At 64.0% G+C, this 102,943-nt stretch carries 90 protein-coding genes and 5 pseudogenes (1 of these 95 cut by a window edge); 43 read left to right on the top strand and 52 right to left on the bottom strand.

Annotated features, from left to right (window positions below):
- Both J7I89_RS13300 and J7I89_RS13295 read left to right on the top strand, forming a co-directional pair.
- Positions 1-658: ketose-bisphosphate aldolase (locus J7I89_RS13300; RefSeq protein ID WP_214971010.1), on the top strand; the 658-nt coding region annotated here is incomplete at its 5' end.
- A gap of 14 nt (positions 659-672) precedes the next feature.
- Positions 673-1,941: an ADP-dependent glucokinase/phosphofructokinase gene (locus tag J7I89_RS13295; RefSeq protein WP_214971008.1), complete on the top strand. Its 1,269-nt coding sequence runs from the start codon at positions 673-675 to the stop codon at positions 1,939-1,941.
- Between the two features lie 615 nt (positions 1,942-2,556).
- On the opposite strand, the gene J7I89_RS13290 is transcribed toward J7I89_RS13295, so the two are convergent.
- From J7I89_RS13290 to J7I89_RS13270, 5 genes are all read right to left on the bottom strand, one after another.
- Positions 2,557-7,419, bottom strand: a complete 4,863-nt coding sequence (locus tag J7I89_RS13290; protein ID WP_214971005.1) for an NAD-glutamate dehydrogenase — start codon at positions 7,417-7,419, stop codon at positions 2,557-2,559.
- Between the two features lie 218 nt (positions 7,420-7,637).
- Positions 7,638-7,952, bottom strand: coding sequence for a hypothetical protein (locus tag J7I89_RS13285; RefSeq protein WP_214971002.1), 315 nt, complete (start codon positions 7,950-7,952; stop codon positions 7,638-7,640).
- 340 nt (positions 7,953-8,292) lie between these two features.
- The gene (locus J7I89_RS13280; protein ID WP_214971000.1) at positions 8,293-9,096 is read right to left on the bottom strand and encodes a gamma-glutamyl-gamma-aminobutyrate hydrolase family protein; all 804 of its coding nucleotides are present in this window, start codon (positions 9,094-9,096) and stop codon (positions 8,293-8,295) included.
- Between the two features lie 470 nt (positions 9,097-9,566).
- On the bottom strand, positions 9,567-10,115 hold the full coding sequence (locus tag J7I89_RS13275; protein WP_214970998.1) for a TOPRIM nucleotidyl transferase/hydrolase domain-containing protein: 549 nt from the start codon (positions 10,113-10,115) through the stop codon (positions 9,567-9,569).
- A 331-nt stretch (positions 10,116-10,446) separates the two neighbouring features.
- Positions 10,447-11,199, bottom strand: coding sequence for a DUF429 domain-containing protein (locus J7I89_RS13270; protein ID WP_214970995.1), 753 nt, complete (start codon positions 11,197-11,199; stop codon positions 10,447-10,449).
- Between the two features lie 1,095 nt (positions 11,200-12,294).
- On the opposite strand from J7I89_RS13270, the gene J7I89_RS13265 reads away from it, so the two are divergent.
- The 3 genes from J7I89_RS13265 to J7I89_RS13255 all read left to right on the top strand — a co-directional run bounded on the left by J7I89_RS13265 (position 12,295) and on the right by J7I89_RS13255 (position 14,653).
- Positions 12,295-12,648, top strand: a complete 354-nt coding sequence (locus tag J7I89_RS13265; RefSeq protein ID WP_214970993.1) for a hypothetical protein — start codon at positions 12,295-12,297, stop codon at positions 12,646-12,648.
- 287 nt (positions 12,649-12,935) lie between these two features.
- The gene (locus J7I89_RS13260; RefSeq protein WP_214970990.1) at positions 12,936-13,394 is read left to right on the top strand and encodes a MarR family winged helix-turn-helix transcriptional regulator; all 459 of its coding nucleotides are present in this window, start codon (positions 12,936-12,938) and stop codon (positions 13,392-13,394) included.
- Complete coding sequence (locus tag J7I89_RS13255; RefSeq protein WP_214970987.1) at positions 13,391-14,653, top strand: MFS transporter; 1,263 nt, start codon at positions 13,391-13,393, stop codon at positions 14,651-14,653. Before J7I89_RS13260 ends, J7I89_RS13255 begins: the two co-directional genes overlap by 4 nt.
- 221 nt (positions 14,654-14,874) lie before the next feature.
- Here the strand turns inward: J7I89_RS13255 and J7I89_RS13250 are convergent, their stop codons facing one another.
- Both J7I89_RS13250 and J7I89_RS13245 read right to left on the bottom strand, forming a co-directional pair.
- The gene (locus J7I89_RS13250) at positions 14,875-15,261 is read right to left on the bottom strand and encodes a VOC family protein (RefSeq protein ID WP_214970984.1); all 387 of its coding nucleotides are present in this window, start codon (positions 15,259-15,261) and stop codon (positions 14,875-14,877) included.
- Positions 15,262-15,465: 204 nt separating this feature from the next.
- Positions 15,466-15,741 (bottom strand): annotated as a pseudogene (locus tag J7I89_RS13245) (hypothetical protein); the annotation flags it as partial.
- 372 nt (positions 15,742-16,113) lie between these two features.
- Between J7I89_RS13245 and J7I89_RS13240 the strand changes: the two are divergent.
- The gene (locus J7I89_RS13240) at positions 16,114-16,839 is read left to right on the top strand and encodes a hypothetical protein (RefSeq protein WP_214970981.1); all 726 of its coding nucleotides are present in this window, start codon (positions 16,114-16,116) and stop codon (positions 16,837-16,839) included.
- 200 nt (positions 16,840-17,039) lie between these two features.
- Here J7I89_RS13240 and J7I89_RS13235 read toward each other — a convergent pair whose 3' ends face one another.
- From J7I89_RS13235 to J7I89_RS13225, 3 genes and pseudogenes are all read right to left on the bottom strand, one after another.
- A complete protein-coding gene (locus J7I89_RS13235; protein ID WP_214970978.1) occupies positions 17,040-17,477 on the bottom strand; it encodes a CBS domain-containing protein in 438 nt (145 codons plus the stop codon).
- A gap of 195 nt (positions 17,478-17,672) precedes the next feature.
- Positions 17,673-17,966: pseudogene (locus J7I89_RS13230) on the bottom strand (LysR substrate-binding domain-containing protein); the annotation flags it as partial.
- Between the two features lie 161 nt (positions 17,967-18,127).
- A complete protein-coding gene (locus tag J7I89_RS13225) occupies positions 18,128-18,985 on the bottom strand; it encodes a prephenate dehydratase (protein WP_214970975.1) in 858 nt (285 codons plus the stop codon).
- A 630-nt stretch (positions 18,986-19,615) separates the two neighbouring features.
- Here J7I89_RS13225 and J7I89_RS13220 point away from each other — a divergent pair.
- The 3 genes from J7I89_RS13220 (at position 19,616) to J7I89_RS13210 (ending at position 25,039) form a co-directional block, all read left to right on the top strand.
- The gene (locus J7I89_RS13220; protein ID WP_214970972.1) at positions 19,616-21,784 is read left to right on the top strand and encodes a bifunctional polysaccharide deacetylase/glycosyltransferase family 2 protein; all 2,169 of its coding nucleotides are present in this window, start codon (positions 19,616-19,618) and stop codon (positions 21,782-21,784) included.
- Between the two features lie 122 nt (positions 21,785-21,906).
- Complete coding sequence (locus J7I89_RS13215) at positions 21,907-23,745, top strand: glycoside hydrolase family 15 protein (RefSeq protein ID WP_285290210.1); 1,839 nt, start codon at positions 21,907-21,909, stop codon at positions 23,743-23,745.
- 109 nt (positions 23,746-23,854) lie between these two features.
- Positions 23,855-25,039, top strand: coding sequence for an MFS transporter (locus J7I89_RS13210; protein ID WP_214970966.1), 1,185 nt, complete (start codon positions 23,855-23,857; stop codon positions 25,037-25,039).
- 58 nt (positions 25,040-25,097) lie between these two features.
- On the opposite strand, the gene J7I89_RS13205 is transcribed toward J7I89_RS13210, so the two are convergent.
- Complete coding sequence (locus J7I89_RS13205) at positions 25,098-26,579, bottom strand: MFS transporter (protein ID WP_214970963.1); 1,482 nt, start codon at positions 26,577-26,579, stop codon at positions 25,098-25,100.
- A 522-nt stretch (positions 26,580-27,101) separates the two neighbouring features.
- Here J7I89_RS13205 and J7I89_RS13200 point away from each other — a divergent pair.
- Positions 27,102-27,404, top strand: coding sequence for a hypothetical protein (locus J7I89_RS13200; protein WP_214970960.1), 303 nt, complete (start codon positions 27,102-27,104; stop codon positions 27,402-27,404).
- 220 nt (positions 27,405-27,624) lie between these two features.
- Here the strand turns inward: J7I89_RS13200 and J7I89_RS13195 are convergent, their stop codons facing one another.
- Positions 27,625-27,921: a hypothetical protein gene (locus tag J7I89_RS13195; RefSeq protein WP_214970957.1), complete on the bottom strand. Its 297-nt coding sequence runs from the start codon at positions 27,919-27,921 to the stop codon at positions 27,625-27,627.
- A 719-nt stretch (positions 27,922-28,640) separates the two neighbouring features.
- Here J7I89_RS13195 and J7I89_RS13190 point away from each other — a divergent pair.
- A complete protein-coding gene (locus J7I89_RS13190; RefSeq protein WP_214970955.1) occupies positions 28,641-30,617 on the top strand; it encodes an aconitate hydratase in 1,977 nt (658 codons plus the stop codon).
- A 117-nt stretch (positions 30,618-30,734) separates the two neighbouring features.
- Here the strand turns inward: J7I89_RS13190 and J7I89_RS13185 are convergent, their stop codons facing one another.
- Positions 30,735-33,233, bottom strand: coding sequence for an ATP-dependent Clp protease ATP-binding subunit (locus J7I89_RS13185; protein WP_214970953.1), 2,499 nt, complete (start codon positions 33,231-33,233; stop codon positions 30,735-30,737).
- A 326-nt stretch (positions 33,234-33,559) separates the two neighbouring features.
- Here J7I89_RS13185 and J7I89_RS13180 point away from each other — a divergent pair, with 326 nt between their 5' ends.
- The 3 genes from J7I89_RS13180 to J7I89_RS13170 all read left to right on the top strand — a co-directional run bounded on the left by J7I89_RS13180 (position 33,560) and on the right by J7I89_RS13170 (position 36,048).
- Positions 33,560-34,198: a MerR family transcriptional regulator gene (locus J7I89_RS13180; protein ID WP_214970951.1), complete on the top strand. Its 639-nt coding sequence runs from the start codon at positions 33,560-33,562 to the stop codon at positions 34,196-34,198.
- A 9-nt stretch (positions 34,199-34,207) separates the two neighbouring features.
- Positions 34,208-35,167 carry a hypothetical protein gene (locus tag J7I89_RS13175; protein ID WP_214970949.1) on the top strand — a complete coding sequence of 320 codons (960 nt, stop codon included), beginning with the start codon at positions 34,208-34,210 and terminating at the stop codon, positions 35,165-35,167.
- A 230-nt stretch (positions 35,168-35,397) separates the two neighbouring features.
- Complete coding sequence (locus tag J7I89_RS13170; RefSeq protein WP_214970947.1) at positions 35,398-36,048, top strand: dihydrofolate reductase family protein; 651 nt, start codon at positions 35,398-35,400, stop codon at positions 36,046-36,048.
- A 365-nt stretch (positions 36,049-36,413) separates the two neighbouring features.
- Here J7I89_RS13170 and J7I89_RS13165 read toward each other — a convergent pair whose 3' ends face one another.
- From J7I89_RS13165 to J7I89_RS13155, 3 genes are all read right to left on the bottom strand, one after another.
- Complete coding sequence (locus J7I89_RS13165; protein WP_214970945.1) at positions 36,414-36,728, bottom strand: DUF1697 domain-containing protein; 315 nt, start codon at positions 36,726-36,728, stop codon at positions 36,414-36,416.
- A 34-nt stretch (positions 36,729-36,762) separates the two neighbouring features.
- A complete protein-coding gene (locus tag J7I89_RS13160) occupies positions 36,763-37,164 on the bottom strand; it encodes a RidA family protein (RefSeq protein WP_214970942.1) in 402 nt (133 codons plus the stop codon).
- 107 nt (positions 37,165-37,271) lie between these two features.
- Positions 37,272-37,979 (bottom strand): TetR/AcrR family transcriptional regulator C-terminal domain-containing protein, encoded by a 708-nt coding sequence (locus tag J7I89_RS13155; protein WP_308159903.1) that lies wholly within the window; start codon positions 37,977-37,979, stop codon positions 37,272-37,274.
- 106 nt (positions 37,980-38,085) lie between these two features.
- Here J7I89_RS13155 and J7I89_RS13150 point away from each other — a divergent pair, with 106 nt between their 5' ends.
- Positions 38,086-39,120: an NAD(P)-dependent alcohol dehydrogenase gene (locus tag J7I89_RS13150; RefSeq protein ID WP_214970936.1), complete on the top strand. Its 1,035-nt coding sequence runs from the start codon at positions 38,086-38,088 to the stop codon at positions 39,118-39,120.
- Positions 39,121-39,162: 42 nt separating this feature from the next.
- Here J7I89_RS13150 and J7I89_RS13145 read toward each other — a convergent pair whose 3' ends face one another.
- Positions 39,163-39,636, bottom strand: coding sequence for a GNAT family N-acetyltransferase (locus tag J7I89_RS13145; protein WP_214970934.1), 474 nt, complete (start codon positions 39,634-39,636; stop codon positions 39,163-39,165).
- A gap of 231 nt (positions 39,637-39,867) precedes the next feature.
- Here J7I89_RS13145 and J7I89_RS13140 point away from each other — a divergent pair, with 231 nt between their 5' ends.
- On the top strand, positions 39,868-41,352 hold the full coding sequence (locus J7I89_RS13140; RefSeq protein WP_214970931.1) for an NCS1 family nucleobase:cation symporter-1: 1,485 nt from the start codon (positions 39,868-39,870) through the stop codon (positions 41,350-41,352).
- 136 nt (positions 41,353-41,488) lie between these two features.
- Here J7I89_RS13140 and J7I89_RS13135 read toward each other — a convergent pair whose 3' ends face one another.
- The 4 genes from J7I89_RS13135 to speB all read right to left on the bottom strand — a co-directional run bounded on the left by J7I89_RS13135 (position 41,489) and on the right by speB (position 46,904).
- Positions 41,489-42,784, bottom strand: a complete 1,296-nt coding sequence (locus J7I89_RS13135) for a D-arabinono-1,4-lactone oxidase (RefSeq protein ID WP_214970927.1) — start codon at positions 42,782-42,784, stop codon at positions 41,489-41,491.
- Positions 42,785-42,812: 28 nt separating this feature from the next.
- Positions 42,813-44,342 carry an aldehyde dehydrogenase family protein gene (locus tag J7I89_RS13130; protein ID WP_251045282.1) on the bottom strand — a complete coding sequence of 510 codons (1,530 nt, stop codon included), beginning with the start codon at positions 44,340-44,342 and terminating at the stop codon, positions 42,813-42,815.
- Positions 44,343-44,445: 103 nt separating this feature from the next.
- Entirely contained in the window at positions 44,446-45,903 is a 1,458-nt protein-coding gene (locus J7I89_RS13125; RefSeq protein ID WP_214970924.1) for a cytosine permease, read from the bottom strand.
- The gene (gene speB / locus J7I89_RS13120; RefSeq protein WP_214970922.1) at positions 45,900-46,904 is read right to left on the bottom strand and encodes an agmatinase; all 1,005 of its coding nucleotides are present in this window, start codon (positions 46,902-46,904) and stop codon (positions 45,900-45,902) included. Before speB ends, J7I89_RS13125 begins: the two co-directional genes overlap by 4 nt.
- A gap of 223 nt (positions 46,905-47,127) precedes the next feature.
- On the opposite strand from speB, the gene J7I89_RS13115 reads away from it, so the two are divergent.
- Complete coding sequence (locus tag J7I89_RS13115) at positions 47,128-48,621, top strand: PucR family transcriptional regulator (RefSeq protein ID WP_214970919.1); 1,494 nt, start codon at positions 47,128-47,130, stop codon at positions 48,619-48,621.
- 4 nt (positions 48,622-48,625) lie between these two features.
- Here the strand turns inward: J7I89_RS13115 and J7I89_RS13110 are convergent, their stop codons facing one another.
- From J7I89_RS13110 to J7I89_RS13090, 5 genes and pseudogenes are all read right to left on the bottom strand, one after another.
- Positions 48,626-49,438 carry an MBL fold metallo-hydrolase gene (locus J7I89_RS13110; protein ID WP_214970916.1) on the bottom strand — a complete coding sequence of 271 codons (813 nt, stop codon included), beginning with the start codon at positions 49,436-49,438 and terminating at the stop codon, positions 48,626-48,628.
- A 200-nt stretch (positions 49,439-49,638) separates the two neighbouring features.
- Positions 49,639-49,875: pseudogene (locus J7I89_RS25935) on the bottom strand (DUF3040 domain-containing protein); the annotation flags it as partial.
- A pseudogene (locus J7I89_RS13100) lies at positions 49,875-51,217 on the bottom strand (NAD(P)/FAD-dependent oxidoreductase). The pseudogenes J7I89_RS25935 and J7I89_RS13100, both read right to left, overlap by 1 nt.
- Positions 51,214-51,645, bottom strand: a complete 432-nt coding sequence (locus tag J7I89_RS13095) for a glyoxalase (RefSeq protein WP_308159902.1) — start codon at positions 51,643-51,645, stop codon at positions 51,214-51,216. The pseudogene J7I89_RS13100 and the gene J7I89_RS13095 overlap by 4 nt, the downstream one beginning before the upstream one ends.
- A gap of 44 nt (positions 51,646-51,689) precedes the next feature.
- Positions 51,690-51,866 (bottom strand): hypothetical protein, encoded by a 177-nt coding sequence (locus J7I89_RS13090; protein ID WP_214970914.1) that lies wholly within the window; start codon positions 51,864-51,866, stop codon positions 51,690-51,692.
- 260 nt (positions 51,867-52,126) lie between these two features.
- Between J7I89_RS13090 and J7I89_RS13085 the strand changes: the two genes are divergently transcribed.
- Positions 52,127-52,624, top strand: coding sequence for a helix-turn-helix domain-containing protein (locus tag J7I89_RS13085; RefSeq protein WP_214970912.1), 498 nt, complete (start codon positions 52,127-52,129; stop codon positions 52,622-52,624).
- 95 nt (positions 52,625-52,719) lie between these two features.
- Complete coding sequence (locus J7I89_RS13080; RefSeq protein WP_214970909.1) at positions 52,720-53,949, top strand: MFS transporter; 1,230 nt, start codon at positions 52,720-52,722, stop codon at positions 53,947-53,949.
- Positions 53,950-53,976: 27 nt separating this feature from the next.
- On the opposite strand, the gene J7I89_RS13075 is transcribed toward J7I89_RS13080, so the two are convergent.
- The 7 genes from J7I89_RS13075 to J7I89_RS13050 form a co-directional block, all read right to left on the bottom strand.
- Positions 53,977-54,540, bottom strand: coding sequence for an ABATE domain-containing protein (locus J7I89_RS13075; protein ID WP_214970906.1), 564 nt, complete (start codon positions 54,538-54,540; stop codon positions 53,977-53,979).
- A gap of 512 nt (positions 54,541-55,052) precedes the next feature.
- On the bottom strand, positions 55,053-55,346 hold the full coding sequence (locus J7I89_RS13070; protein ID WP_214970903.1) for a hypothetical protein: 294 nt from the start codon (positions 55,344-55,346) through the stop codon (positions 55,053-55,055).
- A 104-nt stretch (positions 55,347-55,450) separates the two neighbouring features.
- Positions 55,451-56,023, bottom strand: a complete 573-nt coding sequence (locus tag J7I89_RS13065; protein WP_214971048.1) for a VCBS repeat-containing protein — start codon at positions 56,021-56,023, stop codon at positions 55,451-55,453.
- A gap of 16 nt (positions 56,024-56,039) precedes the next feature.
- A complete protein-coding gene (locus J7I89_RS25220; RefSeq protein ID WP_251045280.1) occupies positions 56,040-56,180 on the bottom strand; it encodes an Ig-like domain-containing protein in 141 nt (46 codons plus the stop codon).
- Entirely contained in the window at positions 56,174-57,349 is a 1,176-nt protein-coding gene (locus tag J7I89_RS13060; RefSeq protein ID WP_251045279.1) for a hypothetical protein, read from the bottom strand. Before J7I89_RS13060 ends, J7I89_RS25220 begins: the two co-directional genes overlap by 7 nt.
- Before the next feature lie 608 nt (positions 57,350-57,957).
- Positions 57,958-59,130: a Glu/Leu/Phe/Val dehydrogenase dimerization domain-containing protein gene (locus tag J7I89_RS13055; RefSeq protein WP_308159900.1), complete on the bottom strand. Its 1,173-nt coding sequence runs from the start codon at positions 59,128-59,130 to the stop codon at positions 57,958-57,960.
- Positions 59,131-59,377: 247 nt separating this feature from the next.
- Positions 59,378-60,034: a hypothetical protein gene (locus J7I89_RS13050; protein WP_214970898.1), complete on the bottom strand. Its 657-nt coding sequence runs from the start codon at positions 60,032-60,034 to the stop codon at positions 59,378-59,380.
- 145 nt (positions 60,035-60,179) lie between these two features.
- Between J7I89_RS13050 and J7I89_RS13045 the strand changes: the two genes are divergently transcribed.
- The 6 genes from J7I89_RS13045 to J7I89_RS13020 all read left to right on the top strand — a co-directional run bounded on the left by J7I89_RS13045 (position 60,180) and on the right by J7I89_RS13020 (position 66,262).
- Positions 60,180-61,238, top strand: a complete 1,059-nt coding sequence (locus J7I89_RS13045) for a substrate-binding domain-containing protein (protein ID WP_214970895.1) — start codon at positions 60,180-60,182, stop codon at positions 61,236-61,238.
- A 109-nt stretch (positions 61,239-61,347) separates the two neighbouring features.
- Positions 61,348-62,622, top strand: coding sequence for an extracellular solute-binding protein (locus J7I89_RS13040; RefSeq protein WP_214970892.1), 1,275 nt, complete (start codon positions 61,348-61,350; stop codon positions 62,620-62,622).
- The gene (locus tag J7I89_RS13035; protein WP_214970889.1) at positions 62,619-63,593 is read left to right on the top strand and encodes a carbohydrate ABC transporter permease; all 975 of its coding nucleotides are present in this window, start codon (positions 62,619-62,621) and stop codon (positions 63,591-63,593) included. The genes J7I89_RS13040 and J7I89_RS13035 overlap by 4 nt, the downstream gene beginning before the upstream one ends.
- 4 nt (positions 63,594-63,597) lie before the next feature.
- A complete protein-coding gene (locus J7I89_RS13030; protein ID WP_214970886.1) occupies positions 63,598-64,458 on the top strand; it encodes a carbohydrate ABC transporter permease in 861 nt (286 codons plus the stop codon).
- Positions 64,455-65,495, top strand: a complete 1,041-nt coding sequence (locus J7I89_RS13025; protein ID WP_251045278.1) for a hydroxyacid dehydrogenase — start codon at positions 64,455-64,457, stop codon at positions 65,493-65,495. Before J7I89_RS13030 ends, J7I89_RS13025 begins: the two co-directional genes overlap by 4 nt.
- Positions 65,492-66,262, top strand: coding sequence for a sugar phosphate isomerase/epimerase (locus J7I89_RS13020; protein WP_214970883.1), 771 nt, complete (start codon positions 65,492-65,494; stop codon positions 66,260-66,262). Before J7I89_RS13025 ends, J7I89_RS13020 begins: the two co-directional genes overlap by 4 nt.
- 21 nt (positions 66,263-66,283) lie before the next feature.
- On the opposite strand, the gene arfB is transcribed toward J7I89_RS13020, so the two are convergent.
- A complete protein-coding gene (gene arfB / locus J7I89_RS13015) occupies positions 66,284-66,706 on the bottom strand; it encodes an alternative ribosome rescue aminoacyl-tRNA hydrolase ArfB (RefSeq protein WP_214970881.1) in 423 nt (140 codons plus the stop codon).
- 207 nt (positions 66,707-66,913) lie between these two features.
- Here arfB and J7I89_RS13010 point away from each other — a divergent pair, with 207 nt between their 5' ends.
- Both J7I89_RS13010 and J7I89_RS13005 read left to right on the top strand, forming a co-directional pair.
- The gene (locus tag J7I89_RS13010; RefSeq protein WP_308159898.1) at positions 66,914-67,495 is read left to right on the top strand and encodes a TetR/AcrR family transcriptional regulator; all 582 of its coding nucleotides are present in this window, start codon (positions 66,914-66,916) and stop codon (positions 67,493-67,495) included.
- Between the two features lie 165 nt (positions 67,496-67,660).
- The gene (locus tag J7I89_RS13005) at positions 67,661-67,927 is read left to right on the top strand and encodes a DUF1876 domain-containing protein (protein ID WP_214970878.1); all 267 of its coding nucleotides are present in this window, start codon (positions 67,661-67,663) and stop codon (positions 67,925-67,927) included.
- A 60-nt stretch (positions 67,928-67,987) separates the two neighbouring features.
- Here J7I89_RS13005 and J7I89_RS13000 read toward each other — a convergent pair whose 3' ends face one another.
- From J7I89_RS13000 to benA, 6 genes are all read right to left on the bottom strand, one after another.
- On the bottom strand, positions 67,988-70,819 hold the full coding sequence (locus J7I89_RS13000) for a LuxR family transcriptional regulator (protein ID WP_214970876.1): 2,832 nt from the start codon (positions 70,817-70,819) through the stop codon (positions 67,988-67,990).
- An 18-nt stretch (positions 70,820-70,837) separates the two neighbouring features.
- The gene (locus tag J7I89_RS12995) at positions 70,838-72,241 is read right to left on the bottom strand and encodes an MFS transporter (protein ID WP_214970874.1); all 1,404 of its coding nucleotides are present in this window, start codon (positions 72,239-72,241) and stop codon (positions 70,838-70,840) included.
- An 86-nt stretch (positions 72,242-72,327) separates the two neighbouring features.
- The gene (locus J7I89_RS12990; RefSeq protein WP_214970872.1) at positions 72,328-73,131 is read right to left on the bottom strand and encodes a 1,6-dihydroxycyclohexa-2,4-diene-1-carboxylate dehydrogenase; all 804 of its coding nucleotides are present in this window, start codon (positions 73,129-73,131) and stop codon (positions 72,328-72,330) included.
- Positions 73,128-74,180: a benzoate 1,2-dioxygenase electron transfer component BenC gene (gene benC / locus J7I89_RS12985; RefSeq protein WP_214970870.1), complete on the bottom strand. Its 1,053-nt coding sequence runs from the start codon at positions 74,178-74,180 to the stop codon at positions 73,128-73,130. Before benC ends, J7I89_RS12990 begins: the two co-directional genes overlap by 4 nt.
- A 28-nt stretch (positions 74,181-74,208) precedes the next feature.
- The gene (benB, locus tag J7I89_RS12980; protein ID WP_214970869.1) at positions 74,209-74,745 is read right to left on the bottom strand and encodes a benzoate 1,2-dioxygenase small subunit; all 537 of its coding nucleotides are present in this window, start codon (positions 74,743-74,745) and stop codon (positions 74,209-74,211) included.
- Between the two features lie 27 nt (positions 74,746-74,772).
- A complete protein-coding gene (benA, locus tag J7I89_RS12975; RefSeq protein ID WP_214970867.1) occupies positions 74,773-76,140 on the bottom strand; it encodes a benzoate 1,2-dioxygenase large subunit in 1,368 nt (455 codons plus the stop codon).
- A gap of 280 nt (positions 76,141-76,420) precedes the next feature.
- On the opposite strand from benA, the gene J7I89_RS12970 reads away from it, so the two are divergent.
- The 10 genes from J7I89_RS12970 to J7I89_RS12925 all read left to right on the top strand — a co-directional run bounded on the left by J7I89_RS12970 (position 76,421) and on the right by J7I89_RS12925 (position 85,678).
- Positions 76,421-77,335 (top strand): LysR substrate-binding domain-containing protein, encoded by a 915-nt coding sequence (locus tag J7I89_RS12970; RefSeq protein WP_214970866.1) that lies wholly within the window; start codon positions 76,421-76,423, stop codon positions 77,333-77,335.
- Positions 77,332-78,441, top strand: a complete 1,110-nt coding sequence (locus J7I89_RS12965) for a mandelate racemase/muconate lactonizing enzyme family protein (RefSeq protein WP_214970863.1) — start codon at positions 77,332-77,334, stop codon at positions 78,439-78,441. Before J7I89_RS12970 ends, J7I89_RS12965 begins: the two co-directional genes overlap by 4 nt.
- 74 nt (positions 78,442-78,515) lie before the next feature.
- Positions 78,516-79,379: a catechol 1,2-dioxygenase gene (catA, locus tag J7I89_RS12960; RefSeq protein ID WP_214970860.1), complete on the top strand. Its 864-nt coding sequence runs from the start codon at positions 78,516-78,518 to the stop codon at positions 79,377-79,379.
- A gap of 41 nt (positions 79,380-79,420) precedes the next feature.
- Entirely contained in the window at positions 79,421-79,720 is a 300-nt protein-coding gene (gene catC, locus J7I89_RS12955; RefSeq protein ID WP_308159897.1) for a muconolactone Delta-isomerase, read from the top strand.
- A gap of 175 nt (positions 79,721-79,895) precedes the next feature.
- Positions 79,896-80,822, top strand: coding sequence for a LysR substrate-binding domain-containing protein (locus J7I89_RS12950; protein ID WP_214970855.1), 927 nt, complete (start codon positions 79,896-79,898; stop codon positions 80,820-80,822).
- Positions 80,812-81,912: a mandelate racemase/muconate lactonizing enzyme family protein gene (locus tag J7I89_RS12945; RefSeq protein ID WP_214970852.1), complete on the top strand. Its 1,101-nt coding sequence runs from the start codon at positions 80,812-80,814 to the stop codon at positions 81,910-81,912. Before J7I89_RS12950 ends, J7I89_RS12945 begins: the two co-directional genes overlap by 11 nt.
- 44 nt (positions 81,913-81,956) lie before the next feature.
- Positions 81,957-82,235 (top strand): muconolactone Delta-isomerase, encoded by a 279-nt coding sequence (gene catC / locus J7I89_RS12940; protein ID WP_214970849.1) that lies wholly within the window; start codon positions 81,957-81,959, stop codon positions 82,233-82,235.
- Positions 82,236-82,429: 194 nt separating this feature from the next.
- Positions 82,430-83,278 carry a catechol 1,2-dioxygenase gene (gene catA, locus J7I89_RS12935; protein ID WP_214970846.1) on the top strand — a complete coding sequence of 283 codons (849 nt, stop codon included), beginning with the start codon at positions 82,430-82,432 and terminating at the stop codon, positions 83,276-83,278.
- Between the two features lie 148 nt (positions 83,279-83,426).
- Positions 83,427-84,005: a flavin reductase family protein gene (locus J7I89_RS12930; protein ID WP_308159896.1), complete on the top strand. Its 579-nt coding sequence runs from the start codon at positions 83,427-83,429 to the stop codon at positions 84,003-84,005.
- 53 nt (positions 84,006-84,058) lie between these two features.
- On the top strand, positions 84,059-85,678 hold the full coding sequence (locus J7I89_RS12925) for a 4-hydroxyphenylacetate 3-hydroxylase family protein (protein WP_214970843.1): 1,620 nt from the start codon (positions 84,059-84,061) through the stop codon (positions 85,676-85,678).
- 257 nt (positions 85,679-85,935) lie between these two features.
- Here J7I89_RS12925 and J7I89_RS12920 read toward each other — a convergent pair whose 3' ends face one another.
- The 8 genes from J7I89_RS12920 to J7I89_RS12885 all read right to left on the bottom strand — a co-directional run bounded on the left by J7I89_RS12920 (position 85,936) and on the right by J7I89_RS12885 (position 92,644).
- A complete protein-coding gene (locus J7I89_RS12920) occupies positions 85,936-86,931 on the bottom strand; it encodes a patatin-like phospholipase family protein (RefSeq protein WP_214970838.1) in 996 nt (331 codons plus the stop codon).
- A 226-nt stretch (positions 86,932-87,157) separates the two neighbouring features.
- Complete coding sequence (locus J7I89_RS12915) at positions 87,158-88,225, bottom strand: LLM class flavin-dependent oxidoreductase (protein WP_214970835.1); 1,068 nt, start codon at positions 88,223-88,225, stop codon at positions 87,158-87,160.
- On the bottom strand, positions 88,225-88,482 hold the full coding sequence (locus tag J7I89_RS12910; protein WP_214970832.1) for a tautomerase family protein: 258 nt from the start codon (positions 88,480-88,482) through the stop codon (positions 88,225-88,227). Before J7I89_RS12910 ends, J7I89_RS12915 begins: the two co-directional genes overlap by 1 nt.
- A gap of 9 nt (positions 88,483-88,491) precedes the next feature.
- Positions 88,492-89,979: an aldehyde dehydrogenase gene (locus J7I89_RS12905; protein WP_214970829.1), complete on the bottom strand. Its 1,488-nt coding sequence runs from the start codon at positions 89,977-89,979 to the stop codon at positions 88,492-88,494.
- The gene (locus J7I89_RS12900; RefSeq protein ID WP_308159894.1) at positions 89,969-90,709 is read right to left on the bottom strand and encodes an alpha/beta fold hydrolase; all 741 of its coding nucleotides are present in this window, start codon (positions 90,707-90,709) and stop codon (positions 89,969-89,971) included. The genes J7I89_RS12905 and J7I89_RS12900 overlap by 11 nt, the downstream gene beginning before the upstream one ends.
- A gap of 12 nt (positions 90,710-90,721) precedes the next feature.
- Complete coding sequence (locus J7I89_RS12895; protein ID WP_214970826.1) at positions 90,722-91,276, bottom strand: amino acid synthesis family protein; 555 nt, start codon at positions 91,274-91,276, stop codon at positions 90,722-90,724.
- Positions 91,273-91,866, bottom strand: coding sequence for an amino acid synthesis family protein (locus tag J7I89_RS12890; protein ID WP_251045277.1), 594 nt, complete (start codon positions 91,864-91,866; stop codon positions 91,273-91,275). The genes J7I89_RS12895 and J7I89_RS12890 overlap by 4 nt, the downstream gene beginning before the upstream one ends.
- An 85-nt stretch (positions 91,867-91,951) precedes the next feature.
- On the bottom strand, positions 91,952-92,644 hold the full coding sequence (locus tag J7I89_RS12885) for a GntR family transcriptional regulator (RefSeq protein ID WP_214970822.1): 693 nt from the start codon (positions 92,642-92,644) through the stop codon (positions 91,952-91,954).
- 187 nt (positions 92,645-92,831) lie between these two features.
- On the opposite strand from J7I89_RS12885, the gene J7I89_RS12880 reads away from it, so the two are divergent.
- The 4 genes from J7I89_RS12880 to J7I89_RS12870 all read left to right on the top strand — a co-directional run bounded on the left by J7I89_RS12880 (position 92,832) and on the right by J7I89_RS12870 (position 96,965).
- Positions 92,832-94,463 carry a BCCT family transporter gene (locus J7I89_RS12880; protein WP_214970819.1) on the top strand — a complete coding sequence of 544 codons (1,632 nt, stop codon included), beginning with the start codon at positions 92,832-92,834 and terminating at the stop codon, positions 94,461-94,463.
- Positions 94,460-94,900: an ester cyclase gene (locus tag J7I89_RS25215; protein WP_251045276.1), complete on the top strand. Its 441-nt coding sequence runs from the start codon at positions 94,460-94,462 to the stop codon at positions 94,898-94,900. Before J7I89_RS12880 ends, J7I89_RS25215 begins: the two co-directional genes overlap by 4 nt.
- Positions 94,897-95,415, top strand: a complete 519-nt coding sequence (locus J7I89_RS25210; protein WP_251045275.1) for a flavin reductase family protein — start codon at positions 94,897-94,899, stop codon at positions 95,413-95,415. Before J7I89_RS25215 ends, J7I89_RS25210 begins: the two co-directional genes overlap by 4 nt.
- Before the next feature lie 68 nt (positions 95,416-95,483).
- Positions 95,484-96,965 (top strand): NAD-dependent succinate-semialdehyde dehydrogenase, encoded by a 1,482-nt coding sequence (locus J7I89_RS12870; protein ID WP_214970816.1) that lies wholly within the window; start codon positions 95,484-95,486, stop codon positions 96,963-96,965.
- Between the two features lie 95 nt (positions 96,966-97,060).
- Here the strand turns inward: J7I89_RS12870 and J7I89_RS12865 are convergent, their stop codons facing one another.
- From J7I89_RS12865 to J7I89_RS25790, 4 genes are all read right to left on the bottom strand, one after another.
- Entirely contained in the window at positions 97,061-97,813 is a 753-nt protein-coding gene (locus J7I89_RS12865; protein WP_214970814.1) for a maleylpyruvate isomerase family mycothiol-dependent enzyme, read from the bottom strand.
- Positions 97,813-98,640 carry a fumarylacetoacetate hydrolase family protein gene (locus J7I89_RS12860; protein ID WP_214970811.1) on the bottom strand — a complete coding sequence of 276 codons (828 nt, stop codon included), beginning with the start codon at positions 98,638-98,640 and terminating at the stop codon, positions 97,813-97,815. The genes J7I89_RS12865 and J7I89_RS12860 overlap by 1 nt, the downstream gene beginning before the upstream one ends.
- Positions 98,637-99,770, bottom strand: coding sequence for a cupin domain-containing protein (locus J7I89_RS12855; protein ID WP_214970808.1), 1,134 nt, complete (start codon positions 99,768-99,770; stop codon positions 98,637-98,639). Before J7I89_RS12855 ends, J7I89_RS12860 begins: the two co-directional genes overlap by 4 nt.
- Positions 99,771-99,894: 124 nt before the next feature.
- Complete coding sequence (locus J7I89_RS25790) at positions 99,895-100,716, bottom strand: IclR family transcriptional regulator (protein ID WP_214970806.1); 822 nt, start codon at positions 100,714-100,716, stop codon at positions 99,895-99,897.
- A gap of 48 nt (positions 100,717-100,764) precedes the next feature.
- Here J7I89_RS25790 and J7I89_RS12845 point away from each other — a divergent pair.
- Together J7I89_RS12845 and J7I89_RS12840 are read left to right on the top strand one after the other, a co-directional pair.
- Positions 100,765-102,048 (top strand): annotated as a pseudogene (locus J7I89_RS12845) (MFS transporter); the annotation flags it as partial.
- 90 nt (positions 102,049-102,138) lie between these two features.
- Positions 102,139-102,943 carry the 5' portion of an FAD-dependent oxidoreductase gene (locus tag J7I89_RS12840; protein WP_214971034.1) on the top strand. Its footprint extends 452 nt past the window's final position, so the window shows 805 of its 1,257 coding nt (coding positions 1-805); it begins with the start codon at positions 102,139-102,141; its stop codon lies off the right edge, out of view.

The following is a 102,943-nucleotide window of genomic DNA, read 5'->3' as shown; positions in this document are numbered from 1 at the left end:
ACACCGCTCAAGCGTGCCCGTTGCCATCCATCTTGATCATGGCGCGAGCTACGAGCAGGTCCTCACCGCGATCCAGGCCGGATTCACCTCGGTGATGATCGACGGATCCATGCTTCCGTTCGACGAGAACGTCGCCATCACCAAGAAAGTCGTCGATGCCGCGCACGTTGTGGGTGTGTCGGTTGAGGGAGAGCTCGGGACCATTGGCAAGACCGACGACGAGGCCGAGGACGGCACGGCAACCATCATCTACACCGACCCGGAGGACGCCGTCCGATTCGTCGAATCCACCGGCGTCGACAGCCTGGCCATCGCCATCGGCACCTGCCATGGAATCTACCCGGCAAGCATGAAGCCGGAACTGAAACTGGACCTGCTGCAGGAGATCAAGAAGAAGGTGACGCTGCCCCTGGTGCTGCACGGCGGATCCAACAACCCCGACGGCGAGATCGGCGAGTCGGTGAAGCTGGGTGTCAACAAGATCAACATCTCCAGCGACATCAAGGTCGCCTATCACAACAAGATGCGCGAAATCCTTGCTGACCCGGGAGTCCGCGAGCCCAACACCATCCAGCCGCCCTCCATCGCGGCCATGAAGGTAGTCGCCGCCCACAAGATCGAGCTGTTCGCCGCAGCGAACACGGTCGAACTGTACTGAGGTAACGGAGTCTGATGTCGCGCGAGAATGTGGTGCTGGGTCTTGGCGGTACCGTCGATTACGAGGTCGAATGGAACTCGGCCATCATCGAAGGCCTGATTGAGGACTTCGCGATCGACGCCGCGGAGCTTGACCGGTTCGTCCCGGTCGATTCCGAAAGGAACCTGATCGTGGCCATTCTCGCGCACCTGCGCGACGGTGTCGGAGGAGAGCATTTCATCACCTCCTCCGACACCGTCAAGACTTTCGCTTCCCGGTTCCAAAAAAGGATCACGCTGGGCGGCACCTGCGTCCGGGCCGGATTGGCCATGGCGAAGCTCGGAATCCCGAGCACTCTTCACCTGGTCAGCATCGATGACACCGTGCGGCGGCTGCTGCCTGCATCCTGCACCTACATCTGCAGCGCTTCGGCTGATTCGACTGATCCCCACCTGATCGTGCAATTCAACGGGGGCGCCACCGTGCGGGCCGGGGACATCGACCTGCGCGCGGACCACCCGAACCGGATCATCTTCACCAACGACCCGCCAAATACCGAGATGGTACTGAGCAAGGAACTCGGCAACGCTCTCAGGACCGCGGATGCCTTCCTCATCTCTGGACTCAACGTCATCAACGAGCGGTCGGTCCTGGACGCGCGCTTGGCCACGCTGGGACGGGAACTGCAGAATCTTCCGCCCGGAGCCGTCGTGTTTTACGAAGACGCGGGCTTCCACCACGCTGTGTTTGCGCCGGTCGTCCGGGACTACATGGCCGATACCGTGACCGTCTACAGCATGAACGAAGACGAATTGCAGGCACATCTGAACAGGCCGATCGACCTCCTGAACGCCGTTGACGTGTGCGCGGCACTCCGCGAGCTGCACCGACTAATGCCCGCACGCACCACGGTAGTCCACACCAAGTACTGGTCACTCGCCTACGGGAACAACGCCCGACGGTGGCGGTCCTGCCTAAAAGGCGGCATCACAATGGCCAGCACCCGCTTCTGTTACGGCGACAACTTCACTCCCGCCGACTACGAAGCGGTCGGACAGGGACCCGTAAACGCCCTCGGCGCCGAACTGGCTGCCGAACTAAACCAGCAACTGGGCGCCGACGTCGAATGCCTCCCGGCCCTGTCTCTGGCGACGCAATCACCTACCACCATCGGGCTCGGCGACTCATTCGTCGGCGGATTCATTGCAGCCATCATCGGTCAAGAGCAACGACTCAACGATACGACGGAGAATGCGAACTCGGTCTCCCGAAAATCTGCAGAGGGCCAGCTTCTGGCCCAATAGTGGCAGGACGGGAGCCCGCGGACCTCCCGCCACAGAATCGCAGACGGACTCCAACTGCTCGATCTGGATACCGTGTTGGGCATCAAATCTCACTCCCGAGTAGCGCTAGTGGCCGCGTGCCCGACGTTGACTCGTCGTGGCGCGGCGCGGCCGACTCGTTCCTACGGAGATCCGTTCACGTGAATCCGGCTGTCATTCAACTCGATGGATGTAAGCATGTCGATGAGACGCCATTCGTTTCGAAGGGGTACGACTCAGCGTGAATCACAAGGACGACGCGTCCAAGTCGTAGCGGAGCCGCCTTTTCACAAGTTCCGGGCGGCTCCCGAACGGGGAGCCGACCATCCACCCCAGGCAGACGCAATGGAATCTGCAATTCCGGTCCACCTTCGTACCGAACGTATCCGCGACCGGCGTATCGACGACACCTACCTGCCCCCGGCCTTCGCCACACGGTTCACTGGCCAGCCGGTCATCCGACCTCTTGAGCAGCTAGCAACGAGTGAGGGCGACGCGCCGTCCTCGAGCGAGAACTCCCGCACCTCACTTTCCTTGGCGGAGAACGTCCGTCAGAATGCCATCCGTCTGGCGCCGCGTGTGCCGAGCACCGCGAATTCAGTTGCGTACGAGGGTCCTCAGCAGCTTAAGTGCGACGGAGATCGAATGGATGTCCACCGGACCGGGCTGGGTGACTTCGGCGAAGGTGTCCTTGATCCGTGCGAGCTGGTCTTGGCGTCCGCGTTCCCACTCCACGATCCGCTCCGTGGAGTCGGCTTGCTTGGGACCACCGCTGCGTGTTGTCTGGAGAACTGAGATGGTCATGTCGGCCACGGCGGAATAGACATCGTCGCGAAGGGCCGCCCTGGCGAGTGTCTCCCATCGGTTCTGCACAGGAAGGTCGGTGATTTTCAGAAGCAACTTCATGGCCCCGATGCGCTGGAATGCGGTGGAGTAGAGGTCAGCAATGTGCTCGATGGGCTCATGGATCCGCTCCGCGATGAGTGAGATATCCAACAAAGTGAAGCTCAGGACTACCTCAAACGCGCGTCGCGCAAGGTCCGGCGGGATCCCAATGGCCTCCCAGTGTGTCAGAAGGTCTTGCCCGAGGTCGATGTCGTCGCCGCGCAGGTAAACCACGGTTTGGTTCCGCCGGAGGTCCATGGCCGGCATGATCCTGCTGAGGGCCTGTTCCACTGGTTGGTCCCGATGATCATGGGCCATGTACCAGCGCGTCGCCCGGTCCAACATCCTCCGCACCTGCAGGGCCAGTTCCGCCCCATGCTCGGCCGGAACAGCGGGCGGAAGTTCGGCCATCCAGTCCGCGATCCAGTGAAGGTCAAAGGCCTCGCGTACTGCCACGAAGGCCCTTGCGAGAGCGGGCGCGCTCCCGGTGGTTTCCTCGATGGCCCGGAAGGCGAAGGTGATTCCTCCGAGGTCGATGATGTCGTTGGCGAGCACGGTGCAGATGATCTGCCGGCGCAGGGGGTGCGTTTCCAGCTCGGTTCCGAAGCGGTCCACGATCTGGGGCGGGAAGTAGCTGCGAAGGACCCTGTCGAACCACGGGTCGTCGGCGACGTCGCTGTCGTTCAATTCCTTGGCGAGTTCGATCTTGGCGTAGGCGGCCAGCACGGACAGCTCGGGGGAGGTGAGCCCCTTGCCGGCCTGCAGCCGTGCATGGAGTTGATCCGTGGTGGGCAATGCCTCAAGACCCCGGTCCAGGTCGGTGGCTCTTTCCAGCCAGTCCATGGTCCGTTCGAAGCCCGGGCTCCAGTTGAGGTCGAAGCCCGGGCTCCAGTTGAGGACAAGAGCACGGTCGATGATGAGCATGACGTTTTGGTCACGGCTATTCCTCAGCACCAGGCGTGCCACGTCGTCGCTGAGCGAGTGCAGGAAGCCGGGGCGTTTGCTGGCTGCCATCGTGCCTGCCGCGATCATGCGGTCGATGAAGATCTTGATGTTGACCTCGTGGTCGGAGCAGTCCACGCCGGCAGAGTTGTCGATGGCGTCCGTGTTCAGCAGGACTCCGTTCAGCGCAGCCTCCACCCGTCCCCGTTGAGTCATCCCGAGGTTGCCGCCTTCGACCACGATCCTTGCCCTGAGTTCGTTGCCGTTGATCCGGATCGCATCGTTGGCTTTGTCGCCCACCTCGGCGTTGGTTTCGGCAGAGGCCTTGACGTAGGTTCCGATCCCGCCGTTGTAGATGAGGTCCACCGGCGCCCGCAGGATCGCCTGGATGAGCTCGGGCGGGGTCATCGCCGTCGTCATCGTCGGCAGCCCCAAGGCCGAACGCGCCTGCGGGCTGATGGCGATGGACTTGGCGACGCGCGGGTGCACCGCGCCGCCGGGGCTGATCAGCCCGGGGTTGTAGCCGGCCCACGACGAACGGGGCAGATTGAAGAGACGGCGGCGTTCCGCGAGGGAGGACGCGGCGTCGGGTGTGGGGTCCAGAAAGATGTGCCGGTGGTCGAAGGCGGCCACGAGCTGGATGTGGTCGGAGCGCAGCATCCCGTTGCCGAACACGTCCCCGCTCATGTCGCCGATGCCGACCACGGTGAAGTCTTCGCGCTGGGAATCGATCCCGAGTTCGCTGAAGTGCTGTTTCGCGGACGCCCAGGCGCCCCGAGCAGTGATGCCCATCCGCTTGTGGTCGTAGCCCCTTGAGCCGCCGGACGCGAACGCGTCGCCCAGCCAGAAGCCGTACTCCTTGGCCACATCGTTGGCGGTGTCGGAGAACGCCGCGGTGCCTTTGTCGGCAGCCACCACGAGGTAGTAGTCGTCGTCGTCATGCCGCACCACGTTCGGCGGTGGGACGACGCGCCCCACCGAGCCCCGGGTGCCGCGGGCGTCACGGGACACGGCGACGTCGGGCGGGGCCAGGTTGTCCGTGACATCGAGGAGCCCGCGGAGGAAGTCCTTGTAGCTCTCCATCGCTTCCGCGAGCCATGCCGCGCGGTTGGCCTCGGGATCGGGAAGCCGCTTCGCGTAGAAGCCGCCCCCCGCGCCAGTCGGGACGATCACCGAATTCTTGACGATCTGGACCCTAGCGAGCCCGAGGACTTCGGTACGGAAATCCTCGCGCCGGTCCGACCATCTCAGGCCCCCGCGGGCCACCGGCCCAAAGCGAAGGTGCACGCCCTCGACCCGGGGGGAATAGACCCAGATCTCGAACTTCGGACGTGGGTGCGGAGCGCCTGGAAGGTGGGAGGGTCGGAGCTTGAAGCTCAGGTACGGCCGGTCGCGGTAGAAGTTGGTCCTCGTCGTCGCCTCGATGAGGTTCAGGAAGGTCCGCAGCAGGCGGTCCGCGTCCAAGGACGTGACAGCATCGATAGCCTTGATCACTTCGTCCCGGGCGGCCGCCATTTCGCGGAGCCGCTGGGTGATGCCAAGCCCTGGAAGGAAGCGGGCGCGGAACAGGCCCAGCAGTGCGTGGGTCGCTCTCGCGTTGGCCAGGAAAGTGTCCGCGATGAAGCCGTACGAGTTGGTGGTTCCCAGTTGCTGGAGGTACTTGGCGTAGCCGCGGAGGATCACGACGTGCCGCCAATCAAGGCTCTCCTGCAGGACCAGTGCATCGAAGCGGTCTGATTCCGTGTCACCGCGTATGGCTGCTCCGAACGCGTCCGCGAGCAGGGAGCTGGTTCGAGCGGGATCCACGCCGAGTGGATACTTCACGCCCAAATCATAGAGAAACAGCGGCAGAGTGTTGCCCCGCAGGACCTCGAAGGGGCGCTGGTTGAGTACCTGGAGGCCCAGGTTGTGGAGGAATGGCAGGATCTGCGTGAGGCTCCGGGCACCGGTGAGATAGAGACGAATCCGGAAGTCCTCGACCTCGGCCTGCGGAGCATCGGCACGGACAGCCAGTACCGAGTCGTTCAGGGGTCGACCGCCGGTGCCATCCAGATCGTATTGCTCAAACCTCTCGATGTCTTCAATGGCATCTATGACCTCGAAATCTGCCCGGTAGCTGGCAGGGAAGGCATCGGCCCAGAGCGCTGACAGCCTGGTGGCCTGTTCGGAGGGCATGCGTTCCCGCAGGGCTTCGTCAAGTCCTTCGGCCCATGTCCGTGTGGCATTGATGAGTGTCCGCTCCAGTGCAGCCGGATCGATGGACTCTGGTTTTGCGCCGGCGGGCAGAAGTACGCGGAAGAAGATGCGAGCCATGTGCGATTCGGTGAGTCGGACCTCGAACTCAAGCGATGAGGCTTTGGAGGCTTCTTTGAGCTCCTGTTCAATCCTGAGCCGCACGGCCGTGTTGTAGCGGCGGCGCGGAAGGAACATTAGGGCGGTCATGAAGGGGCCGTAGTTGTCGAAGCGTAGGAGCAGCCTTGTCTCATGGCGTTTTTGGAGCCGCAGGATGTCGGCCGCCAGCCGAGTCAGTTCGTCTTCGTCGATGTGGAACAGCTCGTCAAGTGGGAACGACCCCAGCGCGGCGAGCAGTTTCTTCTCTTGGGTTGACGCAGGGGCGAAACCGAGTCTGTTACTCACGTTAGCGGCCTTGTCCCGGATCACAGGAATGCGACGTACTGATTGATCCGCCGTTCCCGGGGCGAAAACGCCCACAAACCTGCGTTCCCCATTGACGACTCCGGCAGCACTGAACGTCGGGAGACGGATTACGTCCAAGTATGAGGGCTCTGGAACCGAGGATCGAAGGTCGGAAGTGTACAGCGCGAGTACCTGCGAGCCCCGGAACACAGTCTGGTCTGATCTGCGAGGGTGATTCTGCCTGCGCAAAAGGCCCAGGGCAGTACCCGGACGGGGTCGAAGTGCCGGCCCATCTTTCTCAGCCGTCAACACATATTCGCAGTGTCCCAGATAAATGAAGTTCCCCCCGTTGAGCCACAACAGGAGCTCTCTGAGCTGTTCGGTTGACGGCACACAACCGCGCGGGAAGGTGGCTAAGGAGTCGACGGCGGCGGTCACTTGTTCCTTCAGGGCAGTGGAGTCCTCTGTAACTGCACGGACATCGGCAAGAATCCTCTGGATATTCGCGATGACGTCCCAGGCGTTCGACGATCTCGGCAGCCTGCCAATTTCAACCGCAACCCAGGTTTCCGTGGCCCAGGAATAGGGCAGGTCGGCAACAAGTCCCGCGCGCTGCGGCGCATGGCGGAGCTTGAGCAGCTCATGGGTTGCAGGATCCCGAAGGACCTGGAACGAGGGATGGACGAGCAGCCGGACCGTCGCTCCTTCGCGGGTTAGCTCCGAGGTGATCGCGCGAACCACGTGCAGCGCGCCTTCGGCCACCAGGAACACCACACTGGCACTCGGTTCGTTGAGGACATCCACCCTTGACGTCCCCGGAGGAAGCACCGAGGCGAGCGAAAGATGGTGCCGTGCCCGACGCTCTAAAGTAGCGCCTGCGTAGGTGAGGAGCTCCTCGGGGTCCACGTGCTCGTAGTAATCCATGAGGAAATGATCGTCCGCCTGGGCCGGACCACTTAATGCGGAGTTCTCCGCTGGCACAGATTTACCGGGCATGCCCTAACGCCTCCAGCGCGTGGGACCGCCTCCATTTGCGCCTCCGGAGATGGGATCCTCACGCCTGATTTCATGATGTCCTTCTCTCCTCGCGGCGTCCATAGCTGCGAAACAACGGTCCGGGTAGGCAGGGATCAAGCACGTTGACAGTGCGGATGTTCTTGCGCGAGTTGCGGCATGATCACGATGGCAGGTCGAAAGACGTTGACTGTGGTTCGTCATTGACTGTCGTCAGTGCCCTTCGGCCAGAGCAAGGCGAAGGGCTGCGAGGAAATCCCGACGACGTCTTTGTCGTAGTCGGCGGACATCAGCAAATCCCGCTCAAGAAGGCTCTCGAACCCCACGTGAGCACGAACGGTGCTGGACCACCACGAGCCCTCGTAATTGCGTTTGCCCGGCCAAGCGAAGAACGAACGCACCGGCAGCTCCGACTCGAACCGCTGCGAAGCCACATCGTCTGACAACGCAGCGTCGGCCATGCCTGCCTTGAAACGGCCCAGCACGCGCACCGAACCGGTCGCGTTCGTCGGCAAAGACCTCAGTCCACCTACACCCACACTGACACGTTAGACGAGACAAGAGGCCCAATCCCGCAGGCTGACCGATTAGATGAGAAAACTGACAACAATGTTGAGACCGGACATCGGACGGCCCACCCGGGTAGGACACCACCGCGGAGCCACGCCGATAATTGATCTTCTGTCCGCTGTGGCAGAGGGCGCCTGATGCTCCGGCCGGAATTCCGTGCCGGCAGGGTTCCTGGCGCAGGTTCAGAGTGGCCGAGCCCCCGTCTTGGGGAGCGCGGCTGAAATGCTCTGGACTTGTGAAAAGTGGGTGACATCGCGCCCTATGGCTCAGGGCGTCACGTAGGAGTTAGCTAGCAGCCATTTCGTGCGCGAACTCCAGGGACTCCACAGCAGCCGGGCGAAGCCGCGACAGCATCTTGGCGCTGGCCGCCTCCACAAAGCCATGGAACAGCGCTTTCTCTTCCGCGATCTGCTCCGGGTGCCACTGCACCCCCACGCAGAAGCCTGCGCCGGGAAGCTCAATTGCTTCGACTATCTGGTCTTCACTCCAAGCTGTGGCGATGAGCCCTTCGCCAAGGCGGTCCACGGCCTGGTGGTGCGAAACGGGAACGGCTTCCAATGCGTCAGCCCCCAAGAGACGGCCAAGCCGGGAATCGGGCCGAATGTCGACACGGATTCCATTGAACTGGTAGCCGCCCAGCTGGTAATGCCCGGTTCCCAGGACGTCGGGCAGGTGCTGATGCAGGGTGCCGCCGAGCGTGACGTTGAGCAACTGTTCACCCCTGCAGATGCAGAGAAGAGGAACATCCTGGCGGATCGCTTCGAGGATCAGGGCGGCTTCCCACTCGTCGCGTTCCGTCCGGGGAGAGTCCGTTTCCGGATGCGGCTCCTGGCCGTATCGGGTCGGATCCACGTCCCAGCCACCGGGAATGACCAGCCCGTCCAGCCTGCTGACCAGGTGCTCGATCATGTCCCCGGCTGTGGGCTGCGGCGGGAGAAGGATCGGAACTGCGCCGGCGTCAAGGATAGGCGTGAGATATTTTTCGGGGAGGAATGCGGCGCGCACGTTGCCGCAGCCGTCGGTGCCGGCCGGCTCAAGATATGTGGTCAGGCCGATTATCGGCTTGATTGCGGTGTCTGCGGCATTCATGCACATGTCCTTCCGGGAAAACTACTACTGCAAGGCTACGAACGGCATGTGTACTCCGTGTTACAGGGCCGTCACTGTTGCGTATCCATGCCAGGCCGCCACCAGTTCATTGCCGCGGTAGGGACTAACAGCAACCTGTTCCCGCTCAACCCGACGCTGCAAGGATTCGAGCTGCACGAACCGCATGTGACGCTGGACAGCTCGCTCGTGGTGCGCGGCTCAACGGGCTGACCGACCTGCGCGAAGGAAAGCCCCGAGTGGGCCCTCGCGGTCGGGCGAAGGCGGTGCCAGGACCTGACTTGGCACCGCAACGGGCGACAAACGGGCCGGCGTCGCACACCACGCATGCCTCATCCAGCTACTCCAAAAAAGAGACATCCCAGCCCCTCTGGGCGACGGCTTGACGTAATATCCGCTATCACGTTCCGCCGGCTGGACGCTTTGCATTCGACCATTTTTGGACAACAGGATCAGAGTGTGAATGCTGCAACGAGGCGAGCGAGCGGCGGAGGCGCATGTCCGGCCGGCAATGCGTCGACCAGCAGTGGCGCGTACCGGACCTTGTTACCCCTGCGTCCTCCAAAGAACCGGCGCAACTGCGCCGTTATTGGCCGCTCTCGCAGTGACGGCTGGCGTTGGAGGAGCCGGAACGACGCGAGCTCGCCTTGAGCCGCGATGACTTTGAGCACGGCATCGATCCCAAGGCAGCGGATGAGTTCGTCCTCTAGATCGGCGTGACAGACGTGGAACCCAAGCTCGGCCAGCGAACCGGACCCGATACCTGCCCGGCCGAGCGCGCGGGCGATGCCACGAGATTCCCCTGCATCACACAGGCCGAACAACCGGTGGCCTGCGCCAATCGGGCCGTTGCGGTCGAGGAAGCGGACGATGCTGGTCGCGCCTCCCATCGATACGACCGACACCCGCAAGACTGTCAGGTCGTGGCCAAGGCGAAAGGCCAGCGTCTCGACCGCCAGCCGGTCACTCTCGCCCTCGACCAACACCGTCGTCGCCTGCATAGAACTAGTATCTCGGACGCCCAGCCGCGGCGGCTCTCGTGTCGTCGAGCGGTGCCGTTAGGGCCCCATCGCGCACGCGACACCTCAGGCGATCGTCCACAGAAGTCCCGCTCAGAGGAATGCACGCCTGCGGTCGATGGCAGAAGCCGCGGGAGCGTCCTCCACCACCGACAGGGGCAGACGCACCGGAATGTGGCCGAATGCCGTCGGCAACTACCGGACGCGCCTGGTGGACGCCGGTCTCATCGAACCAGCCGGATACGGCCTAGTGGACTTCGCCAGCATTTTTCGGACAGTGGTTCAAGCCCCGGGATAGGCAGCCGGGTCGGCCCTATTTGTTCAGCTTAGTGAGCGAACCGGTTGGTAGGTGGATCCAGCCCTCCTCACGCGCTGCAAGGCTCTGATCCGGGCCAGGAAGCAGGGTAGCCTGGCGGGCGGCCGCGCGGGCTGTCAGGGATGCGATGACCGAATCGAGCAGATCATCCGAGGCGATCAGCTGGTCCCTGTGCGCGTCAAGGTCCAGCCAAGGTGCCGCGGCGGTGAGATGGCTCAGAATGTCATCGCGGACTTCGGACTCCGGCGTCCCACGGCCCTTGTACCTGCGGGCCGAGATGCCCCATATCTTCAAGGAAGCAGCAGGGTAGACCTCGACAAGACGGTCCGTACCGCCCCTGGGTTGAACGCCCCAGAGACGCGCGATTTTGGCCTGAATGACTGCGCAACGCATGGCCGGATGCGCCAACCGATCCCCCGACACACTCAATGGAATCAGGCCCGTTGTGTGGGTGACGAACCGGTCAGTAGCCCGGTAGGCAAGCTCACGACGTCCCTCCAACCCGTCATGACGAAGCACCGCATCCGGATCTTCGCGGGAATGACCGAGCAGGAATGACAGGAAGGGCTGGGGCCAGCCAAGAGGGCAGCCGATACCGGTCACGTCTGATGCTCCGAAAAGCTCGACGACGGTTTCGTCGCTGACGCCGAGAGACAGGTGGACAAGCCGGGCCTGCCCGTCCCGCCACTCAATGACCGCAGCAGCCGTTCTCTTCGGATCCGCAGCCAGGTCAACCCCAAGAGTCTTCACGCTGTCACTCTAACCAGAACAGAAACCCCAAAGGCCGCCTTCTGCGTGCCAACCCGATGACACACTCCTATGCTTTGATCAAGCGGCCTGGACGAGCTTTTCCTCGTCGAAGGTGCCGAGTCTGAGTGGACCCGTGGAAAATTGTTCCATCGGCTTGTGTAGGCCAATTCGCCGTTGGCGTAAGGATCCTTCAGATGATGGTGTCGAGCGCTTCTTGGGCAACAAGCAGGAAGTCTTCCTGATTGCTCAGCTCCATAGAATCTTCCCCATAGCGGCATTCCGGCTGGACTTTGATGGTCCTGAAGCTGGATCAACGGCTACAGCCATAAGTCCAGTGCGGAAGAGGGGCTGAACTCGTTGTTCGCGCGGCGGGCTGACATTGCCGCACTGGAGCGAATGCGTGGTTTTTATGCGTATCTTGAACCGCCGTGGGGGATTTCGAAGCCACACATGTGCTGCGAGCTGTCCCGCCATTGGCAATCGTGAGCGCCGGTTCCTGATGCCGAACCCGCCGTCGTCCTGCTGCGCCTCGGGGCGCAGTTTGGCCCTGCTCCACTAGTTCGGTGATCCATGGCCGGCGGCCGCGGTGGAGCACCAGGCCCTCCGGCACGTCGTGGACGTACAGGGTGGAGCCGGAGATGTCCATGGTTCTCCGGCCGCTGCCCATCGGCGCGTTGCTGATGTGCAGGAGCCGTGGGAGCGGCTTGTCACCGCTGCCAACGCCGCCTCACGAAGCAGCGTATAAACCGGGTCCTCCAGCGGACTAACGGCGCGACCAGGAACCCAGGACTGGAACCCCACCGGCAACGCCGGATCAAGCGCTTCCGTGAACTCACCTCACCGGCGTCGACCTCACCATTCCCACTCAGGCTGCCCGCATCGTTGTGGCGTGGGACTGACGGCCGTGGGGCCGCCACTCTCCGGTCGATGTGACGCCGGGCGGGGTTCCCCCTTGACCGTCAGACGCAACGGTGCCGTAATAAAAATTGTCCAGGGTACGACGTTTGCAGGGCTGGCGGCGCGGAGGTGAAAAGCTACCGCGTTCCTGGCAAGGCTGGCGAAGGAATGCCATGCAGGCGAGTGGAGGAGACGATTGTGGACGTACTGGAGTCCGTGTCGAAGGGAATGCGGGTTGTTGATGTGTCGGGGAAGGATATAGGTACCGTCGAGCAAATCGTTCCGCCCAATGAGAAAGCAGAGGTGTTCGAAGAAGCTGTCGCCGCCTCCCAGCAAGACTTGATCACCCTCGGACTGAATTCCCTCTTCGGAAGGGAACCAAAAGTACCTGAGTTGATGGCGCGGCGGTTGTTCCACACGGGATACATCAAGATCGACGCCCGCGGTTTCTGGGGCAGTGACTCCTATGCGGCTGCCGATGCAATCACCCGGGTTGAAGAAGGAAAGGTGTACCTGAGCCTGACCCGGCACGAGCTTGCCGCCCAGGTATGACGCAATGGACCTCGTCTTCGTAAGCTGTCTCAAGCGTGAGGGCCTGCTGGGTCCGTGAAACCCGCATTAGATTTAATGCCCGGCTCTAAACTCGTGGCATCACTCCGCGCGAATCGTCCCTTGGCTGGCCTGCCGAGGCTGATTCGGGCCTTGGCATCATCTCTGTCGGCGTTCGCCAGTTTTCCTTCGTACACGGCGCGGTTGCCGCCGGGACTCCATCGCGCAATAATGGTTAGCAGAGCTAATTAGCATTGCTAATTAAAATCGCGGGAGGCGCGGCGGATTCAATGACCACAAATTCAGTGACGGATCACGGACATGGGAACAGCATCAGACCGGATGTCCTTGCCATTGACCTCCGGACCGCGGTGATGCGCACATCCCGGAGGCTCCGCGTCGAGGCGACCGGTGATGTCATAACGCCCGGGCAGTACACGGTCCTGGCCCAGCTGCGCAACGGCCCGCAGACCCTTCGCGAACTAGCGGAACGCGAACACGTGCAGGCGCCGTCGATGACCCGGATAGTCAACGCCCTCACAGATCAGGGCTTTGCCACCCGGACAGTCCACCCCGGGGACGGGCGCCAGATCCAGGTGGGGATTACTCCGGCCGGTGAGGATGTCCTCGCTGAAGCCCGCGAACAGCGCACCGCCTGGCTGGCCCAGCGGGTGGCCGGGTTAAGCGAAGAAGACCGCCTCATCCTCAGCCGCGCCGCGCACATCATGCAGCAATTGAGCGCGAAATGAGCGCCATGTTCCGGTCGCTCGAGAACCGCAACTACCGGTTGTGGGCAGGAGGGGCACTCGTCTCTAACATCGGCACCTGGATGCAGCGGGTGGCGCAGGACTGGCTCGTCCTGACAGTCCTCACCGACCACTCCGGCACCGCCGTCGGCATCACCACCGGATTGCAGTTCCTCCCCATGCTGCTCCTCGGCCCCTACGCGGGAGTCCTCGCGGACCGTTTCAGGAAACGTATGATCCTGCTGTGGACACAGACAGCAATGGGCCTCTGCGGGCTGGCAGTAGGACTTCTGGTGGTGACCGGATCGGCACAGCTTTGGCAGGTCTATGCAGCCGCCCTGTGCCTGGGACTGGCCAGTGCCATTGACGGACCCGTCCGCCAGGCCTTCGTCTCGGAATTGGTGGGCCAGGAACACGTTGCTAATGCAGTGTCCCTGAACTCCGCATCGTTCAATACCGCCCGGCTCACCGGCCCTGCCATCGCCGGCGTGCTGATTGCCTGGGGCGGCACCGGACCGGTCTTTCTCCTCAACGCTGCCAGCTTCGCGGCGGTCCTGCTCTCATTGTGGCGGATCCGCACCTCCGAGCTGGCCTCGGCCGTTCCGGCAACCCGAAGCAAGCACCAGGTGGCCGAGGGCCTGGGCTACGTGCGGCGGCGCCCGGATCTGGTCCTCATTCTTGTCATGGTTGGGATCCTCGGCGCGTTCGGCATGAACTTTCCCATCACCAACGCGCTCATGGCCACCGCCGAATTCCGAATGGGCCCCGGAGAATTCGGCCTCCTGGGCTCCATCATGGCTGCAGGGACACTGGCCGGTGCCCTCCTCGCGGCCCGCAGGTCCGGCCCGCGGCTGCGTTTCCTCCTCGGCGGAGCCCTGGGACTAGGGTTCTTCACGCTGATAGCCAGCATCTCGACGTCGTTCTGGCTCTACGCAGCGATCCTGGTTCCAGTAGGCCTGGCTTCCATCACCTTCCTCAACAGCTGCAACACCAGCATCCAACTCTCCGTTGACCCACAGTTCCGGGGCCGGGTGCTTGCCCTCTACCTCGCCGTCCTCCAGGGCGGGACCGCCCTCGGCGCACCGCTGATGGGATGGATCGGAACGGAATTCGGCGCCCGCTGGGCGGTGGCCGCCGGCGGCACCATCGTGTTGCTGACGGGCCTCTTCTCCGTAATCACCATCAGCCGGAACAGCCCGCTGACCTTCCGCGCGCAACTTAGGACCGCGTTCCCGGGTAAGAGCGCAGCCCGCACCTCCTAAAAACGCTAGCAGCATAAGCCTCAAACAGTTTCAGAACTGCCTCGGGATGGGCTTGCTCAACGTAACGCCGCTGACGCTGCTGGCAGTTCCTCGGCCCCCGCCGTCCCTCAGCCAAGGAAGTGGGACACCTCGACGGGGATGGGAATCACACCGGAATCAGCTCCTGTCAAGACCGTTTGGGCGCACAGAACTCGTCAGGTCGTACGAACTTACCCAGGGCGTCATGCAGCACCCGATCCGTACGGACGCGTGATCGCCTCGAGGAAATGCCCGTCAGGATCCGCGAAGTAGACGCCACGTCCGCCGTCGTTGTGGTTGATCTGCTGCGGGCGGGACCGTCCCGGGTCCGCCCAGTAGGGGATGCCCTGGGCCTGGATCCTTGCGAAGATTCCGTCGAAGTCCTCTTCGCTGACCAGGAACGCGTAGTGCTGCGGGGAGATGGGCCGGTCCGCCGTGGCGAAATCGAGGGCCACTCCGTGGTCGAGGGGCACGGTCATGAAGGACCACATGGCTTGGGGTTTCGGCAGTCCGAGCACCTTGGCCAGGAACTCCGCCGAACGGCGCTTGTCCGTTGCGTAGACGATGGTGTGGTTGAAAGTGACCGTCATTGTGACCTCCTCGGGTGTTTTGTCTGCAACCATCTACGTCCAGCGCTCTTCAGATTTCAAGAGCGCCCGCCACGTCCTATCATGGGTCAGCGGCTACCTCCGACGCCGATGGCTTCCGAGGGGGCGATGTGGGCCTTCCCTTCGTCGTGCCGGGGAGGGCCCGGACGGGAAGCGCACGAACGCGCGACTAGCGTGAAGATCCGATCAGGTTTTGGCGAGCGGCAGCACCAGCATGTAGCCGGTCGGCAGATTGCTGCTCCAGCGTCGCGGCTCGCGGACGACGAACTGCGTCGCCAACTGCTCGGGGGTGAGCAGGGCGTTGGGCGCGGGGGACGGTCCCCACTGCTCGTCGCCGTACGGGTAGAGCGGATCTTGGACGCGGATGCCAGTGACCGAGAACTTTGGGAACTGGTCGGGGTCGCCGAGTGACGTGAAGCCGCTCATCACCCATACGTGGCGACCGCGCCACATGACCAGCCCGCCCAGCGACTAAGCTGTTGAAAAGCTGAGCGAGAAATCCTCGGCCGAGCCGTCGTGCTCGGGTGGCAGCTAATCACACTCCCGAGTACCCGACGCGATCTTCTCCAGTTTGAATGTGGCGGGCAACCTGTAATCGATCGCTCGACGACCATCATGCTGAAGCAAACGCCAGGGCATCAGAATGACAACACCACGCATCACTGAGGTTTGCGGTAAAGGTACGACGGCCGTGTCGTGAGGGCGGCAGGGATTTGTGGTCACAGAAACATTTCAATTTGATGGATTTACAGGAACGCCTCTAGTCCAGCACAGCGTCGCGATGTGATGGTGGACTCCCTGGTCTCGCATCGCATTGCATCCTAGGAGGACATCGTGGAACCCACCCAGTATCGGATAGTTCTGCGGTCGGGCCTGCTGCCAGCAGCCGGCCTCGCGTTCGCCCTCGCTCTCTCCGGGTGCGGCTCAGGCGCCCCGGCGGCCGGACCCGCTTCGGCGAGCCCGCCGCCGTCGTCGAGCCCCGCGCCGTCCGCCACGGCGCCCACGGCAACTCCGTCGGCTGAGACGAAGACGTTCGCCTTCACGACGCAGAGGCTCTCGCTCCGCTACCCGGCGGCGTGGACGGCCGAGTCGCGCACATCCCCCCGCGGCCCGATCACGGGGGAGTTCGTCACGTTCGAGGAAGCCACGGGCCGGACCTTGTTCACGGTGGCCAGCGGCTTCAGCAGTTATGACTACGGCTGGCCGGTTCGGCGCACGGTCATCGAGTCCGGCGCGGTCCCCGGTCTGTCCCAGGCTGGCTGGACGCCGGTGTATCAGTATGCCTTTTACGCAGAGGAGCCCCTCTCTGGACCGGGGTCCGGCACGGTATGCACGCTCGCCCTGGTCCGTGAGGTTCCCCCTGACGGTGTGGGGATGCTCCGCGGGCTGCCGACGGGGGAACCCACGGCAGTGCCATCCAGCTGGACCGGCCCCTTCCTCGGGGTCGAGCTGAGCCAAGACATCGAGAAGTGCGGGGATGTTGCCGCGGCCAGGGCGTGGTGGGCATCACAGGAGGGGCAGCAATTCAAGGCCGTGCTGCTCAGCCTGACGGCGTCTTGACGGCGCCCCTGTGTGGGCGAGGGTTTCCCGACACGGCCGGTCATCCGCCTGGCTGCATCCCAGGTGAAGGTGCTGGTGGTCAGCGACCCGGTGGCCAGCGGCGCTACCGGTGTCAGCAGCTGGACAAGGCCATGAGCGGGCACGAAACAGCGCCACGGAGAGTACTCCGTGGCGCTTGTTTGCTCATGAATTGCTTGACTTTATGAACTGCTCGACTGCAGCTTGCGTTCCGAAATGTGCTCCACCAGTTCGCCCACACGCTCCTCCGAGTAATTGCGCGCGATGTCACCCTGGCTGATGATGCCTACCAACTTGTGGTCAGCAATGACCGGGAGCCGCCGGACCTGGTACTTCTCCATCATTTCGATGGCGGCGTCAACGTTCGCATCGGCGTCAATCCAGTGCGGCCTGCCCGTGGCGAGGTCGCGGGCCGTCACCTCGCGTGGATCACGGCCCACGGCCAAGCACTTGAGCACGATGTCCCGGTCAGTGATCATGCCCTTCAACTTGCCGTCGTCACCACAGATCGGCAACGATCCGCAGTCCAGATCCAGCATCATCCGGGCGGCATCTACGAGGGACTGGTTTTCCTTAATACACTGTGCATCCGTAGTCATGAATTCACGTACGGCACTCATTGCTCCTCCTTCATCGATTGTATCGACGCAGAGTCACCGGGCACATGCGCCGATGCTGCCAGCGTACGCCGGGGCCAGCGCCGATGTCGACGGCGGTTTTTCCCCTGTTTGGGAGCTCCCGTCCACCACCACGGAACCTTGCGGGACGTGGGCCCAGCCCGACGGCGGTACCGGCAGCGAAGGCACGGTTCCTGCTCAAGCGTCCGGGGAAGCGCACAGAATGAAGTGTTCCACCAGCGGCTCCTTTGCCTCAGCCCGGCTGACAATCGAGAGCTCGACCAGATCCGCGCGTTCCTTTATCTGTCGCCACATTAGGTCATCCGGCTGTTGCCGGACGGACGATTCCGGGGCCAGCGTAACCCCCAGCCCGCACCTGACCATGGCCAGTTGGGAATTAATCGAGTTGGCGTAGTGCTGTGCCTCCGGACTGAAGCCCACCTGCCGGCACGCGGCAACGAGTTCGTCGTGGTAGTCCGCGCCGCCGCAGAGGAGAAGGCAGGGCTACACCGGAAGCTTCCCTGTAGTCGCCAGCCGCCCCGGGCTCGACCACACGACAGTGCCGATCCATCGCGACAGAACATTCAACGAATAAAACCCGAAGTACAGGATGATGCCCCGTCGCCATCAACCCGAGCAGCGTGAACAAGCCGTCAGTTGCTGGCCGCCTGCCGGGTCCTGAACTCTGCGGCGGCATATACACCCAGGATCCGGACCTCGGTGGTGAAGAACTCCAGTTCCTCCAACGCTAGCTGCAGCGGCAGGTCCGCGGGGTGGCCCTCGACATCGGCCATGAACATGGTGGCAGCAAACTCGTTGCCCACCATGTAGCTCTCCAGACGGGTCATGTTCACGCCGTTGGTGGCAAAACCGCCCAGTGCCTTGTAGAGCGCGGATGGAACGTTCCGGACGCGGAACACGAAACTGGTCACTGCCGGTCCGGGCAACTCATCCCGGGTCGGCAGTTCCGCTTCCCGCGCTAGAACCACAAAGCGGGTGGTGTTGGACGGATCGTCCTCGACCCGAGAGGCCAGCACTTCCAGGCCGTAGATCTGGGCCGCGAGCGGGGGAGCGAGGGAGAGTTTGGCGGGATCGTTCCACTCCCGCACTTCGCGGGCAGAACCCGCCGTGTCGCCGGCGATGACGGGGCGCAGCCGTGCTTCACGGATCAGGCGCCGACACTGGCCCAGGGCGTGAATGTGGCTGTGGACCTCGGTGGCAGCCTCAATGGTGCTGCCGGGGATGCCAAGCAAGTCGAAGTGGATAGGCAGGAAGAACTCGCCGACGATCTGCAGACGGGACTCGGGGAGCAGGATGTGGATATCCGCCACCCGGCCAGCAATCGAGTTCTCGATCGGAATCATGGCCAGATCAGCCTCACCGCTGGCCACCAATTCGAAGACGTCCTCGAAGCTGGCGCACGGGACGCTTTCCAGCTCGGGGAACATCTGCTTGCACGCGATATGGGAGTTGGCGCCGGGCTCACCTTGGTACGCAATCTTCTGGGTCACGATCCGTATGCTTTCACGACCCACCCCCGCCCACCCAAACCGGGTCGCACCGAAGGTCACCAGAACCCGTCCTACCGTCCCGGCTGGGGCGCTCCTTTTGGGACACAGAATGCGAATACTCTACGATTGAGGCTCGATGGCAGCTTTTGACGAAACATCCGGTCAGCCGCGGTCCGCGTCACCGCGTGGGCCGGTCTTTGTCGACGCGTCAGGTCGGCGCCTGCGACGGGTCAAGTTCATCGGCCTCGGGGCCCTCGGGCTCGTGGCAGGGTATGTCGTCCTGCTGCTGGTTGCGTTCATCGGCGGCCCCAACATCGCGGCGCCGTACTTACCTCTGCCTCCCGCCCCGGCGGCTCTTCCGTCATCCCCGTCGGCGCCGGCTACCAATGCGGCTGGGCTCCATGAACGCGAAGCTGAACCGGCGGAGCCTGCAGCGCCGGCCGCTGTCCAGGCTCCGGTGACAGCGACTTCGGCCGTTCCGGTAGCACCACCAACCAATGGCAAGGGCATGCAACGTGCGGCCCCCTCCACCTCCGGATCCTCGCCTGCGCCCAGCACGGAACCGGCGAGCCAGGGCAAGAGCGCGACGGCTCCCGGCCAGACGACGCGACCGTCCGCGCCGACCCACCCGTGAGTGCAGGCCGCCTGAGCAAGGGTTCTGCTCCGGCCAGTGTCAGGGCACACTGGTTCATCCTTCTGACCGTCGTGTTTGCGCTGGGTGTCGCGCTCGTCGTGCAGGGGTACATGCATCACCTCGCTGGGATCGGCGACGACTCCGTGCCCGCGAGTGCGACCGCCAATACTGTCCCGAATGCCGTCTCTCAGGGTGGCCCCGTCGTCGACTCCCGCGGCGGGACGGTCCGTACCGTGCGTCCACCGGATCGCACTGTGGCACTGACGTTTGACGACGGACCGGACCCGGTCTGGACGCCTCAAATTCTCGAGGTCCTCCGGAAGCATCACGTTCACGCGACGTTCTTCGTGGTCGGCTCGGCGGCGATCGACAACCCCGACCTCGTGCGCCGCATCATCGCGGAAGGCCACGAGATCGGCGTGCACACACTCACCCATGCCGACCTCGGTACCGCGCCGACGTGGCGACAACAGCTCGAGGTCCAAGGTGCCCAGAACGCGATCGTCGGCATCACGGGGCGTGCGGCCTCCCTGCTGCGTCCGCCGTACAGCTCTGAGAACGGTGCGGTCACCGACGGCACCTGGTCCGCGATGCAAGCGTCGGCGGACGACGGCTACCTCACTGTGCTCAGCACCACCGACAGCGAGGACTGGCGACGGCCAGGCGTCGGGACGATCGAGCGGAATCTCCTTCCGTCCGGCCGGCAGGGGCAGGTGCTCCTGATGCACGACGGCGGCGGCGACAGGCAACAGACAGTCGCCGCTCTCGACTCCGCCCTGTCGCGATTCGCTGGCCAGGGCTATCGCGTGACCACCGTCGGCGACGCCGTCGGGATTGACAGCACGCGGCAGACGTCCAGCGTGGAACAGATCAGCGGAACGGCGTTCGTGTGGGGCATCCGGCTCAGCGGCTTCGTCGTCACGTGCATCTCCTGGGCGCTCGTTGCGGCCGGCATCGTGACGCTCATCCGGGCCGTCCTCGTGGTCAGTTTCGCGGCGCGCCATAGCCGCGCCGCACGCCGCGTCCGGGCGGCCGGCCGCGGTCGACGCCGGGTGGACGTGCCAGTCCAGCCCGAGATCACGGAGCCGGTCAGCGTGATCGTCCCGGCGTACAACGAGTCGGCCGGCATCGAAGCCGCGGTCCGATCCATCGTCGCCTCGACCCATCCAGTTGAGATCATCGTGGTCGACGACGGGTCGACCGACGGAACTGCAGACATCGTGGAAGCGCTTGGCCTTCCGGGCGTCACGGTGATCCGGAAGGAGAACGGTGGCAAACCGTCGGCCCTGAACGCCGGGCTTGGCGTTGCCAGCTACGATCTTGTGGTGATGGTCGACGGCGACACTGTCTTCGAACCGGACACGGTTCATGCCCTCGTTCAGCCATTCGCCGACCCACAGGTAGGTGCGATTTCGGGGAACACCAAGGTCGCCAACCGGGGAGGCATCCTCGGCGCCTGGCAGCACATCGAGTACGTCGTTGGCTTCAATCTGGACCGCAGACTGTTCGACGTCGCGGAGTGCATGCCGACCGTCCCCGGGGCTATTGGTGCCTTCCGCCGCGATGCCCTTCTCCGGGTCGGCGGAGTCAGCGACGACACGCTCGCAGAGGACACGGACCTGACCATGTCACTGTGCCGCGACGGCTGGCGCGTCGTGTACCAGGACGACGCGAGGGCGTGGACGGAGGCACCCGCGAGCCTCGGTGCCTTGTGGCGCCAGCGGTACCGCTGGTGCTACGGCACGTTGCAGGCCATGTGGAAGCACCGCGGCGCCGTGGTGCAGGGAGGACCGGCCGGCAAGCTTGGCCGCCGTGGGCTCGGCTACCTGCTCGTCCTCCAGGTACTGCTTCCCTTGTTCGCGCCCGTTGTCGATGTCTTTGCTGTCTACGGCCTGATCTTCCTCGATCCATTCCGGATCGTGGCACTCTGGCTCGCCTTCCTTGTCGTTCAATTCCTCATGGCCGCCTACGCGTTCCGGCTCGACAATGAGCCGCTTCGCCCGCTGTGGACGCTTCCACTTCAGCAGTTCGTGTATCGGCAGCTCATGTATCTCGTGGTCATCCAGTCGGTGGTCACCGCCTTGGCCGGCGTGCACCTGCGGTGGCACCGAATGGAGAGGTACGGCAGCCTGCGCGTCCCGCCCGCCACTCAGGGCCAAGCGTAGGCGTGCAAGAACTCCTGAGACTATGGCGTCCGCGTGGCGTGTGTGGCCAGTTCCTACCTTCACACCTTTGGGCTTAGGCTGGAGAATTTTCCTTTCTCCAGCCCTAACGCCATCTGAATCTGTTGTGGTTGAGTGAAGCTATGGCTGCTGCCATAGAGGATTATGCGTTGCTTTCGGATCTACAAACCGGGCCTCTCGTCTCCCGCACGGGCAGCGTGGACTGGCTTTGTTTCCCCCGTTTCGACTCCCCGTCGTTATTTAGTGCCCTCATAGGAACAGGCGATCACGGTCGGTGGCTATTGGCTCCAGCCCATCCCGGCGCTGCCGTTGTTGATCGGCACTACGTAGATTCGACGTTTGTGCTGCAAACCACCTGGGAAACAGTCTCGGGACGGGTCTTGGTGACAGACTTCATGCCGGTGGGGTTCGGGGGGTCATCGCTCTTGCGTCGAATCACGGGGCTGGACGGAACCATCGAGATGCACCAGCAGCTCATTATCAGACCCGGCTATGGCGCCGTTGTGCCCTGGGTGAGCCGTGTACGAGACCATGCAGATCCTGAGGGAACGGTCCTGTTGGCCATGGCGGGTCCGGATGCGATCGCCCTGAGGGGACCGCACCTTCCCCACGCCTATGCACACGGGCATGAGGGAAACTTCGACGTTTCAAAAGGCGAAACTGTCGACTTCGAACTGTCCTGGTTCCCATCTCACCGCGAGGTTCCGACGGCCCTTGATATCGATGACGCACTAGAACAAACCGTTCATTACTGGACGCGGTGGGGCAGTCATTGTCGCCAGGAGGGGGCATATGGGAAGGCCGTTCAGCGTTCATTGTTAGTGCTGCGAGCCCTCACGGACTATGAGACGGGCGGCATCGTCGCGGCGCCGACAACATCCCTGCCAGAGGACTTCGGCGGACCGCGGAACTGGGACTACCGTTACTGCTGGCTACGCGATGCTGCCTTGACACTCGAATCCATGCTGACCCATGGCTATGAGGCCGAGGCCCTTCAATGGCGCAACTGGCTGCTTCGGGCTCTCGCCGGCGATCCGGAGAGTCTGCAGATCATGTACGGCGTGGGCGGAGAACGGGATCTACCTGAGAGGGAGCTTGCCCATCTGCCCGGATACCGGGATTCCAAGCCTGTGCGCATTGGAAACGCCGCCGTCGCTCAATTCCAGGCCGACGTAGTCGGTGAGGTCATGGTGGCATTGGAGCGGCTGCGCCTGGCCGGAGGCAAGGAAGACCACTTCTCCTGGGCCCTGCAGCGCCTACTGTTGGGTTTTGTCGAGAAACACATTGAGGACCGCGACTTCGGATTGTGGGAGATGCGCGGCAATGCCCAGTACTTCACACATTCCCGGGTGATGATGTGGGCCGCCTTCGATAGTGGCATCCGGGCTATACGGGACCACGGAATGACCGGTGCCGCTGATCATTGGGAAGATCTCCGAGAGCGACTGCGGATGGAGATCATGCATGAGGGATTTGACCCGGACCTGAACTCCTTCACGCAGACTTACGGCGGAGGGCAAACCGATGCGGCCTTACTGGTGATGCCCCAGGTCGGTTTCCTTGCCTACGACGATAAGCACATGCTGGGAACCGTCGCTCGGCTGGAGAAGGAACTCCTCACCGACGGCGGCCTGTTACTGCGCTACCGTACGGAGAGCGGGGTCGACGGGCTGGATCCCGGAGAGCACCCTTTCCTTGCGTGCTCGTTTTGGCTCGTGGAACAGTATGCGCGCACAGGCCGCGAGGCCGACGCTACGATCCTCATGGACAAGTTAGTGGGGTTCTCCAACGAGCTTGGCCTGCTAAGTGAAGAGTACGCGGTGAGGGAACAACGGATGGCCGGCAACTTTCCACAGGCATTCTCGCATCTGGCCCTCGTGAGAGCGGCGGACGCCATGCACGGCGTTGACCGTCTCAGCCTGGCCGTTAGGACTGGAGTGTGACGCGCAGGCACCCAATCATCGGGCCAGCAAACACGAACCGTTCCGGACCGTCCAGCGGCCGTTCCAGGCAAGCAGGGATAAATCTCCGGGCTGACACTGCCGGAGCCGGATGGTCACCGCATCGGCGGTGCTTTGCCAGATCGGTCTCAATCTGGCACGGCCGCTCATCTCCTATAAGGTGTTGGCCCTCGGCGGCGACTCGGTTGCAGTTGGCCTGGCCTCTGCCTCCTTCGCCCTCCTTCCGGTGGCGATCGCCCTGTGGCTCGGGCGAATGTCCGACCACAGAACATCGATGAAGGGCATCACCCTGGTAGGGACGCTCCTACTCGCAGCCGGTCCGCTCCTGCTATCTGCGGCCCCATCCCTGCTGCTCGTCGGTGTCGCCAGCGCAGTGCTGGGTATCGGACACTTGTGCTTCACGATTGCTGGACAGTCAGCCATCGCCAGATTTGTCCCGCTTAGCCGCATGGATACAGCCTTCGGCTGGTTCACCGCGGCATTCTCCCTGGGCCAGCTCGTTGGCCCACTCGTTGCAGGCCTGGCAATGGGATCGGCAGGAAACGTGCCCGCCACCGCCCGGCTCTTGGACGCCAATGCGGCATTGATACTCGCCGGTGCAGTGTCGGTGCTAGCCATTCCGGTGGCTCTGGGGGCATCGGCGAAGGAAGGCGCAAGCGCCCGGGAGACCTCAGCGGCGGCGCCGGCGAAGTCATCCACATCGAAGTCCGTGGCCCACCTTCTTGGCATCCCCACGGTAAAGTCCAACATGCTCGCCAGCCTTGCATTGCTGGCCACGACCGACATTATTGTTGCGTTCCTCCCGTTGCTTGGAGAGGAAAACGGGATCGTCCCAATCGGAATCGGCGTCCTTCTGGCCATCCGGGCGGCCGCCTCGATTACGTCCCGTTTGCTCCTCCCCGTCATGCTGTCCCGATGGAGCAGAACCGGGCTCATCACCGCCAGCCTCGCGGAGGCGGGTATCACCTTGGCCATCCTGCCGTGGGTGTTCGGCAATCCCGTGCTGGCGGCGGTCCTCTTGGCCATCGTGGGGTTCTTCCTGGGACTGGGACAGCCGATCTCGATGACACTCATCACCCAGGCGGTTCCTCCGGACGCGCGAGGGGCGGCACTGGCGCTGAGACTGCTGGGCAACCGGCTCGGACAAGTCGCCCTGCCGGTCGGTGCAGGATTGCTTGCCCCACCAACCGGACCAGGCGGCGCTCTTTGGATGTCCTCAGCAGTGTTGTGTGCCGCGTCGATAAAGTGGCCGAGGAAGCCCCCAGCCTCGCCATAGAGCCACCGATCCGGCGGCGGCCACCGCCGCGTACGTTGGCCCGCTCTTCAACCCCTGCTTACTTATCCAGAGGACGAGCGGACGGTGTCGCCGTACCCGGCGCCTCTGCAGCCGCCCCCGCGTACGACGCCGAGACCCGGCGGTAGACCGGGGTCAGGAAGGCCAGGAGCGCGGCCGCGATCATGATGATCCCGGCCATCAGGAACACCAAGGCGATGCCGCGGGAGGTGCCCTCGCCCAGCAGCGGGGCGAGCTGGGCGGCGCCCTCAGCGGACCGTGCGTACGGGATGATCCAGACCTGGGCGATCGGCGCGATGAGGAACGCGGTGATCGGCGCTGCCGCGGACTCGAACGCCATGGCGAATCCGAACACCCGGCCCTGCCGGTGCAGGGGCACCACCTGCTGGATGATCGTCTGCTCGGCGGCCTCCACGAAAGGCACCAGGACCAGGTACAGCCAGATCCCGGCGATGTACAGCCATGCCCATTCCCGCAGCGTGAAGACCGCACCGAGGACCCCCATCAGGATCACCGCGATGAGCATGGTGCGCAACGGGTTGGACCCGAGTCCGAGCTTGCCGATCAGAGCGCCACCCACGATGAACCCGGTGGCGCCGAACGCGAAGTAGGTCCCCCACAGCTCCACGGGGAACATCTCCAGGCCGTAGGGGTCCATCAACGCCATGTAGACGCCACCGATGAAGTTGTTGAACGTGGAGAACAGGATCAGCGCGAACAGTCCTGAAATGGCCAGCACGGCGGCGAGGGAGCCACGCAGGTCGAATCCGCCGTGTGCGTCCGTGGCGGCCGCGCGCACCTCCTCGGGCATGCGCAGCATGAGCAGGTGGGCGAAGGCCAGCGCCGTGAGCGCCAGGGCGACGACGATCGTCCAGCCCATGCCCAGTAGCCCGACCGACAAGCCGGAGAGTAGCGAGGTGACGATGAACATCAGTCCCTGCACCATGCCCACCAGCCCGTTGGCGTTAGCCCGCCGATCCGGCTCGATGAGGATGGTGACCGTGGTGGAGAGGGCAATGTTGCGCATGTTTTCCACCACCGCACCGATCAGGATGACCAGGGTAAAGACCCAGAACCATGGCTGTGTCAGGTCCAGGAGCCAGGCGGCGGGGGTCAGCAGGAACATGACCCCGGACAATACGAACATCACCAGGGTGAAGCCGGCGGCGAAGCGCATCACGGCCAGCTTGCGGTAGCGGTCCACAAAGGTGCCGAAGCTGATGCTGGAAAGGGCGATCAACAGCATGTAGGCGCCTCCGATCACCCCGGTGGCGATCACATTGCGCGTTTCCAGGTACACCCAGAACGTCAGGGCGAACCACAGGTAGCTGGTGGTGATGTTGGCCAGCGCGGTATTCACCAGGATCCCGGCGAAGGTGCGGGACCGCTGTGCGGGACTGCGCAAGGACGTGTCGACGGCGTCGGGATCGGCGAGGCGCGGGGCCTCGCCGACCTCGACCGGCGCCGAGGTGACCGCCGCATCCGCAGCGGCCCTGGGCGGGGCCGGTTCCTGCTCGGTCATGCGTCCCAGTTTACTGACAACTGACGGGCGGGACACCGTCGCCGCCGGCGGGGAAGTCCCCTGTAAAGGAATTCAGGCAGGAGGCCGTTTTAGCCCGTAGCTCAGCAGCACTATGCCGGACGGAAAGGGGCGGCACTCCAGGAGCTTTAGCGTCTTCCATCGGCTGATCCTGCCAAAGAAGGGCACTCCGCCGCCGAGGATAACCGGCACGACTGCGACGCCTGGACGGACGGCTCGCCCGCTACAAGATCCCCAAGTCCGTGGTGTTCGTTCATGAGATGCGGCGCACTGCCAGTGGGAAGATCCTCTAAGTGGACCTTCGGAATCAACTTGCCGAATGATGCTCGTGCCCATTCCAATCGGGGATTCCGGTCTACTCGCCGGTTCATTTTCGCCAGGAGGGTTTCCTCGGCGGTACGGGTGCGCCGTAGCTGCGGAATGCCACTCCTGCCCGTCGCCTTACTTGATGCGGCCTTCCGGGCCTAACGTTGGGCGTGTAGAACCGTCGACAGGAGCACCCCAATGATTACCCTGCAGATCGAACACCAGGTCCGGGACTTCGGCATGTGGAGGAGGGCTTTTGATAGTGACCCACTGGACCGCGCCGCTTCAGGGGTGCTGTCATACCGCATCTCGCGTCCGCTCGACCAGGAGGACTACGTGATGCTGGAGATGGATTTTGATACGCAGGAGGCCGCAGTCGACTTCCTGGCCCGGCTGCAGAACGACACGTGGAAAACCGGTGTGACGGCGCCTGCGTTGGTCGGTGAGCCATCGACCAGAATCATCGAGACGGTCGCCGTCGAGAAGGTAGCCGCCCCCTAACCCTTGTTCTGCGCTGTCACATGGGGGAGAGCTCCGGGGCCGGCGGAAACCGGCGAAGTACGGCGTGCGGACAAACTGTGCTCCGGATCGGCCTCGATGGGCGGGAGCACGATTTCACCGACCAAGCCCGGTTGGACGCGTTCTGTGTCGTACAGGAAGGCGCGGCGTTCGCCATATCCGGCCGAGTCATCGCTGACTACCCCGCCATTGATTCTTCGGGTTACGAACAGGAGCGGGCGGACTGTGAGGCCTGATCGATCTTCACATCGAAGTCCATGCCGGTGTCGTTTCCGGTGAGCCGGCGGATCAGGTACGCGCGGAGCGCGGCGTTGGTGGCGGTGTGCGCGCCTGGGAGGGCTTCACCGCTGAGCAGGGCGTAGGAGTCGCTGACGTGGAACACGGACAAGAAACAGTCCTCGAGTTCATCGGTCCGAAGGTTCAGGACGGTGTCGCGGAAACTGCCTTGCGCGCCTTTTTTGGGCACAGTTGTAACGGAAAATGTCACGGTGTTTGCCATGGAGCTGGTCCTTTGTAGCTTCCAGCCGGGCCCTTACCCAAGCCTCAATCGACCTTAACGGCTGCAATCCGCGAACGTAACCCTTACCGGACAGTAAGTTGATAAATTCGTAAATTCGGCAATTCCTGTCTAATGCCAACCGCGCACAGGGGAAATTTCTTCGCTCGCTGCGGGGACCCCATCGTCGGCGACGGACACGCGAGATGGCGAGGGCTGGTGCCTATACGGACCAGGCAAGGCGCTGCCGACGGCTGCCAGATCAGCAGGGAGACACCACATTCAAAGCCGTCAGCGACGAATAGGTAGATTGTCCCGCGGGTAGTCTCTCCCAACGGCTCTCCGTTCATCATCCCGTGTTCAGTCCCTGGCCCATCTTCGGTCCCCTGTCGCGGACCAGTTCCCGTGCAGAGTCCTGGGGACGATCTGCTGCTCCAACAGGCAACCCTTTAGAGTCCGTACGGTGATGCCCTCAGCCTCAAAACACCACGATCAGGCGTGATGGGGGCTGTTCTTCTCGCCCTCGCGGCACTTTCCATGTGTATGCGTGAGCCGACTTCACGGTGCAGGGCCGGCCCGGCCTGCCGAGGTTGCAGGGTCCGATGCCTACTATTGGTCCCGGCGCCATTAGCGGGCTACGTTTGGGATAAGCGGCTTGCCCCGGGGCCTGTTCCTTACTCGACGGGTCTCCGGGGCAGCCCTATTGAGTAAGGACGCTCACTATGGCATACAACGTCGCCCAGAAGCTCATCGCATCCCATCTGGTTACGGGGGAGATGATTCCGGGGTCAGAGATCGGTCTGCACATTGACCAGACCCTCACCCAGGACGCGACCGGAACCCTGGTCATGCTTGAGCTGGAGGCGCTAGGGCTCGACCGCGCACGCACTGAGGTGTCCGTGCAGTACGTTGACCACAACCTCTTGCAGGCCGACAGCAAGAACGCGGAGGACCATGATTTTCTCCGCTCCGCCTGCCGTCGGTTCGGTCTGTGGTTCTCGAAGGCCGGCAACGGCGTATCTCACCCAACCCACATGCAGCGGTTCGGCATTCCGGGCAAGTCCATGGTCGGTTCCGACAGCCACACCCCGGCCGCAGGTTCGCTCGGGATGCTGGCTATCGGTGTCGGCGGCACCGAGGTGGCCCTGGCGATAGCGGGCGAACCGCTCTACCTCAAGATGCCGGAGATCTGGGGCGTGCGGCTCATTGGAAAGTTGCCGCCGTGGACAAGCGCCAAGGATGTCATTCTCGAAATGCTGCGTCGGCACGGCGTCCACGGTGGCGTTAACCGGATCATCGAGTACTATGGCCCCGGCCTCTCAACACTGACCGCGATGGACCGGCACGTGATCGCCAATATGGGCGCCGAACTAGGTGCAACGACGACGGTTTTCCCGGCCGACGATCAGGTCTGTGCCTTCCTGCGTTCCGAGCAGCGCGAGGGCGATTTCGCCGAACTTCTCGCCGACACCGATTCCACCTACGACGTGACCGAGGAGATCGACCTCTCCACGATCGAGCCGCTCATCGCGCTCCCCAGCTCCCCGGGCAATGTCGTTCAGGTGCGGGAGGTCGCCGGCAGGCCGGTGAATCAGGTCGTGATCGGATCCTCCGCGAATCCGGGGCTCCGCGACTTCGCGATTGTCGCCGCAATCACCAAGGGGCGGCAGTCCCACCCCGGCTTGTCCTTCGACGTCAATCCCAGCTCCCGGCAGATCCTGCAGGACCTGACAAAAATGGGCGCGACCTTCGATCTCATCAGCGCCGGCGCCCGGCTGCATCAAACGGGATGCATGGGCTGCATCGGCATGGGTCAGGCTCCCGCGAACGGAACGAACAGCTTGCGCACGATGCCGCGCAACTTCCCGGGCCGTTCGGGCACCCAGGAAGACTCGGTTTACCTGTGCTCGCCCGAGACGGCCGCTGCGGCCGCACTCACGGGGACGATCACCGACCCGCGAGACCTGCGGGAGCTCTACGACCTGGAGTACCCCGAGCTCGAACTGCCCGAGGTGTCGAGCGTGAACCTGACGATGCTCGAGAAGCCTTTGCCGCCGGAGGAAGCATCCGGAGTGACACTGGTCAAGGGCGAAAACATCTCTTCGCTCCCGGTCTTCGGGCCACTCGCTGATCGCATCGAGGCGCCGGTCGCCTTGGTCATGGGGAATGATGTCTCCACCGATGAGATCCTGCCGGCCGGTGCACGCGTTTTGCCCTACCGAAGCAACATCCCGAAGCTCGCCGAATTCACGTTTACCCGGATCGACGAAACCTACCCTGCCCGCGCCGCCCAAACCCGCGACACGTCGGGCCACATAGTGGTCGCCGGCGCCAACTACGGCCAGGGATCCTCGCGAGAGCACGCGGCGATCACCCCGCGCTTCCTCGGACTGCGCGCAGTAGTGGCCGTCTCGTTCGCTCGAATCCACTGGCAGAACCTGGCCAACTTCGGCGTCCTTGCACTCGAATTCACGAATCCTGCCGACCATGATCGGATCCAGCAAGGCGATGTGCTCCTACTGACAGGCACACGCGAGGCGCTCGTGACCGGCACGGCGATCCTCGTGCGCAACGAGACCCGCGATGAGGCCTACCCTGTGCGGCACGGACTCTCGACGCGTCAGGTTGACATGCTCCTTGCGGGTGGCCTCATCCCCTGGCTGCGCGAGCGTAAAGCACGCGACGCCAGCGATGCTTAAAAACTTTAGTCTCTGGATCACGACCCGATGCCTACAACAGGCCGAGGCATTTGACACGCGCTTGTGGTGAGGCACGGAATTCAGTCCGCCTCAACGGTGGTCAGCCGTGCCTGCTGTTCAGGTTGCGGCGGGCAGTGCGTCCGGGATCCGGGGTTTGGTGTTTCCTGTGAAGGTGAACTTGGCGTCGTCGCCTTCGCCGTCCACATCCACCACCACGATGTCGCCGGAGTGCAGCTCGCCGAAGAGGATCTTCTCGGAGAGCTGGTTTTCGATTTCGCGCTGGATGGTGCGGCGCAGCGGGCGTGCACCCATGGCGGGATCGTAGCCGCGGGTGGCCAGGAGTACCTTTGCCGCGGTGGTGAGTTCGATGCCCATGTTCTTGTCCGCAAGGCGCTTCTCCAGACGGCCGATCATCAGGTTCACGATCTGGATGATCTCGTTCTGCGTCAGCTGGGGGAAGACGATGACGTCGTCTACGCGGTTGAGGAACTCGGGGCGGAAGTGCTGCTTGAGCTCTTCCGTGACGCGGGCCCGCATCCGGTTGTAGCCGGTTTGCGTGTCGGTGCCGGACTGGAAGCCGGTGGCCACGCTCTTGGAGATGTCTCTGGTGCCGAGGTTGGTGGTCATGATGATCACGGTGTTCTTGAAGTCCACCACCCGGCCATGGCTATCGGTCAGGCGGCCGTCTTCCAAGATCTGCAGGAGGGAGTTGAAGAGGTCCGCGTGGGCCTTTTCCACTTCGTCGAACAGGACCACAGAGAAGGGTCGGCGGCGGACCTTTTCGGTCAGCTGCCCGCCCTCGTCGTATCCGACGTAGCCCGGAGGGGCGCCGAAGAGGCGCGATACCGTGTGCTTCTCCGAGTACTCGGACATGTCCAGGCTGATCAGAGCGTCTTCGTCGGCGAAGAGGAACTCGGCGAGGGCCTTGGCGAGCTCGGTCTTGCCGACGCCGGTGGGGCCGGCAAAGATGAACGAGCCACCCGGACGCTTGGGGTCCTTCAGGCCGGCACGGGTGCGGCGGATAGCCCGCGAAACCGACCTAATCGCTTCGTCCTGGCCTACAACACGCTGGTGCAGCTCGTCTTCCATTTTGAGCAGCCGCGAGGATTCTTTCTCGGTCAGCTTGAAGACGGGGATGCCCGTAGAGTTCGCCAGCACCTCCGCGATCAGGTCCTCGTCCACCTCCGAGCTGTCATCCACGCCGTGGGTCTTCCAGTGGCGCTCCTTCTCGGCACGTTCGGCAATGAGCTTCTGCTCCTTGCCGCGTAGCGACGCGGCCCCCTCGTAGTCCCCGGCGTCAATGGCAGACTCCTTTTCCCCTTTGACGACGGCAATCTTTTCTGCAAGGGCCTTCAGCTCCGGAGGGGCTGTCATGCGCCGGATGCGGAGGCGGGCGCCGGCTTCGTCGATGAGGTCGATCGCCTTGTCCGGCAGGAAGCGGTCCGAGATGTAGCGCTCGGAGAGATTCGCGGCGGCGACCAGTGCGCCGTCGGTGATAGTGACGCGGTGGTGCGCTTCGTAGCGGTCACGCAGGCCCTTGAGGATCTCGATAGCGTGGGCCACAGCGGGTTCCTGAACCTGGATCGGCTGGAACCGGCGCTCCAGGGCGGCATCCTTCTCGATGTGCTTGCGGTACTCATCCAGCGTGGTGGCGCCGATGGTCTGCAGCTCACCGCGGGCCAGCAACGGCTTGAGGATCGAGGCCGCATCGATGGCCCCTTCCGCGGCACCGGCACCCACGAGGGTGTGGATTTCATCGATGAAGAGGATGATGTCGCCGCGCGTCCGGATTTCCTTGAGGACCTTCTTAAGACGCTCTTCGAAGTCGCCGCGGTAGCGGGAGCCGGCAACGACGGATCCCAGGTCAAGGGTGTAGATCTGCTTGTCCTTGAGGGTCGCCGGGACGTCGCCGCGGACGATCGCCTGAGCTAGGCCCTCGACGACGGCGGTCTTGCCGACGCCGGGCTCACCGATCAGCACCGGGTTGTTCTTGGTGCGGCGGGAAAGGACCTGCATGACGCGTTCCATTTCCCGTTCGCGTCCGATCACCGGGTCCAGCTTGTTCTCGCGCGCAGCCTGGGTCAGGTTCCGGCCGAACTGGTCCAGGACCGCGGAACCGGCAGGAGCACCTTCTGCCTGAGCCGGGCCCTCGCCCGCGCCGGTGGTTTTTTCCTTGCCCTGGTAGCCGGAGAGCAGCTGGATGACCTGCTGGCGGACCCGGGTGAGGTCGGCTCCGAGCTTGACGAGCACCTGGGCCGCAACGCCCTCACCCTCACGGACGAGGCCGAGCAGGATGTGCTCCGTACCGATGTAGTTGTGGCCCAGTTGCAGGGCTTCACGGAGTGCGAGCTCAAGCACCTTCTTCGCGCGGGGCGTGAAGGGGATGTGGCCGGACGGCGCCTGCTGGCCCTGGCCGATGATCTCCTGTACCTGCTCGCGGACGCCGTCGAGCGAAATGCTCAAGGACTCAAGCGCCTTTGCAGCAACGCCGTCACCCTCGTGGATCAGACCCAAGAGGATGTGTTCGGTACCAATGTAGTTGTGGTTCAGCATGCGTGCCTCTTCTTGGGCAAGCACAACTACGCGACGGGCACGGTCCGTAAATCGCTCAAACATTTCGCCACACTCCTGGCTTCCTTCTACCTTGATGCTACGTCGCTGCGGGCCCTCATGGGGTGTTCGCCGAGACGCAGGATATGAGAAGGCCAGGAGGGCAGACCGCGAGCTCACAGAACGTCCTCTTGCAACGCTCGGGAGCACGCCGTGAACACTGAATTCGCCGATGTCACCGTGTCCAGGCTTGAACACCGTAGATCCGGTCGAACTTGAGCTCTCCCAGTTGCGCGGCGATTCGCAACGCCACCGCGCCGGCGCCGTTATCGTCCCAAGACGACGAGATATAGACAGTGAAGCTATCGGATAGTTACACTATCCATATGCGCATGGCTGAATTGAGCAGGGCCAGCGGCATCCCGGTCGCAACCATCAAGTTCTATCTGCGGGAGCGGCTGCTTCCCGCGGGTGAACGGACGGGGCCGAACCAGGCGCGCTACGGCGAGGAGCATTTGCGTCGTCTACGCCTCATCCGTGGCCTCCTGGAAGTCGGCGGACTCAGCGTCGCGACGGCACGAGGCGTCATCGACGCGGTCGATTCGGAGCTTCCGCTGACCCAGTCGTTCGGGGTAGCGCAGCGAGCGGTCTCCGCTACGATCGATCCGGCCGACATCGACCCCGAGGCCCTCGCCGGCATCGATCGCCTGGTTGAGGGCTGGCGCGTCTCCGGGGACAACCCGGGCCGGCTCGCCGCTGCCCATGTGCTGCAGACCTTCGAATCGCTGGGCCAGAGGGATGAACGGAACTGGTTCTCCCGCTACGCCGCCGCGGCCCTGCTGGTCGCCGAGGCCGACCTTGACCAGGTCGAGGCCCGGGGCAGCCGTGAGGACATGGCAGAAACCGTAGTCATCGGCACCGTGTTGGGCGACGCCCTTTTTTCCGGGCTTCGCCGTGCAGCGCAGGAGCATGTCTCCACCCTGCGATATCCCGTACCGTCCGAGCCCGACCGCACACCCACCCGGGAGTGAAAAATGTCCATGACCGCAACCACTTCGTTTCCTGCCCTCCAGACCCGCTGGCACCACCCGCTGCTCTGGCTCAGCCTCGCCATGGCAGCCTCGGCCCCCGTGGCCCTGGCGGGACTGGTCTTCGACCCCCGACTGCTGGACGGGGCACCGCTCTGGGCCAAGCCCTTCAAATTCTCCACGTCCATCCTGATCTACGCCGTGACGCTGTCCTGGCTGCTGGGCCAGCTGCCGCGCTGGCGGCGGCTGGCCTGGTGGGCCGGGACGGTGTCCGCTGTCTTCCTCGCTGTGGAAATGGTCATTATCGGAGGAGCTGCGGCGGCGGGCAATACGAGCCACTTCAACGTCTCCACGCCGCTTGCGGCGGGCCTCTGGTCCGTCATGGCCGCATCGATCGTCATCGTTTGGCTCGCGGCACTGCTCGTGGCACTGCTGCTCTTCAGGGCACCGCTCGGTGACCCCGCGCGCTCCTTGTCGATCCGGGCCGGGCTTGTCATCGCGCTCATCGGGATGGCCCTGGCGTTCCTCATGACGGGCCCCACGGCTGACCAGCTCAACAACTTCCAAGGCATCGCTGGGGCACACACGGTCGGCCTTCCCGACGGCGGCGCCGGCCTTCCGCTGCTGGGCTGGAGCACCGAGGCGGGAGACCTGCGCGTGCCCCATTTCGTAGGCATGCACGCCCTCCAGATCATTCCGCTCGCGGCCGTGCTGCTCGAACTTGGTGCCCGACGGATTACGTTGTTGCAGCCCGCTGCCACGCGCCTGGGCCTGCTCTGGATCCTGGTCATGTCCTACCTGGGCGCCCTTGCCATACTCACGGTGCAGGCTCTGGCCGGGCAGTCGGTGGTGCGCCCCGATGTAGCCTTCACGATCTGGGGCGTGACGCTCCTCGCGGCAGCGGGCCTCGCCGTCCTCGTCGTCCTCACCCGGGGGCGCCGCGGGGTAGTCGCGGTGCGTCCCGCTGCATAGAGGCCGGCCGGGTCCCGGGCGGCGCTTTCCCCTGAGTCAAGGCGTCTCCCCTTGAACGTCTGATCGCGCCAGGGATAGCATTGCCGGCACGGCGTCGATGGCGCACCTGTACAGCGTGATGCCGGTCAGGGACCTTGCTGGGGCGTGGCTTGGCTGGACCCGGACGGGAACCGGCTGTCCCTGGCCGGGGCCCGGCGGACACTGACGTCGATTAAACCGAGGAGACGGCCATGGGCGAGACAACTGCAGAGGCGTCATCAGCGGAGCTGATGGTCGACCTGATCATATCCTTGGACGGGTACGCCTCGGCCGAGGGATGGCCAGGCTGGTGGGGTCTGGAGGGGCCGGAATACCTGGCTTGGCTCGAGCAGGAGGGGGAGAAGGACTACACCTTCCTTCTCGGGGCGAACACGTACCGGCTGATGTCCAGCATGTCAGAGGAGGCCGCGGCCCAGGACTCGGCATTCTCCGAGAATGAGGGGGCCAGCCTGACCGGCCTTGCAGCCGTGCCCAAAGTCGTCTTCTCCTCCACCCTGCAGGCGCCCCTCACTTGGCCGAACTCGGAGCTGGTCACCGGGGACGCGGTCGACGCCGTGACGGAGATGAAACGGACCGGGAGCGGGCCCTTGAGCACCCTCGGGAGCCTCAGCCTCTGCCGGTCGCTGCTGACCGCTGGCCTCGTGGACAGGTTCAGGGTGGTCGTCTTCCCGGTGATCACGGGCCGCACAGGACGGGAGCGGATCTACGACGGCTATCCGGATGTCTCGCTCGACATGGTGGACAGCAGGACCTTCGATGGTCGGCTCCAGCTGCTCGAGTACGTCCCCACCGTGCTAAGCGCTCCGCCGGGCGGCGGTCCAACGTTAGTACAGGATCATTGAGCGGGCTTTCAGTCACGACAGTCGGGCCAGATTTGCCCGCTTTCGGCTTGAGTGCAGTTGCCGGAGGTCCATGTCTGCTGAATGGCGGATGGAGTCCACCGCCCCGTTATCGGGCAACTGATTCCGCTCGACACTTTCAACTCCGTGCCTTCGCGTGAGGTCCCATTGTGAGCCCGAGATGCTGCTATCCGCTTCATGTCAGGCAGCTATGGTGATCCGAAATGGTAGCGCCGAAACCGACGCTTCTTCCAGGGCTTCCGCTTAATTCATGGCTCCTCCTGCTCCCGCGCCTTTCGCTTGTTGCATTCTGCTTCAGCGGTTTAGTTCCGATGGTGTGCTGCTGGGTTAACAATTGCGCCGCTGGATCAAGACTTCCCTTGGTTCTCCATAGCTCCAGTGAAGTTTTTGGGTAGGAATGGGAAGCATTCGGGGAGTATCGGCCGTGCGATGCGAATCATGAGTGAGGCCCGCAATGTCGTTGCTTCAGCCCCGCGCTCGAGCGCGTCCTCGAGCTCCGGCCCGGCCGCGTGATCCGGCGTGAACAGGACGTTGCCGCTCTGGATGTAGGTACGCACGTCCCGATGTCCGGCGTCGCGGAAGCACGCAGAGAGGTCCGGCATGCGAATCAGGTTCTTGCCGCCCACGTTGATGCCGCGTAGCAATGCGACAGACGACGGCATCAATTCCCCCGGCGTTCGGGTGACGGCCGAACTTTCATGGCAGCACCGCGGCGATCGCGCTGATCTCGACGAGCGCCCCGGGCACGCCCAGCCCAGCGACGCGCGCCGCAGTCACCAGGGCCGGCTCATCGGATGCGAGTTCCGACACGATCGCCCCGTACCCCGCTGCGAGGTCGACGCCGTCGACGAAGAGCACCGTCCAGTGCACGACGTCGCCGAGGGTCGCGCCGGCCGCGGCGAGCGCGGTCCTCGCGTTCTCTAGGGCGCGGGCAGACTGCACGGCCACGTCTCCCTCTCCGACGAGTGAGCCGTCGACGTCGACGGCGTTCTGACCGCCGACGTAGATGGTGGTCGCGCCGGGCGGCACGATGGCGACGTGGCTGAAGGCCGGGCTCGAGATGAGCCCCTCGGGGCGGATGCGCTGTATGGGTGCCATGCCTGTATGTTCCCACTGACCGCCGACAGAGGGTGCGGCCCAGCCGACCCGTGATGGACACGCCGCTGCGTTTTAGTCGCGCTGAAGGCCGCCGTGGGTTCAGCTGTTCAGGAGCTGGGCTGCTGATGCTCCGGGTCTGAGCCTGTTGTGGGAATTGAGCGGCTGAGGCCGTCAAGAATGAGGTTCAGCCCGAAGTCGAACTCATCTCCAAAGTCGTAGCCGGGTTTGAGGACGTGTTCGGTGGCAATCTCGACCAGATGGGGGTACTGCCCGGTCGAAAAGCGCTCAACAATCGGCGTCGTGATCTCGGCGGGGGTGTCCCGGCCGTCAAACGGCAGGGCGGCTTCCTGGAGGGCGAATCCGTAGATGTAGCTGTCGAGCAGGGCGTAGGCGTGGGCTGTCAACTGAACAGAAAAACCCGCTGCCCTTAGTGTGCCCAGAGTTGCGTCATGGTGGCGCAGGTTTGCTGCGCCGGGGGAGGAGCGGCTTTCGAGCAGCCCGACCGCCCACGGGTGGCGTCTGAGCGCTGCACGCACCTCGTGCGCCCTCCGGTGCATTTCCTCCCGCCAGTCGCCCGCGGGGGAGGGAAGTTCGATTTCGCTGAAAACGAGGTCCACGATGCCGTCCAGGATCTCATCCTTGTTGGCCACGTAGTAGTAGAGCGACATGGGTTTGGTTCCCATGCTCTGGGCGAGCGAGCGAATGGTCAGTGCGCCGATTCCCAACTCATCGGCGAGGTCCAAGGCGCACTCGAGCACCTTCTCCCGGCTGAGCGGATGTCGCTTCCGGGGGGCGGGCGGCGAAGTGGTCGACACTGAAACTCCTTTGGGCTGTAGCACTTTAGTACATTGTACGATATTCTCCTTAGTACAGCGTACGAATCGGTGGGCTGCACACCACAAATGTTTGAAAGGAACGGCCATGACCCCTGGTCAGCAAGCTCAGCAGAGTCCTCGTTCGAGCGGCTCGACCGCGGCGGAGGTCACGATGCGGGCCATCGTGCAGGAGGCCTACGGCTCCGCCGATGTCCTGCACATGGCGCAGATCCCCAAGCCGAAGATTGCAGAAGACGAAGTGCTGGTTCGGGTCCACGCAGCAGGGCTGGACCGCGGGACCTGGCATGTGACCACGGGCTTGCCCTACGCGCTGCGTCTGGCCTACGGCGTCCGCGTCCCCAAAAACCCTGTCCCGGGGCTGGACTTGGCCGGCACCGTGACGGCCGTGGGAGCGGCAGTCACCCGCTTCGCCACCGGGGACCAAGTCTTCGGCGTCGGGAAGGGCTCCTTCGCTGAGTACGCCACGGCCCGCGAAAACCAACTCGCCCGTAAACCGGCGAACATCAGTTTCGAACAGGCCTCGGTAGTTCCGGTTTCCGGCTGCACCGCACTGCAAGCAATCCGAACCGCCGGCCCAATAGCGCCGGGACACAAGGTACTGATCCTCGGGGCCTCGGGCGGGGTCGGCAGCTACGCAGTGCAGCTCTCCAAGGCGGCAGGGGCCGTGGTCACCGGCGTCTGCAGCGGAATGAAAATGGACCTGGTACGCTCCCTCGGCGCCGAGCACGTCATCGACTACACCAGGCAGGACTTCGCCGACGGCACCGAACACTACGACGTGATCCTGGACATCGCCGGGAACCCCACCCTGTCACGCCTCCGCCGGGCGCTCACCACAACCGGCACGGCTGTCATTACCGGCGGCGAGGAAGGCGGGTCCTGGACCGGCAGTTTGGACCGGCAATTCCGTGCCCTGGCGCTGTCCCCGTTCATCCGTCAGCGGCTGACCATGGTCATTGGCACAGAAAGTTCAGCGGACCTCGAACACCTCGCCGACCTCCTGGAAAAGGGCACGATTGTCCCTGCAATCGATCGTACTTATCCACTGGAGCGGGTTCCCGACGCGATGCGCTACTTCGACGCCGGCAAGGCCCGCGGGAAAGTCGTGATCACCATCTAAGCCTCAGCACTGACCTCGCATCATGACCGGGTCAGTCTTTCGCTAGAGGCGGAGTTCCATGAAAACGCTGTTTGGGTCCAGGGCGTAGTCGGCAAAAGGCTGGCACTCGGTGAATCCGTTGCGGGCGTACAGCCGCCGTGCGGGAGCGAAGTACTCCTCGGTTCCTGTCTCAAGGTAGATGCGCCCGTAGTCTCGGCTCCGGGCTTCGTCCAGGATGTGCCTGAGCATGAGGGTGGCGACGCCGCGTCCCCGCGCACTTGCTGTGGTGCGCATGGACTTGATTTCGCCGTGCTTCGCTGAGCCGTGCGCGGATTCGAGGAGTTTGAGCGCGCCACACCCCAGGAGCTCGCCTTCCTCGCGGGCCGTCCAAAACGTGATCGACGGTCCGGACAGCGCTGATTGGTCCAGCGCGTGCACACTTTCGGCCGGCGAAGTGGCGAACATGTCCGCCAGGTGCTCGCTCAGGAGTTGGTGGACATCCCGGCGCGCGGGGTCATCGTGGTCAATCTGAATCATCGCCTCAAATTTACCGGCGCACCCAACCAATACGAAAGTAAGGCGGTGCGCGCGTCGCGCTCTTGAGCCAGTTTCATCATTGTTTCCGGGTTACGCGGCCAGAGATTGTGGATCTGTTTCCCTATGGCCAAGCTGAGTATATTGGCAGCAATGGGTGCGCCATCGGATCCCATGCTGGTACGGGCTTCAATCTTGCGTTCAGCGTGTGGACATTTGGGAAGTGAGGAGTAGGTGTCTCACGCGATTCCGCCGGGGGTCAGCCGGCGTCTGTACAACGAAGACCTCGCACCGGCCGAGCATCGCACATGGGGTTTCTATTCACTGTTTGCGATGTGGATGTCGGACATACATTCGCTCGGCGGTTACACGTTCGCTGCGGGGCTCTTCGCGTTGGGCCTTGGTGCCTGGCAGGTGTTCCTTGCCCTGGTTGCGGGGATTGTGATCGTTTTTGTCCTGATGAACTTCTCCGGATACGCCGGCCAGAAGACCGGAGTTCCGTACCCCGTGCTCGCCAGGATCTCGTTTGGAACGTTCGGTGCCAACCTTCCCGCACTGCTTCGTGCCCTGGTCGCGATTGCCTGGTACGGCATCCAGACTTGGCTGGCCTCCCGTGCCGTCATCATCATCGCCCTCAAGATCTGGCCCGAACTGCAAGGCCTGACCGAGAACAATTTCCTGGGCGAATCCACCCTGGGCTGGCTGGCCTTCCTGTTGATGTGGTCGCTCCAGCTTCTTTTGCTTCGAAACGGCATGGAGACGATCCGGAGGTTTCAGGACTGGGCCGGTCCGGCAGTCTGGGCGGTGATGGGCCTGTTGGTCGTTTACATCCTGATCAATGCGGGGTGGAATATTTCACTCGACCTGCCGGGAGGCACGGCGGAATGGGGGGTCACACACGCCTTCTTCGCCGCCGTGGCGCTGACGGTGACGTACTTCTCCACCCTGATGCTCAACTTCTGCGACTTTTCCCGGTTCGCGCCCTCCCGCAAAGCAGTGCGCACGGCGAACCTGTGGGGGCTGCCGGTGAACTTCATCGCCTTCTCCGTGGTCTCCGTCGTTGTCACCGCCGGAACGTTCAAGGTGTATGGGGAGTACATCTACGACCCGGTAGAGATCGTTGGGAGGATCGACAGTATTTGGGCGCTTCTGCTTGGCGCTGTCACCTTCGCTGTGGCAACGCTGGGGATCAATGTGGTGGCAAACTTCGTCTCGCCGGCTTACGACCTCGCGAATGTCTGGCCCGCGCGGATTGATTTCAGGCGCGGTGGCCTGATGGCCGCAATGATCGCCCTCGTCATTACGCCTTGGAACCTGTTCAATAGTCCGGTCGTGATTAACCTGTTCCTCGGCGGGCTCGGGGCGCTGCTCGGGCCGCTGTTCGGGATCATCATGGTTGACTACTATGTGCTCCGCAGGCAGCAGGTGCTGGTTCGAGACCTGTTCAGGGAACAGGGGTACTACACCTATACAGGCGGCTGGAACCAGAAAGCGGTCATCTCGTTTGTCGTCTCGGCCGTCCCGGCGGTGGTCTTCGCCCTGGTTCCGGTATTTGGCGCCTTCTCGGCGTTCTCTTGGTTCCTCGGAGCACTCGTGGCGGCCGCGGTGCATTATCTAATCTCTCGCCACGACACGAGTCTGGCCGAATCCATCATGGCCGCTGCCGCCGAAGAGGCCGATCCGGGCGCACCGTGGACGCAGGTTCCCCAGACGCGGTGAGCCAGGGGTAGCGGCTCTCAGCCCCTTTGGGTGTCCGCTGGCGCGGCCGGCCGACGGGTGCACAGTTCGCCTGCAAATCGGTGGCCAATAAGTATGCCCCAGAGCACGGCTCTGGGGCATACACCGGATTGCTGATTTAGCCTACAAGGGCTCGGGTGTGGTCGTTAAGGAATATTCCGCGGGGGTCGAACTCCCGGCGTATTTGAATGAAGGTGTCAAGTTCCGGGTAGAGACGTTCCAGGCGCTTCCTGGTCATGAAGTGGATCTTGCCCCAGTGTGCTCGCGGCTCGAATTCCTGCAGCAGCGCATCAGCATCCCGGAAGAAGGGCCAGTAGTCAGTTCCGGGCTCGGTTGTCAGGGTAATGACGGTTGTGTCCCGTCCTTGGAACTGGGACATGTAGCCTTCATCGGCTTTCACCCAGCGGACCTCAACGGGATACCTCTGGGCGGAATGCTTGGTGCGGATCAGCTCCTGGACAGCCTCGACGGCCGCCAGCCCGTGCTCGCTGGGAACGAAGTACTCGAGTTCATGGAACGGTGTGGTGAATCCGCCCGGGTAGATGCGGTACGACCGGTCCAGCCGGGCGCCCTCCGTGCGCGAAATCTCACGCTCGTCCTGGACCTGGGCGATGTTGTAACGCTTGGTGTAACTGCGGTTCGCCATGCTCTGGCCGGGTGCTCCGGGAAGGTCCAGGAGTTCGCATGAACCGTCTTCCGGGCACCAGAGGAACGAGTAATGCCTGTTGGCATCGATGTCGGTCTGCCATGTTGCCGCGGTCTCTGACCAGGTGGGGTACGTAATCTCCTCCTGCAGGTAATAGCGGTCCTCGACCGCCAGCTCGACCTCCAGGAAAACTCCCAGCGTCCCCAAAGCCACCTGCGCCGCCCTGAGTTCGCGGAGCTGGCCTTCACCGATTTCGACGATTTCGCCGTAGCCGTTGATCAGCTTGACCCAGCGAAGGCTTGACGAAAAGCTGCCCAGGTCCTTGCCGGAGCCGTGAGTGCTGGTTGAGAGCGCTCCGGCGATCTGCTGCTTGTCGATGTCGCCCTGGTTGCCCAGTGCCAGCCCCTGCTCCCACAGTGGATCGCCGAAGGCGCTGATGGTGGTGCCCGCCAGGGCCCTGGCACGACGCCGGCCCTTGTCAGTTCCGGTGATTGCTGAGAGCGCCGACATGTCCATCAGGACGCCGCCGGTCTGGACCAGCGGGGAGGACGAATGTCCTGAGCCGACCGCCCGCACAGGGAGGCCTTCGCGGATGGCGAAGCGAACGGCGTCGAGCGCTTCCTGTTCAGTCCGCGGCCGCACGGTGAAAGCCGGCGTGGCGCTCTGGTTTCCGCCCCAGTTGGTCCACGTTACGTCCGTCCCGAAGGGAGCGGACGGCGTTGCGGCGCGCGCCAACGCCGCGTTGTTGGGAAGGTTCGTGGTGGTCATTGCTGAGCTCCGATGCTGGTCTGAACGCTCATGCGCTGTGGTTGATCATGACGTGCTTGGTGCGGGAGTAGTCGTCCAAGGCGTACAGCGAGAGGTCGCGCCCGTAGCCGGATCCCTTGAATCCGCCCCACGGTACCTCGCAAGCCAACACAAGGTGCGAATTGACCCAGACGGTGCCGAAATCGAGCTGCTTCGGAACGCTCAGGGAGAGGCCCGAATCCCGGGTCCACACCGAGGCCGAAAGGCCGTAGGGGCTCTCGTTTGCCCGGGTGACGGCCTCCTCAGTGGAACTGAAGGTCTCGACCGTGACCACGGGACCAAAGATTTCCTGGGTAGCTATGGGTGCCCCGGCGGGCACGTGGCTGATTACTGTGGGCTCGATGAAGTAGCCGGGGCCTTCCAGGGCCGAACCACCGATGGCCACGTTCAGGCCAGCGGCTTTGGCCTCGGCCAGGGATTCCTGCACGCGTTCGAAGTGCGGGTGCGAAATCATGGGACCGATTTCCACGTCGTTGCCGGCCCCGGGAGCTCCTACCACCAACGTGCTGACTTCGCGCACCAGATGCTCGGTGAACTCCTCAGCCACCGACTCGTGCACGAGTACGCGGCAGGCGGCGCCACAGTCCTGACCGGCGTTCCAGAAGCCTGCATTCCGCACCCCGGCGGCGGCCGCCCGGAGGTCCGCGTCGGGAAAGACAACAACCGGAGCCTTGCCGCCGAGTTCCAGATGGACGCGTTTGACCGACTTGGCCGCGGTCTCCGCCACGGCCTGTCCGCTGACGACGCTCCCTGTCAGGGCGACGAGGGCAATGTCAGGATGGTCGGCGAGCCGCTGCCCGACGGTTCGGCCTTGTCCCGTCACGACGTTGAGAATCCCATCGGGAATGCGGCCGGCCACGAGTTCTGCGAGCTTGAGCGTGGACAGCGGCGTCTGCTCGGAAGGCTTCAGGACGATGCTGTTGCCTGCAGCCAGGATGGGCGCGATCTTCCAGGCGGCCATCAGCAGCGGGTAGTTCCACGGGGTGATGACGCCGACGACGCCCACGGGTTCCCTGAGGATGACCGAAGTGTGCCCGCTTGCGTAATCACCACCGGCCATGGAGGTCAGCGTGCGGGAAGCGCCGGCCATGAAGCGGAAAGTGTCAATGGTGCTTGAGACGTCGTCCTCCGCGACGGTTCGCGGTTTACCGGTGTTGGCTGACTCGATGATTTCAAAGGCTTCCCGGTTGGCTTCGATGATGTTGGCGATCAGGTTCAGCACCTCGGAGCGTTCCTTCGGGGTGGTGACGCCCCAGGACTTCTGGGCCGCCACCGCGGCGTCAACAGCGGAATCAACATCTGCCGCTGTGCCGGCCTGGACGGACGCGATGACCTGCTCAGTGGTGGGATCGACGACGTCGATGAGCTGGGTGGACGAACCCGGAACAAACGAGCCTCCAATGAAGTGCCCGCCGGGAGGCAGAGGGAGAGGCAGCACGCCTGCGAGGCTGTGATCGTCGGCGCTATGGTCTGCGCGGGAGCGTCGGACAGAGAACTGTTCGGTGTTGGTGAGTGTCATGATGTTTCGCCTTTGCTTTCTTCGCCGGTCGCGGCGTCGGGAGTGAATGTGGGGCGCGGGCGGATGGCCCGTGGTGGGGTGCGGGCCGTTGGCCCGCGGTGCGTCAAATCAGTTCAGTTGCGAGTTCGGGGGTCTGAAAGGGGGCGGCATCCGACTTCTTGCGGAACACGCGCGCAGCAAAGTAGTAGAGCGGGGCTACAACCACCAGTCCGACGATCCAGGAGATGTCCACGCCGCCCATCGCCGCGGCCAGCGGGCCGGTGTAGACCGCCGTTGCGGAGAACGGAACCTGAATCAGGGCGCCGGCTAGGTAAGAGCCGATGGCGATCCAGTTGAACCGTCCATACACGCCGCCGTCGCGCTTGAAGAAGTCTTCAACCCTGTAGTCGCCGTGCCGGAGAAGGTAGTAGTCCACCAGGTTGATGGCGGTCCAGGGAACCAGCACGTACATGAGGAAGGAGAGGAAGTTCGTATAGAAGAGGATGAAATTGTCGCGTGCGAACAGCGCGATCAGGACCGCCAGCGTGAAGAGGATGATCGCCGCGATGCTTCGGGTCTTGGCATGGGGCAACCAGTTGGGCTTGAACGTCTGCCCGATGGTAAGGCTGCACAGGACGCCGCAGTAGAGGTTCATGGCGTTCGACGCCGCGACGCCGAGGCAGAAGATTCCGATGATTATGAGGGTCCAGGGCTGGAGGAATGCTCCCAGGCTGCCGACGATTTCGACGTTGCCGGCATCGTTGCTCATGGACACTGCAAGGGTACCCACCAGGGCGCCCAGGACCATCGGGAAGAGTGTCCCCAGAACGCAGCCTGAGTAGGACGCCCAGAATGCCGGGGCCGAGCCGGTGCCTTGGGGCATGTAGCGGGAGTAGTCCGAAACGTAGGGAGCGTAGGCGAGCTGCCACAGGGCGGATACGGAGATGGTGCCCATGAACCCAACCCAGTTGAAGTCTCCCTGGTCCAGGAAGCTGGCTGGCAGGCCCTGGACGAAAAGGATCCAGGCGAAGGCCAGCAACAGCGCCACGCCGGCCACGAAGCTCAGAATGCGTGCATAGGCGTGAATGAGCCGGTAGCCGAAAATCGTTGCAGTGACGCTCACGATGCCGATGATAATGATGCCGGCGTCAACACTGATGCCCGGGTTGACTGCGGCCATGGCTTCGCCGCCGAAGACCAGGTTCGCGGCGAAGAACCCGACGTACATGATCACTACGATCACAACGATCAACAGCGCCCCGTAGGAACCGAACTGGCCGCGGGTCTGGATCATCTGCGCCACGCCCAGTTGCGGGCCTTGGGCGGAGTGCAGAGCCATGAAGATGCCGCCGACCACGTTTCCAATGATGATTCCCACGATTGCGGGCACAAAGTGGAGGCCGAATACCGTGGTGGCGAGGCCGCCGGTCACGATGGTCATGATCATGATGTTGGAACCGAACCATATGGTGAAGAGGTCCCGGGCTTTCCCGTGGCGTTCGTTCGCGGGGATGGGCTGGATGGTCTTGTCCTCGAGCCGGGGTACTTCGGCCGCGGCGACGGGAGTGGTCCGAGTGCTCATGATGCGCTCCAGGAGGCTGTTTGCAGTTCACGGACGGTGTTGGTTCCGGCCTTGCTGCGGTTCACCATCAAGGCGAGCAGATCGAAGACGAGGGTGGCCGCGGCGACTGTGGTGATGTCTGCGTGGTCGTAGGCCGGAGCGACCTCGACGACGTCGGCGCCCACAATGTTGATGCCGTTCAGCCCGCGGAGAAGGGCCAGGAGTTCGCGGGAGTGGAGCCCGCCCATCTCAGGGGTGCCGGTGCCCGGTGCGTAGGCCGGGTCCAGGACGTCGATGTCGATGGAGACGTAGACGGGGCTGTCGCCGAGCCGCTCCTTGACCTGTTGGATGGCTGCCGGGACGCCGATCACGTCCAGGTCCGAGCAGCGGATGATCTGGAAGCCGAATTCGTGGTCGCGGAGGAAGTCATTGCGGTCGTAGACCGGCCCGCGGATGCCGACGTGCATGGACTTGTCTTCCACCAGGAGGCCTTCCTCGAATGCCCGCCGGAAGATGGTTCCGTGGGTGACCGGCTGGTCGAAGTAGGTGTCCCACGTGTCCAGGTGGGCGTCGAAGTGCAGCAAAGCAACGGGTCCGTGGACCGTGTTCAAGGCCCGCAGCATCGGGAGGGCGATGGTGTGGTCGCCGCCGATTGAGATGAGCTTCCTGTCCTCACTGATCAGTGGCAGCGCCTGCTCTTCAATTTCGCGGACTGCCCGTGTGATGTCGTAAGGCGTGCAGGCGATGTCGCCGGCATCCACAACCTGGGCTTCGTAGACCGGTTCAACGTCCAGTTCGGGGTGGTACCCGGGACGCAGCAGCCGGGAGGCTTCGCGGACTGCGGCAGGACCGAAACGGGCGCCGGGGCGGTAGGACGTTCCGCCGTCGAACGGTACGCCGACGATCGCAATGTCGTAGTCCGGAACGCGGTCGATTTGGGGAAGCCTGGCGAAGGTGCCGAGGCCCGCATACCGGGGGACTTTTGTTGCGTCGACGGGGCCGATGGGCTTGTGCGTTGTCATGCCGGGATCCTTCGGTAACTGTGCTGCCGGGCGGTGGCGTCGGCGGCATTTCGGTGGGGAGGTGTGGATCGCTCGCCGTTGAGCGGGAAGTAGGTAATCCAATTCTTGGTGACGCGCATCACGGCGTATAGCGGTAGATTGACTACAAATGGCCGAGTCTCTTAGACATATGTCTAATCGACTCGGGGTGGGCCGGAAACCAGGAAGTGGGGAGCACAATTCCATGGCGATCACCGTGGCCGAACTCGTGGCGGAACCCCAGCTGGGACTCACGCTGCTCGCCGGATCCGCAGGCAGCGGCAACCGGATCACATGGGCCCACACGTCTGATCTGCCGAGGCTGTGGGAATGGGTCACCGGCGGCGAGCTGATGATGACCAACGGCCTCTCCATCCCGGCCGATGCTGCCGGTCAGGCTGCGCTCGCCGAGGCGCTGGTGGATGCGGGCGCCAGTGCGCTGGCCATCGGAGAGAAGATGCACGCGCCGGAGCTGCTGCCGGAGTTCCTGGCGGCTTGTGAGAAGCTGCCGCTGCCGCTGATCAATGTGCCCTATCCGCTGCCGTTCATCGCCATCGCGCGGACCGTGGCTGAATCGTCCCTGTTGGAGGAATCGCGGCGCCTGCGCCAGACAGCCCGGATTTACGACCTTCTCCGCACTGCTGGAACATCCGAGGACCACTTGCAAGGCCTTCTTCGGGGCCTCGCGGCGGAGCTCGACGCAGATCTGTTCGTCGTGGACCGGCGCTGCCTTCATCCGTGGCACCCGGAGGGCCAGCCGCTGCCGGATTTCGTGCAGGCCGAATTGGCCGCGCTGACCGGGCGGATATCCTTGGCCGGGAAGAAGTTCCAGTGGCATCGGCTGCGGGACAGGCATGTGTTGATGATGGATATTCCCACGCACGCCAATGCGCTCCTGGTGGTGCTGCCCAAAGGCGATCCGCACCCGGACGCCGTCGTGCTTCTGCATGCGGCAACGGTGCTGGGGCTGGAACTTTCACGAAAAGTCCTGTCCCTGGAAAGCCAGCACCGACTGGCGGGCGAATTCCTGTTGCAGGCGGTCGACGGCCGGCTGGGAACGGCGGAACTGGAGAGCCGGCTCACTGCTTTTGATGTTCCGGCGCAGGATTTCCTGATGATTTCGATATCGGCCGACGACGGCGAGCGGCTGGCGAACGTCCACGTCGAACTGTGGCGTCACGGCTTTCCGGCCGCGTGCCTGCGGCGCTTCAACACACTTCATGTGGCCGTGTCGGCGGCGGTGACCGACGAGATTCTGATCCACTGCGCGGGTACCGAGGTCCGGATCGGCATCAGCTCGCCGACGTCGGCGCCCGGGATCCAGCGTGCGTTGCAGGAGTCGCTGTGGGCGCTCGGCTCGGCCAAGGGCAATGCCATGAATCTGGCCCGGTACGCCGAGGGGCCCTCGTGGCTGGGACTGACGAGCTTCGAGGAAGGGACCGCGTTGGTGGAGCGGCTGCTGGGTCCGATCTTCGCGTACGAACAGAGCCAGGAGGGGGACCTCATCGTGACTCTGCGGACCTATCTGGACACCCAAAGGTCATGGCAGAAGACAGCGGCGGCACTGTTCGCGCACCGGCAAACCGTCATCTACCGCATCCGAAAAATCAGCGAATTGACGGGCCTCGACATGACCGAAACGTCCTCGCTGGCGCAGCTTTGGTTTGCGCTTCAAATCCATGAGGCCATGCACAAGTAGGCCGCTAATTCCGGCTCGGTCCCAACACCCCCGGGTTTCCATCCGGGGGAGGGGAGCCCCGCAACGCCGCCAAGGCTTCGGCCAGGGGCATGCGCATTGCGGGGCCATGGCCGGGAAGTATCACTGAGGCGTTGATGCCGTCCAGGCGGTGAGTTGCCGCGAAGGCCGCGGCGGGGTCTGTGTGGTACATCCGGTGGAGCATCTGGGGTCCGGTTTTGCGGCTCAGTGGATGACCGCTAACAAACGAGTCGCCGACGGCGATCGCTCCTGCTTCGGGAAGAAGGAGGGAGACGTTGCCCGGGGTGTGGCCCGGAAGCAGGATCGCTTCCGGGCTGCCGGGCAGGCTCCGGAGCCTCTCGGTGTCCCAAGCCTGGGCACGGGTTGCAGGCTTCGCCTTCAGGGCTCCTGCCTTGATGACGTGGATCATCCAGCGGAAGACACGGGGGCGCCAAGCCCGGACGATGACCTGACCGAACGTGACTTGGTGCTTTTCCCTCCCTTGGACATGGGCCAGTTCTTCCGGGGCGCACAAGACCGGCGTTGCGTATGTTGTGGAGAAGTAGGCCGCAGAGCCGGTGTGGTCGACGTGACCGTGGGTGATGAGCACGGTCTGAGCGTCGGCTGGCTGCAAGCCCAGGTGGCGGATGGACTCAAGGACGAACGCTCGGTCGGCGGGGTAACCGCTGTCAATGAGCATGAACCTAGTCTCGTCGCGGACCACGATCCAGTTGGAGGCTGGTCCTTCGACGAAAACGACACCCGGTGCCTGCTCTGAAACGTTGGATGAGGGGTGCCATTCACTGGCTCGGAGGTGCACGGGTACATGCTAGCCGCCGGTCCAGTGTCACACCCACCAAAACAGACCCCACAAGGCCCAGTCTCCGAACGCGTCCCTGAAGGGACGTCGTTCCGTGCCCGCTTTTGTCCTTTCGACCGATTCCGCGTTTCAGGGGTCGGCGCAGGTGCTTCGTTTTTGGTTACCGAAGTGTGTCGCATGGCGAGATGCGCTCCGACGACCATCACGGCAAAACCGAGGACACCGACCAGGATGTTCGGAACGGGGCCCTGCAGTGCTGCGCCCAGCAGCAGGAGCAGAAAGCCAGCCACGATAGTAGCTGCCCCGGTGACGATGTGGAGGGCGGAGCGGTTACGGGCGGGCACTTGTTCCATCGCCTTGGCGAATTTGGGGTCTTCGTCCTTGAACTGCTTCTCGAGCTGCTCAATCAGATTCTGTTCGTGTGCCGAAAGGGCCATCAAAGTCTTCCGGTTCGGAGGATTTCGCGGGGTTCATCGGATGCGGACGGGGACGGCCGCCCGTAACCTTCGGGAAGCCGGAGCCAGACCTCGTTGACCGTCGGGTAGGCCGGTACGGCATGCCACAATCGGTCGACCGGCACTTCTGCGACGACCGCAATGGTCGCGGCCTGCAGCAATTCGCTCACGTCAGGACCGACGAAGGTCATGCCAAGCACGACCTTGCGTTTTTCATCGACAACCATCCGCGCGGTACCGGCGTAGCCGTCGGCCCGCACACTGGCGCCGGCGACGTGCCCAATTTCGTAGTCGACAACCCGGATGTCGTAGCCGTTCCTACGCGCTGCCGCGGCGGTGAGCCCGAACGATGCGATCTCGGGGTCGGTGAACGTGACCTGCGGCACCGCCTCATGGTCGGCCGTCGCCACATGCGTTCCCCACGGCGCATCGGATACCGCTGCTCCGGCCGCGCGGGCTGCGATGACGTCACCGGCTGCACGGGCCTGGTATTTCCCCTGGTGGGTGAGCAGGGCCCGATTCGTCACGTCCCCGGCAGCATAGAGCCAGTCGAATCCCGGAACCAGCATGGTGTCGTCAGTCTCGATCCACGCCCCGGACTTGAGCCCGACCGAATCGAGTCCGATATCTCCAGTGCGGGGTGTACGGCCGGCCGCGACGAGCACTTCCTGGGCGGAGATGGTCCTGCCGTCACCGGTCTCAAGGATGACGCCGCTTTCGTCCCGGGTGACGCGGGTGGTTTTCGTCTCGAGCATGACTTGGACACCCTGCGCACGGAGGGCTTCCGCAACTAGCTCACCAGCGAACGGCTCCATGCCTGAGAGCAGCCCGCTGCCTCAATGAGTCCGTCAATGTCGGGCAGGAGCGCAGCTGATCCGGTGGCTATGGAAACGGCGTGGCGGGCGGTAAGCACCGTGGTCGAACCGTCCATGCCCGTGACGGTGACCTCCTTTGTACCCGTCACCCGGCCGTGACCGCGCACGAGGGCAATCCCTGCGCTGTCGAGCCACTTCACCTGCCCGCTGTCGGACCAGTTGCTGGCGAAAGAGTCCCGGCGTGCCAGCACGGCCTGCACGTCGAGTTCACCGGTCACCGCCTGGGCGGCCCCGGGAACCTGCCGGGCCGCGCGCAGCACCTGGGCAGAGCGCAGCAGCGCCTTTGAGGGCATGCATGCCCAGTAGGAGCACTCGCCACCGACGAGCTCATTTTCGACAATCACGGCGGTCAGGCCGCCCTGGACGGCGCGGTCGGCGATGTTCTCGCCCACGGCACCGCCGCCGAGCACGATCAGGTCATATTCCGCTGATCCGTTGTGGGTGCTCATCGTCCGGGTGCCCGGACGTTGATTTCCTGAAGAAGCCAGCTGTTGCCGTCCGGATCGCTGAAGGAGGCAAAGGACTGGTAGTCGGCGCGTTCCGGATGCGGGCCCGCAACCCGGTACTGGTTGTCGAGGTGGAAGATGAATCCGTCCGCGAAGTGGAATACCTCGGAGACGTCGACGCCCTTTTCGACAAGGTCGGCGCGGGTCGCGAGGATGTCCGTCACGGCGAAAAGCTGGTTCTGGCTTGATCCTGGTGCGGCGCCGGTGATGCTCTTGCCGATCATGATGGATGCTTCCGAACCGGGAGGGGTCAGCTGCGCCACGCGGAAGTCTTCGCTGGCGATGTAGTCGATATCGACGCGGAATCCGAGCGATTCGTTAGAAGGCCTTGGCCCGGTCGACGTCGGAAACGGGAACGAACAGTACTTCAAGTTTCAACGGCACCAGGCGGTGCCTCTTGCCTGGGTCGGAGGTCTTAGTCGGCGGTGAGCCGGTGTCCTGCTTTGGCGAGCGTGCGTGTCATGTGCTCGGCGTACCACTGCGGCCATTGTGTGTCGTGGACGCCGCCCAGGACCTCGGCTTCGTGAACACCGTGAGCGGTCGCCGCCTGCTTAAGTGCGTCTGTCAGTATCTCGGTGGTGGACTGCGCCATTTGTGGTTCCTTCTCAGTGGGCATTGACGGTCTATGTGCTTCCGCTGCCGGGGGACGGGCGGGATTCTTGGGGAAGTGCTGAAGAATGCGGTCACCACTTCTGCGTCACCGGTTCAACTGGTAACGATAGTGACATGGTATTCCGTCACCCGTCAAGGCGGTGACTTGTACCCAACGCTCCCTCAGTGCTCTAACTTGACATTTTGGTAGTCAGCTTTTAGGCTCTAACTACTACAAACGCAAGTCAGGCAGGTCGGTCAATGTCAGTCAAACTCAATGGCGCGCTCGAGGATCGGGGCGCCTGGCGCGCGGAGAATTGCTCCATCGCCATGACCATGGAAGTCATCGGGACCCGGTCCTCGATGCTCATTCTGCGGGAGGCCCTCTACGGCACCACCCGATTCGACGACTTCGTGCGACGGACAAAAGGTACCGATGCCATAGTTTCGGCCCGGCTCAAGCAACTTACGGATATTGGCCTCTGCGAAAAGCGTCCGTACCAGGAAGAGGGCAAGCGGAGGCGCTATGAGTATGTGCTGACGCCGAAGGGTGCAGATCTCATGCCGGCGGTGTTCGCGCTTATGCAGTGGGGCAACCGGTATTTGCAGTCCGACGACGGCGGCCCGTTGCGGCTCGTGAAGCGCGGAACGGACATTCCCGTCGTTATCGGACCGCATACCGAATCCGATGCGCAGCTCGGGATCGACGATCTCGAAATTGCCGCAAACGGCAACTGGATCGAGCAGGGGCACGTCTGATCAATCAGCGCCGCGCTGCCTCCGGGGCGCCGGACCACAACGAACAAACCGCCGACAGGCCGCCGTCGCTTTGGCCGGCTGAACAGGAACCCCACATGTCATCCACTCAAACATCCGTCGACCCCCGTACGTCGCCTGCGCGCAGTCGCCCCAGGCTTCCTGCCAAGTTGGCTTTCGCGGGGAGCGCCGTCACCTTCATCAGTCTGTACCTGGCGGCGGGTGCGCCGACGCCACTGCTCGCTTTCTACCGAGAGCGGTGGGAATTTCCCGCCGCGGTACTGACTCTGGCGTTCGCCGTCTACGCGGTCGGCTTCCTCGCGGCCCTCCTGACAGTCGGTTCACTCTCTGACCATGTCGGGCGGCGACCCGTGCTGCTCGGAGCGCTCCTTGTTCAGCTCGTTTCGACTCTCATGTTCCTGGTAGCGCCCGACATTGGGTGGGTGATCGCCGCACGAGTCGTGCAGGGACTCGCCACAGGGGCTGCCACCAGTGCATTCACAGCTGCTCTGGCCGAACTCGCCCCGCCGAACCGAAAGAAATTGGGCAGCATTCTTGGCAGCGTCGGCATGACCGGCGGGCTCGCCGCCGGCGCATTGCTTGCGGGGTTCGCCATTCAGTTCACGCCCGAGGCAAACACGATCATTTTTACCGTCCTCACGATCGTGACCATCCTGGGAATCCTCGTCGTCGGGCTCTCTCCCGAGAGTGTGATCCGTACGCCCGGAGCAATACGTTCCCTGATCCCGCGCGCCTCTGTGCCGCTGGCTGCCCGAAAAGAATTCGCCGCGGCCGCCCCCGTGATAGCCACAATCTGGATGCTCGCAGGTCTTTCCCTTGGACTCGCGCCGACAATCGTACGCAACGTCTTCCACCTGAACAGCGGCCTGGTCAACGGCCTCAGCGGTTTCATTGCGCCGGCAACTGCCGCCGTCGTGGCTGTCGCCTTAGGACGGCTTAGCCCCCGGCGCGGAGTGACTCTTGGCATCTACGCGTCCATCGCCGGGACCATCGGCGTCGTGACCGGAGTGCTCGCTGGAAGCCTGGCACTCATGATCGCTGGCCTGGTCATCACGGGCATCGGCTTCGGCGCGGCCTTTTCCGGATCACTGCGCCTGATCATGCCGCTGGCCGGCCCCCAGCAGAGGGCAGGCATCGTCGCCACAATATACGTTGTCGCCTACATCGCCTTCGGCCTGCCAGTCATCATCGCTGGCCAGCTCGCCGGTCCACTTGGTCTCATACCGACGGTTGTCGGATATGGAGGCGCGACTGTCGTCCTCGCACTGCTCGGCCTCGTGGCACAGTTCCGCCGCCAGCGGGGGTGACTGAGCGTGAAGGGGAGGCGCGGCGGGTTACTTCGCGGTCGCCGAGGCGAGCTTGTCTTCCCTCTTGCGGGCGCGGTATGCGGCCGCTTTCATCTTGTTGCCGCAGGGATCCATGGCGCACCACTCCCGACGCGCCCCCCGGGACCGATCGATGTAGACCCGCGTGCACTCGTGGTTCGCGCACTCCTTGAGCAGCGGCGCATCGGATCCGCTGAGGACCTCGATGGCATGTCGTGCCACAGTTGACAGCGCCTCCATTGGGGTTGCTTCCGTTACTCGCCCGTTCGGCGTGAGCTGGGGGGTGACAGGCGGTGTGCGGGCGGTATCGTTCACGATCGAGAGGGCGTCCCCGTCGTAGCCATCCCCGGCTACTTTGGCGTGAACGAGGGAGTAGATAGCCTCTCGGATCACGAGGGCCTGCTCAAGATCGGCCGGTTCGCAGTTCGTGTCCCCGTCGACGATCCCGGATTCACGGAACCAGGAATTGAGGCTCTCAGGCGAGGAAAACATCTCCAGCGGCGTTTCGAGTCGTGAGCGCACCGTTGCGGCGAAGTCGAGGGCCGGATTGCCGCACACAAACGAATGTTTCATATCACCAGTTTGACAGGTGACGATTCCTAATGCAAAGATCGTCACCTGCTTAACAAGTAACGGCCAGATTCGGCGGTAAGTGCGTGGTTTTAGCCGTGCAGCGGACCAGTAAGCCCACGTGCCAAACGCGTCTCCGCGACCAAGCCCAACCTGCACGCTTTCGTGAAAAGAGATTCACCCAGCAGCTCTACCGGTCCAGCGCCGTCCCCGCAGCGACCCGCATAGGTGCAGCCGACACCGCCTGGAAATACTCTGGGGCCGCCAAGCTGCAGGCCCTCAGCTTCTGAGCGCCAGCCAGTCGTAATCACGGCCATCGGGGCGACCCGGCAGCTACTGTGCGATTGGAGTGGCCACGCCTGCCGATCCGACGCTCAGTCGATGACCGTAACCGTAAAGAAGCCTGTCCGACTCGTATCGGACGGGCAGGACATCGCCCTGATCTCTTCGGTGCTGAAAGTTCCTGGCCGAATGCGACCCGCTTGCCTAGCGGCTGCAGATGCGCAGGGAACTTCTCAAGCCTGACTGCTCTTTCCAAGGCGAGTCCGTAATTGCTGGGGATAATCTTCATAAGCGGCAGCGATGTCTTCAAGATCGACCATGGAAGGGAAGTCGATCACTGGTTGGTGCTCGGCGAGGAAGCGGGCAGTTTCCTCGACAACCCGTTTCCCCTCGGCCCCGGCTAGCCCAATGCTTTCAAGGTAATCGGGATCGGTTCGGAAAACGGACTCCACCGTCTGCCCTTCTGCTTCCGACCGCACGGCGTACTCGTTGTCATTCACCAGTTCGATCTTGAATGTTTTGTCCATGAATGCAGGGTACGCCCGGACGCCGGCTACTTCGAGTTCGGACACAGAGTTGCCGCGCCCCTGTCTGGGGAGCGCGGCAGTCGCTTTGAGCTGCTCAAAATGGGTCAGGAAGAGGGTGTTGACGCTGTCAACAGATTGAGCTTCGGATCGGCACTTGGCTGTGCCTGGCGCCGCGGTGGCCTGTTCGGTTGTGTGGTCGGCAGCCAGCTGCGTCGCGATGTCCTTGCCCTCCTCCAGGAGGCGGGTGACAGCAGCGAGCTGGCGTCGCCAACTGCGCCCGGCAGGCCGGAGAGACCGGAGCAGTTGACCGGAGTTAGCACTGCTCCAATTCCCACCACCGCGGGCCCTGGAGGAATGGCTCCGGGGCTCGTGCCGGTCCTACCGGAAGATGTTGTAGGGCTCCAGCCCGTGCCGACGATGGTCCGGGCACCCCAGTCGCCCTTGCTGAAGGGGTAGTGGGCCAGCCGGCCGTCGCTGAGCCGGCTCATGAGCCCGGAGCTTCCTACCGTGAATCCGGCCACCCTTGTGATGCTGTTGATGCTGTTCCACCCGGTGCCCACCGTGCGCCTGGCTTCGGAGACGAAGCCGCCGGCCCCCGTGGAGCGGTACAGCACCATGCTGCCGTCGGTGCGTTTGGACAGGAGGTCCGGCGCCCCGTCCTGGTCGAAGTCGGCCATGGTGAGGTACAGGCCGTCACAGCGGCCGGCACCGTCGTCGTCCCGCCTTCAACGTAAACGTGTCCGACGTGACCGTCGACGCATCCATCGCCTCCGAGAACCACACCGTTACCGCCACATCAGTCGCACCAGGAGCCGGAGACGTACCCGTCACCATCGGAGGAGACGTACCGGCAAAATCGGAGCCGTCGTATCACCACCACCACCGCCGCCCCCGCTGGGGTCGTAAAAGTGCCAGTACCGGCTTGTGGCGTTCACATCGGCGAGCACCAGCAGACCGCTGTTGGCCGTGCCCCGCGCCGCACTGTTGAGGTTCTGCTTCGTCGACGTCACGTTGTGGACATACTGGTCGGCGTCGACGATACGAGCCGTCTTCGCGGTGGTGAAGCTGATGTTGTCCAGCGGCGAGGACTTCTCGTAGATCGCACCCCCCGAGCTAGTGCAGGCACCAGCGTTCGTCGTGCCACTGGGCTTCGGATAGCTAGCGAAGGTACGCAGCCTCTGCGTGCTCTCATCAATCAGGACGATCACCCGGTTCGGGCACTCCGACACAGTGGCGATCGTGTGCGCCGACCACGTCGTGCCACTCAATGCCAACAGCTGGATCAGCGGCTGAGACGCCGAGGTGAACGACGTCTTAACAGCGGCGAAAACCCGACCACCCGAGGAGTCCAGCCACTTCAAGTTCATGTGGTCATCACCGCTGCGCTGCCCCGACACCGCCGCCACAGGAGCGGTCCAGTCGGTGTTCGAAACGCCGTCGTCGTGGTAGCTCCAGTACATGCCGTCGGTGGAGTCACCGAGCTGCCGGCTCCACATCACACCGATCTTGCCGGGTCCGAACGCGATCACAGCCGCCGTGTCGTCCACAGACACGTTGCTCAACGACGCAGGAAGCGGGAACGGCGTCCCCCACGTCTTGCCATCCGTGCCCGTGACGTTCAGATAGATCCGGTTCCCCTGCTGCCACGTGGCCCACACCCGGCCAGTGGAGTCCTTATCGATGGTCAGGGTCTCAACGCGGTAGTTGTTGATGTTTGTAGAACTCTGCAGCGAGTACGTCTTGTTACTCGAGTCGTAGCTGAAACGCCGCATCGTCGTCGGGAAGTTCGGCTCAGCCGGCAGACCGTCGTTGACGAACCGATAGCTCGCCACATACAACGTCGTCCCGTCCCACAACACGTCATGATGAGTGCTCGCCCGCGGGTCGGTCACCACACCCGTATCGACCCACGAACTCGTCGCGGCATTGAACCGGAAGATATGAAAATCCGAGCTGGCAGTGTCCCACAGGTTCCCCCACCAGGCCCCGTCGTTGAACCACAACGCACTCGTGGCCCGCTTCGTACCCGTCGGCGTCCCCGTCCCCGTATGCGACGGACCCTCAACCCCAACATCACCCTCAGCAGCCGACGCCGTAACCGGCACCACCAGAACACCCAGCGCAAGCAGCAGCGCTGTCAGCAGTGCATGGAGCCGCAGATTCCGCGACCCGCGAAGACGGAGACCAGCCGGGCGACGACCTCCCCGCCTCACGCCAAGCCAGGAAGTCCTGCGACCTCTACCACGACCGCCCAGGTGAAAAAATGTATAGCCCAGCATCGTTTCTCCCCGGGAGTTGAACGTCGGCCTGTATAGGGTTGGTCACTAGCCTCCCCACTCATTAGAGTTGTTTGCCTATGCCAGTCCCGAACGCTGCTGCGGTCCTGGCAACTTGCGTGCACTCCCTATCGGCACATGTTCGACTGAACAACTTGTAAAAAGCCTAGGATTTCGTGAACCGGCCCCAGTTTTAGGGGTTTAAGAATCCTAGGATGGCAGACCGGAAGGTCGCACGGCAGGAAGACCAAGACTCAATCCTCAATGAACACCTCAGCACCTGACGGGAACGTTGAGCCGGACAGCGAAGCAACGCCTAACTACGTCCCGTCCTATTAGACCAGGACATCGATCGTGTCGGTGGCAGTCTTCGGAACCTGTCGGCGCAGCTGCATGGCTTCCAGGACGCGTTTTTGCGCCAGGGCGTATGCGGCTTGGTGCGGCGTCAGGCCGGCACGGTTGCTTTCGTCCAAAACCGCGGTGGTGTTGGCCCTCAGTTTCGTGGAGATCATGGTGAAGATGTCCGCCGGTTCCAGCACGAAAGGGGAGTACCTGGCCGCCATGGAGTGGGCTGCTGCCACCATGCCGCCGGCATTGGCGATGAAGTCGGGGACGACGGCGATGCCCCGTTCGTGGAGAATCCTGCGGGAGTTGGGGGACGTAGGGAGGTTGGCCCCCTCGATCACGAGTTTCACGTTTGTTGAGGCAGCGATGACGTCGTTGACGGTGTCTTCGCAAGCGGCGGGGATCAGGATGTCGGCGTCGACGGTCAGTGCGGTGTCAGCGGGCAGCACCGATCCGTAATGACGTACGCAGGCGTCCCCCGCCCCTGCGTGAAGTTTTACGAGCTTGTCGACGTCGAGACCGTTGGGGTCATGCACCGCGCCGGCCGCCGTCGAGACTGCCACGACAGCGGCTCCCAGCTCCACGAGGCGCACGGCTGCGGCCTGACCCACTGCGCCGAATCCCTGGATGGAAGCCCGCGATCCCTTAAGTGCGATGTTCCGGTTTTGGGCTGCCGCTTCCGCGGCTTCCGCGACGCCGTAACCTGTGACGCCTAGCTGGTCGTAGGGGAGTCCGCCAAGTGCCCGCGGAAGGCCCATCGATGCGCCGCGGTCCCCAAGTTCGTCGAGAAATATTGCCGCGTCCTCCTCGGCGAGGCCCATGTCGAGCCCGAAGACGTACTCGGAAGGGACCTCGTTGGACAGGGCACGGGCGAAGGCGCGCAGTATCGCTTCCTTGTTCGGGTCGTTAGGGTCCCCCAGGATGCCCGCTTTGGCGCCGCCGTGGAAGAGATCGACGGCGGCCCACTTCCAGGTCATGGTCCTGGCAAGGCGTGCCACTTCCTGGACCGTGAGGCTGGGGCTCATCCGGGTTCCGCCTTTGCCTGTTCCCCGTGCGGTGTTGTCCAGGACCAGGACGCCGCGCATGCCCGACTTTCGGTCGGAGACGACAACGATCTTTTCCGGGCCCCACTCGTCTATCAGTCCAAATACGCCGTCAGTCACTTTAGATCCATCCCTGTCTCGAAGCATTAGTAGTTCCTAACCAGCTTGCGGGCTGTATCCACGCGGGCGCCAGAGCCTCAGATGGGACTGCGGCCCACAGACAGCCCCACAGCTGCACTTCCAGGCAGCTCGTACCGCAGCATCGTGGCGATCGCGTGCTCCTCGGAGCTCGAAAAGGAAAGCGTTCGCGCGGTAAGGGATGCGCTGACCGAGGCCTTCTCGCCACTGCAGGGGCATTCGTAGTGGGTTAGCTGGCGGCGAGTTCTGCGCGCCGGTTTTGCACCCAAGGGGCGGCGACCCACCAGGCCAGCCCGGCCGGTACCAGTCCGGTTCCGACCAGCACCAGCGTTGGGAGCTTGGCCAGCAGCAGCAGCCAGGTAGCCATCACGACGACGGACACGGCTAGGGGTAAGGCCCTGCCCGGGGCCAGGGACAAGGCACTCTGCAGCCACACCCGGGGTCCGTCGTTGCTGCCGAAGGCCTTTGTTTTCAAGGCGCCTGTGGTTTGGAGAACGGCTGCGAGGACGGCGATGTAGCCGGCCACCACCACTCCGTATAGCGGCACCAGGATGCTCAGCGCCACCGTTCCCACCGGGCCGCCTGCGGCGAGCCAAAAAAGGAGTGAAGCAGCTGCAAGAACGGTGAACAGCGGGAGCAGGAGGGCCACCTTCCAGCTTCGCGCCACGGCCCATCTGAGGTTTTGCCAGTAGATCCGCCCCGGCCGCGGCCTGCCTTCCAGGAAGACATCGCCAAGGGAACGCTGGAGCGCCAGGGCGGCGGGAAGCATCGTTATCACGGGTAGTGAGGCCACCACGAACATCAGCTGAAGAAGCAGGACCTCCCCGGCTACCTCGAACTGGCCCAGCAGCCGGGCCGAGCGTGAAACGGTCTTCTTCGGCTGCATGGGCGTCCCTCGTGTCGATAGTCGTGACCTGATCCTGCACGTAGGATCATTTGATCGGAATATGATCGAATTTGCAATGTCGGTCACGACGCTGGGTTCAGCAGGGAACCACGGTGACAACGCTGCGTTCGGAAAGGAATAAACGATGCTCGCAGGAGACCGTCAACAGCTCATTCTTGAGCACCTCCGACTTTACGGACGCGTCCGCGCCACCGACATGGCCCGGGAACTCAATGTCTCGGAGATTACTGTCCGGCGGGACCTGAACGACCTGCACTCGGCCGGAATGCTGAGCCGGATCCACGGCGGCGCGGTGCGCCGCGGGCAGGAGCAGCCCGGCAGTCACGGCCAGAAAGTGGTGGGCATCATGGTGCCCAGCAGTGTGTATTACTTCAGCGAGGTGATCCGCGGGGCTGAATCGGCGGCGGAGAGCTTCGGTGTCCGGCTCGTGCTGGGTGTCTCAGGCCATGGCGCGATCGAACAGGACCGGGTCCGCCAGATGATCGATCTGGGGGTGGAAGGCCTCCTCCTCGCCACGTCGGCAGGTGACGCAGATCCTGCTGCCGCTGCGTGGCTGGACGGGCTGGGCGTTCCCGCCGTCCTGATGGAGCGGGCCTTCGGCGGCCCGGACCTGGAGCGCGAGCTGGATCATGTCCGGACGGACCACAGCTACGGGGCAGTTCTCGCGATGCGGCATCTCCACGGCCTGGGCCACCGGTCCATTGCAGTGGCCCTGGCCAAGACCGCCACGTCCCACTGGCTCGAGCTGGGCTGCCGCCGGGCGCGCGACCAGCTTCAGTTGAAGGACCAGCCCGAGATCGTGGAACTGGGCCGCGTATCCGAAGACGCGGCTCCGGTTGCACTGGGACAGCTCCTGGACCGCAGCCGTGCCGAGGGCACGAAGGCATTCTTCGTTCACAACGACACGGCCGCGACCGCGCTCGTGGACCTTGCCTTCCAGCGAGGACTCCGGATACCGGAGGACATCGCCGTCGTCGCCTATGACGACGTGACCGCAGCGTTGGCGCCCGTCCCTCTCACCGCCGTCGCTCCGCCGAAGCACGCAGTGGGCTCCCGGGCATTGGAGCAACTGATGCGCCGGATCGGCTACGGCTCTGCCGTTCCGGGCCCCGTGTCGCACCAGTCCCTGCTTCCGTCGCTGCAAATCCGCGAGTCGTGCGGGGCAAAACTGCAGGCTTCCTGACCGATAATGTTCGACCAATCACAGAACGGTTGAAAGTGCTTTGCTTTGCGCCTAGGTTCATGGAAGGCGCTTGCCAAGTGCGGCGCATCACAGTCAAAGGAGACGACTCATGAAGAAGAACGCCTTAACGGTTCTGGCGATGTCCGCCGGCCTCGCGCTCACCTTGGGAGCCTGCGGATCAAGCAGCGCGGCAGACTCATCCGGAGGTGACCCGGCCACCGCAACCGGCTCGCTGCGCGTGATGATTCCAACCTATCCGCTCTCCAACGAGGGCAAGGCGGAATTCCAGAAGGTCGTTGACGACTTCAACAAGACCTACCCGAAAATGACGATCGAACCGGACTTCGTCACCTACGACAACATGAACGAGAAGATTTCCACGTCCATCGCCAGTGGCTCGGGCTACGACGTGCTGGTTACCGGCATCGGCTGGATCCAACCTTTCGCCGCCAAGAAAGTCTTCAAGGACCTCGCCGAAGTGGGAGTCACGAGGGAGGACGTCAGCACCAACACCGTGGAAGCGATGCTCCCGGCCGTCACGCACGATAACAAGGTTTACGGCTACCCGCTGATCGCCGACGCCCGCGCCGTCGCCTTCCGCAAGAGCGCCTTCATCGAAGCCGGCCTGGATCCGGAAAAACCGCCCACAACCATGGCCCAGCTCAAGGCCGCGGCTGAGAAGCTGACCAAGCGCGATGCCGCCGGCACCATCACCCGCCCGGGCTTCGACTTCTGGGCGGCCTCCGGCGCCTACCGCCAGGTGTTCACCACCTTCCTTGCCTCCACCGGCACTCCACTGTTCAAGGACGGCAAGCCGAACTTCAACAACGAAGAGGGCGTTGAGACGCTCGAATGGATGAAGAGCATGGTCAACAACGTCCAGTCCTTTGGCCAGCAGAACTCGGCCAAGAAGCCACTCGTCTACACGAACGAGGCGCCGATGGGCATGGTGGGCGGCGCCGTGGACTGCAGCGAGAAGGGCATCGGCCAGGCCAACTGTGATGACCTGAGCTTCTTCCTGCTGGACAACGGCGCCAAGGCCGAGTTCGTTGGCGGCGACATCGCCTCGATCGGCGCTAAGACCAAGAATTCCCAGGCAGCCTGGACCTTCATCGAGTCCCTGACGAAGCCCGAGGCCAATAATGCCCAGGCCAAGCTCAACTCGAAGATCCCGGCCACCAAGACCACGGCGGAAACGGGGCAGGCCCAGTCCAACCCGCTGAGCAAGTTTGTTGCGGCCAACCTCTCGCACGCCGCCTACGAAGGCGGAGCCACGAATTGGCTGGAAGTCCGGAAGTCCTTCAACTCTGGCCTTGACGAGGTTCTGCTGGGTAAGCGAACTGCTGAGGAAGTGCTCTCGTCTCTGGCGGCGCTTTCAAAATGAGCAACCTGGCTACCAAAGCGGCGCCGTCCCGGACCGGGACGGCCACCGGCCACTCGAAGGACGGGGCCGCTACGAAGGGCACCCGTCTCGTCAAACGGCGCTCCGTCACCCACAAGCAGGTGCGGGCAGGCTGGCTGCTGCTGACGCCGGCGCTGCTGCACTCCACGATCTTCATCTCCGTGCCCACCATCGCTGCGCTGTTCCTCAGCATGACCGACTACAACTTCAGCGGTGACTGGACCTGGGTCGGCTTCGATAACTTCGTCGAACTGATGGGTGATCAGAACTTCAAAACCGCGTTCGTCAACACCGTGGTGTATGCGCTCGTGGTTGTGCCGATTTCCATGGGCCTGGCCCTGCTGATTGCGCTCGGTCTCAACCAGAAGCTACGCGGCATGGCCTTCTTCCGCACGGCTTTCTACATCCCCACCGTGACCGCCACCGTGGCTGTGGCGACGGTATGGCTGTGGATCTACAACCCGGGTGCGGGCCTGGCCAACGGCGCCCTGAGCTTCTTCGGCTTTGGCCCGCAGCCTTTCCTGAGCAGCCCCGATGCCGCCCTGCCGTCCCTCATGCTGGTGGGTATCTGGCAAGGGCTTGGCGCCAAGATGGTCATTTACTTGGCCGCCCTGCAGGGGGTTTCCAGGGAGCTGGTTGAAGCTGCGGACCTGGACGGCGCCAACAGGTGGCAGGTCTTCAAGCATGTGAAGTGGCCAGCACTGGCACCGGCACAGTTCTTCGTCCTGATCACCTCCATCGTAGGCACGTTCCAGGTGTATGACCTTGTCTATGTCATGACCAAGGGCGGCCCCGGAATCTCAACCAATGTGCTGGTGCTCGATATCTACAACGACGCCTTCCAAGGGATGCGGCTGGGGTATGCCTCCGCCGAGACGGTGATCATGATCCTCCTGATCAGCGCCTTCATCATTGTGGGCCGGAAGCTCCAGGGAGCTGATAAGAGTGAATAGTAAAGTGAAAATCAGGCCTGGCCGGATGGTTCTTTATGTTGTGCTGACTGTAGGCTCGCTGCTGATGCTCTCGCCGTTCATCTGGATGGTGCTCACGGCGCTCAAGTCACCAAACGAAGTGGGTGCCTTTACCTGGCTGCCGAAGGAATACCACTGGGAAAACTTCGTGGAGGCGATGAAGACTGCGCCCTTCCTGAACTATTTCCGCAACAGCCTCATCATCGCGATCGGCGAGACCGCAGTGACGCTCGCCGTCTGCACGATGGCCGGCTACGCCCTGGCCAAGCTCCCGCTCCGGGGAGCCAAATCGCTGCTCACCTACTTCATCGTGCTGCTGATGGTCCCGTTTCAGATCATCCTGGTTCCGCTGTTCCTCGTCGTGAAGAGCGTGCCGCTGTTCGGAGGTAACGACATCCTCGGCATGGGCGGCACCGGCTGGCTGAATTCCTGGTGGGGGCTGATCATCCCGCTGGCGGCCGGTCCGATGTACACGTTCCTGGCGCGGCAGTTCTACGTCTCCCTCCCGTCAGAACTGGCGGATGCCGCCCGCATGGACGGGGTGGGGGAATTCGGCATCTTCCTCAAGGTGATGACTCCGCTCGTCAAACCCGCCTTGGTCACCATCTTCGTCTTCCAGGTGGAAGGCGCCTGGAATGCGTTCCTCTGGCCACTCATGATCACCAGCACCGACGAGATTAGGCCGCTCCAGCTCGGACTCGCGATCTTCTCGCAGGACCAGTCCGACATTCAATGGCCATATTTGATGGCGGGCACCGCGCTGGCAGCGCTGCCGATGATCGTCCTGTTCATCTTTGCGCAGAAGCGCTTCGTTGAAGGCATGGCCAGTGCAGGGCTGAAAGGATGAACCGCGCAATGGCCGACGGCGGCAGCCCGCACCGGCCCCGGGTCGCCTTCGCCATGGCCTCCAATGAGCTCCGGGACAGCCTGATCAATGCGGAGTCCTTCGACCGTCTCAGAGCCGTGGCCGATGTGTTGAGCACTGAAGTGCTGACCGACTTCGAGTCGGTCCGGGCTCGGGAAGTGCTTGCCCACGCCACGGCGCTGATCACGGGATGGGGCAGCCCTCGAATCGACGGTTCCGTTCTAGACCTGTCGCCCGGGCTGCGTCTGGTGGCGCACGCTGCCGGAACGGTCAAAAACCATGTGTCCCCGGTCGTATGGGACCGTGGGGTCCTGGTTACGACGGCGGCGCAGGCCAACGCTGTCCCTGTAGCAGAGTACGCGCTGGCTTTCATCCTGCTCGCCGGCAAGGACGCGTTCGCCTCGCAGGCCCGGCAACGGCTCGAACAGTCCCGCTACCGTAAGGAGGTGCTGCGCCAGGATCTGGGCAACAACGGAAACACGGTGGGTATCATCGGTGCCTCCCGGACCGGGCGGTTGCTGATCGAGCTGCTGAAGCCCTACCCGCTGCGTATCCTGCTCGCCGATCCAACCCTGACACCGGCCGCAGCCGCCAGCCTCGGTGCCGAGCTGGTGCCGCTGGACCAGCTGATGCGCCGCAGCAAAGTGGTCTCGCTGCACGCACCTGTGCTGCCTTCCACGCTGGGGATGATCGGCGCGGCGGAACTGGCGCAGATGCAGGACGGGAGCACGTTCATCAACACTGCCCGGGGCGTCCTGGTGGATCACGCGGCCCTGCGTGCCGAGCTTCGCCGCGGAAGGATCAGCGCGGTCCTGGATGTTACGGCACCGGAACCGCTGCCCGACGGGGACGAGCTGTACAAGTTACCCAATGTGGTGCTGACGCCGCATATCGCAGGCTCGCTAGGCAACGAGCTTGCCCGCATGGGTTCCTTGGCGGTGGCCGAAGTGGAACGACTGGCGCAGGGCGCTGAGGCGAATCATGCCATCAGTCGGGAGACCCTGGCGGCGATGGCGTGAGCCGCCGGAGCGCGGCAGTCCTGACGCCAGGCATTTGCTCGGTGACGTTGCGGAGCAACAGCATCGGGGAGGTCGTGGACATCGTGTCCTCCGCTGGCCTCGCCGGCATCGAATGGGGCGCCGACGTGCACGTTCGTGATGCCGCGACCGCGCTTGAGGCCGGGAATGCGACCAGGGAGGCCGGCCTCAAAGTCCTGTCCCTCGGTTCCTACTATCGCCTGGGGGGCTTAGGTGACTTCGGCGCTGTCACAGCTCTGGCCCTGACGCTGAACGCCCCGCGGATCAGGGTCTGGGCGGGCGAGACGCCATCAACTGACGCGGACGCGAAGGCGTGGGACGACGTCGTGGCCGATGCGCAGCGGATTTCCGAAATTGCCGCCAGGGACCGCTTAGAGATCGCTTTCGAGTACCACGGCGGAACGCTGACTGACACGGCGGAGACCACGCTGGAATTGTTGGCAAGGGTGGACCGGCCCAATGTAGGAACCTATTGGCAGCCCGCCGTCGGTCTAACCGATGAGCAGGCCATCGCGTCGCTGCTCCAAGTCCTGGATCACGTCGTCGGCGTCCACTGCTTTTCGTGGTGGCCTCAGCGCGAGCGGCTGCCCCTCACGGGCCGCAAGCAGCTGTGGCATTTAGTGGCGGACATCCTCCGGGGGAACGGCGCGCCCACGGACATGATGCTGGAGTTCGTGGAGGGGGACCTTCCGGAGAACGTCATGAGGGACGGCGACTTCCTGAACCAGGTTGCCCTCGGTAAGGACTAGGTGCCCGATAGCTAGCCGGTGCTACTCGGCGGACGGTCGTTTTCGTTGCCGTTTCGTCGCCGCCCGCTGCTCCTTTGCGGCGAGGCGCCGGCGGTTCGAGCCCCGGGTGGGTTTGGTCGCCCGGCGTTGGGCAGCTTCCGGAGCAAGAGCCCCTGCCACGAGGTCAGAGAGCTTGGCCAGGGCGATCTCGCGATTGCGCAGCTGAGAGCGCCGCTCGGAGGCGGTCACCGTGATCACCCCGGCAATGAGACGTGGTGCCAGACGCGTGACCAGCATCAGCCGTTGGCCGTCCGAAAGCGCAGCCGAGTTACCGACATTCCATGAAAGCTCGACGCGGCTGTCCGAGGTGTTGACGTGTTGACCGCCTGGCCCGGACGAACGCGAGAACCGCCAGCTGAGTTCCGACGCGGGAATCGTGAGCGCGGGCGAAACTTCCAGATCCATGCAACCAGCGTTGCACGACATGGGCGCGATCGAAGACCGCAGGCTCGCCGTGAAAGGGATAACCGGCCGCGATGAAGCGTACGGTGGACTGTATGGCCACTAAGCAGGCTTAGTTTCATGCGGTGACCGCGAACGCAATGCTTCGCATTCCATCAGAACGCAACGGACGCAGCGGGCGGACGCGAGCACCACCCGGCAGAGGTGAAAGTGAGCAACGTGAGTGACGCCCGGAACAGCGGCATACGGGACCGCATCCTACAGACCGCTTCGGACCTGTTTTACTTCGACGGCCTGAACGGCGTGGGAGTCAACAGGATCATCGAGGAGGCCGACGTCGCCAAATCGACCTTCTATAGGTACTTTCCCACGAAGGAGCATCTTGTCCTGGCCTACCTCGACGAGATGGACAGGCTGTGGGCTTTGGCGTTGAGGGATGCCGGGGGACCGGATCCCACCCCCTCGGCAGACCGGCTCTCAGCCATGTTTGATGCGCTGCTCTGGGACGGGCACCCCGAGGAATACCGGGGCGCCGCGTTCTTGAAGGCTTCTGCCGAGGCCAGCGCCGGCAGCGTCGTGCAACTGAGGGTCGCCGAGCACCGAGCCGGCGTCCTGGAGTGGATCCGTCAGATGTCCCGCCAGGCCGGCGCCGCCGATCCGGACGGGCTCGCCAGAACGCTGGCCCTTCTCCTGGAAGGGGCGCTGGCGCTCGGCATGCCCACCTTGGATCCCGCCAACCCGCGACTGGCACAGGCTGCCGCCCGCCGAATCATCCAGGAGGCCCTTTCATAGGGCCGGAGGTTTTCGGCCTGGATAAGGTCTGCGATCCCACGGGAATTGCCTCATTAAACGGGGCAATTCAGGTTTCTGGGCGGAGCTTCCGCGGGTGAGTTTGCGGACTCTTGACGGCTTGCCTCGAGCTTGGCATGGTGGAATTCGCCTGAGGAGGCGATCACCATGCAAGAGAAAAGCTGGTCGGTGAACATCGTTATCGACGAACATGAAAACCAAACGCGGGCCACGGCGCGATTGCGGCCCGAGAACCGGGATGAACTGGAAGGTGTCGGGTGGGCCAGGCTGAATCCGGCAGATTCCGATGTCCCCGAGATCGGGGACGAGCTGGCCACCGCACGCGCCCTGGCGGACCTAGCGCATCAGCTGATCGAGGTCACCGCGGCCGATATCGAGAAAGTTACCAAGGAAACGCCGCATCTGCGCGCTTAGCCCTGCAAAAGTTGGCGAATCTCGCGGCCCCCAGACCGTATACGTCCCGCCCGGCGTGGTTCAGGACCGTGCTTCGAGGTACAGAGCGGCCAGTTCGGAACGCGAACTGACGTGGACCTTTCGGTAGATGCGGGTCAGGTGGTACTGGACGGTCTTGATGGACACGTAGAGCTCAGCTGCGGCAGCCTTGTTGCTTAGGCCGGAAGCGACCAGCCTGGCAACGGCTCTTTCCTGGTCGGTCAGCTCGTCGAGCTGGCTCGGTGAGCCTGCAGCTGTCAGGGCCGGCGTGCCTTCCCTCCAGTGCTCCTCCGTGCTGACCCCGCTGGCGCGCAGTTCGCGGGAACAGCGGTCTGCATAGGCCACGGCGCCAAGCACGGAAAAGAGGTCGCGGGCTTGGATGAGCACGTCGGCCGCTTCCCGTCGCTTTCCGGCGCGTCGAAAGGACTGGCCGTAGGCGAAGAGGATCCGGGCCCGCGCGTAGGGCATCGGCAGCGTTTCTATTTTTGCCAGACCGTCACGGAAGCTGAGGCGTGCGGCATCGAGGTCACCGGTAGCCGCGTGGATCCTGCCGCGAACGTAAGCCAGCCGTGCCTGCGTTGACCTGTGTTGACGCTCCTCCGCAAGAAGCTCAAGGGGGCGAAGGAACTGTCCGGCTTCCTCCACCCGTCCCACCATGACCAACGCATTGGCGTAGTGGTCCTGCCATGGCCAGAAGCCCGGTTCATCGATTCCGCTGCTGCGGCGCATCCGGACGACAGGGAGCAGGGCCCGGACGACGCCGTCGTAATCTGCCCTGACCTCAGCCACCTGCGCTTGGGCAATGCTGTAAGGCAGAAGCATTACCGGGTAGCTGTCGGACGCGACGGCGGCCCGTTCCAAGTGATGGGCGGCCGAGTCCCAGTTACCGCGGAGGGCATGGATCTGCGCGCCGCTCCAGTGCAGCAGCGGCCGTACGAGCTCAATGCCGGACTCCTCCTGAACGGTCACGGCATTCTCGACGGTTCGCAGCGCGCTGTCCCAGGCACCCAAGGCGAGATCAGTCCTCGCCAGCCAGCCCTGTGCCCACAGGGAAATCCGGTGGGAGCCACGGCGGAATTCTGTCGGCACAGCGCTGGCGAGCTCGCTCCGGGCTTCTTCAGGCCGGTCCATGGCAAGGTGCAGCCAGCCCTTGCCCATGTTGATCCGCTGCTGCTGCGCGCTGTTTTCGGTCAGCCGCTCGACTACGCGGTAGCTCTCTTCCGCTTCGCTGAACCTGCCCATGGCCCCGAGCCCGAGCCCTTCGATGGCGCGGGCCTCGATCGCCGCCGGGCTGTTTGCCGGCGCAGTGCTTCTGGCCCGGACGGCCCAGCTCACCAGTTCCCGGCCATCAAACCGGGCCAGGGAGTGAAGCACCTGCCGCTGGCATATTTGAGCTGCAGTCCCGGGATCTGTGGCGGGGTCCACGGATTTCCACGCCTTTTCGAGTAGTGCATCGGCCTCGGCAGGACGGCCGAAGAGAATCGCAAGATACGCGCGGACCGCGTCGCCCCGCGGGCCCGGTGCTAGGCCTTCCACCGCCGCGGAGGCGCGTGGCAGCTGTCCGGCGCCCACCATCGCGTCCACGGCCCTGACGAGAAGGGATTGCCGTTGCTCCCGCACCGGGTTGAGCCGGGCAGCCTGGGAGTACGCTTCGGCGGCGGACCCCCAGGCGCCGGCTTCTGCGAAGGAGGCGGCCGCCTCCTCCAGTTCTCTCGCAAGTGAATCGTCAGGCAACAAGGCTGCGGCAGCTCGGTGTCGCAGCTGCTCGTGGGGTAGAGCCGTCAGGCGGGCGGCTGAGGAATGGAGCGCAATTCTGCGTCCGGCCGCCAGATTCTGATAGGCCGCGGCCCGCACCACGGGCAGCGGGAACTGAAGCATGGTCTCTGCTGCGTCGGTGGATAGTGTCAGCAGACCCGCTGCCTGAACCGCGTCGACGGCAGCCAGGACATCGGGAATGCCCGCCAGGTCGGCTGCCTGGGCGAGCGGGGAGCCGACGCCAAGCACCGCCGCCGCCTCGGCAAGCCGGAGGGCTTCCGGCGGCAGTCCGGCCAGTTTCATGCTGACAGACGCCGCCAGTTCCGCTGGTACCGGCAAGACTTTCTGTCCGGTTGACCAGGCGGAGGGAGGGAACTGTTCCAGGAGCGGCCGGACCAGCCCCGGGCGGCCGCCGGTGTGTTCGATGAGGCTCCTGGCGGCCGGCAGGGAAAGTTCGGATCCGCCGGTGCCGTGAATCTGCCGGGCAATGAGCTGCACGTTGCCCGGAGTAAGCGGGGCCAGCCTCATGGTCTGAGCCGAGGGATAGCTAAGAAGTCCGGCGGCCGCATCATCCAGTTCGCTCAGCGTCGGGTCCGTTGCCAGTATGGTCAGCAACGCGGTGGGCTGCACCCGGCGCAGCGCATGCAACAGGGCCTGCAGCGACGGCCGGTCCGCCCACTGGATGTCGTCGATCCACAGAATCAGGGCGTGACCGGCCTCACCTGCGAGGTGGGAAATTTCAGCAATTAGTGCGTCTCCGTATTCGCCGGGCCGCTCCCGGACTCCGGCGTTCGGTTCAAGGCCGGGCTGCGCTGCCGCCGGGACTGCAGCATCGCTGCCGGCGGCAGTGCGTCGGGGCGCGCGAAGCAGTTGCTGAATCAGCCCGAAGTCACTGTCGCGCTCCCAGAGGGCTCCAGCCGCCCGGAGGACTGTTGACCGGTTACCCGCCCTGGCATCCAACCGGAGGAAATGTTCCACCAGGGAGGTCTTGCCCAGACCCCGGTCACCGCGGATGATGGCGACTCCCGGGGCCCCGGAGCGGACAGACTGGAGCAGGTCCTGCAGGCGTTGGATTTCCGCGGTGCGTCCAGCGTAGAGGTCGGCGTCGTTGTCGGGCATGGTTTCCAAAGTCTACGGCTACACGGGAATCCGGATCCGATCAGCGTGAAGGTCTCCGCCGGCCGGCTCATGCTGGCGGACGAACATTGTGACAAGCCCGCCGGCAAGGGCCACGCCGGCGAAGACGAAGAACGCCGCGTTGCTCGGCAGCTGGGCGCTGATCAGGAAGCCACCCACCAGCGGACCCCCGATCCCGCCCAGGCGGCCAAAGCCTGCACACCATGCGACGCCGGCTGTGCGCGCCGGAGTGGGGTAGTAGTTGGACACGAAGCCGTAGACAAGGACCTGGGTGCCGAGGCTGCCCACCCCGGCAAAGGCCACCGCGATCAGCAATACGGGCAGTGGGAAGCTGAGCGTGAGCAGCACCAGGGACGCCGCGGCGATGACGAACGTGGTGGACACGATGGCTTTGGGCCCAAACCTGTCTGCGGAGCGCGATGCCAGGAGGCCGCCGATCACCGCGCCGGCGTTGAGGGCCAGCAGGAAGCTCAGCGAGTAGGTTTTGCCGTAGCCGTGCTGTCCCATGATTTCCGGCAGCCAGGTGTTCAGACCGTACGTGAGCAGCAGGCCGCAGAAACTCATGCATCCCAGGAGGATGGTGGGCTTGCGGTAGTTCCCGGAGGCGAGGGCTGCGAATCCGGCGAGGGGGCGCCCGTCTTTGCGCACCGCTGCGGGTGGCTGCACGGTGAGGCGTGACCGCCCGGCGGCCGGGCCGCCGTCGGACGTTCCGTCCTGGAGCGGGATGCCGGTCTTCGCGGAGAGGCTGAGCGCCTGTTCCGTGCGGCCGCGGGCCAGCAACCAGCGGGGTGACTCCGGCAGCTTCACGAGTGCCAGCGGAAACAGGATGACAAGGGGCAGCGCACCGATCATGAACAGCCCGCGCCAGTCGGTGATTCCGTTGAGCACGATGGCCAGCAGGGAAGCGAGCAGCCCTCCCGCAGGCACACCCGAGTAGACGATCGCGTTGTAGAAGTTTCGTTTGCCGGCCGGAGCAAACTCGGCAACGACAGCCCCCGCCGTGGCGACGAGCGCGCCCACGCCGATCCCGGTGAGGAAGCGAAACACGCCGAACACCGGGACAGCGGTGGCCATGGCAGTGCACGCCATGCCCAGGGAGAACCAGACAATATTGATGAGCATGAGTTTCCGGCGGCCCAGGAAGTCACCCACGGCGCCGGCGCCAAGCGCGCCCACCATGACTCCCATGAGGGCGTAGCTGCCCAAGGCTCCGGCTTGGGCAGCATCCAATGGGCCAAGCTGGCTGGGGTCGCGCAGCAGCGTCGAAACGACGGTTCCGTAGACAACCAGGTCGTAACCGTCAAAGAGCAGGGCTGCGGCCGCGATGGCCATCACCCAGCGGACTGTTTTGGTGCGGGCGGCATCAGTTGATGCGGCCGTGGTTGATGCGTTCAGAGCGTTCATGGAGGGCTCCATTGGCCTGGGCCGCGTCGTTGCGGCCGGTTGGTGCTGCAAGGTTGGTTGGCAGGTGTGGCTGGCGGGTGGGCGGCCTAGCCGAGGTCGCCGCCGGCGACGGCGAGCACGCTGCCGGTGATGTAGGAGGCGTCGTCGGAGGCCAGGAAGGCGATCGGGCCGGCCTGCTCGTCGAGCGTTCCGTAGCGTTTCATGAGGGACGATTCGATGGTCTGGTCCACGATCTGCTGGTACCAGGCCTTCTCCCGCTCGCCTTCGGGCCGGGGACCCCGTGCCACCTTGCGCGGAGGTGCCTCGGTGCCGCCGGGGGCTGTGGCCACCACGCGGATCCCGTGCGGCGCGCCCTCCAGGGCCAGGGCCGCGGTGATGGCCTTCACGCCGCCCTTGGCCGCAGCGTAGGGAACCCGGTTGACGCCGCGCGTGGCGACGGAGGCGACGTTGACGATGACGCCGGACTGCTGCCCGATCATGTGCGGAAGGACGGCCCGGCAAGTCCAAAGGGTGGGGAAGAGGGACCGCTGGATTTCCTTGGTGATCTCGTCGGGCGCGTAGTGCTCGAACGGTTTGGCCCAGATGGTGCCTCCCACGTTGTTAATCAGGACGTCGATGCGGCCGTGGAGCTGCAGTGCTTCAGTGATGGCCCCGTTCGCGCCTTCGTAGCTTTCCAGGTCGGCGGTAAGGCCGACGGCGGTCCCGCCGCCGGCCTTGTGATCGGCGGCGAGGGCTGCGGCCGCTTCCCGGACGAGTTCGGCGCGGTCCACGAGGATGGTGTGGGCGCCCTCGGCGGCAACCCGCGAGGCCACGGCGTGGCCGATGCCCTGGGCTGCGCCCGTGACCACCACGACTTTCCCGGCGAAACGGCCCGGGCTGACGGGGTTCAAGCGGAGGCCCCTGCGAGTGCCGGTGCCGCCGCGGTGCTGCCGACGGCAAAGCGTTCGTAGTAGAAGTTGGCCGGGGTGATGCCCTGGGCGTCCCAGTACTTGCGGACGGCATCCACCATCGCGGGCGGTCCGCAGAGGTAGACGTCGACGTCGCCGTCGTTCAGCTGGGCGGCGGTGATGTGCTGGGTCACGTAGCCCTTGTTCGGGGCCGCGCTTTCGGGGTCCGCCACGCAGTAGCCAAAGGTGAAGTTGACGATGGCTTCTGCGTAGTGCTGGAGTTTGTCCAGCTCCACCAGGTCCTTGTCGAAGGTGACGCCGTAGGCCAGGTGCACCGGGTGGGCCGGGGCTTCTTCAAGTCCTGTGGCGATCTTCTCCAGCATGGACAGCAGCGGTGCAATGCCGGTTCCGCCGGCCAGCATCAGCACGGGACGCTTGATATCCCGGAGGAAGAAGCTCCCCATCGGGCCGGTCAGGGGGAGTGCATCGCCGACGGCGGCACGCTCCTTGAGGTAGGTGGTCATGGCCCCGTCGGGGGCGGTGCGGATGAGGAACCGCAGCTCGTCGTCGGCCGGGCCGCTGCTGAACGAGTAGGACCTGACGGCCTCGGTGCCGGGTACCGCGAAGTTCATGTACTGGCCGGGCAGGAACTTCAGGTCGCCGCGATTGTCCAAAGCCAGGGTGACGGCGGCGGTGTTGTCGGCGAACCAGGTCAGCTCCTTGACGGTGGCGGCGTACGTGGTTGCTCCGACCTTTGCCATCTCGGACGTGCCGGCTATCTGCAGGACGAGGTCGGTCTCCGGGACCATCTGGCAGGGGAGGCAGAAGCCCTTTTCGGCTTCGTCCTCGGTGAGTGCCTCATCGATGTAGTCGCCGCCGTCGTACTTTCCCGACTCGCAGAAGGCCTTGCAGGTGCCACAGGCACCGTCGCGGCAGTCGAAGGGAATGTTGATCCGTGATTTGTAGGCGGCGTCGGCCACTGTTTCGTTGGGATTGGCGGTGACAAAGCGGGTGACTCCGTCTTCGAAGCTGAGGGCAATCTGGTAACTCATGAAGGGCTCGATTCCAGTAGTTCGGAAGTTAGATGTGGTAGATGTCCACGACGTGGTGGATGTAGTCGTTTTTCAGGACGACCTTCTTCTTCGTGATGACAGGCTGTGTACCGGAGTAGTCAATGGTGTAGAACGAGGTTCCGAAGTACGGATCGATGTTCTGGTAGCGGTAGTAGAGCGTGTGCCAGTTGAAGCGGACGTCGACTTCGCTGCCGCGCCATTCGATGATCTCCACGTTGGTGATGTTGTGGCCGGTGCGCGGTTCCGGCAGGCTGGTTGCGCTGGAACGGTCCGTCTTGATGCGGAAGACGCGGTCTTCGAGTCCGCCCCGGTTGGGGTAGTAGATGAGCGAGATTTCACGCTGGGGATCGCTGGTGAGCTGGTCGTCGTCGGCCCAGGCGGGCATCCAGAACTCGGCTTCGGGGTGGTAGCAGTCCAGCCAGCGGTCAAATTCGCGGTCGTCCAGGAACCGCGCTTCGCAGTAGAGGAAGGAATGGATTTCTTCCAGGGTGGCGGGGCCGGCAGGGACAGCGGTCTGGCCGGCGGTGTCGATGGTCTGTGTCATGGGGTTCTCCTTCGGGTCCGGTCGGGCCTAGTTCTGGGCAGCGATTGCAGCTTCTTCGGCGGCTGCCGCCTTGCGCATCGTCTCCACCCAGTAGCCGTGCTGGATGGGATACAGGCCTTCGTCTTCGGTCCGGGCGCCGCTGGAAATCGGTTTGAGTCCGACCTTGTCCGCATTGGCGTCCGGGCCCGTGATCTGATGGGTGACGCCGCGGCTGAGGTCGTTCCAGGGTGCTGCCGTGGCCAGGTAGGTCTTCTGGCAGGAGCGGAACTCCTCCAGGTCGTCAGGAGTGGCCATGCCGGAGGCGTTGAAGAAGTCCTCGTACTGGCGGATGCGGTTGGCCCGGGCTTCGGCGCTCTCACCCTTGGGTGCGATGCAGTAAATGGTCACTTCTGTCTTGTCGACGGAGATGGGGCGGAAGTGCCGGATTTGCGAACCGAACTGGTCCATCAGATAGACGTTGGGGTAGAGGCAGAGGTTGCGGGAGATGTTGATCATCCAGTCTGCCTTGGCCTCGCCGTACTTCTCCACGAGTTCGTCACGCCGGTCGAAGAGGGGACGGTTGCTCGGATCCAGCCATTCGGTCCAGAGCAGCAGGTGACCGTGGTCGAAGGAGTAGTAGCCGCCCTTTTGCTTGGCCCAGCCACCGGCATCCATGTTCTTGGTTTCGTTTGCCGACTCGCCGGTGGTGCGGCGGGCGGTGGTTGCGGCATAGTTCCAGTGCGTCGCGGAGACGTGGTAGCCGTCGGCGCCGTTCTCGGCCTGGAGTTTCCAGTTGCCGTCATAGGTGTAGCTGGAAGCCCCGCGCAGGACTTCCAGGCCGTCGGGGGACTGGTCCACGATCATGTCGATGATCTTCGTTGACTCACCTAGGTGCTCCTCCAGGGGCTTCACGTCCGGGTTGATGCTGCCGAACAAGAAGCCCCGGTAGCTCTCGAACCGTGCAACCTTTGTGAGGTCGTGGGAACCCTCCTTGTTGAACTGTTCGGGGTAGCCGGCATCCCGGGGATCTTTCACCTTGAGCAGCTTGCCGGTGTTGTTGAAGGTCCAGCCGTGGAATGGGCAGGTGAAGGTGGTGCGGTTGTCCGTCTTGCGCCGGCACAGCATCGCGCCGCGGTGGCTGCACGCGTTGATCAGGGCATTGAGCCCGCCCTGCTTGTCGCGGGAAATGATGATCGGCTGGCGGCCGATGTAGGTGGTGAAGTAATCGCCGACATTGGGGATCTGGCTGTCGTGCGCTAGGTACACCCAGTTGCCTTCGAAGATGTGCTTCATTTCCAGGTCGAAAAGGTCCTCGTCCGTGAAGATGCTCCGCTTGGCGCGATATACGCCGTTCTCGTGATCCTCGATCAGGGCCTGGTCGAGGTGGGCTCGGATGCCCGCCAGCGTCTCTGTCATGTTGGCTCCTATCAGTGTGCGGGCGACGTTGCCCGTGTTGCGGGCTGCGGTGCCCGTGCGGACCGCCGATGCTTCGGCTGGTCAATGAATGCGATCCACTCTGTCAGTCCGTGGCGCCCGTCACACTAGGGCTTTGCCTAGTGAGGCCTAGGTGCCTATTTAGATTCCTGGAGTCTGAATAACAACCATTTAGGTCTTTGTGGAATACCAAATTCCGGCCTACGCTGTTGAAACGACAACCAACGAGTGAGAGACGGAACACAGGAAAGGGCGGTGCGCCGTGGAGCTTCGGCATTTGCGCTACTTCGTCGTAGTCGCCGAAACGTGCCACTTCGGCCAGGCTGCCGAGCGCCTGCAGATGGCCCAACCGCCGCTGTCGCAGCAGATCCGCCAGCTGGAGGCGGAACTGGGTGCGGAGCTGTTTACGCGGACAACCCGGAGCGTGAGGCTGACCCCGGCCGGTGAGGCGTTTTTCGAGGATGCGCAGGGCATACTCCGGAACGTCGAGGAGGCCGCCCGGCGGGCACGGCAGTTTGCCGAAGGTAAGGCGGGCACTCTTCGCATCGGGTTGACGGGCACCGCCTCCTACACGCAGCTTCCGGCCCTGGCCAGAATGGTGAAGGAGCACCTGCCCGACGTCGTGCTGGATATCTACACTGAGATGCTGACGCCTGCCATTGAACTGGCCCTCGCCGCAGGCGAACTCGACGTGGGTGTGCTGCGGCCGCCCGCAAGCGATCCGTCACTGACCGTGCGGGCCATAGCGCGGGAAAATTTCGTAGTGGCCCTTCCTGCCGGTCACCGTCTCACGTCCGCTGACACCGTGACCGTCGGGGAACTGCGTGCCGAGGATTTCATCATGTACCCGGCCGGCTCCCGGTCAGTTGTCAACGACGCCGTCATGCGCGCGTGCCGTGCGGCGGACTACCACCCACACATCGCGCATGAATCTGCAAAGACCTCAACGCAGCTGTCCCTGGTCGCGGCAGGGCTCGGCATCGCCGTCCTCCCGGAGTCCGTCCGTGGAATCGCGCTGACCGGCGTGCAGTACCGGACGGTGTCCGGCGCGGATGAGGTCGAACTCGCCGTGGCGTGGCGCCGCACCAGCGAATCACCGCTCGTCGATGCCTTCCTGGCCGTCCTTGAAGACAACCGCGTTTTCCTAGACTCAAGCTACTCCGGAGGACTTCCGTGAAGATCATTTCCATCGAGGCGATTCCGTTCGCCATCCCTTACCTAAAGCCCCTGCGGTTCGCCAGCGGCGAGGTGCACACGGCGTCGCATGTGCTGGTCCGCGTCCGGAGCGACGACGGCGTCGTGGGGTATGCCGAAGCGCCGGCCAGGCCCTTTACCTACGGTGAAACCCAGGAATCCATCGTGGCTGTCATCGAGACGCTGTTCGCGCCCCAGATCACGGGAATGTCAGTCTTCGACCGCGAGTCGGTGCATGCTGTCATGGACAGGACCATTGGCAATCCGACCGCGAAGTCTGCGGTGGACATGGCCATCTGGGACGTCATCGGCAAAACCGTCGGGCAGCCTGTGACGGCCCTGCTGGGCGGCTTCTCGGACGGCATGCGCGTCAGTCACATGCTGGGCTTTGCCGAGCCCGCCAAGATGGTGGCCGAGGCGGAGCGCATGCGCGACACCTACGGGATCACCACGTTCAAGGTGAAAGTGGGCCGCAGGCCGTTTGGCCTGGATGTCGATGTCTGCCGCGCCCTGCGCGAAGAGCTCGGTCCGGACATTGAACTGTACGTTGACGGAAACCGCGGCTGGACGCCGTCGGAATCCCTGCGTGCCCTCAACGCCATGGCGGACCTTGACCTGACCCTTGCCGAAGAGCTGTGCCCGGCCGACGACGTCCTCGGCCGGAAGTGGCTGGTGGAGCGCTGCCCTGTCCCGTTCGTGGCAGACGAAAGTGCCACGAAACCGGGAGAAGTGACGCGCGAACTGCTCAGCGGCGCGGCTAACGCGGTCAGCATCAAGACGGCGCGTACCGGATTCTCGCACTCGCAGCGCGTGCTGTTCCAGTGCGACGGACTGGGTGCCGAGGTGGTGATGGGCAACCAGATCGACGGCCAGCTCGGCACTCTGTGCACGGTCACGTTCGGCGCCGCCTTCCAGTCCACCACCCGGCGGGCAGGTGAGCTCTCCAATTTTCTGGACATGAGCGATGACCTCCTGGCCGACCCCTTGGAAATCGTGGACGGCAGGCTTGCGGCACGTCAGGTCCCTGGCATCGGAATCGATATTGACCCCGAGAAGCTGGCCAAGTACCGGCTCGACGCCAACAACTGACCTTCCCCGGAACACAAACCCAACCCCACGGCGCCGGCACTGAGGCCAGCGCCCCTTCAGAAAGTGAGTCAACGATGACAACCCAGCACACCGAATTTGAGGCCAAGGCCGCAGAGTCCGGCAACGCTGCTACTGAACGCTTCCGTGAAAGCGGCAAGACGGCGTCCCTGGCAGTTCCGAAAGAACGGGTCTCGCTGCTGGCCAACGAAGTCCTTGGCGCGGTCTACGAAACCATCCGTAAGCACAAAGTGACCTACGACGAATTCAACGCCCTCAAGTCCTGGCTGATCAGCGTGGGCGAGGACGGCGAATGGCCGCTGTTCCTGGATGTCTGGGTGGAGCACGTCGTTGAGGAAGTTTCCACAGAGGACCGCGAGGGCAACAAGGGCACCATCGAGGGCCCCTACTATGTTCCGGGTTCCCCGGAGTTCGCCACTCCCGCCACGCTGCCCATGCGTGACGGCGAAGGCGGCACGCCGCTGCTGTTCCAAGGCCAGGTCCGCGCCGTCGACGGCACCGCGCTATCCGGCGCCCGCGTGGAAATCTGGCATGCGGACGATGACGGCTTCTACTCCCAGTTCGCCCCGGGCCTTCCCGAATGGAACCTGCGCGGCACCGTCGTGGCGGACGCCGAGGGCAACTTCGCCCTGAACACCGTTCAGCCCGCGCCGTACCAGATTCCGACCGACGGCGCCTGCGGCAAGCTGATCGCCGCGGCCGGCTGGCACGCCTGGCGCCCGGCGCACCTGCACCTGAAAGTGTCCGCTCCCGGATACCAGCTGCTGACCGCGCAGCTCTACTTCCAAGGTGACCAGCACCTGTCAGACGACATTGCCTCGGCCGTCAAGCCGGAACTCGTCCTTAGCCCCGCCCCGCGCACCGACGGCGCAGGCAACGAAGTTACTTACGACTTCGTGCTCGACGCTGACCGCGCCTAAGCCTGAGCACCGCACTCGAGACGCGAACAATGGAGCAGACCGTGCTTTTTGCAGTCCGTATGGACGTCACCATCCCCCAGACCATGGATGAGCAGGCCAAGACAGATCTGCTCGCCCGGGAGAAGGCCTATTCGCAGGAACTGCAGCGCACGGGGGAGTGGCAGAGCATCTGGCGCTGCGTGGGCGAATACGCGAACATCAGCATTTTCGATGTTGCAGGCAATGAACGCCTGCACGAAATCCTCTGGGGGCTGCCGCTCTTCCCGTACATGAAGATGGACATCACGCCGCTGGCAGCCCACCCCTCGGACATTCGGCTCGCGCCAGGTCCGCCGGCATGACCGGGGCGGGCGGGAACACTGCCCGCCCGCCAGTTGGACGTTTTGCTGGGCGTTCAGATTAGTACTCAAGGCGTCTTATTAGAAGGCAAATAGGTATTTCCTATTACTAATCTCTCCTCTTAGTCTGGATCCAGGACGACTTATCGTTGTGTGACCAATTCACTGAGGGGCCTCAATGGAGACTCGACATCTCAAGTACTTCATTGCCGTGGCAGAAGAGCGGCATTTCGGTCGTGCGGCGGCGAGGCTTCATATGGCCCAGCCTCCGCTGTCTCAGCAAATCCGGCAGCTCGAGGAACAGCTGGGAACACCGCTTCTGGTACGGACCACACGGAAGGTGGAGCTCACGCCCGCCGGCCAGGTTCTGTTGGACCGGGGACGGCTGCTGCTGGATGAGCTTGAAGTGCTCGAGTCTGATGTTCAGCAGGTTGGGGCGGGGGCTACGGGGGTGCTCCGGGTGGGGTTCACCGGAACAGCGACATACCGCCTGATGCCCATCATCGTGCAGGCCGCGAGCCGCAGTCTTCCCGGACTTCGGATCACGGTCCAGGGAGAAATGCTGACTCCGCAGATGGAAACGGCCTTGGAGGAGGGGCGGCTGGACGTGGCCGTCCTCCGCCCACCGATCCGCTCCCAGGCGATAGCCCACAAATTGCTGGAACAGGATCAACTGGTTGCCGCTTTACCGGCAGATTCCCCGCTGGCCGAGAAGGGCACGCTCGACATCGCTGACCTGGCGTTGCAGAACTTCATCGGCTATCCCAGCTATTCCGTGGTGAACGCCATCTTCCTTGATGCCTGCCGTAAGGCCGGCTTTCAGCCTCGCCTGGTTCAGGAGGCCAAGGAAACCTCCACGCTGCTTTCGCTAGTATCCGCCGGGATGGGCATCGCCCTGGTCCCGATGACCTCCCGGATGTTCTCCTTTCAAGGAGTCGTCTTCCGGCCGCTGCGGAACCCGCCGCCTGTTGACCTTGCCGTGGCGTGGAACCGCAACAACGAATCGCCGCTGATGCGAAGCTTTCTGACTTTATTCGATTCGCTGCCCGGTTCACCCACCGCACCAACCGCAGCTGCCGCAAAGGAATCTCCCCGTGAAAATTGAACGCATCGAGGCCATCCCTTATGCAATCCCGTACGAGCGGCCCCTGAAATTCGCCAGCGGAGAGGTCACGACCGCTGAACACGTGCTGATCCGGGTGCATACGGACAACGGGATCTGCGGAGTGGCTGACACCCCTCCCCGTCCGTACACATACGGCGAAACGCAGGACTCCATCATGTCGGTGGTCACCAAGGTGTTTGCCCCGCAACTCATCGGTCTGGACCCGCTGGACCGTTCCAAGGTCCAGCAAATCCTCCGACGCACAGTCCATAACCCCACGGCCAAGGGCGCCCTGGACATTGCGCTGTGGGACATCATCGGCATCTCACTCGGCACACCCGTTCATAAACTCCTGGGCGGCTTCACCGACAGCATGCGCGTCTCCCACATGCTCGGCTTCAAACCCGCCTCGGATCTGCTGGATGAGGCCCTGCGCTTCCGCGAGACCTACGGGATCAACACCTTCAAGCTCAAAACCGGCCGCCGGCCACTGTCCCTGGACGTCCAGGCCTGCCGCGTGCTGCGGGAAGGCCTGGGCGAGGACACCGAGATCTACCTCGACGCCAACCGGGGCTGGACCGCCAATGAGGCCATGGAAGTGCTCCGCCGCACCGAAGGGCTCGGCCTGTCAATGCTGGAAGAGCCGTGCGATGCCGGCGAAGCCATGGGCCGCCGTCGGCTGGTCAAGCACTCCAGGATCCCGATCGTCGGCGACGAAAGCGTCGCCACCCCCGGCGACGTGTCCCGGGAGCTCTTGTCCGGTGGCAGCACCGCCATCTGCATCAAAACGGCGCGCAGCGGCTTCACGGAAGCCCAGCAGATCCTCGGTTTGTGTGAGGGCCTGGGTGTGGATGTCACGATGGGAAACCAGATCGACACCCAAGTGGGCAGCCTCGCCACGGTGACATTCGGCGCGGCCTTCGAGGCCAGCTCCAGACGTGCGGGGGAGCTTTCCAATTTCCTGGACATGACGGACGACCTCCTGGCCGCGCCTTTGGAGATCGCTGCCGGCGCCATTCGCGTCCGAGACGTGCCCGGCGTCGGCGCTGAAATCGATGCCGGCAAATTGAAAAAGTACCGGCAGGACTAACCGGGCCACCGCCGGCTTCCTGCCCTGAGAGCTCGGAGAAACTAATGCTGTATCTGGTTCGAATGGACGTCAACCTCCCGTTGGACATGCCCCAGGAGAGGGCCGACGCCATCAAAGCGCAGGAGAAGGAGTACTCCCAGCAGCTGCAGCGAGACGGCCGCTGGGTGCATCTGTGGCGGGTCGTGGGGGAGTACTCCAATTACTCACTGTTTGATGTGCGGGACAACGACGAGCTGCACGAGCTGCTCTCCGGCCTGCCGCTCTTTCCGTACATGGACATCAAGGTGACTCCGCTGGCCAAGCACCCCTCCGCCGTCGAGTAGTCCGCGCCTTCAGCGACACTGATATGCAAAAGCTTTCAATGAGCCAGAAATAAGTATTTCCCATCACCCAATCGGGGTCCTACCGTTGAATCAACACCGCATGTGATGCCCGGCACACTGCAAGCAGGATGCAGGGCAGCAACCCGGACCGGCAAACCGTTCACAGACAGCCGTTCATCGACAAAGGAGTCACCATGGCAACGGAAACCCAGGCCACCGCCGCCGCTTCAGGCGCAGGGGCAACCGCCCGCTTCAGGGAAAACAAGCGCCTTGCCGCCGCCACCAGCCAGGAACGTGTCAACGCGATCGCCAGCCGGGTCATCAAGGCGATCAACGACACGGTCATCGACGAAAAAGTCACCTACGACGAATACAACGCCTTCAAGGCCTGGCTCATCAAGGTCGGTGAAGACGGGGAATGGCCGCTGTTCCTGGACGTCTGGGTCGAGCACTCCGTCGAAGAGGTGGCCAACGCCAACCGGCACGGCTCCAAGGGAACCATCGAGGGCCCCTACTACATCCCGGACGCCCCCTCCCAGAACACCCCGGCCACACTGCCCATGCGCGACGACGAGCCGGGCACCCCGCTGCTGTTCCAGGGCCAGGTCAAGAACGTCGCCGGGGAACCCCTCCCGGGCGCGCTGATCGAGCTGTGGCACGCCGACGACCTCGGCTTCTACTCCCAGTTCGCGCCGGGCCTGCCCGAATGGAACCTGCGCGGCTCCATCATCGCCGACGCCGAGGGCAACTTCCAGATCCACACCATCCAGCCCGCCCCTTACCAGATTCCCACCGACGGCGCCTGCGGAGCACTCATCGCCGCCGCCGGCTGGCACGCCTGGCGGCCCGCCCACCTGCACCTGAAGGTCTCGGCACCCGGGCACCAGCTCATCACCACCCAGCTGTACTTCCAGGGTGACGAGCACGTCGCCGACGACATCGCCTCGGCCGTGAAGCCGGAACTCATCCTCGCGCCCACCGAGCGCGCGGACGGCAACGGCCGTGAAGTCACCTACGACTTCATCCTCGATCCGCAGGACTAACGCAGGGCCGACTCTCCTGGACTGAGCCGCCCGCACGGGCGCAACCCCATGCCGGCGGGTGGCGGTATTGCCGCCACCCGCCACCCAACCCACGCGGCCCGCCCTGATGCCGCCTTGCCAAAATCAGGTCCTAGCTAAGGAGGCGTCAGTGACTCAGGAAGCAGTCATGACCCCTATCGACACCCGCGAACTGCGCCACGCGTTTGGGACGTTCGCCACAGGGGTCACAGTAGTAACGTGCCGATCGGAGGACGGCGTCCCCCACGGCGCCACGGTAAACGCCTTCACCGCCGTATCCCTTGATCCGCCGCTTGCCCAGGTCACGCTGACCCGCACCTCGCGGGCTGCCCGCTATCTCGAGGGCGCACCCTTCGCCATCAACATCCTCTCCCTGGAACAAATGGACGTGGCCCTTCACTTCGCAGGGAAGGTCCTGGACGAGGAGCCCCAGTGGGCTCTCGACGGCAGCGTCCCGGTGCTGCTGAAGAACGCAGCTACCCTGGAATGCCGCCCCTGGAACATCTATGACGGCGGCGACCACATCATTGTCGTGGGCGAAGTGATCTCCATGGAGATCACCAAACGCGAACCGCTCCTGTTCTTCGGCGGGAAATTCCGCCAGATAGGCCGGTTTGTCGAAGGCGCACCCTGGGACCACTCCGGGGACGCGCCCGAATCCGGCTGGTTCGCCGGCGCCAAATCCTTCAAGCCCCTGCACACCCTCTAGGCGTTACCCGACCCCTTTGAAAGCTCATACTTCCTTCCCAGAAAGGGACGATCATGACCGAAATTCTTGACCAGTCAGTTCCCGCCTCAGATTCGCCTACTTCGTCGTCGGTTCCGTCGATGAGCGAGCGGACGACGCCGGCGGACCCGTTGATGCCGATGACGGGCGATGAGTACATCAGGTCGCTCCAGGATGACCGTGAGGTCTGGATTTATGGTGAGCGTGTCAAGGATGTCACGACGCACCCGGCGTTCCGGAACTCGATCCGGATGGCGGCGAGGCTTTATGACGCGATGCACAAACCCGAGCTGCAGGAGAAGCTGATGGTGCCCACCGATACCGGGTCGGGGGGCAAGACGATGTCATTCTTCCGCACCCCGCACAGCGTCGAGGACCTGAAGAAGGACCGGGTGGCGATCGAGACCTGGGCGCGGATGAGCTACGGCTGGCTGGGCCGTTCCCCGGACTACAAGGCCGCGTTCCTGGGCACCCTGGGCGGCATGCCGGACTTCTACGAGCCGTTCCAGGAGAACGCGAAGCGCTGGTACAAGGAGTCCCAGGAGAAGGTCCTGTACTGGAACCATGCGATCATCAACCCGCCGGTGGACCGCCACCTCCCGCCGGACCAGGTCGGGGATGTGTTCATGAAGGTGGAGAAGGAAACTGGCTCCGGCCTGATCGTCTCCGGCGCCAAGGTCGTCGCGACCGGTTCGGCGATCACGAACTACAACTTCATCGCCCACTACGGGCTGCCGATCAAGCGTAAGGAGTTCGCGCTGATCTGCACGGTTCCGATGGACGCGCCCGGGGTGAAGCTCATCAGCCGGGCCTCCTACAGCCACCAGGCCGCGGTGATGGGCACCCCGTTTGATTACCCGCTCTCGAGCCGGATGGACGAGAACGACTCCGTGTTCGTTTTCGACAAGGTCCTGATCCCGTGGGAGAACGTCTTCGCCTACGGCGACGTGGAGAAGATCAACAACTTCTTCCCGCAGACCGGCTTCATCAACCGCTTCACCTTCCAGGGCGTGATCCGGCTGGCCACCAAGCTGGACTTCATCGCCGGGCTGCTGATGAAGGCCCTGGAAGTCGCCGGGACCCAGGACTTCCGCGGCGTCCAGACCCGCGTCGGTGAGGTTCTCGGCTGGCGGAACATGTTCTACGCGCTGATCGACGGCATGACCCTGAACCCCGACGCCGGCCCGAACGGGACCGTGCTGCCCAAGCTCGACTATGGCCTGTCCTACCGGATGTTCATGTCCATCGGTTACCCCAGGATCAAGGAAATCATCGAACAGGACGTCGCGTCCGGCCTGATCTATCTGAACTCCTCCGCGCTGGACTTCAAGACCCCCGAAATCCGTCCCTACCTGGACAAGTACGTCCGCGGCTCGGACGGCGTCGAGGCCGTGGACCGGGTCAAGCTGATGAAACTCCTCTGGGACTCGATCGGCACCGAGTTCGGCGGCCGGCACGAACTCTACGAACGGAACTACTCCGGCAACCACGAGAACGTCAAGGCCGAGATCCTCTTCGCCGCCCAGGCACAAGGGACCACCGACTACATGAAAGGCTTCGCGGACCAGTGCCTGGCCGAGTACGACCTCGACGGCTGGACCGTCCCGGACCTCATCAGCAACGACGACGTCAGCCTCTTCCTCAAACGCAACTAACCCACCACCACACCCCGGGCCGGCCCAGCAGCGGGCCGGCTGGGGGCACCCATCAAGGAGGCACCATGCCCCGTGACACCCAAGCAGAGCACCCGCAGCCGTCATTGCCGTCTGTGGAGGACCACCCGTCGGCAGTGCTGGTTCACACAGCCTGGGCCGGATGGTATTACGAAAATGCGCCCGACGATGCTGTCTCCGTTCGTTGAGACTTGCAAGCTAGACCGGCTCTTCAACGTCGTCGATGGGGTTCGTGGGCGTCAGCGCCAGAATCCGGTGAGCTGCTCGGCAAGGGCTCTGCCTTGCTCGTAACCGGCTCGAGCGGCGGGCGGACGCAGCGACAGATCCATCGCATTGGCGCCGAACATGTGCTCGGAGTTGCTATCCGGGAAGATCGTTTCGACTCTGCTGCCGCGTGCGCGTAGTTCGTTGACCTGTGTTGCGAGATGCATGCCCCAGTCCACCGGAGTCCGTGATCTGCCGCCGAATGGTGACAACACCAGCACCCGTGCGTATCCGGCTGCCAGATCGGCATTCTCGGCGTTGGATCGGTAGCCGCCGTCGATGTATCGGCTGCCGCCGATACTGTAGGCGAAGCCACTGGCACAGCTGGCGGCCACGGCGTCCACCAAGTCGACCCCGCTGTGGCGGTCGAACACGACCGGTTCACCGGTATAGGCATTGACCGCCGTGATGAGCATCGTTTGTTCCGGCCAGTGCTGGCTGGGCAGCCGCGCGGCGACGGTATCGCGCCACCGCGTTTGCCCGGAGCCGTCCGACGCCGCATCCATTTCGAGCGCCGCCGCACCCATTCTGCGGCGCATATCGGCCGCATCATCAGCGGCAGCGATGATTCGGCTCGTTCTCTCCATATGGCTCGCCGCCGGCCCAATGCGAACGCGTCCACCATCGGATCCCACCGGAGCAGTCCGTGGCTGGGGTGCGGCGGAAAGGATGGCGCCAAGCAGTTCAGTCGGGGTCGCGCTAGTGATCTGGGCCGCGGCCGTCGATCCGGCCGACGTGCCGATGATCAGATCGGCCTCGGTCGCATCCAACCCGGCATCGAAGAGGCCGGCGATGACGCCGATCAGCCAGGCATTGCCTGCCGATCCGCCACCACCGAGGACCAACGCTCGCTCACCCGCGGCGCGTATCCGCCTTGTGGCGTCGACCTGCGGCTGATCCTGGTCGGACCTCGGCAGGTCGGAGGCCGTCGTCGAAATGGAGTGCAGAGGTGAAGAAGGTGTCGTGTTCATGGGAGTCGCCTTTCGCGAATTGCCTGTCGGGCGCTCCCGGCGGCGACTACCTCAGTCGCGCGATCGTGAACTGCAAGGGTGCTCCCACTGTGGATACTGCGTTCATGGGTCTCCCCTCCTGTCGATAGATCACGATCACTGAAACGCTAGCACGCCGCGACGCGGTGCGTCATCAGCGTCATGCCGGTTGCCGTGTCGCTGCCGAACGCTACACCCTCATCCGACATCAGCGTGCCGCGGTAGCGGTCTGCGCCTGGAAGGCCGGCACGACGTGCTCGATGAAGAGCTCGAGCGAGCGTTTCTTCTCCTCATGGGTCAGGCTGTTGTCGGCCCAGAGGCTGAACTCGTCTACGCCGAGTGCCTCGTAGTGGCGGAGCCGCTCGATCACCTCGCCAGGCGTCCCGATTAGTGCCGTCTGGTGGAGGGACTCTGGCGTGAACTCCGGGCGGTCGGCGAACTTCTCTGCAGGGCTGGGCTCGAGGAAACCGTTCTTCGGCGTGGTCTTGTTTCCGAACCAGGCATCAAACGTCCGGTAGAACTTCTGGATGCCCTCGGCCGGACGCCGCCATCCCTCGGGCTCGTCTGCGGGGTGGACATGCGTGTGGCGGAGCACCATGAGGTCCGGGCGGGGGACGCCGGGGTTGTTTTCCACAGCGGTGTCGAACTTGTGCGCAAGGTCTTCGACCTCCTCGTCGCCCTTCATGAGCGGCGTCACCATCACGTTGCAGCCGTTGGCGACGGCGAACTCGTGCGAGGAGATGTCGCGGGCGGCGATCCACATGGGCGGGGTCGGCTTCTGCAGAGGCTTGGGGACGCTGGTCGAGGTCGGGAACTGCCAGACCTCACCGTCGTGTGCATAGTCACCTTCCCAGAGAGCGCGAACGGCCGGGACGAGCTCGCGCAAGTGCTTGCCGCCATCGACTGCAGACATGCCGCCCATGAGGCGGTCGAACTCGAACTGGTACGCGCCGCGTGCCAGGCCCACTTCCATTCGGCCGTTGCTGATGACATCCAGGAGCGCCGTCTCGCCGGCTACGCGGAGCGGGTTCCAGAAGGGCGCGATAATGGTTCCGGCGCCCAGCCGGATGCGGGACGTGCGTGCTGCCAGGTATGCAAGCTGGGGCATGGGGCTGGGAGAGATTGTGTACTCCATCGAATGGTGCTCACCAATCCAGACGGTGCTGAACCCTCCGGCTTCCGCGATGAGGGCGAGTTCCGTTAGGTTCTCGAAGCATTCGCGGTGCGAGACGGTCTCGTCCCAGCGCTCCATGTGGGCGAAGAGGGAAAAGCGCATTAGTGACTCCTTCGTTCTGCGGCGAAGTTCGCCGAAACTTCCTGGGTGGGCGCCGCTTCCTGGGCGCCTGCGTTGCGTTCGGCGATGGTTTGGTTACCGCGGGACCAGTGTTCATGCTCGATTTCACGGACAATGACCGTAGTGTTTTCGGGTGCCGCGCCCACTGAGCGTTCGGCAGCCAGGTGAAGCTCGCTGATGAGCGAGCGGAGCTGCTCGGGGGTCCTGCCCCGGGCGATGGAGACTTCGATAAGAGGCATTACGGCTCCTTAGCTCCTCATGATGAAGGGGTCGGCAATGGGGGATTCGTCGGTGTTGATCCAGACGCTCTTGAGCCTGGTGTATTCACGGATGCTTTCCATGCCGTGTTCGACGCCGACCCCGCTGGTCTTGAAGCCTTCCCGGGGTGATTGGGGAGACATGGTGCGGTACGTGTTGACCCAGATGGTGCCTGCCTCCAGGCGGCTCGCCATCCGGTGAGCCCTCGAAAGGTTGGTGGTCCAGATTCCTGCCGCCAGCCCGTAGCTGCTGTCGTTCGCCAGCCGGAGCACCTCTTCTTCTGTTTCAAACGGCATGATCGCAGCGACGGGGCCGAAGATCTCCTCCCGGACCACGCGCATGGAATTGTCGACGTCGGTGAGCACCGTGGGTTCGAAGAAGTAGCCGCCGAGGCCGATATTGGGCCGCCCGCCGCCGGTCAGAACGGTGGCACCTTCGGAGACGCCCAGGTCGACGTAGCTGGCGACTTTGTCGCGCTGGTCCTGGAAGGCCAGCGGCCCGAGTTCGGTGGCGTCAAGGAGCGGGTCTCCGATGACGATGCTGCGGGCGCGGTTGGCGACCCGCTCGAGCAGTTCGTCGTAGACGGACTTGTGGGCGAACACGCGGCTTCCGGCGATGCAGGTCTGGCCGGCCGCGGCGAAGATGCCGGCAACCACTCCCATGGAGGCATTGGCTATGTCCGCGTCGCCGAAGACAATGTTCGGGGACTTGCCGCCCAGTTCCAGCGTCGAGCCGATAAAGCGGGACGCGGTTGAGGAAGCAATGCGGGCGCCCGTGGCGGTGCTGCCAGTAAATGAGATTTTCGCCAGGCGGCGGTCATCGACCAGTGCGGCTCCGGCTTCTGCGCCGAAACCGGTGACGACATTGATGACACCGGGCGGGAAGCCGGCTTCGTCGGCAAGCGCGGCCAGTCGCAGAACGGTGGCCGAGGTGTATTCGGAAGGTTTGATCACTATGGTGTTGCCCGTCGCGAGGGCGGGGGCGAGCTTGCTGGTCGTCAGCGTCAGCGGCGAGTTCCATGGAGTGATGGCGCCCACGACCCCGAGGGGTTCGCGGAGGGTGTAGTTCAGCATGGCCCGGCTGGAGCCCGGGATGGTGTCGCCCTGGATTTTGTCAGCCAGGCCGGCGTAGTAGTAGTAATACTCGGGCATCGCGGCGAGCTGGGCACGCATTTCCCGCAGGAGCTTGCCGTTGTCTTCGGATTCCATGCGGGCGAGTTCGTTCCCGTGTTCGCCCACGAGGTCGCCCAGGCGGCGGAGCAGATGCCCGCGCCTGGTCTGGCTAAGGTCCCGCCATGCGGGGTTTTCGAAGGCTGCAGATGCGGCCGACACCGCCCGGGCGACGTCGGCTTCGTTACCGCGGGCGGCGCGGTACAGCACATCGAGGGTTGCCGGGTTGGTGCTTTCAAAGTAATCCCCGGATGACGGCGCAACCCACTCGCCGTTAATGAAGTGCTCGTAGCGGCGGTCAGTGGACATTTGAATGCTCCTTGATGAAGGCAGTGAGGGTGTTGGCGAGCTCTTGGGGACGCTCCACCGGCATCATGTGGCGGGCACCGCTGATGACGGAGTAGGTGCTGCGGGGGATGGCCGCGGCCAGCCGGGCGCTCATCTCCGGCGTCGACCCCGGGTCCAGCTCTCCAGTCACGGCATGGGAAGGAACGGTGATCCGGGGGAGTTCGGGCGCAATTTCCGCGTCTGCCGTCGCGAACACGCGATAGCAGGCCAGGAAGGATCGGGGGTCGTTGCGAAGCAGCACTTCCCTCGTCGCCTCTACCAATTCCGCCGGGACGGGGGACCCTTCCGGGTACCACCGACGGATTGATGCCTCCACCGTCGCGGGAAAGTCAGATGCCGCTGAGGCCAGACGCATCATCACCGTGGCGTGCTCCTGCGCTGTACGGTCACATACCGATCCGACGGAAACCAGAGAGGACACCAGGTCGGGACGGAATCGGGCCAAGTGCTGCGCTACGAGGGCACCCAGTGAAAACCCCACGACATGGGTGCCCGGTTCCAGGCGTTCTGCGACGTCCGCCGCCAGCTCGGCAAGTGTCACCCCTTCGGGCGCAGCTTTTCCGCGGTGTCCGTGCCCAAGGAGTTCGAGGACCTGAACGTCGTATTCCGGTTCGAGGAATTCACGCAGAGGCCCCCACATCGACCCGTCGAGGCCGACGCCGTGGATCAGTGCTACGCGGACGCGGCTCACGACGGCGGTCACCTACTTCGTTTCGGTGGCGAACGCCGCAAGGCGCTGCTGGGGGCGGCCCTGGGCGGCGGCGGCGAGGGCGATTACGATTTCATCGGCGTGCGGTGCGTCATTGATCCGCACCTCGATGCTCTGGTGGTGGGAGCGGATAGTCGCGTCTGTGATGTGCTTGAGCGGAATATCAAACACCACACCCGCCGGGCCGCGCTTTTCCACTGCCGGCAAGAGCGTGGTGGCGTTGGCCGCGTCGCGGAAATGATTTCCGAAGGCAAGGGTGTGGATGAGTCCGGAACCGTGCTCGATTTCCCCGTTCAGGCCCACGATGGCAGCTTTGCCGTACGCTTCGGCAGGGGCGCCGAGGGCTTCAAGCACGCGGGGGGCGAGCAGGGCGCCGATATCGGACGCGTTCCCGTCGATTCCCGCTGAAAGGTCCTCGACAAATCCCTGGCCGGCCCAGGGGTTCTTGACAATGGCGGCGACGACGGCGACCCGTGCTGCCGGCGTGACTTCCCGGCCACCCTCAATGAGGACGTCTTCGGTCAGTGTGACGATTTTGCGGATGCTCATGAAATTAGATCTCCTAGGGTGTCTGCTTTGACGATGGGGTCCGTAAGCCGGTCCCCGATGCGTGAGTGTGGGCGGGGTCCGGTTGATGCGCCGAGGGCGACAACGATCTCTCCGGGCCGGGGCGCATCACTGATCCGGGTGGTGATGGTCTGGTAGTGCGTGCGGGTGGCGGCGGCATTCTTGTGCCACAGCGGTACTACGAGTGAGGCGCCGGCGTCGGCCCGGTCGTCGGCGAAGCAGATGATCGATTCGCCGTCGAAGTACTCCCGGACGAGGTTGCCGAAGAACGGCGTGTGGATGAGGGCTGCGCCGTGTTCAATCTCGCCGGCGGTGCCGACAATTGCTGCTTTGCCGAAGGCCTGGATTGCGTCCACGCCCCCGAGTTCCTTGGTGAGCACGTCGGTGAGTTTGCGTGCAAGCACCGGGGCCAGCTGGATTACTTCCTCGTTCAGGTCGTCGGTGGCCTTCCCATCCAGCCAGGGGTTGGTGACCACGGCCGCTGCCGTGGCGCGGATGGCGGGAACGGCGGGGGAGAGACCGTTCTCGAGCAGGATCTCCTCGCTGTAATAGACGATCTTGCGGATACCCAAGCCTTGATCGTTCATCATGTAGTCCCGGCCAAGATGGAAAAGCGCATTGATAGCTCCTTGCAGTCGTTGGAAAAGTAGGGGCTTTTCAGCCGTTGGTTTTGTGTTGTTCTGTTGCGACTTCCCGCGCTGACGTGACGACATGATCGCGCATGGCCCATTCCGCGCCCATGGCATCTTTGGCCCGGATCATGTCCACGACCTTCCGGTGCTCGGCCACCGAGCGCGAGATGCGTCCCGGATGCGCGACGGTGGCCGCCACGAGGCGCTGGTAGTACGCGAGCTGGTTCATAAGGGTCCGGTACTGCTCTGCCAGCTTGCGGTGGTCGCTGCCATCGACGATGAGCTGGTGAAACTCGTGAACAAGCCGTGCATACGTCTCGGAGTCGCCGTTCTGCGCCGCCTCCTCCGAGGCTTCAATGTTGGCATCCAGTTTCTCCAGTTCCGGCACCGGTCCGCGGCGCGCCATCAGCCCGGCGGCGAGGCCTTCCAGGATCTCCTTGAGCTGGAACATCTCGACAATCTCGCGGCGGCTTGGTTCCCGCACGAAGGTCCCGACCTTTGGCCTGATCTCCACAAGCCCTTCAGCCTGCAGCTGCTTCAGGGCCTCCCGAACGGGAGTCCGGCTGACGTTGAACTCCTGGGCCAGGATCGTCTCACTGAGCGCTGTCCCGGCCGGATAGTCACCGCTGAGCACCAACCGACGGAGCCGGTCCAGCAATGGAGGAATCGGCAGCTCGATGACCTCGTCCGTTGATGCTCTCTTTGAACTCTCTTGCATGGTAGATAACGCTACACGGCGCATTTCCGCTCCGTCAAGAACTTGCATACATCAGTTTCAACGATCCCACCCATGCTCCAGGAAAGCCCGGAAACAAGCGGTAGTTCAGGGCTGATTATGAACTGAGACACGTTTTCTTGCCGCCACCTATTGACCTGCGTCACATTGACGATCTACCGTCTGTTGTATGGAACAGACATCCACCAGCGTTCCGCCGGCGCCCGTTGAGGCCCTAGGCGACGCTCCCCATCCGGTTATTCCTCCTCATCGCTTGGGATCCGTTTTCTGGATCTCCCTGGGTCTCATTGCCGCGTTCGTCATCTGGGCGACGGCATTTACCGACAACCTCAACACCACCATGACGGCCGCCCTGAACTGGGTGACAGGGTCTGTCGGGTGGGGGTACCTGGCGGTCACCCTCGGACTCATCGGCCTGCTGGTATACATCATGTGCAGCCGTTACGGCACACTCCGGCTGGGCACCTCAACCTCACGCCCGGACTATCCGACCTATGCCTGGCTGGCAATGATCCTGTCGGCCGTAATGGGCGTCGGACTCATCAGCTACGGCGTCGCCGAACCCATCTCACACTTCGTCGCACCGCCCCACGGCTTGGCTGAAGCCGGCACACGCGAAGCGGCTGTCCGGGCCATGCAGTTCAGCTTCTTTGACTGGGGTCTTCACGCCTGGGCGGTCTTCGCCGTCTTCGGCCTCGCCATTGGTTATTCCACGCACAGGCTGAATCGAAGCACTCTGGTCTCCACCATGCTCCGTCCCATCCTGGGCAAAGCCGCCGATGGCTGGGGCGGCAAGGCGGTCGACGTCCTCGTGATCATCGCGACGCTCTTTGGAACCACCACCTCGCTGGGCCTTGGTGCAGCACAGATCGACAACGGCATGCAGAGCGTCTTTGGTCTGCCCGGAGGCACGGTCATGCAGATTGGCATTGTCGCGGTAATCACCGTGCTATTTACCGCGTCGGCCCTGAGCGGCGTCCACCGCGGAATCCGCTACATCAGCCAGACCACCATGGTCCTGGCCGTGGGCCTGCTGGTTTTTGTCCTCGTCACCGGCCCTACCAACTTCATCAGCAACCTGTTCTTCGAATCCGTAGGCCGCTACCTCAATGACTTCATCTCCACGAGCCTCATCACCCCGCAATCCGATACGGAATTGCAGTGGATGCAGTGGTGGACCTACTTCATGATGGCCTGGTGGATCGCTTGGGGCGCCTTCGTCGGCGTCTTCCTCGCCAAGATCTCCCGCGGCCGGACCATCCGCCAGTTCATCGTGGGCGTCCTGGGCGTTCCCAGCCTTGTGTTCTTCATTTGGTTCACCGTCTTCGGCGGTACCGCGATCCACAGCGACATGACCGGGGACGGATCCATCGGCAAAGCAGCGACGGCGGACGTCAACTCAGCGTTCTTCGCAATGCTTGGACATCTGCCCCTGCCGACCATCACCTCCGCCATTACCATCCTCCTCGTCGTGCTGTTCTTCGTCTCGGGGGCCGACGCCAACACCTACGTCCTGAGCATGCTCTCGAGCAAGGGTGTTCTCACCCCCAAGCGCCCGGTGCTTGTCGTCTGGGGCGCTGTCACCGGTATCACCGCGATCGTGCTCCTGCTGGCCGGGGGCCTCGCCGCCCTCCAACAGGCGGTCATACTCTCGGCCGCACCATTCACCGTCATCGTGGTGCTCCTGGCAATCTCACTGATGATCGAATTGCGCCGCGACCCCGAAATCCAGGCCATGCGCTCACTGGACCGCCTGGTCATAGCGACCGATGCCGCAAACCGGGAAGAGGAAGAAAAATGAACACAGTATCCACCGGCCTCTCCACCAGGGCAGCCAAGGTGACCGAGGCCTGGTCGGCAGCGTGGAACGAAGGCGACACCACCTTGTTGGAAGAGCTGCTCGGACCCGGGTACGAGCGCCACTCCGCCGGATCCAAAGGCAGCCAATCGTCCACGGAACTCATAGAGACCATCAGGGCCTCGCGCGCTGCCTTTCCGGACCTGCAAACCACGATCGATGCGATCATCGAAGACGGCGACCACATGGCCATCTTCTGGCACAGCACCGGCACTCACCGGAACGAATTCCTTGGCGTACCGCCTACCCGGCGCTCCGTCAATACCTTCGGATCCAATCACTGCGTGTTCAACAACGGCAAGCTCGTCACTGAACACGTGACGTGGGATCCGCGACAGCTTCTCTCAGCCCTCGGCATCATTTCACTGGAGTCAGAATGAACGACACAACCGCACCGGCCCTGGCCCCCGACGTTGACCCGACGCTCGTCCGTGCCTTTAACAAGCAATTCGTCACCGGCGTCACTGTAGTCACAACGGACGACGACGGCGAACCACGCGGTCTGTGCGTGAACGCCTACGCCTCCATCTCCTACGACCCGCCCGTCGTCATGGTCTGCGTCCAGCACAGCTCCAGCACCCACCCCTCTCTCTTCAGGGCAACCCACCTGGGTATAAACATCATGGCTAACGACCAAAAGGATGTGGTGGGTGTCTTTGCCGGCAAGAGTGAGAACAAGTTTGCCCAGGTGGAGTGGACGCCGGCGCCGCACGGCTCCCCAATGATCTCGGGCGCCGCGGCCTCACTGGAAGCCGAGATCAGGGAACGCTTCCAAGCGAAAACCCACACTGTGTTCATCGGACGCGTCCGCCACGTGACCGTCGCCGACAAAGAGCCCATCGTCTACAGGGCGGCGCACTTCTACGACGGCGGTGCGCTGGCCGAGCTTCCCTGATCTCCCGAACCACGATGAGGCCACAAAATCCCGGGCCACTGATCCTGCCGCATGAGGAAGAAGTATCAATGAGCAATTCCACCGAACAGGAGAGCCGCCTCCTGGACTCCGTACCTACAGGCCTTCTGATTGGCGGGCAATGGATCGCCGCCGCCTCCGGCAAGGTCTTCGACGTCGAGGACCCGGCAACGGGCAAGGTCCTGATTTCTGTTTCGGATGCCGGGAGCGAAGACGCCATGGCCGCTCTTGATGCAGCCGACAAGGCCCAAGAGACCTGGTCAAGGACGGCCCCGCGCGAACGCGCTGAAATCCTGCGGCGGGCCTTTGACCTGGTCACCGAACGGGCCGATGACTTCGCGCTGCTGATGACCCTGGAGATGGGCAAACCGCTGGCCGAAGCCCGCGGCGAGGTGACCTACGGGGCCGAGTTCCTGCGCTGGTTCTCCGAGGAAACCGTCCGCGACTACGGCCGCTACCTCACGACGCCCGAGGGCAAGAACAAGATCCTTGTCCAGCACAAGCCCGTGGGCCCCTGCCTGCTGATCACGCCCTGGAACTTCCCCTTGGCCATGGCCACCCGTAAGGTTGCTCCCGCCGTCGCCGCGGGGTGCACGATGGTGCTCAAGCCGGCCAAGCTGACCCCGCTCACCTCCCAATTGTTCGCACAGATAATGCTGGAGGCTGGACTCCCGGCCGGGGTCCTGAACGTGGTCTCATCCAGCAGTGCGTCCGGGATCTCCGGCCCGCTGCTGGCAGATCCGCGGCTGCGCAAGGTCTCCTTCACCGGCTCCACCCCGGTCGGCAAGCGCCTCATGGCCGACGCCGCGCAGAATGTCCTGCGGACCTCCATGGAGCTCGGCGGCAATGCCCCGTTCATCGTGTTCGAGGACGCCGATCTGGACCAGGCCGTCGAAGGGGCCATGGCCGCGAAGATGCGGAACATGGGCGAGGCCTGCACCGCGGCCAACCGCTTCCTGGTCCAGGAATCCGTGGCCGCCGAGTTCACCCGGAAGTTCGCCGCGGCCATGGGGGCACTGACCACGGGCCGCGGCACCGAACCGGCCACCCAGGTGGGTCCGCTCATCGATGCCGGTGCCCGCGACGACGTGCATGCGCTGGTGAGCGCCGCCGTCGACGCCGGTGCCACCGCCATCACCGGCGGCTCACCCGTGGACGGTCCCGGTTACTTCTACCAGCCCACCGTCCTGGCCAACGTCCCGAACGACGCAGCGATCCTCCGCCAGGAAATCTTCGGGCCCGTCGCCCCGGTCACCACCTTCGCCACGGAAGAGGACGCCATCCGGCTGGCCAACGCCAGCGAATACGGCCTCGCGTCCTACATCTACAGCCGCGACTTCAACCGGCTGCTGCGCGTGGCCGAACAGATCGAATTCGGCATGGTCGGCTTCAACGCCGGCATCATTTCCAACGCAGCAGCACCATTCGGAGGCGTCAAGCAATCAGGGCTCGGCCGTGAGGGCGGATCCGAAGGCATAGCCGAGTACACCACCACCCAATACATCGGCATATCTGACCCCTACGCAGGCTAGGGGCATGAGTCCTTGGATACGGACAACGAAACCGGAAAAGCCCCTCGTCGAGGGGGCTTTTCCGGTCTGCTGCCGGAATCCGGCCGGCGAAGGGCTCAAATCCACTTCGGGGCGGCCGGAACCATACCGTTTGGGGCTGCGGGGCCGCTGGCGGTGACGCCGCCGTGGCCGCGGCCTGCGGCCCATTCGACGACGGCGGCCAGGGGCCCGGAGACCACGGTGGGGGACGCCGACGTCGAGTCCCCGAACGTGAGATCGCGGTCCGTTACCTTGACCACGAGACCCGCATCGGTGCCGCGGGCCTTCCAGGCGCCGGTGATGTCCGTGAGCAGCCGCTCCAGCACGGGCGCCGGGATGTCGGCGAAGGTGGCGCCGTTGTCGAGGTCGACGGCGTGCATCCAGACTTCGCGGGTGCGCATCCATACCGTTTCCGTGGCAGGGACTTCCCGGCCCTGGATCGTCCGCACTTTGTGGTGCCAGGCATCCTCGGGCAGGTCCCGCCATTCGACGCTCAGGTGGACCGCTGAGTGGTCGAACAGGTTCCGCAGGGCGATCGGGCTCAGTGTGGCGCCGAAGTTGATTTCGTGGTCCCGCACCGACGTGGAGGCATACATGGGTGTCTCCACGCCGGTGCCCGCCCACTCGACCAGCCGCGCGATGGCCCGCGCGTTGTAGCCGATGTGGGCCGTCACGTGGCGGCGGGTCCAGCCGGGCAGCAGGGACGCGCCGTCGAGCTCTGCGTCGGTGAGTTCGTTGAGCTTGCGGGCGAAGAACGCCGTGCCCCGGCGCGCCTGCAGCAGTGCCGCAAGCAGCTCCGGGTCCGTCGTCTGGTCGTGGCGGGCGACCATCAGGCTTCCTTGACCACGCGGTTCTTCAACTGGCCCAGTCCCTCGATGGTGGTGACCAGGACCTGGCCTTCCTGCAGGTAGCGCTTGGGGTCCTGGGCATGGCCCACTCCGCCGGGGGTGCCGGTGGCGATCACATCTCCGGGGTTCAGCGTGATGATGGTGGAGATGTAGGAGATCAGGAACTCCGGGGTGAAGACGAGGTCTCCGGTGGGGGTCTGCTGCTGGACTTCGCCGTCCACGGCCGAGGTCATCATCGGGCCGGCACTGAATTCGTCCTTGGTCACCAGTGCGGGGCCGAACGGGGTGGACTTTTCCCAGGTCTTGCCCTGCAGCCACTGGATGGTGCGGAACTGGTAGTCGCGCATGGACACGTCGTTCAGCACGGCGTACCCGGCGATGTGGGCGGGTGCGTCGGCTTCGCTGATCCGGCGTCCCTTCTTGCCGATCACGACGGCGAGTTCGGCTTCCCAGTCGACGGTGTCGGATTCCTGCGGCAGCGCCAGGTCGTCGTTCGGTCCGATCAGGGATTCCTGGTACTTGGCGAACAGGGTGGGGTACTCCGGGATCTCCCGGCCCATTTCCTTGATGTGGTTGCGGTAGTTATGCCCGACGCAGATGATCTTGCCCGGGAACGGCACGACGGCGGCGAGGTCCGCGCCGTCGAGCGCGTGCGTTGCGCCGTTGGCTGCCTTCGCCGTCGCCTCCCAGGAGGCGTCCTTCAGGAGTTCGCCGACGTCGGCGAAGCCGTCGATCTCGGTCAGGGTGTCGCCGTCCTGGCGGACGGCCTTCGTCGTGCCGGTCCCGGTGCGGAGGGTGAGGAGTCTCATTGCTTGTTGCGTCCTTCGGTGTAGGTGCGGTTGAAGTTCAGTCGTTCAAAGATGGGGGCGTCGCTGAAGCGGAAGAGATCAAACTCCGTGTCCGCCTGCAGGGACCATTCGGCCCAGGACGGGACGACGAACAGGTCGCCCTTTGCCAGGTTCCTGGTTTCGCCGTTGAGGACCACGGAGCCGGTCCCTTCGAAGACCTGCCAGACGCTGGACCCGACCTCGCGGAAGGGCTCGGTGGTGGCGCCGGCGCGGAGGCGGTGGAACTCGGCACGGATGGTGGGCATCACGTCCCCGCCGGTGGTCGGGTTCGAGTAGCGGACGGCGGCGTGGCCCTGGCTGACGGTGGCCGGGTGGCCCTCGTCCTCGAGGAGCAGCTGCTCGCGCAATGCGCGGTCGGTGTGTTCCCAGCGGTAGGCGGCGATGGGGGAGCTCGTGGTGTCATCGAGTCCGGAGAGCGGCCGCAGGCCGGGGTGGGCCCAGAGCCGTTCGGAGCGGGAGATGTCCGGGGTGGCGTCGTCGGTGACGCGTTCGGTGCCGAACTCGAAGAACCCGGCGTCGGCGTAGTGCACGAACGGGATGTCCAGGCCGTCGATCCAGGCCATCGGCTGATCGGTGTCGTTGTGGTGGCCGTGGAAGTTCCAGCCCGGGGTCAGCAGGAAATCCCCACGGGACATCCGCACCGGATCCCCGTTCACCACGGTCCAGACGCCTTCGCCCTCGACGACGAAGCGGAAGGCGTTCTGCGAGTGGCGGTGCTCCGGGGCGGTCTCGCGGGCACCGAGGTACTGGATCGCCGCCCACAACGTGGGCGTGGCATACGGCGTGCCCGCCAGGCCCGGGTTCGCCAGCGCAATCGCCCGCCGCTCCCCGCCCCGGCCCACCGGCACCAGGTCACCGGCACGCGCTGCCAGCGGATACAAATCGTTCCAGCGCCACACATGCGGCACCGCCTTCGGGGTGGGGACCATTGGCATCAGATCCCCGATCTCCGTCCACAAGGGGATCAGGTTCTCGCGGTCAAAATCCCGGTACAGCTCTTCCAGCTGGGCAGCCTCTTCGGGCGTCGGCTCCAGGGCAGTGTGCCCCGCGGCCACTGATTCATGGGTCGTGTTCTCGGCGCTGATGGACACGTGGGCCTCCTCGATAGGTCAGAACAGTTCTTTGGCGTAGTTCGACCCTACGGATGGAGCAGTGTGACCCCCAGCATATTCTGCTGGTCAGAATTCCTTGTTTGGTGCCGAGACTGCTGGGTGCTCAGTCCGGCTCGGCCGGATTTGCCGCGATATCGATCTCCAGCTGCCGGCAGGTTTCGCGAAGGGCGGGGACAAGCCCGGCGTCGAACACCCTGCGGAAGCGGGTCGCGGGAGTGGCGACGCTGAGGGCGCCGACTACGTGCCCGTGCCGGTTGTGCAGGGCGATGCCGAGGGCGCTCACGCCCTCCTCCGTGCCTTCAAAGTTGGCCGCGAAGCGGTTGCTGCGGATGGACTCAAGCTCGCGCAGGAACGCCGGGTACTCCGCCGCGGGAATCGTGTCCCCGCCAATTTCGGCATTGTTGCTACGGAAGAGCTGTTCGATCATTGGGGGCTCCAGTTCGGCGAGCATGGCCTTGCCCCCGGAGGTCTTATTGGCTGGCATCACCGTCCCCTGCCGGTCACCGACCCGCAGCACATTGCCTCCCTCCACCGTGGCCAGGAACCGCACCTTAGTGCCCACCCGAACCATGAGGTTGACGGTTTCGTTGAGCTGCGCTGAGAGCAGCTCCATGTGCGGCTGGGCGAGCGAGCGGAGCAGCCTGGTCCAGCCCAGTCCGGCCGGCCCGACCCCCATTGCCGGACCGGGCACGTAGCGGCGGTTTTCATCCTGCACGGCGAACCCCCGGTAGACCAGCATCGCCAAGAGCCGGTGGGCGGTGGACCGAGCGACGCCCAGCTCCTCGGCGGCGTCCTTGAGCCGCAGCGCCCCGCCGTCGCGGAGCAGCTGCAGGAGCTGCAGCGCGTTGTCCACCGCCTCGATGGAATAGGTGGGCCGCTTCTGGACGGGCTTCCGGGACGATTTGGACGATGGGATGTTCTGCACATCAGAATTCTATGGTGCTTCCCCTGCCATGGCGCGGACAGTAGTGGGATGAATCACACACTTCCCGCTGCAGCGCCGCACGGGTCCTCGCCGGGGGCTCCTAGCCCCACTGCCGCTGATGGGCCTGCATCCCGCTTCTCCAAGGGCTCGGCCGCGGCCGTCCTCGTCTGCTGGCTACTGGTGGTCTTCGATGGCTACGACCTCATCGTCTACGGCACCGTCCAGTCCTCCCTGATCTCCGAGACCGGCTGGGGGCTGAGCAAGGCCACCGCCGGAACCATCGGATCCATGGCCTTCGTCGGCATGATGATCGGTGCGATCTTCGCCGGCCGGATGGCCGACTCCTGGGGCCGCCGCCGCACCATCCTCGGCTGCGCCATCATCTTCTCGATCTTCACCATCCTTTGCGCCTTCGCTCCCAACGCCGCCGTCTTCGGCGCCCTGCGGCTCCTCGCCGGCATCGGGCTCGGCGGCCTGGTGCCCTCGGCCAATGCCCTCGTTGCCGAACTGGTCCCGACTAAATGGCGGTCCACCGTTGCCACCCTGATGATGTCCGGCGTTCCGATCGGCGGATCCATCGCCGCTCTCGTCGGCATTCAGATGATCCCCGCCTTCGGCTGGGAGTCCATGTTCCTCGTGGCCGTGCTGGCCCTGGTGATCGTGGTGCCGCTGGGATTGAAATACCTCCCGGAGACGCTGGCCCCGGCCAGTGCCACGGATAGCGCCGCCGACAAGGCCGCCCGCAGGGCGACCGGCAACGTGGCCAGCAGCGGCGGCACGATCAAGGAACCGTCCGGCTTCTCCTCCCTGCTCCGCGCCCCCTACCTCGGGGTCAGCCTGCTGTTCGCCTTGGCGACGATCGCCACCCTGTTCGCCTGGTACGGGCTGGGCACCTGGCTGCCCAACCTCATGCAGCTGGCCGGCTACAACCTGGGCTCCGCCCTGACCTTTGCCCTGGCCCTCAACCTCGGGGCGGTGGCCGGCTCGGTCATTACGGCCTGGGCAGGCACCCGCTTCGGTCCGATTCCGACGGCGATCGCCGCCGCCGCCGTCGCCGCAGGAGCTCTCGTGGTCCTCGTCATCGGGCCGCCCGTCGGCGTCGTCTACTTCATGCTGGTCCTCGCCGGCGTCGGCACGCACGGCACGCAGTGCCTCATCATCGCCGCCGTCGCCAGCCACTATCCCGGACACCTGCGGGGGACCGCGCTGGGCTGGGCGCTGGGGACGGGCCGCATCGGCGCCGTCGCCGCACCCCAGGTAGGCGGCCTCCTGCTGGCCGCCGGATTGGGCGTCAATTCCAATTTCCTGGCCTTCGCCGGTGCAGCCGCCATCGCCGCGGTGCTGCTGACCGCCGTCGGCCTCAAACTCAAGTCAAAACTCTCAAACTCCCCTCACCCTCACCCTCACCAACAGGAGCAAGCAATGTCTGAGCACGCCACGTCCACCGATGTCCTCGTCATCGGAGGGGGAATGGCCGGACTGGCCGGAGCCCTCGCGCTGCGTGAGAACGGCGCCAACGTCACCCTCGTGGAGCGGGCCCCCGAATTCGGCGAGGTCGGCGCGGGGCTGCAGATGGCCCCCAACGCCTCCCGCGTCCTCCGGCGCTGGGGACTCCTGGAAAAGGCACTGGAGATCGGTGTCCAGCCCAAGCACCTGGTCTTCCGCGACGCCGTCACCGGCGAGGAGCTCACCCGCCAGACGCTCGGCGGGGAATTCGCAGAACGCTACGGTGCGCCGTACGTCGTGATCCACCGCAGCGACCTGCACCGGGTCCTGCTCGAAGCCTGTGAAGCGGCCGGCGTCCAGCTTGTCAACGACGTTCTGGTCGAGAGTGTTGAAACCGTGAACGGCCGCGGGGTGGCCCACACCGCCGCCGGCGTGGACTACGAGGCCGACGTCGTGATCGGTGCCGACGGACTCAAGTCCACCCTGCGTCCGCTCGTGGCCACCGACGAGCCGGTCTCATCGGCCTACGTTGCCTACCGCGGCACCGTGCCGATCACCGAAAATACGCCTAAGGCCGACTTGGAGGACGTCATCGTCTACCTCGGACCGGACTGCCACCTCGTGCAGTATCCGCTGCGCAAGGGCGAGCTGCTGAACACCGTGGCCGTCTTCAAGTCCCCCTCCTTCGAACGCGGCGAAGAGCAATACGGGGGAGTGGACGAGCTCGAGGCTGCGTACAAGGATTGCGTCCCCGCCGTCCAGGAAGCGCTCAAGAACCTGG

The organism is Arthrobacter sp. ISL-5 (assembly GCF_018613835.1).
In the GTDB taxonomy this organism is placed as follows: Bacteria; Actinomycetota; Actinomycetes; order Actinomycetales; family Micrococcaceae; genus Arthrobacter.
Note: the sequence above shows the minus strand (reverse complement) of the source record. Positions and strands in the feature narration are given on the sequence as shown.

What these genes read in the sequence shown, in the direction of transcription:
- J7I89_RS13295 (WP_214971008.1), top strand. Translation starts at nt 673, where the DNA reads ATGTCGCGCGAGAATGTGGTGCTGGGTCTTGGCGGTACCGTCGATTAC.
- J7I89_RS13260 (WP_214970990.1), top strand. Translation starts at nt 12,936, where the DNA reads ATGACCACAAATTCAGTGACGGATCACGGACATGGGAACAGCATCAGA.
- J7I89_RS13175 (WP_214970949.1), top strand. Translation starts at nt 34,208, where the DNA reads ATGACCGCAACCACTTCGTTTCCTGCCCTCCAGACCCGCTGGCACCAC.
- benB (WP_214970869.1), bottom strand. Translation starts at nt 74,745, where the DNA reads ATGACACAGACCATCGACACCGCCGGCCAGACCGCTGTCCCTGCCGGC.
- catA (WP_214970846.1), top strand. Translation starts at nt 82,430, where the DNA reads ATGGCAACGGAAACCCAGGCCACCGCCGCCGCTTCAGGCGCAGGGGCA.
- J7I89_RS13160 (WP_214970942.1), bottom strand. Translation starts at nt 37,164, where the DNA reads ATGGCACCCATACAGCGCATCCGCCCCGAGGGGCTCATCTCGAGCCCG.
- J7I89_RS13035 (WP_214970889.1), top strand. Translation starts at nt 62,619, where the DNA reads ATGAGCAACCTGGCTACCAAAGCGGCGCCGTCCCGGACCGGGACGGCC.
- J7I89_RS12865 (WP_214970814.1), bottom strand. Translation starts at nt 97,813, where the DNA reads ATGGTCGCCCGCCACGACCAGACGACGGACCCGGAGCTGCTTGCGGCA.
- J7I89_RS13050 (WP_214970898.1), bottom strand. Translation starts at nt 60,034, where the DNA reads ATGCAGCCGAAGAAGACCGTTTCACGCTCGGCCCGGCTGCTGGGCCAG.
- J7I89_RS13170 (WP_214970947.1), top strand. Translation starts at nt 35,398, where the DNA reads ATGGGCGAGACAACTGCAGAGGCGTCATCAGCGGAGCTGATGGTCGAC.
- J7I89_RS12905 (WP_214970829.1), bottom strand. Translation starts at nt 89,979, where the DNA reads ATGTCCACTGACCGCCGCTACGAGCACTTCATTAACGGCGAGTGGGTT.
- J7I89_RS13040 (WP_214970892.1), top strand. Translation starts at nt 61,348, where the DNA reads ATGAAGAAGAACGCCTTAACGGTTCTGGCGATGTCCGCCGGCCTCGCG.
- J7I89_RS13255 (WP_214970987.1), top strand. Translation starts at nt 13,391, where the DNA reads ATGAGCGCCATGTTCCGGTCGCTCGAGAACCGCAACTACCGGTTGTGG.
- J7I89_RS13075 (WP_214970906.1), bottom strand. Translation starts at nt 54,540, where the DNA reads ATGAAACATTCGTTTGTGTGCGGCAATCCGGCCCTCGACTTCGCCGCA.
- J7I89_RS13130 (WP_251045282.1), bottom strand. Translation starts at nt 44,342, where the DNA reads ATGACACTCACCAACACCGAACAGTTCTCTGTCCGACGCTCCCGCGCA.
- benC (WP_214970870.1), bottom strand. Translation starts at nt 74,180, where the DNA reads ATGAGTTACCAGATTGCCCTCAGCTTCGAAGACGGAGTCACCCGCTTT.
- J7I89_RS13090 (WP_214970914.1), bottom strand. Translation starts at nt 51,866, where the DNA reads ATGGCGCAGTCCACCACCGAGATACTGACAGACGCACTTAAGCAGGCG.
- J7I89_RS13195 (WP_214970957.1), bottom strand. Translation starts at nt 27,921, where the DNA reads ATGGCAAACACCGTGACATTTTCCGTTACAACTGTGCCCAAAAAAGGC.
- speB (WP_214970922.1), bottom strand. Translation starts at nt 46,904, where the DNA reads ATGACAACGCACAAGCCCATCGGCCCCGTCGACGCAACAAAAGTCCCC.
- catA (WP_214970860.1), top strand. Translation starts at nt 78,516, where the DNA reads ATGACAACCCAGCACACCGAATTTGAGGCCAAGGCCGCAGAGTCCGGC.
- J7I89_RS13000 (WP_214970876.1), bottom strand. Translation starts at nt 70,819, where the DNA reads ATGCCCGACAACGACGCCGACCTCTACGCTGGACGCACCGCGGAAATC.
- J7I89_RS13070 (WP_214970903.1), bottom strand. Translation starts at nt 55,346, where the DNA reads ATGGACAAAACATTCAAGATCGAACTGGTGAATGACAACGAGTACGCC.
- J7I89_RS13190 (WP_214970955.1), top strand. Translation starts at nt 28,641, where the DNA reads ATGGCATACAACGTCGCCCAGAAGCTCATCGCATCCCATCTGGTTACG.
- J7I89_RS13250 (WP_214970984.1), bottom strand. Translation starts at nt 15,261, where the DNA reads ATGACGGTCACTTTCAACCACACCATCGTCTACGCAACGGACAAGCGC.
- arfB (WP_214970881.1), bottom strand. Translation starts at nt 66,706, where the DNA reads ATGGATCTGGAAGTTTCGCCCGCGCTCACGATTCCCGCGTCGGAACTC.
- J7I89_RS13210 (WP_214970966.1), top strand. Translation starts at nt 23,855, where the DNA reads ATGGTCACCGCATCGGCGGTGCTTTGCCAGATCGGTCTCAATCTGGCA.
- J7I89_RS13145 (WP_214970934.1), bottom strand. Translation starts at nt 39,636, where the DNA reads ATGATTCAGATTGACCACGATGACCCCGCGCGCCGGGATGTCCACCAA.
- J7I89_RS12870 (WP_214970816.1), top strand. Translation starts at nt 95,484, where the DNA reads ATGAGCAATTCCACCGAACAGGAGAGCCGCCTCCTGGACTCCGTACCT.
- J7I89_RS13280 (WP_214971000.1), bottom strand. Translation starts at nt 9,096, where the DNA reads ATGAATGCCGCAGACACCGCAATCAAGCCGATAATCGGCCTGACCACA.
- J7I89_RS12860 (WP_214970811.1), bottom strand. Translation starts at nt 98,640, where the DNA reads ATGAGACTCCTCACCCTCCGCACCGGGACCGGCACGACGAAGGCCGTC.
- J7I89_RS12995 (WP_214970874.1), bottom strand. Translation starts at nt 72,241, where the DNA reads ATGAACGCTCTGAACGCATCAACCACGGCCGCATCAACTGATGCCGCC.
- J7I89_RS13135 (WP_214970927.1), bottom strand. Translation starts at nt 42,784, where the DNA reads ATGACCACCACGAACCTTCCCAACAACGCGGCGTTGGCGCGCGCCGCA.
- J7I89_RS12915 (WP_214970835.1), bottom strand. Translation starts at nt 88,225, where the DNA reads ATGCGCTTTTCCCTCTTCGCCCACATGGAGCGCTGGGACGAGACCGTC.
- J7I89_RS13165 (WP_214970945.1), bottom strand. Translation starts at nt 36,728, where the DNA reads ATGCCGTCGTCTGTCGCATTGCTACGCGGCATCAACGTGGGCGGCAAG.
- J7I89_RS13290 (WP_214971005.1), bottom strand. Translation starts at nt 7,419, where the DNA reads ATGCCCGGTAAATCTGTGCCAGCGGAGAACTCCGCATTAAGTGGTCCG.
- J7I89_RS13125 (WP_214970924.1), bottom strand. Translation starts at nt 45,903, where the DNA reads ATGAGCACTCGGACCACTCCCGTCGCCGCGGCCGAAGTACCCCGGCTC.
- J7I89_RS12950 (WP_214970855.1), top strand. Translation starts at nt 79,896, where the DNA reads ATGGAGACTCGACATCTCAAGTACTTCATTGCCGTGGCAGAAGAGCGG.
- benA (WP_214970867.1), bottom strand. Translation starts at nt 76,140, where the DNA reads ATGACAGAGACGCTGGCGGGCATCCGAGCCCACCTCGACCAGGCCCTG.
- J7I89_RS13005 (WP_214970878.1), top strand. Translation starts at nt 67,661, where the DNA reads ATGCAAGAGAAAAGCTGGTCGGTGAACATCGTTATCGACGAACATGAA.
- J7I89_RS12910 (WP_214970832.1), bottom strand. Translation starts at nt 88,482, where the DNA reads ATGCCTCTTATCGAAGTCTCCATCGCCCGGGGCAGGACCCCCGAGCAG.
- J7I89_RS13025 (WP_251045278.1), top strand. Translation starts at nt 64,455, where the DNA reads ATGAACCGCGCAATGGCCGACGGCGGCAGCCCGCACCGGCCCCGGGTC.
- J7I89_RS12885 (WP_214970822.1), bottom strand. Translation starts at nt 92,644, where the DNA reads ATGCAAGAGAGTTCAAAGAGAGCATCAACGGACGAGGTCATCGAGCTG.
- J7I89_RS12880 (WP_214970819.1), top strand. Translation starts at nt 92,832, where the DNA reads ATGGAACAGACATCCACCAGCGTTCCGCCGGCGCCCGTTGAGGCCCTA.
- J7I89_RS25215 (WP_251045276.1), top strand. Translation starts at nt 94,460, where the DNA reads ATGAACACAGTATCCACCGGCCTCTCCACCAGGGCAGCCAAGGTGACC.
- J7I89_RS12895 (WP_214970826.1), bottom strand. Translation starts at nt 91,276, where the DNA reads ATGAGCATCCGCAAAATCGTCACACTGACCGAAGACGTCCTCATTGAG.
- J7I89_RS12925 (WP_214970843.1), top strand. Translation starts at nt 84,059, where the DNA reads ATGACCGAAATTCTTGACCAGTCAGTTCCCGCCTCAGATTCGCCTACT.
- J7I89_RS25220 (WP_251045280.1), bottom strand. Translation starts at nt 56,180, where the DNA reads ATGGTGACGGGTACGTCTCCGGCTCCTGGTGCGACTGATGTGGCGGTA.
- catC (WP_214970849.1), top strand. Translation starts at nt 81,957, where the DNA reads ATGCTGTATCTGGTTCGAATGGACGTCAACCTCCCGTTGGACATGCCC.
- J7I89_RS13180 (WP_214970951.1), top strand. Translation starts at nt 33,560, where the DNA reads ATGGCTGAATTGAGCAGGGCCAGCGGCATCCCGGTCGCAACCATCAAG.
- J7I89_RS13205 (WP_214970963.1), bottom strand. Translation starts at nt 26,579, where the DNA reads ATGACCGAGCAGGAACCGGCCCCGCCCAGGGCCGCTGCGGATGCGGCG.
- J7I89_RS13235 (WP_214970978.1), bottom strand. Translation starts at nt 17,477, where the DNA reads ATGAGTGCCGTACGTGAATTCATGACTACGGATGCACAGTGTATTAAG.
- J7I89_RS13085 (WP_214970912.1), top strand. Translation starts at nt 52,127, where the DNA reads ATGTCAGTCAAACTCAATGGCGCGCTCGAGGATCGGGGCGCCTGGCGC.
- J7I89_RS13080 (WP_214970909.1), top strand. Translation starts at nt 52,720, where the DNA reads ATGTCATCCACTCAAACATCCGTCGACCCCCGTACGTCGCCTGCGCGC.
- J7I89_RS12920 (WP_214970838.1), bottom strand. Translation starts at nt 86,931, where the DNA reads ATGAACACGACACCTTCTTCACCTCTGCACTCCATTTCGACGACGGCC.
- J7I89_RS13275 (WP_214970998.1), bottom strand. Translation starts at nt 10,115, where the DNA reads ATGCAGGCGACGACGGTGTTGGTCGAGGGCGAGAGTGACCGGCTGGCG.
- J7I89_RS13045 (WP_214970895.1), top strand. Translation starts at nt 60,180, where the DNA reads ATGCTCGCAGGAGACCGTCAACAGCTCATTCTTGAGCACCTCCGACTT.
- J7I89_RS13150 (WP_214970936.1), top strand. Translation starts at nt 38,086, where the DNA reads ATGACCCCTGGTCAGCAAGCTCAGCAGAGTCCTCGTTCGAGCGGCTCG.
- J7I89_RS13065 (WP_214971048.1), bottom strand. Translation starts at nt 56,023, where the DNA reads ATGGCCGACTTCGACCAGGACGGGGCGCCGGACCTCCTGTCCAAACGC.
- J7I89_RS13115 (WP_214970919.1), top strand. Translation starts at nt 47,128, where the DNA reads ATGGCGATCACCGTGGCCGAACTCGTGGCGGAACCCCAGCTGGGACTC.
- J7I89_RS13200 (WP_214970960.1), top strand. Translation starts at nt 27,102, where the DNA reads ATGATTACCCTGCAGATCGAACACCAGGTCCGGGACTTCGGCATGTGG.
- J7I89_RS13185 (WP_214970953.1), bottom strand. Translation starts at nt 33,233, where the DNA reads ATGTTTGAGCGATTTACGGACCGTGCCCGTCGCGTAGTTGTGCTTGCC.
- J7I89_RS25210 (WP_251045275.1), top strand. Translation starts at nt 94,897, where the DNA reads ATGAACGACACAACCGCACCGGCCCTGGCCCCCGACGTTGACCCGACG.